The organism is Candidatus Omnitrophota bacterium (assembly GCA_016929445.1).
GTDB lineage: Bacteria > Omnitrophota > Gorgyraeia > JAFGIU01 > JAFGIU01 > JAFGIU01.
Map to the genome: position 1 here is coordinate 1 of JAFGIU010000041.1, position 83996 is coordinate 83996.

The 83996-nt window shown below is 55.5% G+C and carries 63 protein-coding genes; 25 read left to right on the forward strand and 38 right to left on the reverse strand.

Features of this window, described 5'->3' with window-relative positions:
- Positions 1–224 precede the first annotated feature (224 nt).
- From JW937_03435 to hemH, 5 genes are all read left to right on the forward strand, one after another.
- Complete coding sequence (locus tag JW937_03435; GenBank protein MBN1586465.1) at positions 225–1550, forward strand: ammonium transporter; 1326 nt, start codon at positions 225–227, stop codon at positions 1548–1550.
- Positions 1551–1554: 4 nt separating this feature from the next.
- Complete coding sequence (locus JW937_03440) at positions 1555–1893, forward strand: P-II family nitrogen regulator (GenBank protein MBN1586466.1); 339 nt, start codon at positions 1555–1557, stop codon at positions 1891–1893.
- A 103-nt stretch (positions 1894–1996) separates the two neighbouring features.
- On the forward strand, positions 1997–3241 hold the full coding sequence (locus JW937_03445) for an ABC transporter substrate-binding protein (protein MBN1586467.1): 1245 nt from the start codon (positions 1997–1999) through the stop codon (positions 3239–3241).
- Between the two features lie 29 nt (positions 3242–3270).
- On the forward strand, positions 3271–5217 hold the full coding sequence (gene hemE / locus JW937_03450; protein MBN1586468.1) for a uroporphyrinogen decarboxylase: 1947 nt from the start codon (positions 3271–3273) through the stop codon (positions 5215–5217).
- Positions 5218–5233: 16 nt separating this feature from the next.
- Positions 5234–6151, forward strand: coding sequence for a ferrochelatase (hemH, locus tag JW937_03455; protein ID MBN1586469.1), 918 nt, complete (start codon positions 5234–5236; stop codon positions 6149–6151).
- 102 nt (positions 6152–6253) lie between these two features.
- On the opposite strand, the gene JW937_03460 is transcribed toward hemH, so the two are convergent.
- Positions 6254–6835, reverse strand: coding sequence for a thioredoxin family protein (locus JW937_03460; GenBank protein ID MBN1586470.1), 582 nt, complete (start codon positions 6833–6835; stop codon positions 6254–6256).
- A 209-nt stretch (positions 6836–7044) separates the two neighbouring features.
- Here JW937_03460 and JW937_03465 point away from each other — a divergent pair, with 209 nt between their 5' ends.
- Positions 7045–8949 (forward strand): hypothetical protein, encoded by a 1905-nt coding sequence (locus tag JW937_03465; GenBank protein ID MBN1586471.1) that lies wholly within the window; start codon positions 7045–7047, stop codon positions 8947–8949.
- A 4-nt stretch (positions 8950–8953) separates the two neighbouring features.
- Here JW937_03465 and JW937_03470 read toward each other — a convergent pair whose 3' ends face one another.
- Entirely contained in the window at positions 8954–10243 is a 1290-nt protein-coding gene (locus JW937_03470; protein MBN1586472.1) for a Glu/Leu/Phe/Val dehydrogenase, read from the reverse strand.
- 298 nt (positions 10244–10541) lie between these two features.
- Between JW937_03470 and JW937_03475 the strand changes: the two genes are divergently transcribed.
- Positions 10542–15347 carry a methyltransferase gene (locus JW937_03475; GenBank protein ID MBN1586473.1) on the forward strand — a complete coding sequence of 1602 codons (4806 nt, stop codon included), beginning with the start codon at positions 10542–10544 and terminating at the stop codon, positions 15345–15347.
- Between the two features lie 7 nt (positions 15348–15354).
- Here the strand turns inward: JW937_03475 and JW937_03480 are convergent, their stop codons facing one another.
- Positions 15355–16071 carry a DUF3313 family protein gene (locus tag JW937_03480; GenBank protein ID MBN1586474.1) on the reverse strand — a complete coding sequence of 239 codons (717 nt, stop codon included), beginning with the start codon at positions 16069–16071 and terminating at the stop codon, positions 15355–15357.
- 91 nt (positions 16072–16162) lie between these two features.
- On the opposite strand from JW937_03480, the gene JW937_03485 reads away from it, so the two are divergent.
- The gene (locus JW937_03485) at positions 16163–16819 is read left to right on the forward strand and encodes a class I SAM-dependent methyltransferase (protein MBN1586475.1); all 657 of its coding nucleotides are present in this window, start codon (positions 16163–16165) and stop codon (positions 16817–16819) included.
- Between the two features lie 27 nt (positions 16820–16846).
- Positions 16847–17617 carry a hypothetical protein gene (locus JW937_03490; GenBank protein MBN1586476.1) on the forward strand — a complete coding sequence of 257 codons (771 nt, stop codon included), beginning with the start codon at positions 16847–16849 and terminating at the stop codon, positions 17615–17617.
- A gap of 64 nt (positions 17618–17681) precedes the next feature.
- Here the strand turns inward: JW937_03490 and JW937_03495 are convergent, their stop codons facing one another.
- The 3 genes from JW937_03495 to glgX form a co-directional block, all read right to left on the reverse strand.
- The gene (locus tag JW937_03495; GenBank protein ID MBN1586477.1) at positions 17682–20069 is read right to left on the reverse strand and encodes a hypothetical protein; all 2388 of its coding nucleotides are present in this window, start codon (positions 20067–20069) and stop codon (positions 17682–17684) included.
- A gap of 86 nt (positions 20070–20155) precedes the next feature.
- Positions 20156–21217 (reverse strand): hypothetical protein, encoded by a 1062-nt coding sequence (locus tag JW937_03500; GenBank protein ID MBN1586478.1) that lies wholly within the window; start codon positions 21215–21217, stop codon positions 20156–20158.
- 124 nt (positions 21218–21341) lie between these two features.
- Entirely contained in the window at positions 21342–23435 is a 2094-nt protein-coding gene (gene glgX, locus JW937_03505) for a glycogen debranching protein GlgX (protein ID MBN1586479.1), read from the reverse strand.
- Positions 23436–23544: 109 nt separating this feature from the next.
- Here glgX and JW937_03510 point away from each other — a divergent pair, with 109 nt between their 5' ends.
- A complete protein-coding gene (locus JW937_03510) occupies positions 23545–24747 on the forward strand; it encodes a response regulator (GenBank protein ID MBN1586480.1) in 1203 nt (400 codons plus the stop codon).
- A 122-nt stretch (positions 24748–24869) separates the two neighbouring features.
- Positions 24870–26621, forward strand: a complete 1752-nt coding sequence (locus JW937_03515) for a PAS domain S-box protein (GenBank protein MBN1586481.1) — start codon at positions 24870–24872, stop codon at positions 26619–26621.
- On the opposite strand, the gene JW937_03520 is transcribed toward JW937_03515, so the two are convergent.
- The 5 genes from JW937_03520 to JW937_03540 are packed head-to-tail and all read right to left on the reverse strand — an operon-like array spanning position 26581 to position 31127.
- Complete coding sequence (locus JW937_03520; GenBank protein ID MBN1586482.1) at positions 26581–27366, reverse strand: polysaccharide deacetylase family protein; 786 nt, start codon at positions 27364–27366, stop codon at positions 26581–26583. The genes JW937_03515 and JW937_03520 overlap by 41 nt on opposite strands.
- Positions 27366–28097, reverse strand: a complete 732-nt coding sequence (locus JW937_03525) for a class I SAM-dependent methyltransferase (GenBank protein MBN1586483.1) — start codon at positions 28095–28097, stop codon at positions 27366–27368. Before JW937_03525 ends, JW937_03520 begins: the two co-directional genes overlap by 1 nt.
- On the reverse strand, positions 28098–29132 hold the full coding sequence (locus tag JW937_03530; GenBank protein MBN1586484.1) for a DUF2304 family protein: 1035 nt from the start codon (positions 29130–29132) through the stop codon (positions 28098–28100). It abuts the gene before it with no gap.
- A 1-nt stretch (position 29133) separates the two neighbouring features.
- The gene (locus JW937_03535; GenBank protein MBN1586485.1) at positions 29134–30066 is read right to left on the reverse strand and encodes a flippase-like domain-containing protein; all 933 of its coding nucleotides are present in this window, start codon (positions 30064–30066) and stop codon (positions 29134–29136) included.
- On the reverse strand, positions 30063–31127 hold the full coding sequence (locus JW937_03540; GenBank protein MBN1586486.1) for a GNAT family N-acetyltransferase: 1065 nt from the start codon (positions 31125–31127) through the stop codon (positions 30063–30065). The genes JW937_03535 and JW937_03540 overlap by 4 nt, the downstream gene beginning before the upstream one ends.
- Before the next feature lie 28 nt (positions 31128–31155).
- Here JW937_03540 and JW937_03545 point away from each other — a divergent pair, with 28 nt between their 5' ends.
- Positions 31156–32406, forward strand: a complete 1251-nt coding sequence (locus JW937_03545; GenBank protein ID MBN1586487.1) for a glycosyltransferase family 39 protein — start codon at positions 31156–31158, stop codon at positions 32404–32406.
- Here JW937_03545 and JW937_03550 read toward each other — a convergent pair.
- A complete protein-coding gene (locus tag JW937_03550; GenBank protein MBN1586488.1) occupies positions 32319–33002 on the reverse strand; it encodes a class I SAM-dependent methyltransferase in 684 nt (227 codons plus the stop codon). The two genes, JW937_03545 and JW937_03550, sit on opposite strands and share 88 nt — an antisense overlap.
- 79 nt (positions 33003–33081) lie before the next feature.
- Between JW937_03550 and JW937_03555 the strand changes: the two genes are divergently transcribed.
- Genes JW937_03555 through JW937_03565 form a run of 3 tightly spaced genes read left to right on the forward strand, consistent with a single transcriptional unit; the run spans position 33082 to position 35803 of the window.
- A complete protein-coding gene (locus JW937_03555) occupies positions 33082–33687 on the forward strand; it encodes a class I SAM-dependent methyltransferase (protein ID MBN1586489.1) in 606 nt (201 codons plus the stop codon).
- Positions 33684–34892 (forward strand): NAD-dependent epimerase/dehydratase family protein, encoded by a 1209-nt coding sequence (locus JW937_03560; protein MBN1586490.1) that lies wholly within the window; start codon positions 33684–33686, stop codon positions 34890–34892. The genes JW937_03555 and JW937_03560 overlap by 4 nt, the downstream gene beginning before the upstream one ends.
- Positions 34889–35803, forward strand: coding sequence for an NAD-dependent epimerase/dehydratase family protein (locus JW937_03565; GenBank protein MBN1586491.1), 915 nt, complete (start codon positions 34889–34891; stop codon positions 35801–35803). The genes JW937_03560 and JW937_03565 overlap by 4 nt, the downstream gene beginning before the upstream one ends.
- Here JW937_03565 and JW937_03570 read toward each other — a convergent pair.
- The 7 genes from JW937_03570 to JW937_03600 are packed head-to-tail and all read right to left on the reverse strand — an operon-like array spanning position 35768 to position 41862.
- Positions 35768–36079 carry an SUF system Fe-S cluster assembly protein gene (locus JW937_03570; GenBank protein ID MBN1586492.1) on the reverse strand — a complete coding sequence of 104 codons (312 nt, stop codon included), beginning with the start codon at positions 36077–36079 and terminating at the stop codon, positions 35768–35770. The two genes, JW937_03565 and JW937_03570, sit on opposite strands and share 36 nt — an antisense overlap.
- Positions 36080–36101: 22 nt before the next feature.
- On the reverse strand, positions 36102–36545 hold the full coding sequence (locus JW937_03575; protein ID MBN1586493.1) for an SUF system NifU family Fe-S cluster assembly protein: 444 nt from the start codon (positions 36543–36545) through the stop codon (positions 36102–36104).
- Positions 36545–37759 (reverse strand): cysteine desulfurase, encoded by a 1215-nt coding sequence (locus tag JW937_03580; GenBank protein ID MBN1586494.1) that lies wholly within the window; start codon positions 37757–37759, stop codon positions 36545–36547. Before JW937_03580 ends, JW937_03575 begins: the two co-directional genes overlap by 1 nt.
- 5 nt (positions 37760–37764) lie before the next feature.
- The gene (sufD, locus tag JW937_03585) at positions 37765–39114 is read right to left on the reverse strand and encodes a Fe-S cluster assembly protein SufD (protein ID MBN1586495.1); all 1350 of its coding nucleotides are present in this window, start codon (positions 39112–39114) and stop codon (positions 37765–37767) included.
- Positions 39111–39872, reverse strand: a complete 762-nt coding sequence (gene sufC / locus JW937_03590; GenBank protein MBN1586496.1) for a Fe-S cluster assembly ATPase SufC — start codon at positions 39870–39872, stop codon at positions 39111–39113. The genes sufD and sufC overlap by 4 nt, the downstream gene beginning before the upstream one ends.
- Positions 39873–39928: 56 nt before the next feature.
- Entirely contained in the window at positions 39929–41413 is a 1485-nt protein-coding gene (sufB, locus tag JW937_03595; GenBank protein ID MBN1586497.1) for a Fe-S cluster assembly protein SufB, read from the reverse strand.
- 8 nt (positions 41414–41421) lie between these two features.
- Entirely contained in the window at positions 41422–41862 is a 441-nt protein-coding gene (locus JW937_03600) for an SUF system Fe-S cluster assembly regulator (GenBank protein ID MBN1586498.1), read from the reverse strand.
- 204 nt (positions 41863–42066) lie between these two features.
- Here JW937_03600 and JW937_03605 point away from each other — a divergent pair, with 204 nt between their 5' ends.
- The 7 genes from JW937_03605 (at position 42067) to JW937_03635 (ending at position 53151) form a co-directional block, all read left to right on the forward strand.
- Positions 42067–42300, forward strand: a complete 234-nt coding sequence (locus JW937_03605; protein MBN1586499.1) for a hypothetical protein — start codon at positions 42067–42069, stop codon at positions 42298–42300.
- A 130-nt stretch (positions 42301–42430) separates the two neighbouring features.
- Complete coding sequence (locus tag JW937_03610) at positions 42431–47845, forward strand: methyltransferase (protein MBN1586500.1); 5415 nt, start codon at positions 42431–42433, stop codon at positions 47843–47845.
- A gap of 206 nt (positions 47846–48051) precedes the next feature.
- Positions 48052–48531 (forward strand): thioredoxin-dependent thiol peroxidase, encoded by a 480-nt coding sequence (gene bcp, locus JW937_03615; GenBank protein ID MBN1586501.1) that lies wholly within the window; start codon positions 48052–48054, stop codon positions 48529–48531.
- A 55-nt stretch (positions 48532–48586) separates the two neighbouring features.
- The gene (locus JW937_03620) at positions 48587–49642 is read left to right on the forward strand and encodes a radical SAM protein (GenBank protein MBN1586502.1); all 1056 of its coding nucleotides are present in this window, start codon (positions 48587–48589) and stop codon (positions 49640–49642) included.
- Positions 49639–50514: a methyltransferase domain-containing protein gene (locus JW937_03625; protein MBN1586503.1), complete on the forward strand. Its 876-nt coding sequence runs from the start codon at positions 49639–49641 to the stop codon at positions 50512–50514. Before JW937_03620 ends, JW937_03625 begins: the two co-directional genes overlap by 4 nt.
- A gap of 12 nt (positions 50515–50526) precedes the next feature.
- Positions 50527–51201, forward strand: coding sequence for a hypothetical protein (locus tag JW937_03630; protein ID MBN1586504.1), 675 nt, complete (start codon positions 50527–50529; stop codon positions 51199–51201).
- Positions 51202–51222: 21 nt separating this feature from the next.
- Complete coding sequence (locus tag JW937_03635) at positions 51223–53151, forward strand: YdcF family protein (GenBank protein MBN1586505.1); 1929 nt, start codon at positions 51223–51225, stop codon at positions 53149–53151.
- On the opposite strand, the gene JW937_03640 is transcribed toward JW937_03635, so the two are convergent.
- The 15 genes from JW937_03640 to JW937_03710 all read right to left on the reverse strand — a co-directional run bounded on the left by JW937_03640 (position 53055) and on the right by JW937_03710 (position 70625).
- A complete protein-coding gene (locus JW937_03640) occupies positions 53055–53912 on the reverse strand; it encodes a hypothetical protein (GenBank protein ID MBN1586506.1) in 858 nt (285 codons plus the stop codon). The two genes, JW937_03635 and JW937_03640, sit on opposite strands and share 97 nt — an antisense overlap.
- Entirely contained in the window at positions 53884–55968 is a 2085-nt protein-coding gene (locus JW937_03645) for a methyltransferase domain-containing protein (protein ID MBN1586507.1), read from the reverse strand. Before JW937_03645 ends, JW937_03640 begins: the two co-directional genes overlap by 29 nt.
- Positions 55965–57137 carry a glycosyltransferase family 4 protein gene (locus JW937_03650; GenBank protein MBN1586508.1) on the reverse strand — a complete coding sequence of 391 codons (1173 nt, stop codon included), beginning with the start codon at positions 57135–57137 and terminating at the stop codon, positions 55965–55967. Before JW937_03650 ends, JW937_03645 begins: the two co-directional genes overlap by 4 nt.
- Positions 57113–57751, reverse strand: a complete 639-nt coding sequence (locus JW937_03655) for a class I SAM-dependent methyltransferase (GenBank protein MBN1586509.1) — start codon at positions 57749–57751, stop codon at positions 57113–57115. The genes JW937_03650 and JW937_03655 overlap by 25 nt, the downstream gene beginning before the upstream one ends.
- A complete protein-coding gene (locus tag JW937_03660; protein MBN1586510.1) occupies positions 57726–58781 on the reverse strand; it encodes a GNAT family N-acetyltransferase in 1056 nt (351 codons plus the stop codon). The genes JW937_03655 and JW937_03660 overlap by 26 nt, the downstream gene beginning before the upstream one ends.
- Positions 58738–60675, reverse strand: a complete 1938-nt coding sequence (gene asnB, locus JW937_03665) for an asparagine synthase (glutamine-hydrolyzing) (GenBank protein MBN1586511.1) — start codon at positions 60673–60675, stop codon at positions 58738–58740. The genes JW937_03660 and asnB overlap by 44 nt, the downstream gene beginning before the upstream one ends.
- Position 60676: 1 nt before the next feature.
- Complete coding sequence (locus JW937_03670; protein ID MBN1586512.1) at positions 60677–61834, reverse strand: DegT/DnrJ/EryC1/StrS family aminotransferase; 1158 nt, start codon at positions 61832–61834, stop codon at positions 60677–60679.
- Positions 61831–62817 carry an NAD-dependent epimerase/dehydratase family protein gene (locus JW937_03675; GenBank protein MBN1586513.1) on the reverse strand — a complete coding sequence of 329 codons (987 nt, stop codon included), beginning with the start codon at positions 62815–62817 and terminating at the stop codon, positions 61831–61833. The genes JW937_03670 and JW937_03675 overlap by 4 nt, the downstream gene beginning before the upstream one ends.
- Positions 62818–62911: 94 nt before the next feature.
- Positions 62912–63151, reverse strand: a complete 240-nt coding sequence (locus JW937_03680) for a membrane-associated protein (protein ID MBN1586514.1) — start codon at positions 63149–63151, stop codon at positions 62912–62914.
- 186 nt (positions 63152–63337) lie between these two features.
- Entirely contained in the window at positions 63338–66967 is a 3630-nt protein-coding gene (locus JW937_03685) for a hypothetical protein (GenBank protein MBN1586515.1), read from the reverse strand.
- A 165-nt stretch (positions 66968–67132) separates the two neighbouring features.
- On the reverse strand, positions 67133–67759 hold the full coding sequence (locus JW937_03690) for a hypothetical protein (GenBank protein MBN1586516.1): 627 nt from the start codon (positions 67757–67759) through the stop codon (positions 67133–67135).
- On the reverse strand, positions 67752–68564 hold the full coding sequence (locus tag JW937_03695; GenBank protein ID MBN1586517.1) for an MCE family protein: 813 nt from the start codon (positions 68562–68564) through the stop codon (positions 67752–67754). The genes JW937_03690 and JW937_03695 overlap by 8 nt, the downstream gene beginning before the upstream one ends.
- Positions 68564–69337 carry an ATP-binding cassette domain-containing protein gene (locus tag JW937_03700; protein ID MBN1586518.1) on the reverse strand — a complete coding sequence of 258 codons (774 nt, stop codon included), beginning with the start codon at positions 69335–69337 and terminating at the stop codon, positions 68564–68566. Before JW937_03700 ends, JW937_03695 begins: the two co-directional genes overlap by 1 nt.
- A gap of 3 nt (positions 69338–69340) precedes the next feature.
- Positions 69341–70483 (reverse strand): MlaE family lipid ABC transporter permease subunit, encoded by a 1143-nt coding sequence (locus JW937_03705; protein MBN1586519.1) that lies wholly within the window; start codon positions 70481–70483, stop codon positions 69341–69343.
- Positions 70470–70625: a hypothetical protein gene (locus tag JW937_03710; protein MBN1586520.1), complete on the reverse strand. Its 156-nt coding sequence runs from the start codon at positions 70623–70625 to the stop codon at positions 70470–70472. The genes JW937_03705 and JW937_03710 overlap by 14 nt, the downstream gene beginning before the upstream one ends.
- Before the next feature lie 186 nt (positions 70626–70811).
- On the opposite strand from JW937_03710, the gene JW937_03715 reads away from it, so the two are divergent.
- Entirely contained in the window at positions 70812–71654 is an 843-nt protein-coding gene (locus tag JW937_03715) for a class I SAM-dependent methyltransferase (protein ID MBN1586521.1), read from the forward strand.
- On the opposite strand, the gene JW937_03720 is transcribed toward JW937_03715, so the two are convergent.
- From JW937_03720 to JW937_03735, 4 genes are read right to left on the reverse strand one after another with little or no spacing between them, the layout of a single operon-like run.
- On the reverse strand, positions 71616–71951 hold the full coding sequence (locus tag JW937_03720) for a hypothetical protein (GenBank protein MBN1586522.1): 336 nt from the start codon (positions 71949–71951) through the stop codon (positions 71616–71618). The genes JW937_03715 and JW937_03720 overlap by 39 nt on opposite strands.
- A 35-nt stretch (positions 71952–71986) precedes the next feature.
- Positions 71987–73474, reverse strand: a complete 1488-nt coding sequence (locus tag JW937_03725; protein MBN1586523.1) for a tetratricopeptide repeat protein — start codon at positions 73472–73474, stop codon at positions 71987–71989.
- On the reverse strand, positions 73461–74120 hold the full coding sequence (locus JW937_03730; protein ID MBN1586524.1) for a class I SAM-dependent methyltransferase: 660 nt from the start codon (positions 74118–74120) through the stop codon (positions 73461–73463). Before JW937_03730 ends, JW937_03725 begins: the two co-directional genes overlap by 14 nt.
- A 13-nt stretch (positions 74121–74133) precedes the next feature.
- Positions 74134–75336 (reverse strand): hypothetical protein, encoded by a 1203-nt coding sequence (locus tag JW937_03735; protein MBN1586525.1) that lies wholly within the window; start codon positions 75334–75336, stop codon positions 74134–74136.
- A 125-nt stretch (positions 75337–75461) separates the two neighbouring features.
- Here JW937_03735 and JW937_03740 point away from each other — a divergent pair, with 125 nt between their 5' ends.
- Positions 75462–76532, forward strand: coding sequence for a mechanosensitive ion channel family protein (locus JW937_03740; GenBank protein ID MBN1586526.1), 1071 nt, complete (start codon positions 75462–75464; stop codon positions 76530–76532).
- 3478 nt (positions 76533–80010) lie between these two features.
- Positions 80011–83996, forward strand: a 3986-nt coding sequence (locus JW937_03745) for a helix-turn-helix transcriptional regulator (protein MBN1586527.1), incomplete at its 3' end; no start/stop codon positions are given.

An 83996-nucleotide genomic window follows, 5' to 3' on the forward strand; every position in this document is an offset into this window, starting at 1 on the left:
CCGTGTCGCTCACCCATTCCACGGTGCTCTTCCCACGCCGCTGCTGGACAGGCACCCGCGCCGAAATCGTCGATTTTGAGAGTCCCTCCTCGTTCTGAAAAATTCATTTTCCTGAAACATTCCTGAAATATCCGCAGGGTATCTTTTTGTCATCCTGATTCGCGGGGTTCATGGCGGAGAAGGATCTATTTTGTTTGACCCTGCAAAGGGCTCAGGAGGACCTCATGGAATTGCAGGTGATGATCGACACAGTATGGGTGCTTGTATGCGCCATGCTTGTGTTCTTCATGAATTTGGGCTTTGGTTGTGTGGAGGCTGGATTCTGCCGCACGAAGAATGCCGTCAACATCCTCTCCAAGAACTTCATTGTCTTTGCCGCAGCCACGCTCTCTTTCTATGCGATCGGTTGGGGCCTGATGTTTGGGGACGGGAACGGTTTTGTCGGGACCCAGGGCCTGTTTGGATTGGCCGGGGCTGACAATAGCCCGGCCAAGGAAGCTGCCTACCAGGGAGTTTACAGCGCCATTAGCTGGGCAGGTGTGCCGCTCATGGCCAAATTCTTTTTCCAGCTTGTGTTTGCGGGCACAGCAGCCACCATCGTGTCCGGGTGCGTGGCGGAACGCATCAAGTACTTCTCTTTTATTGTTTTCTCCTTTGTGATCGTGGGCCTCATCTATCCCATCGTCGGTCATTGGATTTGGGGCGGCGGATGGCTGGCTGAAAAAGGTTTTCTGGATTTTGCGGGGTCCACGCAGGTGCATTCCATTGGGGGATGGGCCGGTTTGGTAGCGATCATTGTGCTCGGCCCCCGTTACGGGAAATACGGAGCCGATGGTTCGACGCGGCCGATTCCGGGACACAATCTGCCCTTGGCCACGATCGGGGCTTTTGTGCTGTGGCTGGGATGGTTCGGTTTTAACCCGGGTTCGACCATGGCAGTGGACCCTGGGTTGATCTCTCACATTTGTGTGACCACAAATGCAGCGGCCACAACGGCAATGTTGTTGGCTACAGTGGCCTCCACGATTCTCTTGGGTAAGCCGGATCTGGGTATGAGTATTAACGGTTGTCTGGCCGGTCTGGTTGCGATCACCGCGTCCTGCGCTTTTGTCAGCGTACCGGCCGCGATCCTTATCGGAGCCATTGCCGGTGTGTTGGTGGTGGTGTCCGTGGTGGGCTTTGACCGCATGCGCATTGACGATCCGGTGGGTGCGCTTTCAGTTCACTTGGTTTGCGGTGTGTTTGGTACGCTGGCTGTGGGCATTTGGGCGCTTCCCGAACTCACCGGCGGTTCGGCCGGCCTCTTTGCGGGCGGCGGTTTTGCTTTGCTGGGTACGCAGTTCCTGGGTGTGGTTAGTGTGGCGGTCTTTGTTCTCAGCGCTTCGTTTGCAGTGTGGACCCTTCTCAAGGCGACCCTCGGCATTCGTGTCAGTGTCCGGGAAGAGATCGAAGGCTTGGACATCGGCGAGCACGGCAACTCAGCCTATCCGGAGATGCTGAGTCGGAACCCCTGGCATTCGGCGGCCAATCTGGCCGGCAAAACGGAGTAATTTGATGAAGAAAATCGAAGCCATTGTGAGACCTGAAAAGGTTCAGGAAGTGCGGGTTGCCTTGGACCGCGCCGGTTGGTCAGGCCTGACCATCGAGGAAGTCGAGGGCCACGGCAAACAAAAAGGCATCACCCAGCAGTGGAGAGGGGAGTCTTACCAGATAGAACTCTTGCCCAAGTTCCGTATTGAGGTGGTGGTGCCGGATTCCGAGGTCGAAAAGATTATCGAGGTCATTTGTAAGGCAGCCAAGACCGGGTCAGTGGGGGACGGCAAAATCTTTGTCCTCGAGGTTCTGGACGCCGTTAGGATTCGTACAGACGAAAGGGGCGAAGCCGTCCTTTAGGTATTGTGTCCCCAAATTAAAGCTCCGGGGTTCGGAACGTTGCTGTCGTGGTGGGCGTTGCAGCGGGAAGACCCCGGAGTTTTTCTGCGTTAGAATGCCCTCGATGAAATTCCTGTTCCGATCCCTGCTTCTGGCCCTGCTGCTCAGCTCCTGCGCGCGGGGCCCCGCAAACACCGGCGCAATTACGCTGCGCTTCATGGATGCCCCCGACATCGGTGGCGCATGGGCGCAGCTGATTGACCGTTTTGAAGCCGCGCACGCGGATATCCATATCGAACTCATCGAGGGGCCTGCTTCCACCAATGCCCGTGAAGAGATTTACACCGAGGCTTTTCTTTCGGGCGAACCCATCTTTGACTTGGTCTACATGGATATCATCTGGCTGGCCCAATTCGCGCATTCAGGCTGGTTGCGATCTTTGATCCCATATATAGAGGAGGATGCGCTCGAAGAGTTTCTCCCAGGCGATGTTGCGGGCTGCAAATATCAGGATGAGCTTTATGCCGTTCCCATGCGTTCGGACACAAGCGTGCTTTACTATCGCAAGGATTTATTGGAAGAGGCAGGGTTTCCCCCGCCTGCGGGATTGCACGAACTGGTGACCGTGGCCAAAAGTCTTCAGGTTCTTCCTTTTCAGTGGGGGTATGTGTTTCAGGGCGCGCAGGATGAAGGCCTTGTCTGTAATTTCTTCGAGTTGCTCTGGGGTATGGGAGGGGATTTGAATCTGGACGGGGGAGAAATCGTTCTCAATACCCCGGAAGCAGTCGAGGCTCTGCGGTGGCAGCAGAACTTGATTCATTTGCACAAGATCAGTCCGCCAGGGGTCACGAAATATCATGAGGAAGAAACACGCCACATGTTCCATGAGGGCCGCGCTGTGTTTATGCACAATTGGCCTTATGCCTGGATCCTGGCTCAGAAGCCGGACTCCCCGGTGCGGGGAAAGGTGGGGATTTTGCCGCTGCTGCAGCGGGCGGACAAGGAGAGTCCCCCGGTGCTGGGCGGATGGAGGTTCGGGATCTCTGCCTTGAGCGAGCACCCGGAAGAGGCCTGGGAGTTTATTCGCTTTGCGACAAGCGCGGAAAGCCAGAAACTTTTTCATTTTGCGAACGGCGCGATTCCCACGCGGCGCGCTTTATTCGAGGATCCGGAAATCCTGCTCGAGAGCCCGCACTATTCAGCGCTCTATCCGGCCCTCCTGAAGGCGCACGCGCGGCCCATGCACCCGAAGTATGCGCAGGTTTCTGGTGTGCTCCAGCGGCATTTGCACCGGGCCCTGGTCAGCGGTGAAGACCCGCAGAAAGTCCTCAAGGCTGCGGAGGCTGAATTGCTGTCCACCCTTGACTAGATCATTTTGCTAGAATAGCCGCTAAGCCTATGCCCGACTTCAATCACGCCACTGTTGTTTGCTTCGAAAACCGCAAGGCCGAGCGCCTGGCTGCCCTCGTCCGGGAGCACGGTGGCAATCCTCTCTCCGCGCCGGCCATGCAGGAAATCCGCCTCCAGAAGAACCCCGAGCTCCTGAGTTTCGGAGAGCGGCTCACGGCCGGGACCATCGACGTTGTCCTGTTTATGAGCGGCGGTGGCGCAGCCCATCTTTTGGACACCCTTTCTGCGATCTACGGAGCAGATGCCCTTTGCGCAGCTTTAACGAAGACCACTGTTCTGGCGCGCGGCCCAAAATCCGCTGAAGTTCTGAGCGCGGCAGGCCTTAGTGGTTTGCTTGTGGCGCCGGAGCCCAGTACTTGGCGTGAGGTTCTGGAGGTCCTGGACATGAGCGAGCGCGGCATTGAGTTGGAGGGTAAGTGCGTCGCAGTCCAGGAATCCGGCAGTTCCAATGCGGCTTTCTTGGCGGAACTTCAGCAACGCGGCGCGCGTGTGGTTCAGGTGCCTATTTATCGTTGGGCTCTTCCGGACGATACGCAGCCGCTCAAGAATGCGATTCATAGCCTTGCCTCCGGGAAAATTCCCTTTGCGGTCTTTACCAACAGCACGCAGGTGCGTCATGTGATGCGCATCGCCGCGGAGCTGGGACTTCAGCCCCAACTCACGGAAGCCTTTCGCAAACACACGGTGGTGGCTTCAATCGGTCCCTCAACCACGGATGTGCTTCAGGAATTGGGGTGGTCTGCGGATTGGGAATCGCTCGTGTCGCGCTTGGAGCCCTTGGTCATTGAGCTGGCGCGACATGCGGCCGAGTTGAGGCGCCGGAAGGTGGATCCGGAAGAGGCTGCTGCCCTTTGGGTGCAGGAGCGTTCGCAGGCCAAGAAAGAATCAGGCCCTGCGAGGAATCGATCCCATTTTCTCTTGGCCTGTTGGGGGGAGCCCACAGAGGTGACGCCTGTTTGGTTTATGCGCCAGGCCGGGCGCTATATGGAGGAGTACCGCAGGATCCGGGCCAAGGTTCCTTTCCTGCAAATGTGCCGCAATGCGGATTTGGTTGCCGAGGTCACGGTTTCAGCGGCCGAGCGCATTGGCGCGGATGCGGCCATTGTGTTCTCCGATATCTTGGTGGTCCTGGAGCCCATGGGTTTGGGGTTGCGCTACTCGCGCGGCGAAGGGCCGGTGATCGAAGGGCGGATTCGCGGGGCAGAGGATATCCACCGCCTCGGCGAAATCAATGCGCGTGAGAGCCTGCAATACGTTTTTGACGGAGTGCGGCGGACGCGCGAGGCCTTGGCCGATCATTTGCCGCTCATCGGTTTTTGCGGCGCGCCTTTTACTCTGGCCTCCTACATCTTGGAGGGAGGTTCCTCCCGTCAATTTCTCAAGACCAAGCATCTGATGTATACGGATTCCGGGGCCTGGCACGCGCTGATGGGCATTTTGACGCGCGGGCTCATCCATTATCTCAACGGTCAGATCGAGGCAGGCGCGGACGCAGTTCAGATTTTTGACAGCTGGCTGGGTTGCTTGAGCCCGGAGGATTACCGCGAGTCTGTGCTGCCTCACACACAGGCGCTTATCCAGGGAGTGCGCGAGGGAGTGCCCGTGATTCATTTTGGAACAGGCACGACTTCAATCCTGGAGGACATGCGCCGCGCGGGCGGGCAAGTTATCGGTGTGGACTGGCGTGTGGACCTGGACGCGGCGCGCATCCGCGTGGGTTACGAGCGCTCGGTCCAAGGGAATTTGGATCCTGCCGTGCTCTGCACGGATTACCCGACCATCCGCCGGCACGTGCGCCGCATTCTGGAGCTCAACGGCGGGCGGCCCGGCCATATCTTTAACCTGGGACACGGGGTCTTGCCTCAAACACCCGTGGACCATGTTATTGCGGCCATTGACATGGTGCATGAGATGTCATTGCGGGGCGGACGCTAGGGAGGAGCGGCAATCGATGCCCTATGACCACATTCTCCTAATCGGATATGGGGCCCCGGAGCAGCCTGACGACGTGTTGCCTTTTTTAGAGGAGGCCACACGCGGCGTGCGGGTTTCGCGGGAACGTCTGGAAGAGGTGCGCTCCCATTACGATCTTTTGGGCGGGGCTTCGCCTTACAACGGGGCTTGCTACCGGCTTTGCAACCAACTCTTCGAGGCGCTCGGCGGGTCTGTTCCTGTTTATGTGGGCATGAAGAACTGGCATCCCTTCTTGAAGGACACGCTGCGCGCTATTGGCGAGGCCGGGGGCAAACGCGGTTTGGGTCTGGTGTTGGCCCCGCATCGTTCGGAGGCGAGTTTTGACCGCTATGTGCAGGCGGTGAATCAGGCTCAGAAGGATGCCCGACTCCAGGGGCTTTCCTATACCTACCCGGCGCCCTGGCACGAGGACGCGCGATTCGTGGAGGCCTGGGCTCATCAGGTGCGCATGGAACTCGGCCGCTTGCGCAGCGAAGCCTTTCCGGAACCTGTTCTTCTCTTTAGCGCGCACTCCATTCCCACGGACATGGCGGAAAAATCAAATTACGCGGCGGAGTTTCGCGCCACAGCCGGGGCGGTTGCGCAGGCCGCGGGCGTGCGCCCGGATCGCATTGCGCTGGCTTACCAGTCGCGCAGCGGGAACCCCAAACAACCCTGGTTGGAGCCCGATGTGTTGCAGGCAGCGAAGGCCTTGGCTGATAAGGGAGAGACCTGTGTGCTTACTGTGCCTGTGGGATTTTTGTGTGAGAACGTGGAGATCCTGTATGACTTGGATACCGAGTTGAGGGAGGAATGTGTGCGTTTGGGTATGCAATATGCACGGGCCGGCACGGTAATGGATCATCCGAAGTTTCTGGAAATGCTCGCTGGATATTTGACACCACAGTCCGGTTAGCCGCTCACCCTGAGGAGCCGCATAGCGGCCTCTAATCCGGGGACAGGTCTCGCCAACCGCTTATACACCAATAAGTTGTATGAGAACCGTCCCCGTATAGAACTATCCGAAATAATCCGGCTCGTTCCCCGGCTTCCACTTAATATTGCAGCCCATGCTCGGTTTCTGATTTCCGTCCACAGTCCCGTTGATGACCACGGCGTCCATGGCCGCGCGCAGGTCTTTCCCTGTGACAGGTTTGCCGTTTTCCGGCCGGCTGTCGTCCAATTGTCCCCGGTAGGTGAGCTTGTGATTTGCGTTAAACAAAAAGAAGTCCGGGGTGCACGCAGCGGTGTAGGCCTTGGCTACTTCCTGGGTTTCGTCATAGAGCAGGGGAAAGGCGAAACCGAGCTGCTGCGCCATTTTCTTGAGCTTGTCCGGGGAGTCCTCAGGATGCGTGCCCACAAAGTTGGAGCTGATGGCGACAATAGCAACGTCCTTGTTTGCGTAATCCCTGCCGAGTCGTGCCAGCTCCTTCTGGACATGGACCACATAGGGGCAGTGCTTGCAGATGAACATGACCAAGAGGGCTGCCTTGTCCTTAGAGTCCTTGAGAGAGACTGTTTTTCCTGTGACCACATCCGGCAGGCTAAAATCCGGTGCCGCTGTGCCCAAAGCCAACATTGTCGATGGTGTGAGTGCCACATGTATTCCTTCTGTTTCACGAACGTTTCACGGTGCCAGGCACCGGTGCCTGGCACCCGTGCCTGGCACCATTGTACTGGGGGGGCTGGATTTGGAAAGGGGCAGGGGAGAAAAATACTTACAAAAGAGATTGATTAACTATGTGTGTAGTGGTATGCTTAGACTATTCTGTCCCTCTGAATGTCCTTGGAAATAAAATGGAGCCTATTGTGATAAAACAAGTTACACGTGTTGGACTCATTGCATGTCTTCTCTCTGTTGCTTGGGCCTTTGCCCCCACTAACTCGTCTTTTGGCGCCCCAACCCCCCAACATCTGGCAACCACCCCCACTTTTGGAGCAGAAGAGATCCAGCGCACCTGGAATGCCTGGGCCCTGCAGCCGGAGGTGCTTCAGAGAATCGCAGAGCTCAGTAAAGAAAGCAGGCAGGCCTTTGATGCCCTGGGCCTGACGGATTTTCGCGACCGTGTGGCCCTGGTTTTGGCGCGTGCAGCTGTTGAACGCGGAGTCCATACAGAACTTGCCATGCGACCTGAGCGAATCGGTGCACTGGGAGGAATGCTGGGCCGTGAAATTGACGGGGAACTGGCTCCGTATCTCTCCGCTCTCCTTGATTTGGGAACTCCATCCGAAGATCCAGAGAGGGATAAGCTGATCCAAGCCTGGCAGGAACTCCTCCCATTCCGCGCAGCCGGCGGTCTCCCCAGTGTTGGTATGGTGATCGGTGGAACGAATGTACGGGCGGGGGCTATGACAGAGACCGCAGTAGTGAGGGTAAAGTCCCGTGCATGGCGCGATGTCCAAATCAACGAACGCACAGTGGCACACGAACGGGCGAAAATTCAGCGAGACTTCATGTTAGAGGATCTACGCGAAGAACTTAAGCATCTCCTCGGGGATCTTAGCCTCTCTGCCGCAGACATCGGCAAAATCGGTGTGTCCTGGGCTGCCCCCGGAAGATACGAAGAGGGCCTGGTGTATATGACTCCAAAGACTCCAGCCTTCATGCCTGAGCACATGGGGTATTACGTCGTATCAGATCCCTATATTGTCCGGCACACAGATGGGCAAGTGTACTTCGATCTCCGTCGTTGGCTTCAGGAGACAATTCGCATGGTATTCCCGGGCGCCCCCAAGGTCGAAGTGGAGATCCTGCACGATGGCGCGGCCGCAATCTCGGGAGAATTGCCTTACCAAGTCCGCACCGGGGCGCTAAAGGCAGAGTACCTTGATGGTCATGCGGTGTATGGAGGCGTGGTCTGGCCCGGATCTGAAAATGAGCGAGTTATCCAGTTCGGGATCGGAGAAGTAGGTTTGACCACTTATGCCGCAGAGATGCGCGGCACTCAAACAACGGAAGCCATGCGGTTGGATCCGCAAGTATATTTCGAGGGTTCAAAGCCCCAAGAGGGCGAGGCGTCCCTGGAACACTGGGTGGGGGGCGTGGCTGTGGCCCGGCGATTTGTCCAGGCCGTTGAGGATTCTGTGAATGGGAATGAGGCTGCTGTACAAACCTTCTTTGGCACTGATCTAAGCCTTGCCGAGCTGTACAAAGGCTGTTCGAAAAACGGCGATGAGCGCGACGATGAGGTGAGTGACATGGTCCTCAAAAAATGGGGGCAAGAGCTCAAGACCCAAGGAGAGAATTCGATTGCATGGACGCTCATGGAAGCTGTGGCTGAAGACGAAGGCCGTGCGCTTGCCTTACTGCTGCATGCATATCCCAAGGGGTACGCGCTGGGTTTGATCAACGGCACGGGCATCGGATGCGGTTTTTACAAGCTGGACAATGCAGAACTGCCTACTGTTATCACTCTTGTGGGAGGCTTTCATGAGAAGGCTGCCACAAATCTGATCGAAGGAACAGACGATCCCTTTATGGGGCTCTTGTGGGCTGCCGCCGGAAAATGGCTCCGGGAGTTCGGCGCAACAGAGGCTGAGCAGCAGAATCTGCCTGGAAGGATCATCCGCTCCACCAACAATCCCGGGCTGCGGGACCTTCAGGCCTTTCTCGCCGAGCGGCCTCCGGTTTTAATCGAAGCAGACATCCCGCCGGCGACTGAGAGTATCCGCATTGAAGTCCGAGTTCAGAGAGACCTGGACAGCTCGATCTAGACCGCTATTGCGTTGCCGTAAAGAATTTCTTGGTGCCCTTGGCCTCGATGGCGGCGCCGATCCGGTTCAACGCATGCGCGTAGGCCGCGGTGCGCATATCAATCTGCTTCTCTTCCATAAAACGCCAGATGTTTTCGGTCTCAGCCACCATGCGCTCCTTGAGCAGGCTGTTGACCTTGTCCTCGGACCAATAGAAGCCTTGCCGGTTTTGCACCCATTCAAAATAGCTCACGGTTACGCCACCGGCATTGGTGAGGATATCCGGCACCACGAGTTTGCCTTTGTTATTGAGGATTTCATCCGCGGCCGGGGTTGTGGGGCCGTTGGCGACCTCAAAGATGTACTTGGCCTTGATTCGATCGGCATTCTCTGCCGTGATCTGGTTCTCCAGGGCCGAGGGCGCCAGGATATCCACGTCCAACTCCAACAGCTCTTCGTTAGTCAAAGTCTGGTGCTCCTCGATATGACACACGGAGCCTTCACAGTACACGGCCTTGAGTTGTTTTCGTTTTTCCTTGAACCGGCGCACCATGGGAATGTCCAAACCTTGCTCGGCATACACGCCGCCTTTGGAATCACTCACCGCAATGATTTTGTAACCTGCTTCGTGCAACAGCTCGGCCAAAATCCCGCCCGCATTTCCAAAACCTTGAATGGCCACGGTCGTGTCTTGCGGCGCCTTGCCCAACTTAGGCATGATTGCCTCGATCGTGAAGAATGCCCCGCGCGCAGTGGCTGACTCGCGACCCAGGCTGCCGCCCATGGGAATGGGTTTGCCGGTGATGACTGCAGGTACGTGCTTATGATTAATAATGCCGTATTCATCGAGCATCCAACCCATGATCATCTGATTGGTGTAGACATCGGGCGCGGGGATGTCGCGGTCCGGGCCGATCATGATATTGACCGCATCAATATAGCCGCGGCTCAGGCGCTCCAGCTCAAAGCGGGAAAGCTCCTTGGGATTGACCCTGATTCCCCCTTTGCCCCCGCCAAAAGGCAGGTTGAGCGCCGCGCACTTAAAAGTCATCCAAAACGCGAGAGAGGTGACCTCATCCATATTGACGCCCGGATGAAAACGGATTCCGCCCTTGGTCGGGCCGAGGGAATCGTCGTATCGCACGCGATATCCCGGAAAGACTTTTAAATCCCCGGTATCCATGCGCACAGGAATTGAAACCTTCAATGCGCTCTTCGGATACTTCAATCTTTCAATGGCATCCGGCGGCACGGTCGCATGCGCGAGCGCCTTGACCACGCGTTGGCTAGCTTCCGCAAATAGACTTTGCTCCACTCCGGCAGCTCCTTTGCTGATGAAGTCAAGGGACATATCTACGAAGGAGATGTGTCCCTCAGGACTTGAGGGGACGGTTCTCACAGAACTGGATGCAGCGAAAAAGGCTAGCGAGAACCGTCCCTAATCTTGACTCATTCTAACCGCTGAATGCTGAATTCGCATTAGAGTTTGTAACTTATTTGCAAACAAGTATTTAGAAAGAGGATCTCAAATTCTTGAATGCCGTCCTGAAGCTTATTTAGATGATATACTTTGTTGTAAATATACTAATTGGCACAAGTTATACGAAACTGTGATGAAGAAAAGAAATCTCTTGCCCGCAACGATTGCTTTTGTAAGCGTGCTTCTCGCTGCGATTCCTTGCGCCAATGCATCAGCCCCCAAACTCGCGACCATCGCAACCTTTGGCGACGCAGAGATTGAAGCCTTCTGGATCAAGCGCTATAGAATCGACCCCACTCGCCTTCAGCGTATTGCCGAGCTCAGTGAAGCATCTCCAAGACTTTTCAACACATTGATTGGGAGAAGCAATCCTGGCGCTGCTTGGCTCTCTCTGATGCTTAAGGAGGCTGCGGAAGAGGCCGGTGCAACTGGAGTGCCCTCCGAGGAAGTGTTACGTTGGATGGAATCGCAACCAGGGCAGCAGGGTTGGTCTCTTCTTGCAGATGCTAAGTCAGTCTTGGCGCCGTCTGGCAGACGCAAGAGCCTGGAGTCGTTACTCGGCTCGGAAGGGAGCGCTCAGCTTTTGGGTTGGGTGAATCAAACACTTGCAGGACCGATGCCTGAAGGGTTTCACGATCCCTTCCGGGCGTATCTTGGGAGCGATGTGGTCAACGAAGTCCGGGCCATAAATACGGTGATGAGAGAACTCGGTTATCCCCTTTCAGATTGGATATTGGAAGAGTGGCGAGAACTACAGAGACTCGGAGAGCAAGTTGCCCTGGCCATCCCCAATATTGAGAACTTGGATGAAGAACAAAGGATGCAATATCCGGAGTATGTACGCCTCAAGAGGATGCGGAATTTCTTGGAGCTTTATGTGAACGATTTGTACCAGTTGGAATGGATCATTCGGCACACTCAGGAGAAAGAAGCTGAGTATTGGCCTGCAGTTTGGGCGACTCTTGAGGTCAGGGCTGGTGTGAGTCGCACGCAGATCCAGGCTTCTGAGAGCGTGATTCGCGATCTGTTGGTGAACTTACCGTTGGAAGGATCATTGCGTAAACCCTTTATTGGTGAGAGGGAGCAAAAGATCTTGTTGAGGTTGAGCCAAGAATGGGGGGTGCCATTGGGCAGGCTAGCAGCGCTCATTGAAGAGGAACAACATCGGGGCGAAAAACAGAAGGGCCTTGAATTACTGCAATCTGGTCGTGCTAGCGTCGATTACCAGATTGCCATGATGCATGCATTCCAGGAGAACCTGGCTGAGATTCTACACGCACCGATTCAAGCAGGCGAGGTCATTGTCCATAAGATTCCATCCGGCGAGTCTGTAACCCAACTATTTGCAACTCATGCAACCCAGCCGGAGTACTTGGCATCAATGGCTTTAATGGGGATTATGGGGGAGGCCCCTGCCAGGAAAATAGCACCGTCCTCTGTTCAGGCCCTCAGCGGTGGGGCGGTGACGACGGGCACTTCTTTCCAAGTCGGCGCAGTGGAAAGAACCTTTGGAAATATTCCTAATCCCTATGGATTTTACGATCCCCAACACAATTCAATGGCGAAACATGGATATCAATATTTCTTGATGACGAATCCCAGGCCTGGGGGTGAGTACGGAGTGTTTATTCCTTGGCAGCAAATGTGTGAAGCGCGTAGGGATCGAGACTTGGATATTCAGCTTTACCAAGAGTGGAGTGTCGGGGGTGAGACTTTTAGGAGAAAGATCGCCGAATTGGGTAGGGTGGGTGCAGAGGAGTGGCGTGACCAAATGATGACACAGCTCACTATCTACAACAGTGACGTGCAACAAAGGATGAGAGCTCGGGGGGTAAGAGATCTTGAGAGGGCGGTGCAGGCTTGGAGAGAAGAAGGGACGATTGCCACAGGCAGAGATCCGTGGATGATTGAACACCGTGCTGCGGGGGAGGAGCAGGGAGAGATTACCATTTACCCTCCAGTGGACGGCCTGGATATCGACGCCCAGGGCGGTATGCTGATGGTCCCAGCAGCACAGCTCGAGGCCTTTCTCCTGGATATCATGCAATTTGCGGCCGAACACGGACTGCCGCTCAATCCTGACAAAGTCCTTCCACGCGTGGTTCCCTATGAAGAGGAAAACCTGCAGCTCGCCATGTTGGCTATGGAGCATCGCGATCTGAATGAGGTCAGGGCTTCAGCACGAGATAGAGTCTGGAGAGCGTGGGATGCTCTTACGGGAGTTAGACCGCGCCTCGAACTCCTCTCCCCAGAAACAGGCCGGGAAGCATTGGAATTGTTTGGCGTAGTTTGTTGTAAAGTAATGGCTGAAAAGTATGGTGAGTCGCTTGGCCAAGCCGCAGCCACGATTGCAGGAGACCCAGTGACATTTGCGATAATCATCTCTAATGAGGACATTTTATCCGCATTTGTAGAGGCAGTGAAGAAACGCTTTGGTGCGGAGATCTCGACGGAGGAGGTCTCGAAGGCATTCAAAAAGCTTTGGTTTCATCGAGAGGTACCTACCAATCCGCTGCTGATTGCTGCAGAGGGAGATAGGGTTGCGCTGTCAGGGTTTTCTGCCGAGGAAGCCTCGAGACTCTTACAAGCTGCGGTGCTTGCATCCAAGGGAGGAATTTTGTCAGAGGGGAAGAACAGTGTTGTTGCTGCAAGCGGGGGAGCATCGATCACCTTTTATAGTTCTGGTACTGCTATTGTAGGCTGGCGCTCTGAGGCAAAGCAATGGATGGCAGGGCAACAGAGGGCATGGGTGCGAGAGGCGCTCACCACAGCCTATGCGTATGACCTTTTTGAAGAGCCCCATTGGGATCCATTCCTGCGGCAGTACCTACATTTTCTACCTTTAAACCTCTCTGAGGAAGTGGTCGAGCGGTTGCTCGCGAGTGAAAATACAAACAAGGAAGAGGTCTTTACAGCGCCCGAGGAGCGTGCGATTGCTGAGGCGGCCATCCGGGGCATCGCAGGGTGTCCCTCAGAGGATCTGGATTGGCAAAGCGATCCGGACGGATATGAAGTCGCAGAGATTAGTCAGCAGCCTGACGTGTTGGGTCGCATCTTTGGTAGTGAACGCATCCAAAGGGCCTGGACAGTTCGTTATGAAGGGCTTCCGCTGTTATTGGCGGCGCAGGTGGACGACCGAGCACTGTACACTCGACTTTCTGAATCCCGTCAGGCAGACCGAACATTGCTCCGCTACTTTAGGACAGATCCTTCCGCACGCATGTGGGCGGTTCATCCTTATGGTGTTTCGCACATCGGGCCGGGCTCGGGTGCTGTGGATCAGTTGCGCATCCCTGTGCTGCCCGGAGTGTGGCCTGGAGGCTATGCCAGCTTGTTGCTCGAGGCTGCCCTGCCACTCATTCAGGAGGGGGACGAGGTGGTGGACCTGGGGTGTGGAACTGGGATTATTGGAATTCGTGCTGCTGAGCAAGGCGCGTTTGTGCAAGCCCTGGACTTAGACCTGATGGCTGTGGAAAACACGCGAGTTGCCGCAGAGATTTCTGGGGTGGCCGATCGCGTTGTGGCCAAGGTATCTGACGGGTTGGCCGAGGTGCAGGAGCCGGTGGACTTCATTCTTTTTGGTGCCCCATTGGTGCAGCCAGAAGCGGCCGAGGATGACGCGCGCCACACGGCCACACGGGATGGCGGATTCAATCTGATGCGGTCCGTTATGCAGGATCTTCCGAGAAAACTGAAGCCCGGAGGCTCGCTCATCATGTACAACAACGACTTTGTGACAGAAAAGATCCTCAGAGGATTTCTGGGGGGGCATTCTGGTGACTTCCAAATGCGGAGTCGGAAAAGTGAGAGCGGACTGGTTGTCTGGGTAGTGGAATACCGGCCCGTGTTGTTGCCTTTGGGGCCAGAGGGGCTGCCGGATGCACTACACCTGAATATCCCGGGAACGGGATACAACTCGATGGCAATTCCGGAAGTGGCGGAAATATTTCGTTCCTATTTGGATGATCTGGCAGATCCCGAAGGGGCTCTCGCCTTCCAGCTCAAACGAAACCTTGCAGGTTCGATGGCAGGCTGGCCGACCTTCGAAAATCATTCCGCCTTTTTGAGGCAAATCGGTGGAGAGGTTGGGATGGGTTCAACGGTCTACTATCCATTTGGAGGCGCCGATCCGTACACACCTTTTGCTATGGATTCTGATGTAGAGGATGTTATCGCTTTTGGTCTGGAAAACTTCGGTTCCCCGGGGGATATTCAAAAGATGTTCGGAGACGGCAATTATTACCACAGGGTGGGTGGGTTATTCGGCGGGATTGATTCTCATCTGTCCTTAGTCAATATGCTGCAGCGTCTGGGCTTGAACGGCATAGGACCTTTGGCTTTGGCACGTTGTGTCAATTTTTTGGGAGCAGGAATAGAGGGAGTTTACTATTTTGATCTCCAAGAGGACGGCGACTTTAGATTTTTGACTGAGGAGGACATGCGCGACCGTCCTGAGCAAGGGTTTAGGAATGCCGTAATTCAGTTTGAAGATCCTCATACAGGAAGGCTCAAAAGGTTCTGGTATATGCAGGACAATGTCTATGATCAAACATCACCCTTCAGAGCAACCCTTGGAAGGTTGCGTTTCGATACCCTGCTTCTCAAAGGCGCGCTGGACTTTCTTGAACCCGGTACGGATCCAAGCGATGTGGTGGATGAAAAGGTACTGCAGCAGGCGCGAAGACTGAACGCCAATGTGGTTGCGGATATGAACCAACAGCATATGAGCCGAGGCATTTGGAGAGTTCGACCCGATAGTATTCCTATTCCATTGGGCGAAATGTTTGGCTACGGCGGTGTGCAGCAAGGCGGAGAAGTCCACTATGGGCCCTCAACTATGCTGGTGGAAGGCCCGAGTCGTGCGGATGAGGCGCGGCAGTTGCACCTAGGGACATGGCCTTCGCAGCAGGCAATAGTCGCTATTGAATCTTCTCTGTAGACCTGATCTACCACGGCGCCAACTCAAAGAAACTCGAATCCTTCACAGTCTCGCCTTCTCCGGCATTGGCAATGTCCACAAACTGCCGGGCCCATTCCTCAATAATGGCTTGGGCCTGCCAGTACCAAGCCAGATTCTTCAAATTCACAAGGGAGGCCTTTTCCTGTTCGCGGTCCGCAAAGGCGGCCACCACCTCGTTCGTGCGCCCGTCCCTGAGCCGCGCCTCAAAAGCCACCCGGCTCTTGGCGCCCATGCGCAGCAGGCCTCCCGCATAAGGAACGCCATAACTCAGCGTGTCCAGAAATGCCCGGTTCGGAATGATCTCCACCAAGGCCAGCTCCAGAATGATTGAGTTGCTCTGGGCTTCTTCCACGACCAGGTATTTATGATCGCGATCCTGCGCAAAGGCCATCTTAAAGGCTTGGCGCGCGGTCTCGGCTACAAAGGGAATATCCTTTTCCGGGATTTGCCCCTTGCCGATCTCCTTGATCCAATCCATTTCCAGTAAATAGCGGGTGTTGACCGGCGCGATATAGATCGTGGAGTAGTTGTCCCAGCTAAAGCCTTCGGCCATCCAGGCTTTGTGAAAGGGGAAGCGTTCGTCCTCCAGCAGTTGCTCCTCGGACACAAAACCCGCCGAGGGCGCAGGCTTGGCCTTGAAAGAACAAGCGCTCAAACCCAGACAGAGGAGGATGAAAAGCAGGAAGATACGGGAACGGCACATGCATTCATTATAACCGACTGCGCAAGTTAGGGTAGGGGGTAGACAAAGCATTTATTGCCTGCCCCTTTCCCTATCGCTTACCATAGTTTCTATGGTGCACTCCAAGGTCCACCGATCCCTTAGCGGACGTTTCTTCGATACCCTGCTTTTTCCTTTGCGGGCGTTATTTGCGGGTACGGAACCCAAATGGGGGCTTTCCACTCTGCGGGATGAGCGCATGCGCGCTGTTGCGCGGCATTGCAAGGGCCGCGTGCTGGACGTGGGCTGTGGTCCGGGGAATCTTTTTATCCGGGACTTCATCGGCCCGGACCAGGGTGTGGGCGTGGATGTCTTTGCTTATGAGGGAGTAGAAAATGTGGTTGATGACCCTTGCCGCCTGCCCTTCGAGGATGAGTCCTTCGACACCCTGAGCTTGGTGGCGGTTGTGAGCCATATTCCTCAATCCAAACGCGTAGAAGAGTTTAAGGAATTCGCGCGGGTTCTCAAACCCGGCGGATTGCTGGTGGCCACTGAGGGGGAGCCCGTCACGCAAACCCTGGTGCATCAATGGGCGCATTTCTATTGCGCCTTGCGCGGCAAAAAGGACATGGACACGGAGCGGGGCATGGAAGAGGACGAGCAATACTGCATGCCCCATAAGGAGCTGCTCAGCTACCTGAATACTCCGCCCCTTCAGTTTGTCCGGCGCCGGCCTTTTATGTGGGGCCTTAACTGGGTCTTTATCGCGCAGAAGCAGGGCTCCTTTTAGGCGCTTTGCTGTTACACTGAGTAGGCCATGCCGTACTCTGTCTTTCTCAAAGACGAATCCTTTCCTCTGCCGATCGAGCCGGTGAGCCGGGTTCTGCATCAGGTCCTGGGCGGGGTGATGCTCGATTACTTTCCGCAGCTTAAACTTCACTACGGGTGGATTGCCAAGGATCTGGATCTTTCTACCGCCGATGCGTTGCTTGCGGCATTGGAGTCTGCGGGTTTTCCGGCCCTCAAGAAGGAGGATTCGGAGCCCAAGGGCGCGCTTCAACTCTATGCGGTCAAAAAGGCGGAACTGAAGGAGGACTTCCTTTACGCCCAGATCGGAATCACCGAAGCCCTTACGTCTGTGCCCTGGCACAGTCTATCTATCGTCTCCATCGGGAGTGTGCCTATCACCAAACAGAAAAGCGTGGTGGGGGAGGCCAAAAAACACAGCATTAATTGGGGAGTGACTGCCCTTACCGGCATTCCCGTGAGCAAAACCAAGACCGTCAAGACAACCCGTTTTGAAAACGTTTCCGAACAAGGGGTTCTGATTCACCTGATTTTTGCTCAGGAAAAGATCTTGTTGGAGATCCGCCCCACCGCATTCAACTATGCGTATCTGAAAGAGCGCCTGGCCACCAACTCCCGCGAGAATTTTAAGACCTTGCTTCAGGACCTACAGCGCTTTGCCACCCAGGCCTGCTGGACGCGCGTGTCCCGGAAATTTCTGGAGACCGGGGAGCTCAAGCCGGACTTCGTGGACGCCAAGGACTTCCTGCGTTACAACTCGTGGATTTTGGAGAAGTCGTGATTTTGGGGGCCAAAGATTGCTTCCCCTTTAAAAGGCTCAGGGTCTCAATGAAGGCTGAACGCCCTTACTCAAATTTGAGCAGGTACCACGGACTCTGCGTGCCGCTCAAATTCAGATCATGGCGCACGCGTCCGGACGCCAGGGAGGGCTCTTCATGGGGCTCGCCTTTTTCGTCGAGCGCATAGACCTGCAGCGAGTAGCGGTCGTGAATGAAGAGTTGCAGATCCATGCCGCACAACATCGGTGTGCCGTCTCCCCATAAAAAGTGTTTGTCGCTGCGGCGCTTACTGCCGCGCGCTTGCAGGGGGCCCACCGCATACAGAATCAGCTCTTGTGCTTCATCCAAAGGAACTCCGTCCGGGGCAATGAGGGCGCCAACGCCCTGGGAGCGGGTGTGGAACAGGGTCCGGCGTTTGGGGCTGGGGTTTAGGGCCGGGGCTCCGTAAATAATCGCCGCGCTGGAGTTGCTAAGGCCAATTCCGGTTTCGCTCACGGTCTTCTTCAGTTCCTCTTTTCCCAGATAAACCAGACTGCCCAAACTGCAGAGCAGGAGCTGTTGCGGGTTCGCCGCGATCTCAAAGTAGTCGTTTACTGCGCTGGCGTATTCATAGGAGTCAGCGCTATTCGCGAAGTTGTACTGGAATACTGCATCCCATCCGCGCTCTCTGGCGGTGTGGGCCAGGAGTACCGGCGTCTCCCAAGAGAATGTATTGGGATAGCAATGATTCCATTCGCTTACGGTGAAGGGTTTGTCGCGGACTTCTTTCTCGATCAATCCGGCGAGCAGCCCCGTCTCCTCGGCCTCGCCCTCCTTGCCGAAGATGGATTCATTATGGATCCGGAAATCGCTGCGATCCCAGGCTTTGTCCGGGAACTGCGGGTAATCCCAAAATGCCTGGGCATCCACATAGTCCAGGTCTTCTTGGGTCCTGAGATTTTCCGGCAGAGGGTAGCCGCTGATGCCTGTGACCGGGACTTGAACCCCCGCCTCCACACGCAGAAAGCGCTCCATCTCCGTGAAATAGGCCCTTTCCAATTCCAGGTAGAATTCCCGGATGTCCTTTTGCATGAGCTCAGGATAGAAATAAAGCCATGCGTACTTGGGGCGTTTGAAGTCAAATCGTGTCCTTTGGGCTTCCTTCATCAAAATGGGCAGAGTCGTGACCTTGGAGAGCCGCACATCTTTGATTCGCACCATGGCTTTTTGGGCGCCGAAGTAGAAGGTGAGTTTGGCGTTGAGGCAGTCGTCCGTGGCCGTAAAGGGAATCTGGTAGATGCGCCAGGCGCGATCCAATTCGCAAGATTGGTCAAGGCCGAGATGGGTGAGCGGAAAAGTCGCCTGCTGAATTACCGCCTGGATGTTGAGTGTGCGGTCTGCGCTGCCGGTGAATTCCAAGAGGTAGTTTTGCCCGGCCACAGTGGGAATGCGATTGCGCCGGTACTGAAGGTGCTCGGCTTTTCCGGTAACCAGATCGGCGTGCAGGATGGCCGCGCCGGCTGCGGAGTTGAAACGGCAACGGGCATCGGCGTGTTTTTCGACCACCCACAGATGATCTTGCTGAACAATGGCGCGCTCCACAGGTTCCAGACCATCGAGGCCCCAGATAGCAATGGCCTCCGCCGGGGTGGGGTATTTTTTCTCCAGCCAACGGTTCCACCGGTCATCCAGCTGCTTCAAGTAGAACTCCGGCAAATAGGCCTTTTCCCACAGATTGTCGGGTTCGTTGAGCCGGCCTTGTTGCCAGGCCCGGATCAGGGAACAGTCGTTGACGATTTCGACGAAGGCGACAGCGGGTTCCTCAGAGTAGCGGCTTTCGGTGTAGGGGTTGTAGTGCGTAAGCAATTGCTTTGCGTAAATTTGTTGGAGCTTGATGAGGTGCGGGTCAAATAGACAGGCAGGCTTTGCTCCGGGGCCGAGCAGTCCGGCTTGGACAACACCGTCAGCCACCGTGAACCGGCGGTTGGTCAGTAGATTGAATGCGGTGTAGATGCCGCGCCGCTTAAGCAAGTAAATTAAACGGTCCATCCGGTCGAGCTGTTCCCTGCTGATCAATTGGGTGTTTTTGAGTTGCGGGTCGGTGTAACCGGGGGCACTGTCCTCCAACAAGCCATCGGGGGCAAAGGCGCTGTCGATATCGCTGAAGCGGACTGCATTGAAACCGAAAAAAGCGATGCGATCTGCCGCAAACTTGGCCTCTTCCTCCGGAGGGAATGCGCCTGAACGGCACAAATTAGTGCCCCAGAAGCGAGCTGGGCTGCCGTTATCAAATTGAAAATCCGCGCCGTTAACCTCGACATAGCCGTGAATACCGGCCGGCGCATTCAGCACATGCCTCCCGATATTGGCTGGAGAGTCCGGGTCGAGGTTTTTGTCCAGGGTAAAGGCGTACCAGGCCTCGGTGCTTTGAGCAAAGGCGGGCGGTATGAAGAGAAGAAACAGGGCAATCGTCATCGCAATGACAAAGATTGCTTTCCCTTCGGCAGGCTCAGGGTCGCAATGCCGGATTAGATCTGCTCGCGGTGGCCTTGGAGTGATGGTCATGCCTCTGGAGCGGGGATCTTAAGCACGATCTTGGCGAGCACGCCGCCTCCGGGACGGTTGGTCACACTGATCGTGCCGTTGTGGGATTCGATAATGTTGCGACTGAGCGTAAGCCCCAGGCCGCTGCCCTGTTTGACCGTGCGTGTGGTGAAAAAGGGATCAAAGATTTTGGTGATGTCTTTTTCTGAAATTCCCGCACCCGTGTCCTCGATATCAATCACAAAGACTTCTTCGCCCTCGTGGAATTGATCCGGCCGGCGCACGGCGGACTTTTCTTGTATACGTTGAAAGACATCTGTGTACGTGGCCACAGTGAGGATCCCTCCATCGGGCATGGCCTGCAAGGCATTGCGGTACACAGAAACCAAAGCTTGATTGAACTTCTCGTGGTCCAGTGCAATCTTGGGCAGGTTCCTGCCCAGCTTCTTCACGATCTTGATGTTGTTCTTTTTGAATTCCTGATCCATGAGAAAGAGGGCCTTTTCCACCACCGTGTTGACAGTCTCCTGGTGGGGAGTGCCGCGTTGCGCCCCGGAGAGATTGGAGAGATCCTCGATAATCGTATCCACCTGCTTCACAGAGTCTTCGATATTGCGCAGAGCGTCCTGGGTTTTGTCGTCATCCGTGTTGGTGTGTTTGAAGAGAAAGTGTGTGGCTAGCAGAATGCTGGTAAGAGGGTGCTTGATTTCATCGGCCATACGTTTGGCCAAACGGCCGGAAGATTCGAATTTTTCAGCCTGAATAAGCTGATCCTGCGTGGCCTGGAGCTCTTGGTGTGTGCGTTGGAGCTGGGCCTTGTCCGCGGCGTGCGTGAGAAGCTCCGTTTGCAAGCGCTCGATTGTAACGTGGAGTTCCCGGGAGGAACGCTCTATCCTTGAATGGGAAATCAGAAGATCCTGCACAATATCGTGGATCATGTTGCGGCCGAAAAACAGGCCGAGCAGGGCGATAAAGATGCTCAACAAAAAGTAGAAACCGTCCAGACCGATGAGTGCATTGACGGAAAAGAAGCGGACGGTAATCAGATAAAGACAGATGAGCAAGGGAATGATGCTCATTAGGGCAAATGCCACGTGGAAACGAGCTAGAGTGGCCTCGGATAAGCTGACCGGTATAGGAGGATTCTTCTCAGTGCTCACGCCCATAGTATACGACGGCACAAGGTGTAAGCCCAGTGCAGGGCTAGCTGAGCTTGAGCGCTGCCAAGGTGCGGGGCGGGAGAGTGTATGGAGTTCCGCAGGGGATCTGCTCCCCGTGTCTTTCAGGAACAGAAGTGTGGATCATGGTTGTCCACGAGTGCGGGGCCCGGTAACAGGGCGGGTAGAAAACTTGTTCCGAATGGCCGGCGTTCATCAAGATAAAAAAGGTCGAGTCCGCGCCCACCAACCACATCCCGATGCATAACAGGTTCGGGGACTGCCAGTCGCTTTGCTTCATCTCCTGGCCGGAAGGTTTCAGCCAGAGCACGTCTTTGGCACGCAAACCCGGGAGAAATCGGCCGGTGAGGTACTCTGTGCGTCCTAACAGGGGCTCTGTCCGGCGCAGCCGGATAACGTGCTTGGTAAACTCAAGGAATTCTTGATCCGTTGGACTGAGATCCCAGTTAAGCCAGCTAAGTTCGCTATCTTGGCAATAGGCGTTGTTATTACCGAGCTGCGTGTGCCCGAGTTCGTCTCCGCCCAGGATCATGGGCGTGCCTATCGAGATCATGAGCGTGGCCATGAAATTGCGCTTATGCTTTTGGCGGCGGGAAACCGTCTCCGGGTCGTCGGTGGGCCCTTCAACCCCGCAGTTCCAGCTCAGGTTGTGGCTTTCGCCGTCCCGGTTGTTTTCGCCGTTGGCCTCGTTGTGCTTGGAGTTGTAGCTGACCAAGTCTTGGAGGGTAAATCCGTCGTGGCAGGTCACAAAGTTGATGCTTGCGCTTGGAGGCCGGCCCTTTGTATCAAATTCCCATCCGCTGCCGCACACACGTGAGATGAAGTCAGGGAGTGTTCCGGGCGTGCTTTTCCAATAGTTGCGCACGGCGCTGCGGAACTTATCATTCCATTCAGTCCAGGGCGGCGGGAAGTTTCCCAATTGATATCCGTCAAATCCGAGGTCCCATGGTTCAGCGATAAGTTTTGTCTTGTTTAGAAGAGGGTCCTCATTGATTTCCCTAAAGAACGCCCCGTTCATTTCCACGGAGTCTTTGCCGCGCGCCAAGGCAGTGGCTAAATCAAAACGGAAGCCGTCCACGTGCATCTCTCCCACCCAGTAGCGCAGGCTGTCGAGCACGAGCTGGCGCACCTGCGGGTGGCGCAGATTCAAGGTATTTCCGCAGCCGGAGAAGTTCTGGTAGAAACGCGGGTTGTTTGGTTCCAAACGGTAGTAGCTGGCATTGTCGATTCCCCGGAAATTGAGGGTGGGGCCGAATTGATTGCCCTCAGCCGTGTGGTTGTAGACCACATCCAGAATCACCTCGATGCCGGCATTATGAAAGGACTTGACCATGTTGCGGAATTCATGGATAGCAAGCACCGGATCCTGTGCTGCGGCGTACTCGTAGTGGGGGATGAAGAAGGAGAGGGTGTTGTAGCCCCAATAATTGGTGGTTCCTTTGTCTTCGAGGTGGCGGTCGTCTGCATGAAGGTGCACGGGCAGCAGTTCGATCGCCGTGATGCCCAATTCTTGGAGGTGGCGGATCACGGGTTCGCTGGCAAGGCCCGCGTAAGTGCCGCGCAACTCCCTGGGGACTTTGGGGTGCAGGGCGGTCATGCCTTTGACGTGCGTTTCGTAAATCAGGGTTTTGTCCCAGGGCACCAGCGGAGCCTTGTCCTCGCCCCAATCATAGTGCTCCTCAACGACCATCCCCAGCGGAGCGCAGGCGGCGCTGTCTTTGCGGTCCATGAAGAGATCGCTGCGGCGTTTGGTAAATCGATAGGAAAAGAGTTCGTCCGACCACTTCAGCGGCCGGCCCAAAGCTTTGGCATAAGGATCCAGCAGGACCTTGAAGGGATTGAAACGGTGCCCCTGGCGCGGGGTGTAGGGGCCGTGAATGCGGTAGCCGTAAAGCTGGCCCGGGCCGATTGCGGGCAAGTAGGCGTGCCAGACTCCCTGGGTGCGTTCTTGCAGAGGCAGGCGATGGGTTTCACGCGCAGCTTCCGGTGAATCAAAGAGGCAGAGTTCCACCGAAGTCGCGTGTTTGGCAAAGATGGCAAAGTTGGTCCCACTGCCGTCAAAGGTCGCCCCCAAGGGGGTTGCGCGTCCGGTTTCGAGGGTTGGAGCGGATGTACTCAAGATGGGTCATTATAGCGGTGCTCAGCTTGATGCTCAACACCGGGGAGGCGTGGCTTGATACGGGTCCTATTTGTAGTAGAATCCCATAGGAGTATATAGGGCATTAATTATGGCAAATGAAAAACTTAATCTCCTGTTGGTAGAAGACAGTCCTACTGAGGCGGCTCTAATTCAAGAACGCCTGGAAGAGGCTTTCTCCGGTAAATTTTTTATTGAGCATCACAGCTTGCTCGTCACTGCCATTGACCGTCTGGGGCGCGGGCACATTGATGTTGTGCTCTTGGACTTGCACTTGCCCGATAGCCAGGGTCTTTGCACGGTTCAACGCGTGTGCGAATCAGTGCCGCAGGTTCCTGTCGTGGTTCTCACGGGCTTGGACGATGATTCGGCCGGGGTTCAGGCGGTTCGCTTCGGGGCCCAGGACTATCTTGTGAAGGGGCATTTTTCCGGAAGTGAGATTTTGCGGGTCCTGCGTTATGCAATTGAACGCCACAAGATTCTTGAAAAACTCAAGTCCACTCAGCTGCAACTAGTTGAATCAGCAAAGTTTGAGTCTGTGGGCCGCTTGGCTCAAGGCGTGGCGCACGAGGTCAAGAATCCCCTAGCCATTCTCCTTGTCGGAGTTGAGTACCTGGCTGAAAAGATCCCGGGGGACAAGGATCTGCTCGGAATCCTGGAAAATATGGACCGGGCGATCAGGCGGGCCGACAAGATCATCAACGGTCTGGTGGACCTCTCTGTGGAGCGGGAACTGCGCTTTGAGGTGGATGACCTCAACATTGTGGTTGAACACGTGCTGCTGTTGCTGACGCATGATTTGGCGCGCGCGCAGATCACAGTCATTCCCAGACTAGTTGAGGGCCTTCCTCCTGTGCTGGTGAACCGGGGCCGTCTGGAGCAGGTATTTATCAGTATTTTCCTCAACAGTATTTACGCAATGGCGGATGGTGGTGTGCTCAAGATCAAGACAGCTGTCCGGGAAGTCCGTGAGTTGGACAAGGAAGTGGGTTCGAAAGTTCCGGAGCGCCTGGCGGCTGACCAAAAAGTGGTTGTGGTGGAAATCGAAGACTCCGGCCCCGGGATCGGCGCAGAGGAAATGGAAAAGGTTTTTGACCCCTTCTTCACAACCAAACCCACGGGCCAGGGACCCGGACTGGGGCTGTCGGTGGCACGCAAGATTATGGAACTCCACAAAGGGATTATTTACCTAGCCAACCGGCCAGAGGGTGGTGTGCGCGCCACCCTGATCTTTGAGCCTGCTGCACGCCAGGAGCAGGGATCTCGCGCAGGCACGCAACGACGTCCTACGTAGGGATTCACTGGAACTGTATGCTCGAGCAAATCCTAAGCCCGTCCTCTTATTCCTCTTCCGCCTTTGCTCTTGCCCCCGCTTTTGTCGGTCTCTACGTCCTCTGTGTTGCATTCGCCACACTGGTGCACGAGCGATTTTCCAAGATTAGCCTAACCTATGCCTTGTCCTGCGCAGGTGTTGCCGTTTGGTATTCCTCTATGTCGATGAATTACATGGCAAACAGCCATGAGTTGAACGCGTGGTGGATCAAAACCGGACTCCTGTTTTTTTGTATGACTCCATCCATGATTATCGACACGAGCGCGGGAATTATCCGCAGGACACGACAATTCCGCACGTTGTTGCGGGTTAGCCATGCCCTTTCCTTTATTTACTTTGTGACTATCCTGCTCGGACTCGGATTCTACACGGGCATTCATCACTATGAATGGGGCCACTATCCGGTATACGGCTTGGTCGGATGGTCCTTTGTCTTGTTTTTTGCCGGGGCAGTGCTTTTTAATCTGTGGTGCTTCAGAAAGTCCAGTAATGAATCGGATTCGCCTTTGCACAAAAAGAGATTGCGGGCTTTTGCGATCGCCTATGCTGTTTGTTACTTAGGTGCTTGGGACTTTCTGCCAGTCTTTGGAGTTGACGCTTATCCTTACGGCCCCGTTCCGGTGGGCGCCGGGTTTACCCTGATGGCCTTTGCCATATGGCAGTATCGCTTGGTGGCGATCACACCGTCTCTTGCAGCTAAACACATCATTAAGACAATGCCGGAAGCGCTATTTGTTTTTGATAACGAGGGGATTCTGAGCATCGTCAACCAATCCGGATGCGATTTGCTAGGCCGGCAAGAAACTGATCTTGTCGAGAAATCAATTGTCCGGATTGATGATTCGGTGTTGACCCCTAAGTTTGTGCAGGAACTGATCGAGCTTGGAAATGTCAAAGATATGGAAATAGTACACCAGGGGAGGGAGGGTCAACGCTGGCTCAGCCTTTCTTCCCAAACGATGACCTCCGCGGACGGCAATTTGGAGGGCCTGGTGATTGTGGCGCGTGACATTACTGAGCGCAAAAGTGTTGAGAACGGGATCTTGCTTGCGCGAACGGAACTGGCTAATACCCAGCTCCAAATAGCCAGGATGGAGAAGCTCCAGTCTATGGGACGTTTGGTTGCGGGCGTGGCTCATGAAGTCCTGAACCCTCTCACCACCATCAAATTGGGGGCGGAGGTTTTACGCGGAAGGCTTGTGCGAAACGAGGATCTGCATCCCATTGCGCAGGATATTCTGGATGCCGGTGTGCGCGCGGAGGAGGTCTTGAAAAGGCTGATAAAGTTTTCCACCAGTTCGGAATTTAAGTTGCAGGAATGCAGCTTGAACCGCATCGTGGAGTCCGCTCTCCTGGTTCTGGAGCCCGAGATCAAGATCAGGCAGGTGAAGTTGGAATTGAATTTGGCTTCGGGCTTGCCGGCACTCCAATTGGATGCAGGGAAGATCGAACAGGCATTGGTCAATGTATTGTCGAACGCGATTCAGGCGGCACCCATTCGCGGTTCGTTGAAGGTTTCGTCCAAATTTCTCAACTCTTGCCGTTTCGACAACAGTGATGCGAATAACCGTCAGGCGGACCGGCTGCGCACGGGCGATAGTGTGATTGCGGTCGATATCGAGGACAACGGGCCGGGTATCTCGGAATCTCTCCTTGGCAATGTATTCGATCCCTTTTACACAACCAAACCCACGGGCAAGGCGATGGGTCTGGGGCTTACCGTGGCGCAGAAGATCGTGGAGTTGCACGGCGGGACCATTCATTTGCGGAATCGCAAAGAGGGAGGTGTTTGCGCTACTGTGTGTCTGAAGGTGTCTGACCCGGTACCGCATTAGCGATTTCCGCGCAGGTTAAGAACTGCCGTCCTTGAGCGCGCAGCTGCTTAACCCACTCTGTAAAAAATGCCTTCTGGCTGGGGCCGCAACGCCGGTAGTAGTACTGCTTCTTCCATCCGGCCACATTCAACCCTTCCACCGGACACCCGGCTAAATCGAAACAATGAGCATAGCAGACCACCGTTTCCAGGCCCCGGGTTGTGTGAGCGGCCGCTGCTAAAGCAGCAGGTCCCATTCCCATCAGCGCGGAACTCGAATAGGGCATGCCGCGCGCCATGAGTCGCGTGACCGGCACCCGGACCAGCTTAGGAGTTGCGGGGTCGATATGAGGCGGGACCCGCGAAAGCAGCGAAGAATCGTAATCGAAAAACTTTTCAACTTCGGAGAGGATCAGAGGGTTTGTCTGAAGGCTCATCGCGCGAAAACCCTTAATCTCAATGCCCTCCCGGTCAAAAGCTGCCTTGGACTCCTCAATGATTCCCGGGATGCCGGAGGGCTCGAGCTGCGTGAGACACTGCTTGTTCCCTTTGTCCATTTCGGAGTGGTGCGCGCCGTGACTGGCGATCTCATGCGGGGATTCCCTTAGCGCGCGGATCACATCCGGATTTCGCTCCAGTACCGAAGTTGTGCAAAAGAAAGTAGCCCGGATCCCGAGTTCCCCCAGCAGATCGAGAAATGCGTGGACCCCTTCCGGCGCAGCTTCAAAGGTGTGTTCGACATCAATGCTGAGGACGGCTTTTAGCATCAGGCTCGTTTATCTGCGGACACGATGAAGGTATCGGCCCACAAGGTGTTCCAAAGTCCGGTGAAGTGTTCCCAAATCAGATACGGCCGGTCGTGGGCGTGGCTGTACTCGAAACGGATACCCAAAACGTCCAGGTATTCTGGAAGCTCTCTTGCGCTGCTAAAAGGGACAATGATGTAAAGGTTCCGGCCGGTCAGAGAGTTGATCGTGAATCCTGTTTGCTCCAATAGCGTCTTCAGGCTTGCGGCTGAGAAGAAACGCAGGTGCTCGGAGTGCTGCACCTCCGAGCAGGTTTTCCCCAATAGATGCAAAAGGCGGTAAGCAATGTGCGCGCTATTGGGGGTGGTGAGCAGCAGCCGGCCGCCCGGCTTCAGCACGCGGCGGATTTCCGTGAGCAGCGCAGTGGGATTCGCCACATGTTCGAGCAGCTCCGTGCACCAAACGAGATCAAACTCGGCATCGGAAAGAGGCAAAGCTTCTTCAAGATTCGCTGTTTGTCCCTCAATGCCGCGCTCCCGGAGTTTTTGGATTGCATTGGAGCTGATATCAATACCGTAGACCTCGTGACCCATTTCTTTAAGCCGCGAAGCCATCACACCCGAGCCGCACCCCAAATCCAGCGCCCGGCCCGGCTTCAGCCCGCGCGCTTGCTCCAGAGCCCTCAGCTTATAGCTGTGCAGGACCTCTTCACCCGAAGCATACTTTTGTTGGTAATATTCGACATTCGGCATTTAGCGGAACCAGGTTCGGAGCATAACCCATCCGAAACCCAGAGGGTACCGTAGGCCCGGCGGTTTCTTGCTCATTCCGTTCTCCCGGTTGGCCACGGTGACAGGAACTTCCTTGTACCTCAGCCCCTTTCTGCGGGATTCAATCAAGATTTCCGGGGCGCTAAACCGGGATTCTTTCAGATTAAGGCGCATCAGATCTTGGGCGCGGATCGCGCGAAAGCCGTTGGTGACATCGGACACGCGCCTGCCGGTGAGTACGCTGGCCACTTTGGAAAAAAAGACAATGCCCGCGTGCCTTCCCGAGCCTTTTCCTTCGTACTCCCCCAGAAAACGGGAACCCACCACCAAATCCGCCTCATCATTGAGCACAGGCAAGACCAGGCGCTCAACCTCTTCCGGCTGGTGTTGGCCGTCCGCGTCCATGGTGACGATAACATCTGCTCCGTGCTCCAAAGCAATTTCAAATCCGGCGCGCAGCGCATCTCCCTGCCCACGGTTGATAATCAAGCTCGTCACAGGGTGGGCTGCATCGCGGCAAAGGGTATGCGTGTTGTCAGTGGCGCCGTCCACCACAACAATGGGTTTGACTTCACTGCTTCCGATCGTAGTGGGGAGGCGGCTGAGGACCCCTTGGATGGTGTCGCTTTCGTTAAAGGCGGGGATGACGACTGCGGTTAGAGTTCCGCCTGCTTTAATTCCGGAATGGGCTTGGGCAAATTCCGCGCGGGCCAAAGTCCGCACCAGATCGGACAGATGGCGCTGAGAGGCGCGCACTTGGTCCACCAAATAGAGCACGAGGAGGAAAAGAATGCCGTTCGCGACCACCACCAGAGTGAGCCAGCGGATCTGCATATTGAGGGAGCGGCGAACGAAGTCCAGAAGAGAGGGGAACGCGCTGGTCGCGATAATGGTGAGGGCAACAGCCCAGAACACAGCCAGATCCAGCCGCCTCAGGCTGCCGGAACGGAAGCGGCGATAAGTGAAAAAGGCCAGCCAAAGGCCGACCAGTATTCCTAAAATTTGGATATTTCTCATGTTAAGTACTCTTGGTTCGCTGCAGATAAAGGGTGCCCAAAGCCCCCCACACCCCAACGACAATCCATTGTATCACATGGCTTCCTACGGCCAGAAAGGCGGGGTTGGGCAGGCCCTCGCCCAAGCGGAGTCCCAGAAAGACGCTGGCTTCCCAAGTGCCGAGCCCTCCGGCGGTCTGCACTGTCTTTGAAAGCGAGAGAAAAACATAGATGAGGAGCAAGGAGGCGAGGCTGGGTGTGTGACCGACGGATTGCAGCAGGAAACTCAAGAAGACCAGGCGAACAATCTGTATGAGGAAACTGGCTGCGATCAATTTGAGATAGAGGCGGCGTTCGTGGAGCTTCCGGAGTTCAAAGGCCGTGTTGCGCAGCCAGCCGACCAGTTTCTTATGGAAGCGGGGTCCCTTCCCTTCATGGGCGCGCGGCTGGAGATTCTTGCGGCTCAGAATCTCCAGGCTGAGAACAAAGGCCCCGGTGCCGATCCATCCGATGGCCACAGCCCAAGTGAGCTCCGTGTAATAGGGGAGGATGCTCTGGGGCCGCAGCGCCCAGAATCCGGTCAAGAAAAGCATGAGTGCGAGCGTGTCTCCCACATAGGTAAAGACAAAAGCGGATCCGGACTCCGCGAGGGACAGCTTGAGATAGTTGCGAGCCATATATAGAAATGAGGCGGATCCCGAGTGGCTGGGCAGGATGTGATACCAGACCGTGAAGATGCACAGAATGGCCGTGAGCATACCCAGTTCCCGAATTTGAAGCAGCCACGCCGTGATCCAGGCAGAGCCCATGTTGATTAGGAAAAAGAGACTCAGCGCGACCAGAAGGGGCCCTAAGTGAAAGGCCTTTTTTACCCCGGCCCACTCTTCAAAGGGGACTTGCAGCAAGACAAAAACGAAGAGACACAGAGGAATTAAGCCGCGCAGAAAAGTTTTCATCGAAGCAGCGTTCTTCTGATGTGCCGGCCCATCCTCTCAAGCAAGGGCCTGGGCATGTTTTGAAAGAAGGCTGCCCCGATGCGCAACTGCGGGTGTTCCTGAGAAAGCGGGGGAATGGCCCGGATCTCATCGCGGATCAGATCCCATCCCAAATCCCATCTTAAACTTTCCTCCACACCCCATTTCTCTTTGAAGCGGCGCTGCCCGCTGTATTTCATAGGACCGAAATCCACGGCATCCAAGCCCATTTGGTGGGCCAGCTCAATGGCTTGCCAGTGGGCCAGATCATTGCATCGGTACTCCAGCCCTTCCTTTTTGGAGAGGGTGAAAAGAAGCTCCATCTGGTTTGCGGTGTATCCGGCCAGGAGCAGGGCGAGAACCGTGTCCTTATGGAATACTTGGATAAGAAGCAGATGGGTCTGGTCCAAGCTGAACCAAGTTTCGAAATAGGGTCTGGGATGAGGCGGAGTGCCGAAGCGTTTCATTCCTCCCAGATAGAAGGAGTAGAAAAGATCTGTGTTGGCCCTTGTGGGAGGAGCGGTGCGAACGTGCAAGCCGGAACGTTCGGCCTTATTGAGGGCCTTCTTCAAAGAATAATGAAGCTCGGACTGGATCTCGACCAACTCTCTCAGGGGAAGTCTTGCATAAGGATAGGCTGCCGCCAGGGGCATGCTGTTCTCCAAGCCTTCGATTAAAGGCATCCCGATGAAACGAACGGATTTGAGTTCCAGTTTGCGCATTTCTTCAAGCAGGCAATGGCGCGCCCACATATCCCACCGGCGTGAGGATCCTGCGCTGCCGACGGGGAGCAGCAAACCGGGACGGGCGCAAAACGGAAGCCCTACAGCTTTAGCCTTTTGGGGATGGCGAACGATGGCCAGCTGGCACTCTTCTCCGGTACTGCAGCAGGTGCTCAAATAATGAGTGGCCAAACCATAAGTGTCTTCGAGCACATGGGCCATGATGGGTTGGTGGAAGACAGATCCATCAGGATGAGTGAGAGCCGCACTCTGGACCCGCGTATTGGCAATGGAGTACTTTGGTCCGGGTCTCTTGAACATGGACCGTATTTTAGCATAGGATAAGCCTATGAAATCCCGGACGAAAACAATTGTAGCAGTAGTAGTTGTGTTCCTTTTTGCCTGGGGTATCCGCTCTGTCTTCAATATTCTATTCCCGGCAAAGGGTGCGCTGGATACCCCCTGGTACACAGAGGGGGCGCAGATTCTGCTGCAGCCCGGCGGATTTATGCGGCTTGTGGATATGGGATATGGGTATTATCTGGGACGGATGACCCATATTGGCTTTATCGCGGTATGTCAGCTGCTGTTCGGATTGCCGGCAACGGTACCGATGGTTCAGATTCAGGCTTTCTTGAGCGCGGTCACCGTGCTCATCCTCTATTTCTCGGCCAGGCGCTTCGCTTCGAAAGAATCCGCTTTGGGCGCGATGATTCTCGCTGCGGCGCACATGCCCTTTGCGTTTTGGGCAGGGTACATCTTATCTGAGACAGTGTTCCTCCTATTTGTGGCGATTTGGGCCTTCTTTGCTATCCGGCTGGCCCAGGAGTGGAAGTGGACGAATCTTGCGGGCTTTCTCGGCTTTGCCCTGGTGTGTGTTTTTACCCGGCCCAATGCCTTGGGATATGCGGTCTTAGCCGCAGTATGGGTGCTTTGGGTCTGGGTGAGGAACTCTATTCAGAGAGGCTCCCGGGCTCATACCTGGCTGAAGCTCACCGTTGTCGCACTGAGCCTTTGTTATTTTTGGACCGTCTGGTTTACCTTCGAAAATATTAATCGCCCGGAAGAAGAACGCTGGAGCGGTTTCAGCTATATCATGAAGGATTACAATTCGAGGAATGAGAATTTCAAAGAGTGGTCCAAGCCGGAATGGGGTTGGTTGGTTTATACGGAGTATCGCAACTATGTGGTCCACGACATGGACGACAATGCCGAAAAGCTGCGAGTGCAGTTGCGGAAGGCCTGGATGTATTGGAAACCCTGGCGGGAATGGTTTTCACTTAAGCATAACGTATATAACACGTTCTACATGGTCCTGGCCGGCGGGCTGGGTGTCTTGGGGCTGGTGTTTCTCTCGCGCAAGCGCCCTGCATTTAGAGACTTTGTTTTGCTTGTGTTTCTTTACCATACGAGTATCGCTGTTGTAGACAGTCCGGGAGCAGACGGGCGCTACCGTTTGCCTTGTGAGTATTTGTTGCTTTTGGTGTCCGCCGGGGGTCTTGAGTGGTTGCGTTACTTTTGGAACAGTAAAGCAAAAGAGGGTACAACAAGGCGGGATAAAGGGAGTCTGCAAGATGAGGCGGGTATGCGCAGCGGATAGTAGACCCCGAGACTTTCCTTTGCGGCCAATCCGGCCTGATTTCCGAGAGCTAGAATTTCTTCAAACCGGTATTGACGGGGCCGCATGCCATTGGCTGCGGCGGGTCTCTTCATTAACTGGACTCCGCGGCGGATCCAGCTCTGTGCATTAAGACAGGCCACAAAGAAGGTGCCGCCTGGCCGTAGCACTCGTCGGGCTTCGGCAAAAAGAGTCTGAGGCTGCTCCAAGAGTCCGATGACTCCGTGACATAACACGAGATCAAATGTTTGAGAGTCAAAAGGAAGGCTTCCAGCAGATCCCAAGGCCACCCTCAGGCCCTTTTGCACAGCGAGCTTGGCCATTTCCGGGCTGATGTCGATTCCATAAACGATATTGTTTTCAAGCAGGGGCCGGACAAAAAGCCCAGAGCCGCAACCGATCTCCAAAACGGCTTGCTTGCGGACTTTTCCAATAAGTCTGAACCATTGTTGGCAGGCAACATAGCTTCCCGCATCACGATAGTCGTTGGCCTCAGGCGTGTCGCCCAAGCGGTTTGCCTGCGAGTCGTAATGAGTTTTCCACGAGGCACTTGGAGATTTAACTGATGTTGGCATCATTGGTTAGCTTCCTGGACAATGAACATTCCCCATTGTACAGTAAACATATTCTGCAAGGGAGGGACTGTTTTTGGGCCGGATGGAAATACTCTTTCGATTTCCCGGGTTATACCGGTTCAAACGCGCAATGACGCGTTTGTTTGCGGTTCGGAGCGGATGGGATCCCAGAGCTTACCTGGAGCAGGGACTGGTCCTGGATCTGGGATGCGGGCCGGATGAGTCAGACACGGATCTCTCTGGCATCAAACGGGTTGGGATTGATGTTTCCGTTCCCTTCCTCCGCGCGGCCAAGTGTTCCAGTCCTTCCGGATATTTTGTGAGGGCCAGCGCCGAGAAACTTCCCTTTGTGGACGGCGCGTTTCAGGCGACTTTTGTAAGCTGTGTTCTGCATCATATTCCGGTGGACACCCGCTTGATCATAGAAGAAATCCGCCGGGTGACGCGAGAGCATCTTGTGCTGGTGGAACCTCTGCAGTCTGAGAGAGGGTTTCCCAGATGGGTCAAGACCCTCTGGTGGCGCATGACGGACGGAGGGTGTGCGTATCTGCCTGAATCCGAGTGGAATGAGTTGTTGGCGGGTTGGGACCAGGTGCAGCGCATCGAAGAAGGCAGGCTGTTTAAGAACACCTTCAGGTTTATTGGATCACGAACGAAAGACCCGGCATTCGAAGGGAGCGCACAATGAAGATTATGATTGCAGGAGTGGACGGATACTTGGGGTGGGCCTTGGCGCAGCATTTGACCATGCGCGGACATGAGGTGAGCGGTTTTGATACTTATGCAAGACGGGATTGGGTCGCGGAAGTGGGTTCGCAATCGGCCACTCCGATTGTGCGCATGACCGAACGCTTGGCTGCGTTCAGGCGGGAGTACGGAGTCAATCTTCAGTTCCGGCGTCTCGATATTATGGATTACAATGCGCTCGCTTTGTTTCTGCGATCCGTGCAACCCGATGCGATCGTGCACCTGGCGGAGATGCCTTCGGCGCCTTATAGCATGATGGATGCGCACCACGCGGTTTACACCCAGTCGAACAATGTCTTGGGCACTCTGAATCTGCTCTTCGCCATCCACGAACATTGTCCAAATGCCCATCTTGTCAAACTGGGGACCATGGGAGAGTACGGAACGCCGAATATTGATATCCCTGAGGGCTTTTTTGAAATTGAGTACCGCGGCCGCAAGGCCACGTTGCCTTTCCCGCGCCAGGCCGGCAGCTGGTATCACCAGAGCAAGGTGCACGACTCGCACAATGTCGCCTTTGCGTGCAAGATCTGGGGCCTGCGTTCCACGGATATCATGCAGGGTGTGGTTTTCGGCACGCGCATTGAGAATCAGCCCGAAGACGAGAGGCTTCTCACCCGGTTTGATTTTGACCAGAGCTTTGGCACCGCGATTAACCGGTACTGCGCGCAAGCCGTTATCGGGGAGCCCCTGTCGGTTTTTGGCGCCGGGGGCCAGAGCCGTGGATTTTTGCCGCTCAAGGATTCCATGCAGTGCATCAGCTGCATTATTGAGAATCCCGCGCAGAAAGGCGAATACCGCGTCCTCAATCAGTTCGACAAGGTGTTTGATGTGACCGAGCTTGCTGAAAAAGTGCAGCAGATCGGAAAGTGCGTGGGCCTGAAGGTGGAAGTCAATCATATCGAGAACCCTCGTATGGAAGCGGAGTCGCATTACTACAATCCGGACCGGGAAGGTTTGCTTCGGCTCGGGTATAAGCCAACCGAAGATATTGACTCTGAGATAGAGAACATGTTAGAAGATTTAATGCAGTATCGTGAACGTATCGAGGCCAGAGCAGAGGCTTTGATTCCCGATATCCGCTGGGACGGTACGATACGCAAGTCCGAGGTGATTCAACCCAAGACGGTGACTAGCGCAAAGTGAAAGTCTTAATTACCGGTGGATGCGGATTCATCGGTTCCAATCTCATTGACTACCTGCTTCCCAGGGGATACGAGCTCTCTATCCTCGACAATCTCAGCTCCGCAAGCGACGAATACGCGCGCGCCCAAAATGTCCCTGTCCAAGCCGGCGATATCCTGGATGACAATGCACTGAGTCAGAGCCTGGCCAATGTGGAATCGGTCGTGCATTTGGCCGCGCTGACCAGTGTGCCCGATTCTATGGCGGATCCGTTGAGTAATTTCCGTGTCAATGTGGAAGGGACGTGGAAGGTGCTGGAAGCCTGCCGCACAGCCGGGGTGACACGCTTTGTTTTTGCCAGTTCCAACGCGGCCGTGGGGGAGCAGGAACCCCCGATCCGGGAGGACATTTTGCCGGCGCCCAAATCGCCTTACGGCGCGAGCAAGCTCATGGGAGAGGCGCTGGTCAGGAGCTATGCCGAGGCCTACGGGATCCAGGCCCTTTCCCTGCGTTTTGCCAATGTGTTCGGGCCCCATGCGGAGACCAAGGGAGCGGTTGTCGCGGCTTTTCAACGCAGTATTAAGCAGGGTAAACAGCTCACTATCTACGGGGACGGGGAACAGACCCGCGATTTTGTGCACGCTGCAGATATTGCGCAGGCCATCGAATTGGGCTTACAGAAGGGCGGCCACGGGCAGGTGTATCAGATTGCCAGCGGGAAAGAGACCTCCATTTTGGAACTGGCCATGAAGATTCTGAACCTGCACGGCAAAAACTACAAAGAAGGGGTGTGTTTTGCAGAGGCCCGGCCGGGAGATATTCTGCGCAATTACTCGGATATCGGCAGGGCAAGCGCGGAATTAGGATATGAGCCCAAAGAAGACCTCTGGTCCTTCCTAGAAGAATCCAAGATGCAGCCGAGCGGCTTCTGACATCATATTTTTGTCCCAGGGCGGTTCCCATACAAGTTCAACACGAGCTACGGCCACTCCCTCCACTCTCTCTGCAGCGCGCTGGACCGCAGGCGGGATGCTCTGTGCTTCGGGACAGGCCGGGGAAGTGAGGGTCATCCTGATGTCGACCTCACCCTCATCGTTGATCTCCAATCCGTAGATCAGACCCAATTCATAAATATCAATCGGAATCTCGGGATCGTAAACAGTCTTTAAAGCTTGCACAATATGGTCTTTGAGTTGTTCCTTATCCATTAGACTATCTCTCTAAAGGTTCTCATTCGGTTGAAACCGGGTCTTCTTGATTCTCGAGGGCTGCCCGCAGCGTGTGCCAGGCGAGAGTGGCGCATTTGACGCGGGACGGAAATTCCCGAACCCCTCCGAAGACTGCGAGTTTTCCCAGGTTCTCGCTGATCTCGGCATTGCCCGTAACCACGTTGTGAAATGTCTCAAAAAGTGTTGCAGCCTCCTCCACGGACTTGCCTTTGAGGAGTGTGGTCATTAAGGAAGAAGACGCAGTGGAGATGGCGCAGCCTGAGCCTTCGAACTTGATATCCTCGATTATCCCGTCCTTTACCAAGAGATAGACCGTGATCTTATCCCCGCACAGGGGGTTGTCTCCGTGTGCGCAGTGATTGGCCTTGTCTATCTTGCCGAAATTCCGGGGCTTCTTGTTGTGGTCCAGGATGACTTCCTGGTAGAGATCGCGCAGACCGGACATTAGGCAAAAACCTCGCTGACCTTCTGAATTCCCCGAACCAGGGCATCGATTTCTTGAACCGTGTTGTAGAGTCCGAAAGAGGCGCGGGCCGAGGCCGGAATGCCGTAATGATCCATTACGGGTTGAGTGCAGTGGTGCCCGCTTCGAATGGCAATCCCTTCCTGGTCGAGAATCGTCCCCACATCATGGGCGTGGGCCCCCTCAATGACAAAGGAAAGGACGCCGGCTTTTTGTTCGGCCGTCCCGATCAAACGCACACCCTTTAAAGCACTGATACGGGCCGTGGCATGCTGAAGGAGCTCGGATTCATGTGCGGCAATGGCTTCCAGACCCAGGCTCTTCAGATAATCAACGGCTGCGCCCAGACCGATACTGCCCGCAATATTCGGTGTTCCGGCCTCGAACTTGTAGGGCAGATCGTTGTATGTGGTTTTTTCAAAAGACACCGAGCGGATCATGTCTCCTCCGCCTTGGTAGGGCGGGAGTCTATCCAGCCATTCGGTCTTGGCATAGAGCACGCCGATTCCCGTGGGGCCGTAAAGTTTGTGTCCGGAAAGCACAAAAAAGTCACAGTCGAGTTCCCGGACGTTGACCCTAAAATGGGGAGCGGATTGCGCACCGTCAATCAGCACGGGGATGCCGCGGGCATGGGCTCGTTGAATAATTTCTTCAATAGGATTAATGGTGCCCAGGGAATTAGATAGGTGCACCACAGAAACCAGCTTGGTCTTCTCGTTCAAGGCCTTATCGAACTCATCCAAGAGGAGTGTACCGCTTTGGTCAAAGGGGACTATCCGCAGCTTGACGCCGGTCTCATCGCGCAAAATCTGCCAGGGCACGATGTTGGAGTGGTGTTCCATTTCGGTGATGAGTATTTCATCCCCGGGGCGGAGTAAGGAGCGGCCCAGGCTGTGGGCCACAAGGTTGATGGCCTCTGTGGCGCCGCGCACAAACACGATTTCATGCGCGTGTTGTGCGCCGAGAAAGTCTTGAACTTTCTGCCGCGAAGTCTCGTAGGAGGCTGTGGCACGCTCGCTCAAAGTGTGTACGCCGCGATGAATATTGGCGTTGTCTTGGGTGTAGTAGTTCTCCAGGGCATCAAGGACCTGACGGGGCTTTTGGGTGGTGGCGGCGTTGTCCAGGTACACGAGCGGGTGGCCGTGCACTTGTTGGTGCAATATGGGGAAGTCCCGGCGGATTTGTGCAATATTCAAGGCGTTCATCCGACGCTTTCAAAAATACGGGCACTGGGCATGCAGCGGGGCAGTGTCTTCCAGTGCAGGTGATCGGCCAGCAGCGGGATCTGGACCCGCTCCAGCAACTCAGAAGCAAACGCGAGAGTCAGAATATGGCGTGCAGCGTTCGCTCCCACTCCGCGAGAGCGCAGATAAAACAGCGCGTCTTCATCCAATTGGCCCACTGTGGCGCCGTGCGAACACTTCACATCATTCGCGTAAATCTCCAGCTCCGGCTTGGTATCGATCTGCGCGTCCTCCGAGAGCAGCAGGTTGCGGTTTTCCTGGCGTGCATCCGTTCCCTGGGAATCAGGTCTTACCATGACCTTGCCGTTAAAAACAGCGCGCGACTTGCCGTTCAAAATGCCTTTGTAAAATTCGTGGCTGGTGCACCGCGGACTGATATGGTCTATGAGCGTGTGGTTGTCTAAATGTTGTGTGCCACGCGAGCTATACAGACCGTATAAAGAACATTTGGCGCCCTCTTCCGTTAATCGCACGTTTAGATCTGTGCGGGCGAGAGCGGATCCTGTACAAAAATTATGAGATACGTAGTTTGAGTTCGAGGCTTGCTTCACCTCAATAAGGTTTGTGTGATAGGCGGTAACGCTCTCTTCTTGCAGGAGGTAGTGCTCAATTGAGGAATTGTCGTCCAAGACGAGCTCGCACACACAATTGGCCCAATAGTGTGAATCCAAACCATCCACATGATATTGGATGAGCGAGGCCTCGGAGCCCGGGCTGGCTACCACCAGGACGCGCGGAAAGGTGACGAGCATATCTTTTTTACCGCCGGAAGCAAAAACGATTTGGATGGGTTCGTGCACAATGGTGCCGGGTGCGATGTGGACAAAGGCGCCATCCGTCCAAAAGGCGGTGTTGAGCGCAACCAGGGCATTTCCTTGGCAAGGCGCGACGTGCGTCATGTAATTATCCACAGCGACCGGGCTGTTTTTGAAGGCAATGGAAAGAGGGCAGACTGTTACACCAGGCGGTAGTTCGTTCAGCCGGGACTGTGCCGCGTTGAAGACTCCGTTGATAAAGACCAGACGGTGGCCCGGGAGTTCCGCTGCTGTCTTGTCCTGCAGATCGCTTAGGTCAAAGCCCTCTTGGTCTAAGGTTGCCGCGGGGATAAAGGGGGTGTGTGCCAGTGCGGCGAGGTTGGTATATTTCCAATTCTCCTCCCGGATCGTGGGGAAGCCCAGTCCGGCAAAATGCTCAATAGCCGCCTTACGCAGCGGACGGGCCCAATCCGGCGAGATTTCCATGAGATGGGATTCCATCTGTGCAAAGTGCTCGGTGTAGCGATCCTGTGCGTCGAGTTTATTGATCATGAGTTGACGTTTGCCGCTTCTTCTTCGATCCAGGCATAGCCCTTTTCTTCAAGCTCCATGGCCAGTTCTTTGCCGCCTGACTTCACAATCCTGCCGTGATACAAAACATGCACGAAATCAGGCACCAGATAGTTGAGCAGGCGCTGGTAGTGTGTGATGACGAGCACGCTATGGGCCGCGCTCCGCAAACGATTGACTCCATTGGCCACCACGCGCAAGGCATCGATATCCAGACCGGAGTCGGTTTCGTCCAAAATGGCGAGCTTGGGTTCCAGGACCGCCATCTGAAAAATTTCGTTGCGTTTCTTCTCACCCCCGGAAAATCCGCAGTTTACGGGCCGGTTGAGGAAGCCCTCGTCCAGATTCACCCACTTGATCTTTTCTTTGACCAGGGCCAGAAAATCCATGGCGTCCATCTCTTCTTCACCGCGATGCTTGTGTAACGCATTGACTGCGGCCTTGAGAAAATAGGTGTTGCTCACACCGGCAATTTCCGTGGGGTACTGAAAGGCGAGGAAGAGGCCGGCGCGGGCGCGTTCCTCCGGGGCCATGGATAAGAGATCTTTTCCCTCAAAAAGGACCCGGCCTTGGGTTACTTCATAAGCACTGCGGCCGGCCAGAACATTGGACAGGGTGCTTTTTCCGGAACCGTTCGGGCCCATGATGCAATGCACCTCGCCCGGGCCAATCTTCAGGTCAATGCCGCGTAATATTTGATTTCCATCGATGGATGCGTTTAGGTTCTTAATTTCCAGCATGGTGTTCTCCATAATCGTTGCTAAAAGAGACTCCGTCATCGCGATGACGCTACGCGTCACCCAACACTCCCTTCCAAACTCAAATTCAATAGGTTCTGAGCTTCTACAGCGAACTCCATAGGCAGCTCGCTAAATACCTCTTTGCAAAATCCGTTTACAATAAGCGAGACCGCGTCTTCCTCCGAGATTCCGCGCTGCATGCAGTAGAAGAGCTGGTCTTCCCCGATTTTGGAGGTTGAGGCCTCGTGTTCAAGTTTTGCGGAAGTATTGCGCACCTCAATATACGGAAAGGTATGCGCTCCGCAGAGATCTCCCATGAGCAAGGAGTCACACTGCGAGTAGTTACGGGCGTTTTGCGCTCCCTTTTGAATTTTAACCAGGCCGCGATAGGAATTCTGCGCGTGGCCGGCGCTGATGCCTTTGGAAATAATCGTGCTCTTGGTATTCTTGCCCACATGAATCATCTTGGACCCCGTGTCCGCTTGCTGGTAGTTGTTCGTGACCGCCACACTGTAGAATTCACCCACAGAGTTGTCCCCCAAGAGAACGCAGCTGGGATACTTCCAGGTAATCGCGGATCCGGTTTCCACCTGGGTCCAAGAAATCTTTGAGTTTACACCGCGGCAGGCTCCGCGCTTGGTCACGAAGTTATAGATACCGCCTTTGCCCTCTTTGTCGCCCGGATACCAGTTTTGAACGGTGGAGTACTTGATTTGCGCGTTGTCCATGGCGACCAACTCAACCACGGCCGCGTGGAGTTGGTTCTCGTCGCGCCGGGGGGCGGTGCAGCCTTCCAGGTAACTTACATACGAGCCCTCTTCCGCGATGATCAGCGTGCGTTCGAACTGGCCGGTTTCCGCCGCGTTGATGCGGAAATAAGTGGAAAGCTCCATGGGGCAGCGCACGCCTTTGGGGATATAGCAAAAGGAACCATCGGTGAAAACGGCGGAGTTGAGTGCGGCAAAAAAATTGTCCGTGTAAGGAACAACAGACCCCAGGTATTTTTGCACGAGTTCCGGGTGTTCGTTCACAGCCTCGGAAAAAGAAGAGAAAAGGATGCCTTTTGCAGCCAAGGTTTGCTTGAAAGTTGTGCCCACGGAAACACTGTCAAAGATTGCGTCCACAGCAATAGCCGATTGCTGTGTTGCAGGGCTGTCATCCGCGCCCTCGACTCCGGCCAGGCGCTTTTGCTCCTTCAAAGAAATCCCCAGCTTATCGAAGGTCTCTTTAATCTCCGGGTCCAGTTCCTCCAGGCTTTTGAGCTTCTTCTTCTTCTTCATAGGGGCGGAATAATAGCGGATATCCTGATAGTCGATCGGATCGTAATGGATATGTGGCCAGGCAGGTTCTTTGAGTGTGAGCCAATGGCGAAAGGCCTTGAGCCGCCATTCCAACAAGAATTCCGGCTCCTTCTTTTTGGAGCTGATCAGGCGAATGACATCCTCGTTCAAACCCTTGGCCAGAGTGTCGGATTCCACATCCGTGACAAAGCCGTACTTGTAATCCTGTTCCGTGAGTTTGTGGAGGGGATCAGAGATCATGAGGTTGCCTATGCTTTCTTACAGTCGCAGAGCATGGAGGCCGGTGCGACCATTTCGGCCAGAGATACGTTAGTGAGTGCCGAAGAGATGAGTTGGTTGATAATTTGCCAATGCTGGCCTACCGGGCAAAGCGCTTCGTGATTGCAGTCGCGGTTGCTTGCATCGTCACTGCATTGCGTGATGGCAATGGGACCCTCCAAGGCCACGATGATATCGGCCAGGCTGATGTCCCGGGGCTTGCGCGCCAGTTCATAGCCGCCCTTGACCCCGCGATGGGAGATCAGCAATCCCTCGCGCGTCAGGCGTTTGAGCACCTTGCCCACAGTGGCCTCAGGCAGTTGGGTAAACTGCACCAGGTCGCGGGCTGTGAAGGTGCTTTGTCCGCTGTTTGAGGCACAGCGGACCATGAGGATGATACCGTAGTCAGCCAATTTGCTCATTCGCAGCATAGTAGGGGATTCCTCTAAAAGGTGATGGAGCTCATAAATAGGACTAAACTAGTACTAGTTTAGCGCGCCTGGAGCGAATGTCAACCGGTTTAGTCCCAATTTGAGAAGGAGTTGTGTGTGGTAGGATGAGGATTCTTGGGTGTCAGTTTGAGCATCATGGTTTTTAGAATCGATTACCGTTAGGAGGAGCGAGTGTTGGGAAATATGAAGCACATGATGAAGATGGCGAAGGCAATGCAGAAGTTGATGAAAGACAAGGACTTCCAGGCCATGATGGCCAACCCCAAGGTTCAGGAATTGATGGCGGATCCGGAGTTCAAGCAGATCGCGGAGAGCCGGCAGTTCGACAAACTTTCCACTCACCCCAAGCTGTCGGCACTGGTCCAGGATCCCGGCTTTCAGAAGCTGGCCTTGGAACTCCAGGGCAAACTCCGCTAAATCCCGGGGACGGTTCTTGATTACCCCTTTCATCACGGCAGCTTACGCGAGAACCGTCCCCTACAACCCGTAGTTATTAAAACTTTCACAATAATTGAAATAAGTCGGTTTGGATGCTAGACTTGAGCTTATGCATCCTTTTCGCTCCCACCCTCCTTTGAAGTCATTTAAGCCCCGCGGTTTTTGGGCCCTTCGGGGCTGGGCTGTCATGCGGCCAGTGGCCCTGCTGATTGCCCAAGTCTTCTTCTTTTCCAGCGTGGATTGCGCATGGACCTCTGACCTCGGTGCCAGGCACCGGTGTCAGGCACCGGTGTCAGGCACCGGTGTCAGGCACCAAAACTTGGCAGTGCGGGCCAGGTATGAAGGCGAGGTTGCCGCGGCAATGGACGCATGGCTGGTTGCTCCGGGAGTCAAGGAGCGTGTGCTTATGCTGCCCACCGAGAGCCGTGCGCAACTGCTCGGCCTGGTTGGGGCTGAGCAGGAAGCATTTCTTCACAACAGAATGGTGGAGTTGGCCCTGGAGGACGGGCAGGCTGAGCTGGTGGCAGGGATGGCACAAAAGGCGCTTGAGCGCCTGGATTCTTCCGGGCCCAGAGGCTGGCCTCATCCGGCATTGGCGGAGAGTTCTGCAGCGCTCCGGGCGCTTTTGGAGCAAGACCCCTCTGCATACGAGCGTTTGCTGGCTCTGGAGGAGGAACGCTACGAGCGCACCTATCCGTACTCTGATTCAGTACTGGAAGACCTTCCTAATTTCCGCCGTCATCTCAATCACAAGCTCGCACTGTTGATGGTGGTGGAAGAGGTGGAGACAGTTCGATGGTTATTGGATAAAGGGCTCCTTCAAGAACACGAGATTAACTCTTTTCTGAGTGTGCGACGCTTATTGCTTTCTCTGGTGATGACTCCCCAACCGGAACCCGAAAATGACAGTGAGTATTGGCAGGTCCCGAATATTCAGGATCACCTGGGGCGGATGGGAAGCATGCTGTTGGTTTTGCTGTACGAAAACCGGGATCGCTTTGAGATTTCTTCCGACGAGATCTTGGAAGTCTACTTCACAGCCCTTACCCACGACTGGGGGGATTATTACACGGAGTCCAGCGATCTAATTGTGGTTAAGGAGGTTGCCCGGCAACTGGGCATTGACAGTTCGGCCGAGAAGTACCTTCGAGGCGGATTTCCGCAATTGTTGGAGGACCTCAACTTGGCGGTTGATGAGCGCGGGAATGAAGTCGATCCCGCATGGATGACCCGCTACAATGCGGTTCAGCCCCGGTTCGATTTGTTGGTGACTCGCAGTAGCGCCAAGAATCCGCTGGATCATCATTCCAAAGGCCGCTACGAAGAGTTCCTGTTGAGGGAGGATGTGCGGGCGCTTTTGGAGCCGTTGAGTTTCCGGGGTCGTGCCGTGACCCGGATGCTGGACGACTTCCGGTATCTGACGCACCACCACGCTTCCCAGGAGCTGGAGTTCGATCTGTCCCCAGAGTCTCATCGAGGCCCGCGCCTCGCAGAGGCACAGAAGCCCGCAGCGCAGGACATTCCCCGTCGCGTCCAATATTGGGAAGGTATCTCCCTGACCGGGGATCAGAAGGGCGTGTTGGCATTGCTTCAGGCCGCGGATATGTATCAGAAGCGTCTCAATGCCGCCAACAACATGTGGTTCTATCTGAACAGTGTTCGAGCCTTCCGTCCCGCGGACGTAAAGGACTATGTGATGGCCTTTCCATTTGCAAGGCCCATCGCCTCCAGCATAAGAAAGGTCGCGGATAGCGGCGATCCGCTCTTCTCCGGCGCGGCGGTGCGGAGTATGGGCTATGTAACGGAGTTGCCGGACACAGGAACGGGAGCTGCGGAAGAAGACCGGCCCGGCGCCAACACGGCATCGCGGGCAGGTGAAGTAGGCCACAGCACAATGAACCGGGTGGCCTTTATGAGCGACAAGTACCAGGCGTGGCGGGCGGGTGAGGGCGTGGAGGAGGGGGCCTTGCTGCGTGAGGCGCTTCCCTTGCCGGAGGATCTGCAAGGGTCTTGGGGCGGGTTTATGGCCGATCTGCAACAGCGCTTTGATGCGGTGGACGAGAGCGGGGCGCCTCTGATCCTGGACGGGATCGAGCTCCCGGCCTCCCAATCCCCGGCCGGCGGAATGCTGCGCGCCCCGCCCCTGCAGATTCCGCTCTCCGCTCTTCTCAACGGACAAGCCCGCATTGCCTCCGGCCTTCCCACCGGCGAAATGATCCACATCAAAGACACGTCCATCGTGCTTTTGGACACCGAAGAAGACTTCCTGGCGGCCGAGCTGCACGAGGATCTGGAGAGTGTGTCCGTGCAATTCGCGCATGCGGGCCGCGGGTTGCATGGCGAGCCGGGGCGGGAGCAGCGGCTGGTGGTGTATTTGTCCAAGGCCATGGTTGAGAAGGCGCTCCACCGTGCGGAGGGCTATGCGCCGGAACACTTGATGGCCCTGATCGCCGAGGAGATGGCCGAGGAAGTGCGGCGCAGGCAGGCGGAGATGCTTTCGGCACAATTGGGGCTCGGAGGGGCGGCCGCGGTGGCCCTGGAGCAACGCATTGTGGACGCAACGGACGCGCAGTTAACCAAAGCGGGCGGGGCGTTGGAAGGTGTTTTTACAGATCGCGATACGTATGCCCAGCTTGGAGATCGCAGAGAGCACCTCGTACAGTCCCTTGAGGGATTGGATACGGGCGTGCTTGCAAGATTGCGGCAGACGGCTCCGGACAAGCTGGCGGAGTTCTTCCGCTATCGCGAGGCCCTGTTGGGGCCGAATCCTCCGCTCGACTGGCGCAATCTTCCGGCTAATGGGGCGCTCGATCTGTATGAATCCCATATTGCCGACGTGCTCGCATTGGAAATGGTGATTCAGGGATACAACCTGCACAAGGGACGGGTCGTATTTTCGATCGCCGACTGGTTGGGTGCGGGCGCAGAGATCGCGGCGCGCGGTTCTTTTGATTTTGAAATCCGAGTAAAGCTGCCCGAACTGAATGGGGCGCCCTCGGAAATGAAGAGGCTTCTGCAAACGGAAATCAAGCATTTGGTCTTCTACCTCAAGCGGCACGCGGCCGGATATGCGTCCTCCAGCGAATTGGCCGCGGCAGAGAACGGCTACTCAGACGGAGACGCCTTTGACTCTCTTGTTTTGGAAGAGATCCCGGATCATCTGGATGACATCCTTATGGGCCGGTCCACCTTTGCCTGGAAGGCGAGGCAAAGCAGAGAACGGGTAGGAGGGACCAGAAGAGCGAGTGTGGATAGATCCGCGAATGCGCATCCCTACGCAAAGCTTATAGTGGGCCGGATTTTGCCGGAGATGTTGCAGCGCTGGGGCGTGGATATTCAAGCCGAACCGGAGATTGGAGAAATCCTGGTGGAATTCGCCACCTGGTTTGTGGCCGAGGAGGAGCTGCGGCCGTATGGGGATTTGAGCGATCAGAGAACGTTGTCTCACAAGTTCATTTCGCGAATCCAGGCAATGGAGTCGGCGGACGCGCTTTACGCGGCCGTGGATCGTCATTTGCAGCGGGCTGAAGCGCGGGCGCTTTTTCCGGATGCGGCACGCATGTTGAATCGGCGCAGGAGGGAGTTGATGCAGTGGAGAGATGCGCAAAGCGCGTATGAGGACGATTATTTGGAGCGCGCCAACGTGGGCTCCAGACAGCGCGGCTCGGTTTGGAGGCCTTGGGACTTCACGCGGGAAGAAAGCCAACTCATTGCCGAGGCGTGTCTGCGTGGGGCCACGGGAGAAGGGGCCCCGGAGCTGGACTGGCAGCGCAGTGGGCGGCTGTATTGGGAAGCGCCGATCGGGATCGATCCGTTTGTTCAGAAGCGCCTGTTTTCCGGCTCACAGGTCCAGCGCGCCTTTGCCGTTAAGGATTCTCAAGGTCTGCTGGCCGCGGTGGCCGCCACGCCGGAGGGATTCAAATACCTGCTGTTGACGGGCGGCGAGGGTGCGGTGGACCGGATGGACCGGTATATAAACCAGAAAGGCGGAGCCTCTCAGTGGAATCAGGTGGAAGAGGTCAGGCAGGGCTTCCTAAACGACGAGTTCGGAATAGAACGCACGAGCATCCCGGTTCTCCCTGGGGTATGGCCTCCGGGAGTGTCCGATCCGCTCGCTTTGATCGCGCAACAGCGGATCAGGCCGGGCTCCACGGTCTTGGATCTGGGATGCGGGACCGGAGTGATCGGCAGTGTGTTGCCGGAGTGTTATGTGATCATGTCCGATATCGATCCGATGGGGGCCAGTAATGGAGAGATTTCCGCGAAATTGTGCGGAGCAGTGAGCGGGGTGGAGTCCATCCGCATGGACGGGCTGCGCGGATTTAACAGAAAGGTGGATTGGATTGTTCTTGCCGCCCCGAGGCCGGTCCATGCGGCCGGTGCGGCGGAAGCGGCCACGGCAACACAGGATCCCGGAGGCCGCCTGTTGAACGAAGCGCTGCGGGAATTACCGCGGGTTCTGAACGCCCCGGGAGGCCTGCTGCTGATGGTGAGCAATGAGGTGGCTGTTCAAAGGAGGGTCCGGGAGATGCACGGGGAGGCTTTTTGGGTGGAGGTGGTGGACAGGGACCTCTACCAGCAGGTGGTTGCGGTCCAATGGAATATGGATTTTTATCGCGAGCAGGCTGCGGTGCCCGGGGCCACGGAGGATTCTGCAGCGGGTCCTGCAGTCGTCACCGGCGACCTGGACCTTCTGATAGAGATTCTTTCAGAGACTCTGCCGGGATCAAACTTCCAACAATTTAACGGAGTGCCTTACTCGGTGACGCGGCTGCAAACCGGAGAGTGGCGGTTGACGATTCATAAGGGCGCCGAAGGATTTGAGGAATTGATGCCGCGGGGCAAAGACGGAGTCATCTATGATGACCCGGAAAGGATCGCCGAAAGCGTCAAAGCGAAGGCATTGGGTTTGCTGGGCGTTTACGAGGCCTCCCTGCCGGAAGCGCATGAATTTGGCGGGCCGTTGCTGGTGGTCGGCCCCGGGCCGACTCTGGGAGAGGTGGATGCGCTTGTGTCCCATTTTCAGGCTCTGGATAGCGGGAGTGTGGATGTGATGGAAGTGTCGAACCGGAACGTACTGTCTTTGCTGAGAAGACTCCAGGAAATTGAAGCGGAAGGCGGGGAGAATGAAGCTTTGCTGCACAGAGTGGGAACAATCCACCACGCCCGCTTCGGGCAAAATGCGGGCCTGCTGGAAGAGGCGCGCTATGGGTTTGTCTATGCGTTCGGCTCCGTGGACAGGGATCTGGCCGTCACCGTGGCCGGAGGGCCGGCCAATCAGCAAGAGGCGGTGGCTGTGCTGGAGGCGCAGTGGCGCGAGCTGTGGCGCATTCTCCAAGCCGGGGGATTGGGGCTGGGGCACTTTGAGTCCGAGGGGCCGGGCATGCGCTCCTTTTACACAGGGCGCGAGGCGTGGCGCCGCTTCCAAACCTTGGGGAATCCACGCTTTGACAGGGCTCTGGACTGGGTTCACAAGCCTGAAGAACTGGCCGTTGCCGCAGCAGCCCTGGAATCCTCCATCTAGAAACTTTCACCCTTGCCGTCCCACCCTGTTTCGCTATACTAATTCATTCTGTCCTCATTCAGGGACAGGTCTCGCCATCTCATTGCCGGCCAGTGGGTTACGCGAGACCCGTCCCCTCCGCAGGAATTGGGGAATGGGGACGGACCTTACATAACTCACTGTGCTGTAAAGAGTAATTGAGACCAGTCCCTAAAAAGGAGAATTTAATGACTGAACTCACACCTCTCAAGGAAGGCGACAAGGCGCCGGCCTTCAATGTGCCTTCCACTCTCGGCAAGAAGATCGCGCTCAAGGATTTCAAGGGCTCTCAGCGAGTGGTTCTCTATTTCTATCCCAAAGACGACACCCCGGGTTGCACGGTGGAAGCCTGCGGGTTCCGGGATAAGTTTGACGAAATTGAAGAACTCAACGCGATGATTTTGGGCGTGAGCCCGGACAGCATCGAGAAGCACGACAAGTTCATCGACAAGCACGAGCTGCCCTTCGTTCTCTTGTCCGATGAAGACCACAGTCTTTGCGAGGCCTATGGCGTGTGGGTCGAGAAGAACAATTACGGCAAAAAGTACATGGGTGTGCAGCGCGCGACCTTCATCATTGATACGGACGGCAAGATCGGGAAGATCTATCCCAGAGTCAAGGCCGAGGGGCACAATGATGAGGTGATTGAGTGGTTGAAGAAGAACTGAGAATTGTCAGCCACGGAATTCCCGAATTCCGTAAATCCGCTACAATAGGGGGACTATGAGCTTGGCTGGCGCTATCACAAAACTTCGTGAGTATGCTTCGGATTCCGCGGCGATCCTACGGGGGGAATCCTGTGGCGTCTTGAATGTCTCCTTTAATGAGCAGTCCTGCAATCTAAACTGCCGGGTCTGTGGTTTTAGCGCCAAAGAAGTGCGGAGCACCTACGGCACGGCCTCTGCCATGGATTCGGAAACTTTCGAGCACCTGGTTGCCGCAGTGCCGAATCGTTCGGATTTCTGGTTTGATATTTCTGCGATTGCGGAAACTCTACAGTTCGATCATCTGGAAGAGTTCATTGCCCGCCTCAAAAGCCGTAAACCTCAGGTCAACACAATCATCTCCACGAACGGGACCCTTTTGACGCCGGAACGGTGCCAGGCCCTTGTGAGCTCTGGGCTGGATTTTGTCCAGTTCTCTCTTTTTGCCCCAGACCCTGAGGGCTACGCCTTTATCACCCAAACCAAGGTCCCTTTTGAAAAAGTGGTCAATAATCTGCTCATGCTCTCAGAGGCGCGCGGTGAGTCCAAAAAGCCGGGCCTTGAAGTCTTCATTTATGACACCTTAGATTTTAGAGACCGAGCCGTGCCTTTTATTCAAAAGTACCGGGATAAGGTGGATGAGATCTATTTCCGCAAGCTTTATGATACGGCGGGTATGACCCAACACGGTCTTAATCCGGAGCAAACGCCGGAACGCTATCCCTGCGGAATGCTTTGGTATAGCGGTGCTGTCAGGAGCACGGGCGATTTCCTCATGTGTTATCCGATTCAATGGAAGGACCGGAAGCACAAAATAGCCAATGTGCGCACTCACAGCCTGAAAGAATACTGGAGGAGCTTAGAGCCGTATCGCATCATGCATCTTGAGGGAAGGTGGAGCGAAATCCCGGCGTGCAAAGAATGTGATGCCTGGAGCATGACGCCCTCCGTCTTCTCAAAGCGCAAAGACGGGAGCTTCCATATTCCTTGGCAGCGCAGGGCGGCGGCGAAAATAGTAAACGGGATCAAGGCCTTGTTTAGAACAAAGCCTTTTGTGCGCATGCATCGGTCGTGATTCAATCCAAGACTTCTCCTATCCCTGAATGGGTTTTGGCCGTACTGAGGGCGCCGGGTCCGGGTGCTTCCTCGCTTCGATTGGAGGAGGAATCCTTGGTCTGTGCGTCCTCGGGCAGGAAGTATCCTCTTCATCCCATCCCCAATTTCATGAAGGAGCCGGAAACGGCAAGTGCAGGTATCTTGCCGCTAAATGCAGAGGCCCTGTCTAGAAAGTGGAAAGCCGTCAGGGCCAAGCCTTGGATCGGGGATGCTGCAGTAGAGGCTTTGCCTGCGGGGCGGATAGTGCTTTCTGTGGGAGAGGGCTATGGAGAATTTGCGTTGCGGATTGCTCAGCGGCGTCCTGATCTTTGCGTGATAGGGACGGAAATTGCAGTGGATCGCATTTCACATGCGATTGCCTTGCGTGACCGACTGGGTCTGAAGAACGCGTGGTTTTGTTTGGCCAGCGCAGGAAGCTTGCCCTTTGCAGCCGGAAGTTTCGAATTCGGTTATGCACGCGGACTTTTGCAGATCCTTCCGGATCCTCTCTCGGCAGTGGCCGAACTCAAACGTGTGATCGGCAAACGGCTCTTGGTGGACCAACTGGGCAATCATCCTTATGACTTGATCTGGTTTTGGTTGCTCCAGCGTTATGAGAATCTGCGTGCGCACCTGCAGGGCCGCCTTCCCAATACCCGGATTTGGGGAGACATTGCACAGACCCGAGAGTTGGGCGGAATATGGCGCTCCGTAACATATTACAAACAGTGGTTTAGAGGATGCAGAGAGGTCAAGCTTTTGACCAACTACCTTTTTGTTTGGGAGACTGGTACGCACCATCCTTTCTGGGGACGCTTCGGCTATTCCGGTGCTTTGGATGTTCACTTTTAGGCGCAGGGGATCATGGCTTCAAAAACTAAGCAGCTCAGACTTGCTTTCTTGGTATCGGGCAACGGCGGATTGATGCGTTTTGTGATTGAGGCTTGCCGCGCGCGCCGGATTCCCGCCGAAGTGAGCCTGGTTCTGTCCGATCGGGAGTGCGGCGCAGTGGCGCAGGCGCGCGAGTGCGGGATTGAAACTCATGTAGTGGAAGCCGGTGCAGGCGAGGGATCCCGGGAAGTCTCTGTCAAAATGGACGCTATCCTCCGCCCGCATGAGATTGATTTGGTGTGTTTGTCCTACAACCGCCTGGTCTTTCCGCCCTTGTTGGCTCGTTTTCAGGGCCGCATGATCAACACCCACCCCAGCCTCTTACCCAGCTTCAAGGGATTTACCGCGCTCGAGGACACTATCCACAGCGGAGCGCGGGTTGCCGGCTGCACCATCCATCTCTGCACAGAGGATCCGGACGGAGGCCCCATTATCATCCAGTCGGCAATCACGACAAAACCGGGTATGAGTCCCGGGGATCTTGGGGCAATGCTCTTTGAGTATCAACGCGTGAATTTGTGCCAGGTGATTCAGTGGTTTGCGGAGGACCGGATTCGGGAAGTGAATCAAAAGGTGAGTGTGCTCGGGGCCCGGTATGGCGCATTGCCCACCAATCCCGCCTGTGAGATTGATCTCCCGGCACCCTAAATCCGTTACAATGATAAGACCATGAGCCTAAGCGATCAGACCTTTATTTGTTTCAGCTCCATTGACTGGGACTTTGTGTGGCAGGGCCACCAGGAGATCATGTCCGATCTGGCGGCCAAGGGAAACCGCGTTCTCTTTGTGGAGAATACTGGGGTTCGAAGTCCTAAACTGAAGGATTTCAGCCGGTTAAGGAGCCGTATCCGCAACTGGGCCCGGGGCTTCGGCGGGATCCGCCAGGAGCAGGACCGGCTCTGGATCTACTCGCCCCTGGTTTTGCCTTTTCCTTATTCGCGCCTGGCCCGTTGGATTAATCGCAAGCTCATCCTCCGCAACTTGGAGCGCTTTTCCCGCGCCGAGAATTTTCACAATTCCATCCTCTGGACTTTTCTGCCCACAGACTTGGTCCGGGATATTTCGGACCGCCTGGATCATAAATTACTTGTTTACTATTGCATTGATAAATTTACCGAAAGTTCCAAGGAGGCCTTTGAACGCGTGGCTGAGCCTGAAAAACGCATGTTGCAGCGCGCTGATCTTGTGTTTGTGACTTCCACGGCTTTGGGCAAGTATTGTGAACAGTATGCCAAGGAGGTGCACAAGTTTCCCTTTGGTGTGCATCTGGAGCGTTTTGTGGCGCAATCCAAGCAACAGGAAAAGGCCCCGTCCGAAGCCCGGGAACTTTCCACCACGACGAAGGTGGCTGGCTATGTGGGCGGTTTGCACCAATGGATGGACTTGGATCTTCTGTCCGAGGTCATTGAGGCCCAGCCGGATGTGCGCTTTGTATTTGTGGGGCCGGTCCAAACAGATGTCTCAATGTTGAAGAAATATCCTAATGTGCGTCTTCTGGGCATGAAACCGCATGAAGAACTTCCGCACTATATTTCGACTTTTGATGTCGGGCTCATTCCGTACCGCCGCACTTCCTATACGGAAAATGTGTATCCTACTAAGCTCAATGAGTACCTGGCCCTGGGTGTGCCGGTGGTGGGGACGAATATTCCGGAACTGGTGGATTTCGAAAGGCAAGCGCCGGATCTGATCCGCGTGGCCTCGGACGCGAAGCAGTTTGGACAGTATGTGAACGCCGCGATTCAGGACGGCGATGCAAAACTGCGGGAGAGGCGCGTTTCTGCGGCCATGCAAAACACATGGCCCGTGAGGATCGAGAAGATGACGGAGCTTATTGAGAAGAAGATGCAGGAGAAACAGGAGTACGATCCACTCCGGTGGAAGGCGCGTATGCGGCGGATTTACCTCCGCTCGCGTTTGAAAGTTGCCTTAATTGCGGGAGCGTTCCTGCTGGCATTCGGCATATTTCAGAGTCCCGCCGCGATTCGTTGGGCCGGGGCGCCTTTGGTTATTGCCGGCACGCCTCAGGTAAGTGATGTGATTGTGATTATCGGGGGCGGTGTGGGGGAAGGCGGACGCCCCGGTGCCAATACCTATGAGCGCGCAAGGTTTGGCGCGGAGCTCTACGCTCAGGGGTTTGCGCCGGCTGTGTTGCTCTCTTCGGGTTATCAATACGTGGTCAAGGAGACGGATGAAATGGCCGCGATTCTGGAGCAGAACGGGGTTCCCGCACAAGCCGTCCGGATTAATCGCCAAGCCATGAACCTGGAAGACAATATTCGGCGGCTTGCTCCGGTTCTGGAGCAGTCCGGGGTGGAATCAGTCATATTGGTGAATTCGGGCTATGCAATGGCGCGCACCCGGTATTTTGTGCAGCATTACTGGTCCGGGGTTCAGGTGAGCTATGTGCCGAAGACCACGTCACTCTTTTTTGATCCGGAGGTCGGCAGTCGCGGCGAACAGTGGAAGGCCTTGTGGCACGAGTATGCGGGGTTGATCTATTACAGGCTTCGCGGATTTGAGGCGAGGAATTCCGAAACAGTCGGCGTCCAGACTTCCCGCGTCTTGATCCACTCCAGCAGCCGCTCCAGGAGTTGATTGGCCCCGGCATTCTCGGGGTGCAATAGGATTGTCAGTAATCTTTGATTGGCGTAGGCTTCCTCTAAAGACTGTTCCCATTCAAACCATAGAGAATCAACAGCGTCGGGGCTGTGCCCCCCGGCTTCCAGATAACCATCCCAGAGATCCGCCGGAATCCTCAAAAGGGCGCTGGCGGGATCGGGCTTCAGAAGGCTCAGATCCGCCAGGGCCCCGGCCTCCTTCAGGGCCTTATCCGTCAGCCCGGGTTTGAATTTCATGCAATGGCTTCGATTGCAGGCGAGTTTCGGCACGCGCTGCTTCAGGCTTTCCCACTCCGCCTTGATTGCCGCCGGGTTCTCATGCGCGCCGGTCGAAAGGTGCAAACCGATCTCGAATCCGGATGCTTGAAGCTCCTCCCAAAAAGCGGATAAACGTTGCCCGGACCGGAATCGTGTCTTCTCTCCGTACCAGCCGTCGCGAAGCCTGCGATGGGTTCGCAGTGGAGAAAAGAAAAAGTATGTCGCGTGGACTTGATATTCCTTTTCCAGGACAAAGGCTTGGTAAATGCGCTCAGCCAGAGGAGGCGCATCCCAGAATCTGCGCAGAAGTGCCCAGGGGATGCGGGCCGGCGCCTTGAGTCCTTGTTCTTTCCAGGATTCGGGAAATGTCCGGAGCAAGTGCCGGAGGTGATCGCTGTCCCACCGGTGCAGCGCATCGACGTCATGCGTGATCAGCACAGTGCATTTGGAATCAGTACCAGACTTCAATGGCTCCGGCATAACCCATCCATCCTAATAGAGGCTTGTGTCTTGCTGTTTCCCAGATAAAGAGGCAGTTCGCATGAACTTGTTTTTGGCGCGCATCCTGAAACCATTGGAGGTACCGGTGCAAGGGCCAGTACGTGCCTTTTGCCTGTTGGTTGTGCAGCACATCCTGCCAAATATCCCGGTTGGGACTGCGCCTTTGCAAGAAGGCGCGCACGTACTCCCATTGCTGCAGCAGCCAGAACCAGACTGCAAAGAAGGGCCTGTTGGTGATTTGATCCACAAACAGGCGTTGCGTTCCGATGCGCCGGATTTCATCCAGTCCGGCCTGAGGATTTTGAAGAATGTGAAGCACGCCCCGGGCAATGACCACAGTGAAACTCTCAGACCGGAAGGGAAGCCGCGTGATATCCGCATTGCAGAAGACGAGGTTTGTCAGAGCCTTGTCTTGGGCCAAACGGTTGCCGTGCCTAACGCGCTCCAGATCCAAATCTGTTCCCACAAAACTCAGGTAAGGATGGGTCTGCGCAAGCCGCACCAAGAGTTCTCCGTAACCTTCGCCCACACTGAGAATTCGCGTGCCTGCGGGGAGCGAGCTCACAAAGCAGTCCCCCACCCAAGCGTTTTGGTGAAAGTGGATAGTTGCGGAAGCGTCTTCGGTCTCTTTTCCCATCATACGTTTCCAGGTGCCTTGAGGCAGAATTCCCAGGCCCCGCAAGAGCAGAAGATAAAAACAAAATCCCAACAGTTTGAATCCCAACCCGCTCCCGTAGCTTAGCAGCAGGGCGAGCCCGATTACAGCGAGGGATGAGGGAAGAAGGATGCGGAGTCCGTGTTGTAGCGGGTGGATCTTTTTGCTCACCCAGAGCATGCCTATGAAGATCAACACGCAAGCCAGGAGATAGGCCATCGCGGCTCCTGCCGCGCCCCAGCGGGAGATAGCCCCCACTGCAAGCAGTATGGCAGCGCCGTAGGAGATCGCGTAAATCCAAATCCGGTGGTAGGTCTGTTCTTTAACTGCCATGCCGCCGGAGACAATCCAATCTCCGAGAAAAAAGACCCAGGCGGCAATCAACAGCAAGGCTGCAGGCGTATGGGCGGCTGCGTAAGGAGTCCCCCCCGCCAAAGCGATGAGGTCGCGGAGAAAAATGAGCATGCCCCCCAAAACCAGAAGGACGATTCCGTTGAGCTCTCTGACCGGACCTGCAACGGAATCAGAGGCTTTGGGCTGCCGGGCAAAGAGCCAGGGAAGCCAGGCTTTGCCTGCTCCGGTGATGGTTAAAGTGAGCAGGGATTGGGCCCGCTCTGCAAAGCCGTACCATCCCATGGCTGTGGCCGAAGCAAAGCGCGCCAAAAAGAGCCGGATGAAAAGGCCGAAGCCATATTGAATGAGTGTGGTGGCGGTGAACGGGCCTCCGAAGCGGATATATCTGAGTGGTGATCCCACTAAAACCCCCAAGCGGATGAACGGCGCCAGCCTTGGAAAGGCAATGAGTGAAGAGATGACTGAGGCCAGGAGCAATGCCGCTAAATAGCCTTCGAGCCCCCATTTGAGAAGCAGCACAAAAATCAGGACGCCCAAAAGTGTCAGAGCGGCTTGCGCAATGAGAAGAACGGCATGGGCCTTCGGTTGCTTTACGGTGACGGTAACCTGCACAAAGGCTTCCATGACTGCTGTGGGAATAACTGCCAGGGCAACCAGCCAGATCGCCCCTGCACTGATGCGGAGTCCGGAAATGCTCTGGGCCAGGGGGGCAAGTGCCAGAAGAAGAAGCGTGGAAACCAGCCCCGCAAGGATCTGGACGCTAATGCCCCCGCCCAGGATGCGCTTTCGCAGATTTTCGTCCTCGGTGTCAAAATAGAATTTGCAGGTGCTTTGAAAAATGTTGAAGTTCACAAGGGCCGTGAGGAACCATTGGGCGGTCCGGAGCAAATCCGCCAATCCGAAGTGAGCCACGCTGATGTTCCGCACCACCATCACAATCGCGACAAGATTGATGAATTGTGCGAGACCGCCTGCAACGGAATAGCTGAGCATTAAATTGGATAAAGACTTGGTCTGGGTCTTCATGATTTTTCCAAAAGCCGGTTGTAGTGGTTCATGTATCTGTTGAAGAGCTTCGGGCCCTGAAGATACTTCATTACCCATTCCCTGGACCGGGCGCCCAAGATCTTAAGCGTCTGAGGATCCTCTGTGTGTTCTATGAGCGCGGCCAGGATCTCCTTTTCAGTGCTTACCTGGATAACGGGCGGAGCCTCCTCAAATAATTCCGGGATATGCTTTAGATTCATGAACACGGGGCGCTCGCAGGCCCATGTCTCCGAAGCGATTGTCCCGTAGTCCTCCATCACAAATTGGTCGAAGACCGCATGACAAAGATTGTAATACTTGACGAGTTCATGACGGGACATCCGGGGTAACCACTGCACATGGTCCCCGATACCCAGCTCGCGAACCAGAGCGCGGCTGTGCTCCAGATCCGGGCCGTGGGCAATCGCAAGCAGCCGAGCCTTCTTTTGAGTCTTTTTCAGGAACTGCGCCCATGCCCGAAAAAGCCGGTGGTTACCCTTTCTTTCCCAAGGGCCGGTTTGATCTGTCCAGGCCTGGCGCGTGGGGTGAAAAAATATCCAATCCGCATTGTATTCTGCGCGGGCCCGGGCAACGGCCTCCGGATCCAGAGGGTGAAATCGCCCCACATCCAGAAAGAGGGGGATAAAGGCGGTCCTTTTCAGCTGGAGTTGTTCGGCCGCGCGTTTTCCGAAATTGCTGTTGAGCAGCACGAGGTCCATGTCCCTCAATCCCTGTCTTTGGCGGAAGGCCAAATACCGGCGGACCGGGTTGTCCTTCATGAACGGGAAGACATTGAGATCCCCGCCATAAGTATGAAAAACAGAGGGGCGGCCGGTCTTCCGGGCCCAAATGGGGCCATAGTAAAAAGTGTGAACCAGATCGCAGTCACCCAGGGTTTTCACAAAACTGCGGTCTCCCAAGCCGAATCGCTTCAGTCTTAGGGATGGGACTTTCCGAATCCAATCCGGGTAAGCGCCTTCGAGTTCAGGATCCTCTTGCTCCGGGCGCCAGAGGCAATCGGCTTCCAAAATCAGACGCGCATCCAGACCTCCGGCCCGCAGGCCTTTGGCAAGAGAGTATGCGTTGTTGCAGACATTCCCGTAAATGTTGATCTTGGGTGTGGGAGGAAGTGCGGCCAAGGGGATCAGCTCCGTACGGTAAGGGTCCATTCATAAAGTGGGTAGTCGTGGAGCAGATTCACTTCTTTCCCAAAATTCTTTTTGCAGTAGTCGAAGAAGAACATCGGGTCCGCATAGTAAAGATGATCCTTGCGATAGTCCACATAGATGCTTAACGCGTTAAACGCGAAGCCTTTGACTGAGAATTCTGCAAGATTCTTGAGCGTCTTGAGTATGTATGCGGTCCAGGCCTTTTCGCTCTGCTCCAATCGCACATTGAAGATACCGCAGGCAAAGGAATAGTCCGCTTCTTGGGTGAGATGGTCACTCAACTGGAACTCTACCTTGGGGTTGCAGATTTGGTGGTTTGCGGCATCCAACATCGGATAGCTGATTTCATAACCATAATATTTTTTTAGTTTGATGGAGGTGCTCTTTTCGATGTGTCTGTAAAGTGCTCCATAGCCACAACCCAGATCGTTAACGCTGACTTTACCGGAAGAGGGTTGCACGACCGTGAGCAGTTTATCAAAGCGCAGGACATGGGACTTGGGATCCTTCCAGCCCACGCCTGCGGATCGGGTTCCGTGCTCTTGCAGACTTTCTGTGTAGAGATCGGCGATGGGAGTCAGTTTTGAATCAGGAGAAGACTTTTTTGGGCTCATGAGGAGCAGCTCCTTGGTAGAGTTCGGAATAGGGCAAGACATAAAATCCGGGATAAGCTTTTTGCAGTGTACCGGGACTTTGTTTGCGGAGTTTCGCATTATTCACTTGGACATAATAAGTATAGGGATAGTCCGAAGCAGCCCATTTTGTCTTGAAGCGATAAAGAGGCTCCTGACTCTCCCAAGTCCCTCCCCAGTTCCAGTATTGATAGCCCGATGCGGCAGCCGCTGTCATGGCCTTAGCCAGAATTGCGGAAAGAGGCTGTAAGTTGCGGTGCTCGGTCAAGCTCACAGGGGTGTAGTACTCCACTGTGGTGCCGGAGTAAAAAAGAAGAAGAGCAGCGATCGGTTTTCCCTGGAGACGTGCTACATAAATATTGTAGTCCTTCTCTGCTTCAAAATGTTTGGGGAAGATGTCGAAGAACTTGCGAGGTTTGGCCAAGCCTCCGATCTCCTGCATGTGGGAGAAATGCGCAGAGGCCAGGAAACCGGTCGCTGTATTGTCCACGATCACCTCAATATCCGCTGCTTGCGCCTTGCGCACATTCCGGCGCGCAGAGGATGCGATACGCGCGAGCAGGAAATCTTCTGAATGATCCTCCGGCGAGAGAACCGTGATTTGTCCGGTGCGGGTGTCTGTGCAGTTATGCCGGAGGCCTTTGTGGGGATCGGGGCACAGAGGTGAAGAAATCAGTGTGGATGAGGCAACTTGAGGCGCGGAAACCACCTCATTGTACGCGGCAATCAGGGATTGGGCCGCTTCTGCGGATTGGGCCAAGAGGCCGCCGTTGCTGCCGTAAAAGGGGAGGGAGTTCCAAACCTCGCCCAGGGGGCCGGGCGTTTTCATCAAAGGGAGCACTCCGAGGATTTCGTTATCCTCCAAAGCCAGCAGATAGTGCGAAGCGCAACCCAGCAGCTCTTCGAGAAAATCCCTGAACTTGAGCGAGTGGTATAGAAGCGCACCGGGATAGGCGCGGGCAAAGGCCTCATACTGAGGCTGTTTGGATGTGTTGAGAACTTCGATTTTCATTAGAGTTTCTTTTTGAGCCGGGGCCCAGATTCTGTTGGCACCATTCTTCCACACACAGCAAAGACCAAATCAGGAGGCGGCGGTTGACCTTTTCCTCCAAGTGCTCCCGGATCAGACAGTGGACTGCTTTGCGGTCCATAAAGTCATAGATCAGGGCATTCTTCGTGAGCAGTTGCCGGCGTACAAATTCCAGGCTTTCGCCGCGGAACCAGCTGGCATCGGGTCCGCTGAATCCCTGCTTGGGTGCCTGGGATATCTCTGCAGGGAGATGGCGCTCCATGACGCGTCGCAGCAAGAGTTTTCCGTTGTGAGTCCGGGAGTAATACTTGGCGGACTTGGGTCCGGGTTCGTTTTCGTCGATCCGGAAAGAATCCCGCAGTTTACCGAGCTTGAGCCGGACCGGGAGGGCTATGGCAAAGTCCACAAGGTCGTTGTCCAGGAAAGGCACACGCGTTTCCAGCCCGTGCGCCATGCTCAGTTTGTCCTCGATGTTGAGAAGCGCATGCAAAAAAGTCTTGGCCTCCAAGTAAAAGGACTGATTGATGTAATCCTCGGGCGATCTGAGTTGGTTGGGATGTTGTTTGAGCACATCTCTGAAGATGTCGCGCGTCCACACCCCCTTGACTTGGGGCCAAACAGGGCTAAAGACTTTTTTGATGACCTGGTTGGGAATGAGCCGCTGCCAGTAGAGGTAGTAGTGGTCCACGAATTCTTCGAAATTCGAACTGGAGGCAGCGCTGTAGTAGCGCCAAGGATAGCCTCCGAAAAGTTCGTCTCCTCCGGTTCCCGCAAGCACCACTTTCACAAAGCGGGCCGCCAACTTGGCCACGCAGTAGTTGGGGTAAGATTGGCCGACCCGGGGTTCGCCCAAGTGACGCATGATCTTCGGCAAAACTCTTTCCATATCGCCGGCCTTGAGGATCATCTCATAGTGCTCTGTCTGAAAGCGGTAAGACATCCGCTCCGCCTTGTCCCGTTCGTCAAAACCGAGTTCGAGCCCGGAGGCCGAATGCAGGTCAAAGCCGGCGGTGAAGGTCTTGATATTGGGGAGTTCCTTTGCCGCGACGGCGGTGATAGACCCGCTATCCATGCCTCCGCTCAGATAAGCGCCGACCTCGACGTCACTCACCAGTTGGCGTTTCACTGCCTGGCGAAAAAGCCGGTCAAGCTCTTCGGAGTACTCGGCCTCGCTCCGGACTTGAGCGGGTTCGACAAAACGGTAGTCCCAGTAGCGATGAACGGAGAGTTCCTGCGAGTTCTCCGCCAGCCGGGCATAAGACCCTGCGGGCAAGAGATGCACTCCTTTATAGAGAGTGCGATCCGTAAAAAAATTCTGAAAGGTGAAGTATTCCAAAAGTCCTTCCATATCCGGGGACATTTCGAATGCGGGGTTTGCCAGGATGGCCTGGACCTCAGAGCCAATGAGGAGAGTCTTTCCGCAAAAGGCATAGTACAACGGTTTAATTCCGTAACGGTCCCTGCAGATCAGCAGTTCGCGTTGGCGCGAATCCCAAAAGGCGAGTGCAAACATGCCGTTAAAACGTGATAGCGCGTCAATTCCCCATTCCATCAGCGCGTAAAGAGCGACTTCCGTATCTCCGCTTGAGCGGAAGCGGTAGCCCAAGGATTCGAGTTCGGTGCGGAGCTCTCGAAAGTTGTAGATTTCTCCATTATAAGAAAGGGTGTAGCGGCTGTCCGGGCTTTGCATGGGCTGATGCGAGTTTGGCGTGGGGTCGAGAACCGCAAGGCGGCGGTGGCCAAGACCGAGGTTGTTGTCAATGTGCTGCCCCTGGCCGTCCGGGCCGCGATGCGCCAGGGCCTCCGTCATTTGTTGCAGTGCATTCCGGGAGACGGGTTTGCCTGAGCGGTTGAAGATGCCGGCAATCCCGCACACGTCAATCCGCTCCGTTGGACAACTTTGTCAACGTTTCCACAATGTATCCGAAATCGCCGGCCTGCATCCGGTTGTGTAAAGGAAGCGCAAGGGTTTGCTGCGCGCATCGCAGTGCATTGGGGTAGTCTTCCGGATTGAAATGCAACTGATTGCGATAGTACCCGAGATCAGGAACGCATTGGGTGCCGGGGCGGGTGCTGATGCCGCGCTCTTGGAGTTTGGCCATGAGTTCGTTCCGGCTAAAAGGAGCATGGGTTTCGTTCACCGTGCAGATAAAGGATTGCCAGGCATGCCCGCAATCAGCGGGAATGCGGGGAGGCTCAAGCCAGGGGATAGCCCGGAGTTCCTCTATATAGTAGGCAGCCCAGCGCGCTCGATCCTGAATCATGGTGTCGAGCTTTTCGAGTTGTACAAGCCCGACAGCGCCTTGAAGATCCGTCATCCGGTAGTTGAATCCCAATAAGTTGAAGTCCGGCAGCAAATAAGGCTGCGGCCCTTGGTGGCGCTGCTCTTCCGAGATTTCGGCTCCGTGATTGCGGAGCTTGGCCACGCATTCGGCGAGCGCCTTATCATTCGTCGTGACCATGCCTCCCTCGCCGGTGGTAATCGACTTGCGCGGATGAAATGAAAACGCGGCGGCAGTTCCCAAACCCCCTGCGGGCCGGCCCTTGTAAGTGCTGCCCGTAGCGCAGGCCGCATCTTCCACCAAGGGAATACCTTGCGCGGCCTCAGCGATCGCATTCATGTCAGCGCAGAGACCGAAAAGATGGACCGGAATAATGGCTCTGGTCTTTGGGGTGATTGCTGCACTCAAAGACTTGGGGTCCAGGTTAAATGTATGAGGATCAATATCCACGAATACGGGCTTTGCTCCGCAGTAGAGCACGGCGTTGGAGGTTGCAACCCAGGTAAACGCGGGGACAATGACTTCATCCCCGGGGCCGATTTCCAGGGAGGCGAGGATCAAATGCAGGGCGGTGGTGCAGCTGCTTGCGGCGAGTCCGTAGCGCACATGGTGGCGCGAAGCGAAGGCCTGTTCAAACGCGGCGACTTTAGGGCCCTGGGTGATCCATCCCGACATCAAGGGTTCTTTGAGAGCCTGCCACTCTTCTTCGCCGGTGCAGGGTTGGGAAATTTGAATCGAGCGCAATTTATTCAAAGGGCCGCTCCTACTTTGTCCTTGTTACGCCATTCCACAAGCCGTTCAAGCCCTTGCTTGAGTCCGACCGATGCAGTGAACCCGAGTTCTTTTTGAGCCTTTTGCGGACACCCCACGCGGTTTTTTACAAAAGTCGGTCCGGCGGCCTCATACACAATCTTCTGCTTGGATCCCGTGATTTGCAGAAGCAGTTCAGCCAGTTCTTTGAGCGTGGTTTTCTTGCCCGTTCCTACGTTGTAAAAGGAATCCACGGTCTCGGACTTCATTGCGCAAAGGTTGGCCGCGGCACAATCCTGCACAGCCACAAAATCATAGGCCTGAGACCCGTCCCCGTAAAGAATAGGCGGCAGTCCCTCGTCCAAGCGATCCAGAATCCGCATGATCACCGAAACATAAGCGCCGTTATAATCCTGTCGCGGGCCAAACACGTTCATATAGCGCAGTCCCACATAGTCGAAGGCTGAGTCTGTTTTTTTGTAGCGATGATAGAGGGCGCGGGCCATGGCCTCGCCCGCAATCTTGGTGGCTCCGTAAAACGTGCGGTTGTTGAAAGGATGCCCCTCGGTCATGGGTTCGGCAACCGCGTCTCCGTATACAGAGGCGGATGAAGAATAGACAAGTCTTTTGACGGAATTCCTGGCGCAAGCCTCCAGCACGTTGAAGGTCCCTCTGATATTGACGTCAAAGGCGCTGCGGGGGTATTCCTCACAGTGCAGTAGCCAAAGCGCGGCAAAATGGAAGACGCCGTCCATCCGTTTCATGGCCGCATCCAAGAGCTCCGGGTGCAAAATGTCCCCGCCGTGCTCAAAGATCCGGGTGCGCGGGTCTTTGAGCGCTTGGCTGAGATTTTCTTTGGAGCCGCGGGCGAAGTTATCAAACACGCAGACTTCTTCCACATCCTCTTGGAGGAGTTGGTCTACGGTGTGGGAACCGATCAATCCGGCTCCTCCGATCACCAAAAATCGCTTTCCTTTTAGATCCATGGATTCGTCCCTGTCAGGCATGTCCAAATGCTTGTAGTCTAGCAGGTGTCAGGCACCGGTGCCAGGCACCGGTGCCTGACACCGTGAAACGGGCTCAGAAGAGGTTCACGAACAGGGCAAAGAGGGCGCCGGTCAGGGCGCCGTCGGCCAGGGCCCACAGGGATCCAAGCAGCAGGCCCCGGAAGGAGGGCCCAAAGCCCCGATAGATCCGCGAGAGGAGGCGTACCAGCTCCACGCCGGTGCCCCTTCGGGCCATGAGGCCCATCAAAAAGATGCACGATGACCAGGCCACGCCCACACTCAGGGCGCAGCGGGCCACATCCAAACGATGCAAGCGAACACACTCCTTTCAGCTTCCTTGAACTATCATAGCCCACTGGTTCCCGCAAGAGGAATATCAGATGCGCGCCGAAGCCAATGCCCGCCGCCTTTTCCTGGCGAGTATTCTCTACTTACCTGTGCTGTTGTGTGTGATGGTGTTGGATCGCGGGGGTCACGTCTAGAGAAGAACAGCGCGACCTTATAACGCAGATTCAAGGTCCAAGGCACTGTCTGCGTCCTGCTGAAGAGCCGGCACAACCATCAAGGCCCGGTCGGACCGGGCTGCGAGAGGATCGTAATCCTGCATCTGCGTTTCCTTGAAATTTGCCATGGCATGGCCCCAAGCAAATAGATTGTCCCAGAGTTCCTCATAGATGGGCTCAGCTACGTCCCACGTCTCTGCAGTTCTTGCATCCGCTAGGATAGAGAACAGTTGCCGTAGTCCGCTTTCGAAAACCTGCAAGATTTCGGATTTGGGCGCTTCATAGAGCGTGACCGTATCTTGGTGGTTCCCTTGCAACCCCAATTCTTCGGGAGTGAAAGAGGCGGGAGAATCGTAAAATACCAGATGCACATCTGTAGAGGGATTTGTGATGGCCCATGGATTTTGCCGCCACTCCTGCGCTTCCGTCCAGAGAACCTTCAGGGCCTGAGAAAAGAGGTCCGGATACTCATGTGTACGCATGTAGGACAGTGTTGTGAGTGAGTCCTGTGTGGCTGACCGGTAGAGTTGAGTAGCATTGTCGCCGTCAGAGAGATCCGCTGTCCTGAGATCGCCGGTATACATTCGTTGGTATTGATCGCCCAAGTGGTCTATTAGCACCTTTAGACTGAGTCCGGAAAGCTCTTCCAAGTGATCGAATTCGTCTGCCCGAGAATCGCCGAACCTCCCAGAAAGGGTCCAAAGGATGCGATGGCGGCGTTCGAGTTCCTTCCACTCCTCTTTGAATTGTTCGATCAACCCGTGCGCTGTTTGGGCGTTTTGGTCAAATAGCATCCTGCGCTGGATATTTTGCGCTCTGCGCTGTCTCAGAGCCGCGGTATTCTCCTGCTCCAAGGCATAGACAACGGCAAGATCCCTGCCGAGTTCTTCGAAGTCAAGGTCCTCAAAGGCACCGGCAGTTTCTTGATCTGCTTCGTTTAGCAGCGCTATGTGCATTTCCCATCTGTCCCAGATCTCGGCGGCTGTCTCGTTTAGACGCGGGTCTACGACCCCAAGGGGAAGGGCACTCCACCGCTGGAAAAAGAAGCCGAGGATCTTCAACTGGTTTCTGGCTGATGCTCTTCCGGATCTGTGGATTCCGGAAGGATTTTCCTGCATGCCCAGGCGTTCGAAGACCGTATTCCGGAATCGCTGAAGCTCCTGAAGCGCGTCAGGAATGGAGGGGTTATCGCCCGGTGCTCCAATTCGGAGCAGATCAGAAAGAAACATTGAAGCCATCCCGGCTGGGAAGTATTCACTCCCCATTGATTGCCGATCGTATTGATCTCCTTCCCGGATGTTTTGCGCTCTCCTTCTGAAATACTCCAGGCGTGTTGTGAGGTCCAGCCATGTTCCGATTTCATAGTCCGGTAAAGGAACGAGTAGGAACTGTGTACCGGTGTACCCGCCGCAAAATTCGGTGAACTCGTCTATTTCGCGTTTGAGCCGCGCCACTTCAGCCTCGGCACCGGCCAACCGGGTTTCAAAACGGGCAAGGCTCAGTTCCCGGTCCAGGTTCTGCATCTGGCGTATCACTCGGACGGAGTGGACTGTACCGGGGTCGGCCTCTAATTCGGATTGGATGTCCCTGTATTGACCCACAAGGTCTTCCCTCATGCGATTGAGATACTCGGGAGGCCAGGTGTCATCCGTGAATTGGGCAATTTGTTGCCGGAGTTCATGGAGTGCCACGAATCGCGCCTCAAGTTGCGCCAGCCAGGTTTGGAGATAGGAGCCTGTTCGAGTGGCTCTGTCGAGCGATTGGACACTGCGGGCGATGTCTTCCAGGTCTGTGCGTCCTTGATCCGGAGGAGCATTTCCTCTCCCGATTTGGTCTTCCAGCGAATTGATATTCTGTATTAGCTCTCTCAGTTGGGGATCGATGCTGCTTCGGCCGTCCTGATCCAATACCCGCCGGTTCTGCATATCATCTACTTGCGGGCGCACTGCATCCTGCAGGAACGCTGCCAGCTCGGATTGCAACGGATGCGGGACAAATACCCTGAGGGGCAGGTAGTTGTGCGGGTCTAAATTGCCCAAAGCGAAAAGGGCGTCCCGGATGTTGTAGATGCCGGGTAGAATATGACGCAGGTGGCCAGGAGCCAAATACGTTAAGACAAGCGTATCTGCCAGGATATCCGCCCGCACTGTTCTGTCATTACCTTCCACAGACTGCACTTGAATGCCGTCCAAGTTCTTGATTCTTGACTGCCAAAAGTCCATCTGCGGGTTTTCCGGTGCCTCCTCGCTGTAGCGGAAGAATAGCAGCAAGGCATTTCTGAGAGTCTGTCGCACTTCGGCTTCTGAAAGCCTGTTGTTCCCTAAGAAGACATCGGGCAATTCCGCCCGTGCAGCCAGACGCTCCGCGTACAGGATAGGAGCCAGGCGCAGTGCGCCCTGATTGAGTGGGGCCAAATAGTCCGGATGGATATCCAGAAGAAGGTGGGCATACAAGGCTTCCAGATCTTCACCGTCCAGCTCCGGAGCCAACAACTCTGTGAGTTCGTGAAAGACTGTTCGGCAAAAGCGTTCCGGTGTGATTTCCTCGAGCTGGCCGGGCCGGGTTTCAGAGGGCCATTGCCGGTTGATGTGAATCGTCCCGCGTTCGGCCACATGGCCGAGCATTCCATAACTGGGGCGGATTTGATACAGGCCGTTATCCAGAGGTGTTATAAGCAGCGGCGCGGGTTGATCGCTGTCCGGAGGCACCCGGTAAGCCTCGGTGAGTTGGAGTCCCTGCTCCGGGTTCCACTCCAGAATGTCGCGAATCAGGACCGGTATGTCCTCAGGCCCTTGAATTTGATAGGGAGTTGCCGGATCAATGAGATTGATTTGCCTGGGGAAGAGTTCCCCGCCTTGCTCTTCATAAAGATGGAGGAGTACCTCTTTTATCTCCGGGACAAGGCCGGGGATTTGCTCCAGCCAGTCCAGCAGGGGTTGAATTCCGAATCCGGCTTCCTGAGCCGATTGCACTGCTGGGTGGTCTTCCGGTTGGTTGGGATTCAGAGCATAAGCGACACGCAACCAGGCATCGATATGTCTCTCTTGATCGGCCTTGTCGGCGAGAATGCGTTCCCCGCTTTGGCGTTTGGCAAAGCCGGGTCCGTCTGTTGCAGTCATTTCCCGTTGATTGTCGGGTATTCCCGGGATATTGCTGAGCCATGCACGCACTTGGCTCAGGCCGGGATCTGTGGCGGACTCAGGGGATGCCGCGCTGCCGGGTCCGAGCAGAAGACCGTTAATTTCCTTGATCAGAGCAGGATCATTACGCGCCAGTTGATTAGCCCAGTCCAAATTGCGGAGTTGATGGCCTTCTCTTGCTGCGGTCATCAACAGGACGAGGGTACAGTATGAGTGGGTGGAACGGTCGGTTTCCACCACTTCCCTGAGAAGCTTCTCCATGTGCTGTGCTTGAGCCAGGCCGAGTATGGTGCTGAAGGTTTGTCGGCTGGTGGCCCAGTTGCGCAGAGTATTGAGGTCCTGAATCTTGCCCTCGAAGCTCGCAATGGTAGCGAGTTGGTGCGTGTGTTCAGACGCAAAGGAGGGGGGCGCAGCGCTGAAAATCAGCACTTGTGCCAGGATCAGGCCCAGGGCCCTAAACCAGGGGGTTTTTCTGAGTAGGTGCATGGGTTTTTGGATAAAAAGACTGTAACCCTCTTCACAATAATAAGTTACGCATCCATGGCTGGGCACTTGGATCCGTGTATTATAATGGGGAAGTATACCACAAGAAGAGATAAAAATAAAGAACTTATCAAACTTTTTAATTATAAGACTGGTCCACAAGAAGACCTAAAGCTGAGTGCGCTGAAGATCCGCTTCGAATTCGGCCAGGATTTGGGACAGGGCCTCTTTCCATCCCTCGACCAGGGCAGGGGCTGAAGGCCGGACCAGCGGAATATTCTTGAGGTAGCGTTTTTGTATCAGGGGTTCCAGGGCATTCCCCTGTCTCTTGAGCATCAGGAGTCCCAGTTCCAGCACTGCAATGGGTTGTTCCTTCTTTGAAAAATCCCCGTAGAGCGCAAGGATGTCCCCCTCCAGATAGTGGGTCTCGTTCATATAGCTGTTTGCGTCCACCACATGTTCGAAGAGTCCGGAATTTGCCAACCAAAGATGGACTTGTTCGGCGATGAGCGCATTGGGAGAGACGAGAAATTCGCTGTAGTAGTCACCGGAATAAGTCACGGGGCTTACCTTGTAAAGAAATGTCGATTTCTTGAACCGGGGTGAGATGGTGAAGTAACGTGTTTTGAGAACGCTTCCGGGAACGGCAGTTTCCCTGGGCGCATTGCGCAAGAGATCCAAGCCGTATTGGGTCTGTATGCTGGGGGGTCTGCCGGTACTAATGCAGCCGGCAAGCACCGGAATAGCGACAACTATGAGCGCGCGCAGAAGTGCGGAGGGAAGTCGATTACTCATCTTCTACCACCTTTGGTCTTTGTGGTGGGCCGCCGAAAAGAACCTGCGCAGGATGGGCGTGGAGTTTTTCGACGAGTTCTTTGATTTCCTCGCTGGTCATGCGCAGGTTGTTGGACAATTCTTCGAGATTGAGCTGTTGGCTGGTCATCATGCGGTCCAGGCGCGCGAGAACGCGATTGAGATTTTGCATGGTTTCGGGCATGTCCTTTGCTGCCTCACGGACATTGCGCATGGCAGGCGCTAAGTCATTTTTGAAGCTGTCACTCAATTCATCGAAGGTCTCTGAGAGCCGGCTCATGGTGCTTGCCGCCGAAGGGATGTAGAGTGCCGTCGGCACCCAATCGATCTCCATGGCCGGATGGCGTTGTGGATCCATGTAATCAATTTCCAAATAGGCGAGTCCCGTGATGCCTTCGGGAGCCAACCGGGCGCGCAGGCCCTGCTCGACATTACGTTGGATCAGCCTCCGCATTTCGGAAATGGGGCGATGCCCGAAAAAATTTTCCTCTGTGGAAAAGCGAATGACCACAAAATGACCGAATTTCGCAAACCCCGGATCGTCTTCGTCTTTGTGATATGTGTTTCGCACAAAGGTGATTTCATCGATTTTGCCGATGTTCACGCCGCGGTGCTTGACCGGGGAACCGACAGCCAGCCCTTGCACGGATTCGTCCAAATAGGTCTCGACCGAATACCTTTCCTGGAAAACCGTTCCTGCGCCCAGATAAACCAAGCTCATCAGTCCGAGGGTGATCCCGATGATCACAAAGAGACCGATTTTAAAATAATTGGCTCGCTTGGCCATCAGTTGAGTTCCTCACCCGACGGGGAGCGGTTGAAGAACTGCCGCACCCAGGTGTTGTCCGAATGGTCCCGGAGTTGCTCCGGGGAGCCCTCGGCAACGAGCGTCTGTTTGTTTTTGTCCAGCATGACGACACGGTCCGCAATGGCATAAATGCTTGGTAATTCATGACTGACCACCACAAAAGTGATCCCTAAGGTGCGTGAAAGCTTCAGAATCAGTTCGTCCAGATCCGCCGAGGTAATGGGATCCAATCCCGCCGAGGGTTCATCCAGAAATAAGATCTCCGGTTCCAGGGGCATGGCCCGCGCAATGGCGGCGCGTTTTTTCATGCCGCCGCTGACTTCAGCAGGCATGTGTTTTGAAAACGCATCCAGGCCTACGAGGCGCAGCTTCATCATCGCAATCAGGTTTTGGGCCTTAGGAGGCAGGTCCGTGAATATTTCCAAGGGCAGCCGAACGTTTTCCAACAGATTCATCGAGCCGAAGAGTGCTCCGTTTTGATACATAACACCTATGCTCATGAGTAGTCTCTTCCGGTCCTCTCCTTCGGCTGAGCCGATATTTTGGCCGTGGACCAGGATCTCCCCTGAAAAGGGTTTGTACAGGCCGATCATGTGTTTGAGGAGAACGCTTTTGCCGCTGCCCGAGGCGCCCAGAATGACGAGGATCTCGCCGCGGCGGACGTCAAAGGAGACATCCTTCAGGATGATTTCGTCTCCAAAGCCTGTCGTTAGATTCCGGACTTCCACAATGGACTGCTTTTCTTCAACCATTAATCAAATCCCCAAGTAGTAATAGACCACAGAGAGCACGCCGTCGGCAACCGCGATCAGGATGATGCCGCTGACGACCGCTCGTGTGGTGGAGACGCCGACTGCGCTGGCGCCCAGGCGAGTCTCTAAGCCGCGCAGGCAGCCGGCGCTGGCCACCAAAACGGCAAACACGAGCGCCTTGATGAGCCCTCCCCAGAGATCCGAGGCCTTGAGCATGGCGCTGAGTTGGTTGACATAGGTGATGAAGGGGTAGCCCATGGACAGGAAAACGACAAGGCCGCCGATGAGACCCGCGACATTCGCAAAGAGGGTGAGCAGGGGCATCATGACCACAGCGGCAATGACGCGCGGCAGGACCAGGAAACGCAGGGAGTCCACGCCCATGGTGTTGAGCGCGTCGACCTCTTCGTTGATTTTCATGGTGCCGATTTCCGCGGCAAAGGCAGAGCCGGAGCGGCCGGCGAGGACCACGGCAGTCATGAGCGGGCCGAGCTCGCGCAGCATGGCCAGTCCCACGAGATTGGGCAAGAAGACATCTGCTCCGAATTGCTTCATGGGGATGGCCGACTGGAAGGCCATGATCAGTCCCATCAGGAAACCGATAAGGCACACGATGGGCAATGCGTTGACCCCGACTTGTTCTGCCACCAGCCAGGCGTCTTTCCATCGCACTTGGCGGGGGTGGCGAAATGCCCAAACCACAGCCATTGCGAGTTCTCCCACAAAGGCCACTTGGCTGCGGATATCGGACAGCCCGTTCAGGACGATTTCCCCGATTTCTTCGGGGATATTCACAGGATGGTGCACGCTTTCGGGGATACTTCTGAATTCTCCGGCAGGAAAGAGCTCAAAGAGGGCCTTGTATTCCTTGCGCAAGCCTTCGACATGGAATTCGTGCTGAGCGAGGGACTGGTGCCGGCACCAGTGCACGAGCAGCGCAATCCCGTGGCCGTCACAGGATTGAAGACCTTTGGCGTCTACCTCCAAACGAGGGATGGGATTCTTTAGCAGGGTATCTGCCGTGCGCCACAGCCCGGGGACCGTAGAGGTATCCAGTGCCCCTTCCAGGACAAAGCGCAGACCTCCCTGTGGGAGTTCCTCTGTGCGCAATCCGGGGCTGAGGGTAGCGAACTTAGATCTGGGCATGGGTTAAAGGGCAAAAAAGCTTTTGACGTGTTCGCAGCCCCTCCATGAACGGGAGGCCGCCGCCGTCAGGGAGCATGGGATCGAGAATGAGGAGTTTGGGATCAAAGTCGCGGAGTTTTTCCACCAGGACTTTTTCAGCCACTTGGTACCCTCCTTCACGAGTCCAGAATAAAAAGACATTATAGCAGAGCTGCCCCGCATCAGACTGACATCCCCGTGGAAACTGGGATGCACTCGAACGAGAACTTCGCCAGCACCAAGCTGAACACCGTGGTAAAATGAGCGGATTATGTCGCGGCTGGAATTGTTAAAAACGATAATCCGTGAGGTGACGGCAACCCGCACTTTGACCCGTGAGCCAGAGCCCACCATGGTCATGAACGAGCCGGCGCAAGTTGAGGCTTATGTCGCGGCCGGCCGCCGGCGCGGGACCCTGGGGACGTCCTATCTTTTTCATGCCGCGCGCATCTCCCAGGTCATTCAGGGTGCCAAGAATGTGGTTGATTTCGCCTGTGGCCCCGCCACTTTGCTGGCCGAAGTCGCGGCTCTCAACCCGCATATCACTTTCTTGGGGGCCGATCTTTCAGAAAACATGCTTCGCCACGCGCAGTCCCATGTGGAGTCCCTGGGCCTGTCCAATGTCCGCTTTGCCTTAGAGGACATCACTGCCCTTCCCGGCCTCGCGGACCACTCCGCGGATGCGGTCATCAGCACCATGTCCCTGCACCAGCTGCCGAGTCGCGATCATCTGCGCGCCTGTTTTGAGCAGGTCACGCGCGTGCTCCGTCCCGGAGGCGCTGTCTACCTGGCGGATTTCGGATTGGTCAAATCCCTGCAGACGGTGACTTTTATGAGTCAAATGGATGCTCCCAACCAGCCTGGGCATGTGACCGAAGATTATGAGCGTTCGCTTCGCGCTGCGTTTCAGCTGGAAGACTTCAAGCATTTGGCTGAGGAGACTTTACCGGCTCATGTGCGCGTGTACACGACCTTTGCCGTCCCCTTCATGGTGGTCATCAAGACCCGGGATCATGCATTGCCGCGGAAAACCAGACGTCGCTTGGCGTACATGCGCAGCCGGCTTGAGCCGCGCTATTGCCGCGAGTTGGATGACCTGCGGAGATCTTTTTCTCTAGGGGGATTGAGGAACGACCCGTTCCGATTTGGCTAGTTCTACCTTGTAATTCGCCTTGAGCTCCTCCACATCGAGGTTTTTCAGCGCCTGGCCGGCAAGACTGGCATAGAGCGCAGGGATGACGATCATGCCCACAATGCCGAAGAGGACACCGGCGAGCGCCACGCCGTTGCCGCGGAGTTTCGTGGGATCCGCTTTGATTCCGATGTAGGCGACGGTGCCCAGCGCCACGGCCAGGCATCCCGCCAAAACTCCGATGACCGGAATAAAGAAGAGCGAACCACAGAGGATACTGAAGACAGCCGGTTTGGAGATTTGTTTCGGAGAATTCATTACTTCTTTCAATTTACGGATTCATGCGCGGAAGATCAAGGTTTTTCGAGTTGTTTGAGCAATAAAAGATTCCGGCGCGCATCCGCAAAGTCCGGGTTTATTTCCAAAGCGCGCAAAAAATAGGGCTCAGCTTCATCCAATCGCCCCTGTTGCCCGAGCACCGCGCCGATATTGTTGTTTACATCCGCATAAGTGGGATCGAGGCGAAGGGCCTCGAACAAATAGGGAAGGGCCTCGTCCAAGCGGCCTTGGGCGCTGAGGACAGAACCGTAATTGTACTGCGCATGCGGATTGAGAGGCCGTTTTGTGACTGTGTCCTTCCAGATGGCCTCAGCGCTGCGGTAATCCCGGTTGCGGTCGAGTGTCAGAATCGTCAGCGGGATACAAAGCAGCAAGACCGCGGTCCAAAAGGCTTTGCGTTGTGCAAAATAGTCCAGTGCCAGCACGACTCCCGTAATGAGTGCCACACTAGGCAGGTACATCCGGTGCTCGGCCGCCAAGTCGGCAATGGGGACAAAGCTCGATGAAGGGGCCAGCAGACCGAAAAACCAAAATCCCAAGAAGGCCGCAGGGTGCCGGCGAAGGAGTCCGAAAATTGTCAGAGCGAGCAGGATCAGGATTGCAATCGCGTAGGGCAGGATTTCAGCAGTGGTTTTTGCCACTGGCCAGGCATAGTCAAAGACCAGGGGACTGGGCCAAATTACTAGGCGTATGTAGTGCAAGATCACCGCAGGTTGGGAAGCCGCATAGTCCAGGGCATTGAGCTCCGCCATGCCGAATCCATAGCCGGGATGGGCCGCTTCAGGCGACATCCACATCAACAAAAGCATCGGGGCCCAAGTGGCGCACAATCCAAGATAGAGGGCCCGGCGTTTGTTCCAAAGTTCCTTCCAGGATTCTGCAAGAAAGAGCCGGTCGTACACCAGCGCCATCACCGGGGCAGTGACCATAATGCGTTTGGTCAACATGCCGAGGCCGCAAAAGACGATCGCAGCCCACATCCAGGCGCGAGAGCCGGGCGACTTGGCGCTGCGGGCGACTGAGTACAGAGTCAGCACATAGAAAAGAGCCATCATGCACTCGGCGCGCTGAATGATATAGGTGACGCTTTGCGTGAGCAACGGGTGCACGATCCACAGAAGCGCGATTGCCAGAGCCAGGTCTGCGGCCCGCTCATTGAGGCGAGCGAGCCGCGGCAGACCGAAGACCGACCGGAGCCAAACAAAAAGGGCCCACCCCACACCGGTGTGCACCGCCCAATTCAGGATGTGGTACCCTCGCGGAGAAAATTCGTTTATTGCGTAATTTATTGCTAATGAGAGACTTACAACCGGCCTCCAGGCTTCGGGCGCGCTGGGCGGAGGCAGCAGTGTGACCCACGGAGGCCAGAGTTGGCGGATATAGGGATTGTCCAGAATCGAGGGGCCGTCATCAAAAAGAAAGGGCACATGAAAGCTGTGGGCATAGGCGATCAGGGAGGCGCCGAGTAACAGCAAGAAAGGTGCGAGCTTACGTAGCGACAAATTCATAAATCAGGAAGAGGTGGGGTGGAAGCCGGAATGGCAGCGCGGTTGTGTGCCGCAGCTCAAAGCCGGCCTGGGAAATTGCCGGCTTGAGGCGGTGAATGTCCGTGACATGGTAGTCGCCCTTGTCTCCGAAGCCTGCGACCCACCGGCCGATTTTATAAACCCAATTTTCAGTGGGGCCGGAGACCAAGAGCCGCCCGCCCGCTTTGAGCCTGGAGCGAAAGGATTGCAAATAGGGTTCCAAAGGACTGATGTGCTCCAGGACATCGGCTGCCACAATCACATCCAAGCTGCGTTCCGGGATCTGGGAGAGCTCCGAAACGAATTCGACTCTCAATCCGCGTTGCTCACACAGGCATTGCGCATATTGAGGGAATAAATCCAACGCATACACCTTGTCCGCATTGGCGCACAAGGTGGGCAAGAAGATTCCGCTGCCGCATCCGAATTCCAAAACGGCCGTGTCTTTGCCAAAGCCACCGATGCGATCGATGGCTCTATAGCGCTCCCACATGAGCCATCGGATCAAGGGATTCGCGTGCGTGTGAGAGGGGATGGCCATCTCGTCTTTGTCGTGCTCGGAGATGCCGAGGTCCTGGGAAACAAGTTCAAGGATTTCCTGCTTGGAAATTTTTTGAAGCATAAGTGCGCGGGCCCTAGCCTTTTCGCCGTGGGGCGGAAACTTTTAAGCGGACAATGGCGCGCGCGCCCCTTCCGCCCTCGCGGTTGACCACCTCCACCTGGCCCTCATGCAGTTCCACGATATTGCGCGTGACCGAGAGCCCCAGCCCGGTGGCCTGCCCTGTGGGTTTGGTCGTGAAAAAGGGATCAAAAATGCGCGGCAGGTTTTCTTCGGAGATGCCGGGTCCAGAGTCCTCAATCTCCACCAGGACAACCTGCTCGCCCGGCGCAAAGCGGTTGCGGCGCCAGCCCACCGCTGCTTGTTCGCTTTCACTCGCCTCTTTGGCATAAGTGCGAATACTCAGCGTGCCTTGAGGGGGAGTGACTTGGAAAGCATTCATGAGCAAATTGACCAGGGCTTGATCGATCTTGAGCGTGTCCACCCGGACGGGCGGCAGGCCCTCCCCAAGCTCCTGTACCAGACTGATATTCTTTTCGGAGAGGCGGCGTTCCACCATGGACAGCGAACGCTGGACCAGGGAGTTGACCTCCTCGGTGCTGAATTCCAAATTCTGAGTCACGGAGAAGTCCAGCATGCCTTTGACAATATCGTTGGCGCGATGGGCCGCTTCCTCAATATCCTGCAGCACATTGGTGCAATCCTCAGGCATGGTCTGCACATTCTTGTTGAGATATTGCACGCCCGGGAGGATGGTGCCGAGCGGATTACGCACCTCGCTTGCAATCTGGGCGGCGATACGCCCTGCAGATTGATATTTCTCCGACTCGATTAATTGAAGCTGGGCCGAAGCGAGCTCCCGGTTGGCGTCACGCAAGTCACTGACGGTTTGCTGCAGCACGGTTTCCCGCCAGGCCAGTTGCTCATTGGCTTGGCGCAGAGCCGTCTGTGCCCGTTCGCGCTCGGCCAGCTCCACATGCAGTTGGGCATTCGAAGTTTCCAGGTCGTCCGAGAGGCGCTTCATTTCATTGTTGGCCTCCACCAGATCCTCGATGATTTGCACGAGAATGCCGCGGCCAAAGACCAAACCGAGCAGGGCAATGATAATGCCCATCAGGAAATAGACGCCGCTCAGGCCTTCGAGGGCCTGCACGGTGAAAAACTTGACGGTAATGAGATAACAGCAGATCAGGAGCGGAATGACACTCATCAAACCGAAGGCCGCGTTGAAGCGGCTCAGGACTTGAGTGGCCCATGCGGGCATATTTCTGGATGGCATTGGGTACTCCTCAGTTGGAGTCCATTATAATCGGTGTCAGGCACCGGTGCCAGGCACCGGTGCCTGGCACCATGCTATAATGCGCGCAGATTGGGGCACCGGCATAAAGATGGAGAACATAGACTATGAACATTGAGCTTTCTAAAATTTTGCAATTGCAGTGCTTAGGGAATTCCGTTCAATCCTACCTCATCTCTGTCTTCAGCCTGATCGGCATTCTGATTTTCCTCTATTTTATCAAGGTGGTTCTCCTCAATAAGATCAAGGCCCTGGCAGAGCGCACTTCCAGTGATTTCGACGACTTTCTTGTGGGTCTCATATCCCAGATACGCTGGCATCTCTACTTTATTGTGGCTATTTATTTTGGAACACGGAATCTGGTCTTGAACCCGGCGCTGGACCGCATCCTCGCCATCTTGCTGGTGGTCTTTGTCAGCTTTCGGGCCGTTCGTATTCTGCAGTCTTGTATCGGCTACGGGATGGAGAAATGGTTGGGTAAAACACCAGAGAATGCGCTTGACGCCAAGGCCTCGGCCCAGTTTCTGGGCGTTCTTATCAACGGGGCTCTTTGGGTTGCGGCCGTGCTTTTTATCATGAGCAACTTGGGTATTAATGTGACCTCGTTTATAGCCGGTTTGGGGATCGGGGGTATTGCTGTTGCCCTTGCCGCACAAGCGATTTTGGGCGATGCTTTCAGCGCCATTTCCATCCATGTGGACAAACCTTTCCGTGTGGGCGACTTCATTATTGTGGACGATTTACTCGGTGTGGTGGAGCATGTGGGGCTCAAGACGACGCGCGTGCAAAGCCTGCACGGCGAAGGACTTGTGTTCCCCAACAGTGATCTCACCAGTTCCCGTATCCGCAACTTCAAAAGGATGCGGGAGCGCCGCATTGCCTTTAGTGTTGGAGCCACCTACCAGACGACTCTGGAACAGCTCAAGAAAATTCCTCCGATGGCGGCCGAGATTCTTGAGGGGATAGAAGAGGCGCACCTGGACCGTTGCCACTTCAAGGAATTCGGTAATTTCAGCTTGAATTTCGAAATCGTCTACTACGTTCACTCCCCGGACTACAACGTCTATATGAACGTCCAGCAGAAGATCAACTGGGCCCTCAAGGAAGGCTTTGAGCGCGAGGGCATTGAGTTCGCGTATCCCACCCAGACGCTGTTCTTAGAAAAAACCGCAGCCTAATTCTAGGGACGGTTCTCGCTATCACATTGCTGCCATTGCAATTATGTGAGAACCGTCCCTGATAATTTATGACACCCGGGAATCGCCGAAGCCTCCGTCATTACGGGGCGCAGCCGAAGCAATCTTTGTCCTGCCCTCCACACAGGTTGCCGCGGGCTTCGCCCCCGCAATGACACCGAGTTCAGCCCGCCCCCCCAAGGAGGGGACGGACCTCTCGTAACCTACAGTGGGGCAAAGAGTAGGCGAGAACCGTCCCTGATTGTTAAAGTTATCCACAGATTATCAATGTTGTAAGCTCTTGCAAATAAATATATTAAAAGAGTCACCCTCAAACTATTCATGTTAATTAATCTTTGGAAGACTCTTGAAGAAGTATTGTCCCAGTGATATACTCCCTTTACCTATATATAGGGCTCTCACGAATTCGGGGAATCTCGGGGTCTTCATGCCAATCAGCCAATTCAGACGCAAATTTTGGGTACGGGTTATTGCACTCTGTGTGGCAGAGGTCTTTCTGTTCACGAGTGCGGATTTCTCCTTTGCTGCGCCCGCGCCCGAATCGTCATTGCGAGCGCTGGCGAAGCAATCTGACGCGATGGCGTCATCCCGAGGGCATAGCCCGTGGGGATCTATGTCCCACCGTAAACTCGCCACTAAAGCCACCTTTGAAAAGGGTATTCGGGACGCATGGGACCAGGAGTTCTTCGAGCAGGGGGGAATGGCGAAGGTTTTAAGGACCTATTCGAGTCTGTCCCAACAACCGGGCTTCGAAGACTGGGCTCAACTTGCCACAAGTGACCCGGATGCTTTCTACACACTGCTGATGATGATTGGAGCTTCCGATAGCCCGGTGCTGGACACGCCGGTCAGGCAACAAGTGGAGCAGGATCCTCCGTTAATGGCGCGGGTCTCTGAAGCCTTCACCGCAATGCAGGATCACGGTTTAAACTTGGCCCCGAAAGTCCGAAGGGATATAAGCTCCTGGATCAGAAAAGCGGAATCTGACGCAGGGCCGTCGGTCATCAAAGGCGGTGAGATCATTACGCAGTCCAACATTCAAGAAACGCGTCCGCGTCTCACTTGGAAAGAGCGACTGGCAGAGGGCTGGAGACAGGCCCCTTTGCCGGTTCGTATTTTGGTTTACTTGGGAATGGGTCTGGCCGGAGGCGGAATCCTCACGGCGACGTTCCTAGGAGGCGGAGGTCTTTCTCTCTATGTTTTGGGGTATCTGGTGCAGTGGTCTGCAGTCATTTCCACAGCTGTGGCTTTTGTGGACTCCTGGTGGAGACGTGGGGTGTTCGATGAGCCGGAGTCCCATCCAAGCCCAGAGCTAAACGGCCACACTGTTGTCTTCTCAGCCAGTGTAGACTTCAGTAACCTTGAAATGCTGGATAAGTTCAATCGCGCCCTCGAGGCAGAGGGTGACTCCAGACGGAAGTACACTGAATATGAGCTGGAGCTTCGTGCCAGGATTGCTGCCCTTGCAAAGCAGTTGATTGAGGTTATCGCAACAACAGAGTTGCTACAGCTTCAAGACGGAATGATACGGGACCTATACATCAGCATTGGAGAGGCACTGAAGAATGCGGTGGATTCAGCGATTGTTCGCTCCGAAAGCGAAGAATGGAACTCCTCCGAAAGCATGAAGGTCGATGTAGAGATTCTTGCCAGCCCAACCGAGATACGAATCGAAGTGACGGACAATGGGACTGGATTTGACCATATGCCGAACTGGCGCGATCGCATCGCAGACTTCTTCCCCAGGACAAATACGCGGGCCATGAGGCGGCTCAGACAGAAGGGCAAGTCCACTTTGGGTGGCGTTGGACTAGGAATTACGACGCTCATGCAAGATCGATATGAGGTGGGTCGGCGCACCACGTTCGAAAATGTTACTGATACAGAGGGCCGAGTGACCGGCGCCAAGGTTTCCCTAATCTATCCGATCACAGCATCTCCCCCCCACAACCTCGGTACTGAGGGGACGTACAACGCGGAATTCCATGAGCTGGCCAATGGGCTGTTGGAGCGTCTGTGGAGTGACGAGAGCACTCAGCCCATCGAAGTGATCATCGAGAATATAGGCGGTGTTGTCCGTATCGGCGGCCGCTCCGGAATCCCAGACGTGATCAAAGGCAAGTTGGAGCGATTCTACAGGGCGCATCCAGAGGCGCTCCCGGAGGAAGGGGTGTCCTTTTATGTGTATCTGTATGCAGGCATTCAAAAGCCCGAGGGATATGGAGAGAATCGTTATGCATTGATCGACAGGGACGGAGAGGAGCTATACATCCACGCCGGCACTACGGGAGGCAATGTGGATGGTCAATACGTGCACGCAGCCCACATGACTGTGGAGCTTTTTGAGGCGATGTCCTTTGAGACTCTGAACCAAGTCATGCCGCACGAGTTCGGGGATGCGGATAGCCGTGTTTCATCCAGACGCCTCTCCCCGTCACAACCCGTTCTTGGGGAGGTATTCGAAGAGAGCCGCCAAGGCCGGCTGCTGGAGCGCATTTTCCGCGACATCCGGCTGGCTGAGGCAGAAGAGTTCGATTTGCGGAGGGTGGCCGAAGAACTGCAGGAAGAGTTTCCGCAGATGGCGCTTCTGCAGGATCCGGAAACCGCATCTTTGCTTGCCTGCGCCAGATGGCAGGGCGGCGCCTATCCTCTTGCCGGGCATTGGAGAGAGCCGGTCCTGCGGCTTATGTCCGCAAGCCATTTTGATGGAGCTACCCAAGCCTTGACTTGGACCGAAGCGGTATATGTCTGGCTCATTGCCCTGGGTGTGCCTCCGCAGCAGATCGGCGGCATCGTCCTTCTGGAAGATACTCCCTCAATCTATACGATGCTCGGGAATGCGGCGGCCAAACTGGTGGGCTCCGGGGAGACACTAAACGGCAGGAACGGGAAAGCAGTTCCGGTGCTGGAATTCGTCTGGCGATACGCTCGGGATCTTTTGCCCCGTCCCCGGGCGTTGCGTCTGGGACAGGCGCTTCAAGACAGAGAGCAGTTGCTTGAAGAAACATGGGCAGCCGCCTTGGAGAGAATCGCCGGTATTTCTGTGATGGATCCCGGTAGAGAGATGGCCGCAGAGTCCTACGAAGTGCCGCGGTACTCGGAAGACGATCTGCTTAAAGCGTTACGGACTCTTACAGACCGGGACCTGGAGGTGGCCCGGCTTCTTGCTCTAAATATTGAGCCTCAGAGGGCCAACCAAGTGCTCAATCTTGGGCTCTCCAGGTATTCCGCCGGAAACTTTCCTTCGGATATTTACCGAAAGCTGAGGCAACTCGGATTTCCTGTTACCAACACAATGGAACTTGCAGTCTTGATGGATCAACTGGACCGGTTCCTTGCCGAGCAGGGGGGATTTGCCGCGCGCGCCAAAGCTCTGTTGCGGCTGGCTGAACAGGACAAGTCGATTCTAAATGCGCTTGCAGAGGGCCTCACCAATGCTGAAATTGCCCAAAGGGAGGGCATGCCGGAAGACGCGGTCCGATCCGCGCTCATGAGGATCCGCAGAGAACTGGGCATGCAGGGCGCAACGCGCTCGGAACTGGCATTCTTAATGCCGGATTCAGGCACGTCTTACGAGCAAGCCCACGCTGCATGGAGTTCTTTGGGCGACCGGGAGAAGGCAGTGGCTCTGCTGGCCGGTTCAGGGCTTAGCGCCCGGGAGATTGCTACCAGCTTGAATTTAAAGGCGGCTACTGTTCGCAATTACCTTAGCGAAATCTACGCGAAACTCACTGAAATGGGCTATCGAGTGGGAAACCTGATTCAGCTTAGTGTCTTCATGCATCCTCTTGAGGCATCTGGAGAGGCCAGTTTATCCCCGGCCCGGGATCTCAGTTCCACAGAAGACGGCCGCGGCATGGATCCGGCCGATCACCAGCCAAAGCTGGACGCCTATTTGGCGTGGGTGTATGAGCAAGCAATACCGGACGCAGAGTGGAGGCCTGGAGAGATTGAGGAGCACCCGCCGTACACGGGCCGCTCCCCGCCTCCGGAGGTCAAAGCTGCGAAAGACGTGCATCTTCAGCAGGGCGAAACCGAAGTGTATGGTGAAAACGTCTTTAACGGCGCTCTCGAACACCTCCGCAATCTAGGCTTGAACGACGGCTTTATAGAGGAAGGCTTGCGGCCTCTGCTGGGCCTCGAACTGGGCGGGGCCAAGGACGAAACCCACCAACCCATTGCCTTTATCCTGAATGAACAAGGCAAAGAACAGCCGCCCATCGAGGGCATCCAAGCCCATCCCGGCGGCCACTCCATCCACCTCTTTGCCTACAAATCCGACGGCACGCTCCGGACCCAAGAGGAACTCTCCTTCATCCTCGCTCATGAGTTCCTGGCGCGGCTGGGAAGGCCGGGAAGCACCGGGGAGATGGACTACGAAGGTTTGTTTGACATGCTCCTCGAGGTGGCGTCAGAAAAACCGCTGCCTGCTGACCCTCCCGAGACGCCTGTCCCTTCGTGCCTTTTTGATGAGGCTGTTTTCCAAGAGATCACGTTTCATCAGAAGACCTTGCTTGAATCGACTTCTCTAGATCGTGAACCCATCCAGTTCTTCTGTGCTTCCCCCCAGGACATATCCCCGGCAATTTACACGAATCTGCGGATGTTCGATCAATTGAGTGCTGAATTGGAGGTTATCGAAAAGTCTGTTGTGCTCGTTCCCTTGGGGATTGATGGGTATTCCAAGGTCTTCACAGACGAAATCTATTGGTGCACGGGTGCGGGTATCGGCCCCTTTAGAATCGGGAATGCCGAATATATTCTGCTGCTGCACGGAAAGAGAGTATGGGGGGATCACAGCGGCCTGGAAAAACGCAGGTCCGACTACGTTCCGGAATCCTTGGAGGCAATTTTAAGATGGTTGGACACCAAGGGGGCCGAATTCACGGGGGTTTTTGCGGGAGTTCTAGGCGGCGGATTCCACCCCATGGATCGGAGTGTCGCCACCGAGACGGCCAAGGTGCTGGAGAGATGGGGCATGCAAGTCAGTGATATGGGAATAGGCGGATACCTGCCTCTACGGTTGGAGTTTGATCTTGAAGGCAATGCATGGCAGGTGCAGCAGAGGATGTCCCCGGAACTGCAAAGAGAATTCAACGTGTTTAACGTGCAAGATCTTGCCCCAAGTTACCAAAGCGCGCTATATGCCACGCTGGGCATGTGGGCCTGGAATCATCCGGAGGCAGCTCCTGGGGATGGCAAGGTGGTCCGATTCTCGGACGAGCCTAGCGCGATTGCAGACACTATCGATCTGCATTTGCCGCTGTCGCCGGCGGCCTATGGCTCGGTTGAGGTATTCCAAAAATGCCTTATCTACAGTCTTCTCCGGGTCAAGCTTCCTAACTTGAGCCTGCCCGAGCTGCGGTGGGAGCGAAGCGACTCGAAATGGTCTTTTAATTCGGAAGAATTGTCACGGATAGACCCCTTCCTGGAGTTCATCGAGGATTCCAGATCCGCCTATCACCGGTATGGGAGATCCCTGCTGCCGTTCGCACCGCTCTTGACGGAGCAAGGCGTCGATGTCCGCTTGTCCGACTCGGGACTTCCCTACTTGTATGGGGAGGGCGGGCACCCCGGAGACTATCGTAGCAAGGAGAAGCTGCTCGAATTGAGGTTGTACAGCGCCTATGGAATTTCCGAAGCCGACTACGTAAGCGTGATTTTGGGCCGTCTTGAAGCGACGCGCCCAGGGGTGGTTCGCGGACTTTCCGCAACGCAAGTAGATCTGCTGCGCCGTGAGGTGGCAAGGTTGCGCGGCATCCGGTCCTGGTCCGACGTGCTGAGTTACGAAGAGATGGAAGACAGAGCGACGAGGGATTTTGCCGCCAAGAAGAAACAGAGCGCGGAGGCTTGGTCCCCGCGCGTGGCCGGTCGAGTCGATCCGGACCGGGATCTCTTTGCCGTCTCCTCGGATGGGGTGCCGGGATGGGAGCAAAACAAAGCCTCGATTGTGGCCTCGGTGCACGGATTGGAGATTGACGCGCAGGGACGTGTGCCTCTGGCGGAATCCGAGGCCGGCCGGCGTGTCCTGCAAATCCAGGAGCATCTCGTGGAGCAGGGCGAGCCCCCGGGCAGTTGGAGCAGGCTGGGAACCGAATCGTTCAGCAAATCGATGCGGGAGTTCATGGACTGGGCCGGAATCGAGCCGGACCGTATGCCTGAAGTTTACACGGGGCACGTGGACTGGTTGCGCGTGAAGGATGCGGGCCCCTTACTGGGCACGATTCTCCTCGACTTCCTTCCGGAGCAGCGCCGGAAACAGAGCGACGTGATTGTGGGGTTGAGGGACCAGGTGCAGGAAGGCCGCTTGCCGGAACTCAGACAGGAGCTTCTTGAGAGCGGATTGCCCTATGCCCTTTTTTCCGTCACGTTTGAAGGAAAGATCTTTCTCCGCGAGAGCGCTCTGGAATGGATGCTTTCGGAACCAGAATTGTGGCCCTGGCTCAAGGCGCTCTTGCTGGCGGCCACCGAGGTATCGGCTGAGCGCCGGACAGAAATGCTGACGGATTTCAGCCACTTCCTCAACGAGATCGTTGCGCATGAAGTCAATGACTTCGGTAGTCCGGGCTGGGGTTACGGGGAGCCGCAGGCCTACGGCCCGCTCCTTAGCCAAACCAAAGGCCATCCTCTGGACATTTCCCAGGCAGCTCTTGAGCCTTGGCCCACGGAGGACGCGCCGGACGGTTTGTGGGTGGTGAAGGCATCCTTCTCCGCCCAGCGATTGACGGATTGCGTGCGCGCCGGTGTCACCAATCTTTTGGAAATACTTGCCGTTGACCGGGAGATCGCCCTGCCCTTTGCTTCCGTGAGTCCGGTTTCGGGGGAGACGGATGCCATGTTTAACGGCGCACCTTTAGGAGTGAGTCTTCGTTATCCTGCTCCGGACTGCCGGGGATGGTATGCAAGAGATATTGCGTCCGGAACCTCCGGCAAAGCATACGAAAAGATGGCAAGACTGCGTGCTGCCAACCGGAACGAGCGTTTGGATACTGGTGGGGATCCCCGCGAGCTGGAGCTGGCGCTGCGGGATCCGGCCTTTGACGCGGCCGGCAATCCTGTGGTTAAAGAGGGTTTGCTGTATACGCCGCGGGCCGAGGCCAACGGCCTGGTGATTGCGGCCACAGCATGGAAGGAAGGGGAGATCCTGGGCAATGCCTATTACGAAAAACTGCTGATTGCCGCCTACCGGGCCGGGTGGCCGATCCTCTTGCTTCCCGGATTGAGTATCGACCGTTGGCAGTGGTACGAAGCCGCGAAGAACATACGCGCCTATCTCGCGGGCGTAACGGATATCCAGCCCGGGCAGCAACAGTACGCAGAGAAAGAAGATCTGAGATGGGTTGACGGAATCCTCGTGGAGCCTGTGGGTCGGGCTGAGATCGAGGGCGCGGCGGCGGAGCTCGAGGCGATAGACCACTCCGCTGAGGTATGGGCACGGAACGGGGC

What these genes read in the sequence shown, in the direction of transcription:
- JW937_03645 (MBN1586507.1), bottom strand. Translation starts at nt 55,968, where the DNA reads ATGAAGACCCAGACCAAGTCTTTATCCAATTTAATGCTCAGCTATTCC.
- JW937_03730 (MBN1586524.1), bottom strand. Translation starts at nt 74,120, where the DNA reads ATGCTTCAAAAAATTTCCAAGCAGGAAATCCTTGAACTTGTTTCCCAG.
- JW937_03705 (MBN1586519.1), bottom strand. Translation starts at nt 70,483, where the DNA reads ATGCCCAGATCTAAGTTCGCTACCCTCAGCCCCGGATTGCGCACAGAG.
- JW937_03700 (MBN1586518.1), bottom strand. Translation starts at nt 69,337, where the DNA reads ATGGTTGAAGAAAAGCAGTCCATTGTGGAAGTCCGGAATCTAACGACA.
- sufD (MBN1586495.1), bottom strand. Translation starts at nt 39,114, where the DNA reads ATGATCAATAAACTCGACGCACAGGATCGCTACACCGAGCACTTTGCA.
- JW937_03640 (MBN1586506.1), bottom strand. Translation starts at nt 53,912, where the DNA reads ATGCCGGAGCCATTGAAGTCTGGTACTGATTCCAAATGCACTGTGCTG.
- sufB (MBN1586497.1), bottom strand. Translation starts at nt 41,413, where the DNA reads ATGATCTCTGATCCCCTCCACAAACTCACGGAACAGGATTACAAGTAC.
- JW937_03620 (MBN1586502.1), top strand. Translation starts at nt 48,587, where the DNA reads ATGAGCTTGGCTGGCGCTATCACAAAACTTCGTGAGTATGCTTCGGAT.
- JW937_03485 (MBN1586475.1), top strand. Translation starts at nt 16,163, where the DNA reads ATGGTGCACTCCAAGGTCCACCGATCCCTTAGCGGACGTTTCTTCGAT.
- JW937_03635 (MBN1586505.1), top strand. Translation starts at nt 51,223, where the DNA reads ATGAGCCTAAGCGATCAGACCTTTATTTGTTTCAGCTCCATTGACTGG.
- JW937_03475 (MBN1586473.1), top strand. Translation starts at nt 10,542, where the DNA reads ATGAAGAAAAGAAATCTCTTGCCCGCAACGATTGCTTTTGTAAGCGTG.
- bcp (MBN1586501.1), top strand. Translation starts at nt 48,052, where the DNA reads ATGACTGAACTCACACCTCTCAAGGAAGGCGACAAGGCGCCGGCCTTC.
- JW937_03555 (MBN1586489.1), top strand. Translation starts at nt 33,082, where the DNA reads ATGGAAATACTCTTTCGATTTCCCGGGTTATACCGGTTCAAACGCGCA.
- JW937_03435 (MBN1586465.1), top strand. Translation starts at nt 225, where the DNA reads ATGGAATTGCAGGTGATGATCGACACAGTATGGGTGCTTGTATGCGCC.
- JW937_03655 (MBN1586509.1), bottom strand. Translation starts at nt 57,751, where the DNA reads ATGAGCCCAAAAAAGTCTTCTCCTGATTCAAAACTGACTCCCATCGCC.
- JW937_03490 (MBN1586476.1), top strand. Translation starts at nt 16,847, where the DNA reads ATGCCGTACTCTGTCTTTCTCAAAGACGAATCCTTTCCTCTGCCGATC.
- JW937_03560 (MBN1586490.1), top strand. Translation starts at nt 33,684, where the DNA reads ATGAAGATTATGATTGCAGGAGTGGACGGATACTTGGGGTGGGCCTTG.
- JW937_03445 (MBN1586467.1), top strand. Translation starts at nt 1,997, where the DNA reads ATGAAATTCCTGTTCCGATCCCTGCTTCTGGCCCTGCTGCTCAGCTCC.
- JW937_03720 (MBN1586522.1), bottom strand. Translation starts at nt 71,951, where the DNA reads ATGAATTCTCCGAAACAAATCTCCAAACCGGCTGTCTTCAGTATCCTC.
- JW937_03530 (MBN1586484.1), bottom strand. Translation starts at nt 29,132, where the DNA reads ATGAGAAATATCCAAATTTTAGGAATACTGGTCGGCCTTTGGCTGGCC.
- JW937_03600 (MBN1586498.1), bottom strand. Translation starts at nt 41,862, where the DNA reads ATGCTGCGAATGAGCAAATTGGCTGACTACGGTATCATCCTCATGGTC.
- JW937_03660 (MBN1586510.1), bottom strand. Translation starts at nt 58,781, where the DNA reads ATGAAAATCGAAGTTCTCAACACATCCAAACAGCCTCAGTATGAGGCC.
- JW937_03510 (MBN1586480.1), top strand. Translation starts at nt 23,545, where the DNA reads ATGGCAAATGAAAAACTTAATCTCCTGTTGGTAGAAGACAGTCCTACT.
- JW937_03525 (MBN1586483.1), bottom strand. Translation starts at nt 28,097, where the DNA reads ATGCCGAATGTCGAATATTACCAACAAAAGTATGCTTCGGGTGAAGAG.
- JW937_03570 (MBN1586492.1), bottom strand. Translation starts at nt 36,079, where the DNA reads ATGGATAAGGAACAACTCAAAGACCATATTGTGCAAGCTTTAAAGACT.
- JW937_03735 (MBN1586525.1), bottom strand. Translation starts at nt 75,336, where the DNA reads ATGCCATCCAGAAATATGCCCGCATGGGCCACTCAAGTCCTGAGCCGC.
- JW937_03630 (MBN1586504.1), top strand. Translation starts at nt 50,527, where the DNA reads ATGGCTTCAAAAACTAAGCAGCTCAGACTTGCTTTCTTGGTATCGGGC.
- JW937_03520 (MBN1586482.1), bottom strand. Translation starts at nt 27,366, where the DNA reads ATGCTAAAAGCCGTCCTCAGCATTGATGTCGAACACACCTTTGAAGCT.
- JW937_03605 (MBN1586499.1), top strand. Translation starts at nt 42,067, where the DNA reads ATGAAGCACATGATGAAGATGGCGAAGGCAATGCAGAAGTTGATGAAA.
- JW937_03480 (MBN1586474.1), bottom strand. Translation starts at nt 16,071, where the DNA reads ATGTGCCGTTCCCGTATCTTCCTGCTTTTCATCCTCCTCTGTCTGGGT.
- JW937_03545 (MBN1586487.1), top strand. Translation starts at nt 31,156, where the DNA reads ATGAAATCCCGGACGAAAACAATTGTAGCAGTAGTAGTTGTGTTCCTT.
- JW937_03575 (MBN1586493.1), bottom strand. Translation starts at nt 36,545, where the DNA reads ATGTCCGGTCTGCGCGATCTCTACCAGGAAGTCATCCTGGACCACAAC.
- sufC (MBN1586496.1), bottom strand. Translation starts at nt 39,872, where the DNA reads ATGCTGGAAATTAAGAACCTAAACGCATCCATCGATGGAAATCAAATA.
- JW937_03500 (MBN1586478.1), bottom strand. Translation starts at nt 21,217, where the DNA reads ATGAGCATCATTCCCTTGCTCATCTGTCTTTATCTGATTACCGTCCGC.
- JW937_03685 (MBN1586515.1), bottom strand. Translation starts at nt 66,967, where the DNA reads ATGCACCTACTCAGAAAAACCCCCTGGTTTAGGGCCCTGGGCCTGATC.
- hemE (MBN1586468.1), top strand. Translation starts at nt 3,271, where the DNA reads ATGCCCGACTTCAATCACGCCACTGTTGTTTGCTTCGAAAACCGCAAG.
- JW937_03495 (MBN1586477.1), bottom strand. Translation starts at nt 20,069, where the DNA reads ATGACGATTGCCCTGTTTCTTCTCTTCATACCGCCCGCCTTTGCTCAA.
- JW937_03695 (MBN1586517.1), bottom strand. Translation starts at nt 68,564, where the DNA reads ATGGCCAAGCGAGCCAATTATTTTAAAATCGGTCTCTTTGTGATCATC.
- JW937_03440 (MBN1586466.1), top strand. Translation starts at nt 1,555, where the DNA reads ATGAAGAAAATCGAAGCCATTGTGAGACCTGAAAAGGTTCAGGAAGTG.
- JW937_03550 (MBN1586488.1), bottom strand. Translation starts at nt 33,002, where the DNA reads ATGATGCCAACATCAGTTAAATCTCCAAGTGCCTCGTGGAAAACTCAT.
- hemH (MBN1586469.1), top strand. Translation starts at nt 5,234, where the DNA reads ATGCCCTATGACCACATTCTCCTAATCGGATATGGGGCCCCGGAGCAG.
- JW937_03690 (MBN1586516.1), bottom strand. Translation starts at nt 67,759, where the DNA reads ATGAGTAATCGACTTCCCTCCGCACTTCTGCGCGCGCTCATAGTTGTC.
- JW937_03540 (MBN1586486.1), bottom strand. Translation starts at nt 31,127, where the DNA reads ATGTTCAAGAGACCCGGACCAAAGTACTCCATTGCCAATACGCGGGTC.
- JW937_03740 (MBN1586526.1), top strand. Translation starts at nt 75,462, where the DNA reads ATGAACATTGAGCTTTCTAAAATTTTGCAATTGCAGTGCTTAGGGAAT.
- JW937_03535 (MBN1586485.1), bottom strand. Translation starts at nt 30,066, where the DNA reads ATGAAAACTTTTCTGCGCGGCTTAATTCCTCTGTGTCTCTTCGTTTTT.
- JW937_03610 (MBN1586500.1), top strand. Translation starts at nt 42,431, where the DNA reads ATGCATCCTTTTCGCTCCCACCCTCCTTTGAAGTCATTTAAGCCCCGC.
- JW937_03650 (MBN1586508.1), bottom strand. Translation starts at nt 57,137, where the DNA reads ATGGACCCTTACCGTACGGAGCTGATCCCCTTGGCCGCACTTCCTCCC.
- JW937_03675 (MBN1586513.1), bottom strand. Translation starts at nt 62,817, where the DNA reads ATGGATCTAAAAGGAAAGCGATTTTTGGTGATCGGAGGAGCCGGATTG.